The 112486-nt window shown below is 52.8% G+C and carries 119 protein-coding genes, 2 tRNA genes, 1 other RNA gene, 2 pseudogenes and 1 other annotated feature; of the genes and pseudogenes, 75 read left to right on the top strand and 49 right to left on the bottom strand.

Going from position 1 to position 112486, the window contains the following annotated elements:
• Window positions 1–82 precede the first annotated feature (82 nt).
• Both ampG and ETA_RS13730 read right to left on the bottom strand, forming a co-directional pair.
• Window positions 83–1567, bottom strand: a complete 1485-nt coding sequence (gene ampG / locus ETA_RS13735; RefSeq protein ID WP_012442226.1) for a muropeptide MFS transporter AmpG — start codon at window positions 1565–1567, stop codon at window positions 83–85.
• A gap of 44 nt (window positions 1568–1611) precedes the next feature.
• Complete coding sequence (locus ETA_RS13730) at window positions 1612–2190, bottom strand: lipoprotein (RefSeq protein ID WP_012442225.1); 579 nt, start codon at window positions 2188–2190, stop codon at window positions 1612–1614.
• Between the two features lie 264 nt (window positions 2191–2454).
• On the opposite strand from ETA_RS13730, the gene bolA reads away from it, so the two are divergent.
• From bolA to clpX (ETA_RS13710), 4 genes are all read left to right on the top strand, one after another.
• On the top strand, window positions 2455–2769 hold the full coding sequence (gene bolA, locus ETA_RS13725; protein WP_012442224.1) for a transcriptional regulator BolA: 315 nt from the start codon (window positions 2455–2457) through the stop codon (window positions 2767–2769).
• A gap of 357 nt (window positions 2770–3126) precedes the next feature.
• Window positions 3127–4431: a trigger factor gene (gene tig, locus ETA_RS13720; RefSeq protein ID WP_012442223.1), complete on the top strand. Its 1305-nt coding sequence runs from the start codon at window positions 3127–3129 to the stop codon at window positions 4429–4431.
• Between the two features lie 332 nt (window positions 4432–4763).
• Window positions 4764–5387, top strand: coding sequence for an ATP-dependent Clp endopeptidase proteolytic subunit ClpP (gene clpP, locus ETA_RS13715; RefSeq protein WP_012442221.1), 624 nt, complete (start codon window positions 4764–4766; stop codon window positions 5385–5387).
• 97 nt (window positions 5388–5484) lie between these two features.
• The gene (gene clpX / locus ETA_RS13710; RefSeq protein WP_012442220.1) at window positions 5485–6759 is read left to right on the top strand and encodes an ATP-dependent protease ATP-binding subunit ClpX; all 1275 of its coding nucleotides are present in this window, start codon (window positions 5485–5487) and stop codon (window positions 6757–6759) included.
• A 71-nt stretch (window positions 6760–6830) separates the two neighbouring features.
• Here clpX (ETA_RS13710) and ETA_RS13705 read toward each other — a convergent pair whose 3' ends face one another.
• Window positions 6831–7427 (bottom strand): ATP-dependent Clp protease proteolytic subunit, encoded by a 597-nt coding sequence (locus ETA_RS13705; protein WP_012442219.1) that lies wholly within the window; start codon window positions 7425–7427, stop codon window positions 6831–6833.
• A 311-nt stretch (window positions 7428–7738) separates the two neighbouring features.
• Between ETA_RS13705 and clpX (ETA_RS13700) the strand changes: the two genes are divergently transcribed.
• From clpX (ETA_RS13700) to ETA_RS13675, 6 genes are all read left to right on the top strand, one after another.
• On the top strand, window positions 7739–9013 hold the full coding sequence (gene clpX / locus ETA_RS13700) for an ATP-dependent protease ATP-binding subunit ClpX (protein WP_012442218.1): 1275 nt from the start codon (window positions 7739–7741) through the stop codon (window positions 9011–9013).
• Between the two features lie 190 nt (window positions 9014–9203).
• Entirely contained in the window at window positions 9204–11558 is a 2355-nt protein-coding gene (gene lon / locus ETA_RS13695; protein WP_012442217.1) for an endopeptidase La, read from the top strand.
• Between the two features lie 211 nt (window positions 11559–11769).
• A complete protein-coding gene (hupB, locus tag ETA_RS13690) occupies window positions 11770–12042 on the top strand; it encodes a nucleoid-associated protein HU-beta (protein ID WP_012442216.1) in 273 nt (90 codons plus the stop codon).
• A 218-nt stretch (window positions 12043–12260) separates the two neighbouring features.
• Entirely contained in the window at window positions 12261–14132 is a 1872-nt protein-coding gene (gene ppiD / locus ETA_RS13685) for a peptidylprolyl isomerase (protein WP_042959061.1), read from the top strand.
• Between the two features lie 139 nt (window positions 14133–14271).
• Entirely contained in the window at window positions 14272–14604 is a 333-nt protein-coding gene (locus tag ETA_RS13680) for a helix-hairpin-helix domain-containing protein (protein WP_042959060.1), read from the top strand.
• 105 nt (window positions 14605–14709) lie between these two features.
• Entirely contained in the window at window positions 14710–15108 is a 399-nt protein-coding gene (locus tag ETA_RS13675) for an acyl-CoA thioesterase (RefSeq protein WP_012442213.1), read from the top strand.
• A gap of 33 nt (window positions 15109–15141) precedes the next feature.
• Here ETA_RS13675 and queC read toward each other — a convergent pair whose 3' ends face one another.
• Both queC and ETA_RS13665 read right to left on the bottom strand, forming a co-directional pair.
• Window positions 15142–15837, bottom strand: coding sequence for a 7-cyano-7-deazaguanine synthase QueC (gene queC / locus ETA_RS13670; protein WP_012442212.1), 696 nt, complete (start codon window positions 15835–15837; stop codon window positions 15142–15144).
• Between the two features lie 103 nt (window positions 15838–15940).
• Window positions 15941–16843, bottom strand: coding sequence for a DMT family transporter (locus ETA_RS13665; RefSeq protein WP_012442211.1), 903 nt, complete (start codon window positions 16841–16843; stop codon window positions 15941–15943).
• Window positions 16844–16947: 104 nt separating this feature from the next.
• Between ETA_RS13665 and ETA_RS13660 the strand changes: the two genes are divergently transcribed.
• The 5 genes from ETA_RS13660 to amtB all read left to right on the top strand — a co-directional run bounded on the left by ETA_RS13660 (window position 16948) and on the right by amtB (window position 22891).
• The gene (locus ETA_RS13660) at window positions 16948–17421 is read left to right on the top strand and encodes an Lrp/AsnC family transcriptional regulator (protein WP_012442210.1); all 474 of its coding nucleotides are present in this window, start codon (window positions 16948–16950) and stop codon (window positions 17419–17421) included.
• 45 nt (window positions 17422–17466) lie between these two features.
• Window positions 17467–19233 (top strand): SmdA family multidrug ABC transporter permease/ATP-binding protein, encoded by a 1767-nt coding sequence (locus ETA_RS13655; protein WP_012442209.1) that lies wholly within the window; start codon window positions 17467–17469, stop codon window positions 19231–19233.
• Window positions 19226–20980: a SmdB family multidrug efflux ABC transporter permease/ATP-binding protein gene (locus ETA_RS13650; RefSeq protein ID WP_012442208.1), complete on the top strand. Its 1755-nt coding sequence runs from the start codon at window positions 19226–19228 to the stop codon at window positions 20978–20980. Before ETA_RS13655 ends, ETA_RS13650 begins: the two co-directional genes overlap by 8 nt.
• Window positions 20981–21237: 257 nt before the next feature.
• Window positions 21238–21576, top strand: coding sequence for a P-II family nitrogen regulator (glnK, locus tag ETA_RS13645; protein WP_012442206.1), 339 nt, complete (start codon window positions 21238–21240; stop codon window positions 21574–21576).
• Between the two features lie 13 nt (window positions 21577–21589).
• Window positions 21590–22891: an ammonium transporter AmtB gene (gene amtB / locus ETA_RS13640; protein WP_012442205.1), complete on the top strand. Its 1302-nt coding sequence runs from the start codon at window positions 21590–21592 to the stop codon at window positions 22889–22891.
• A 74-nt stretch (window positions 22892–22965) separates the two neighbouring features.
• On the opposite strand, the gene tesB is transcribed toward amtB, so the two are convergent.
• The gene (gene tesB, locus ETA_RS13635; RefSeq protein ID WP_012442204.1) at window positions 22966–23826 is read right to left on the bottom strand and encodes an acyl-CoA thioesterase II; all 861 of its coding nucleotides are present in this window, start codon (window positions 23824–23826) and stop codon (window positions 22966–22968) included.
• A 223-nt stretch (window positions 23827–24049) separates the two neighbouring features.
• On the opposite strand from tesB, the gene ETA_RS13630 reads away from it, so the two are divergent.
• On the top strand, window positions 24050–24607 hold the full coding sequence (locus ETA_RS13630; RefSeq protein ID WP_012442203.1) for a YbaY family lipoprotein: 558 nt from the start codon (window positions 24050–24052) through the stop codon (window positions 24605–24607).
• Between the two features lie 25 nt (window positions 24608–24632).
• Here ETA_RS13630 and ETA_RS13625 read toward each other — a convergent pair whose 3' ends face one another.
• The gene (locus tag ETA_RS13625; RefSeq protein ID WP_012442202.1) at window positions 24633–24947 is read right to left on the bottom strand and encodes an MGMT family protein; all 315 of its coding nucleotides are present in this window, start codon (window positions 24945–24947) and stop codon (window positions 24633–24635) included.
• Window positions 24948–25081: 134 nt separating this feature from the next.
• On the opposite strand from ETA_RS13625, the gene ffs reads away from it, so the two are divergent.
• Window positions 25082–25178: signal recognition particle sRNA small type (ffs, locus tag ETA_RS18890), an RNA gene on the top strand.
• A gap of 66 nt (window positions 25179–25244) precedes the next feature.
• Here the strand turns inward: ffs and ETA_RS13620 are convergent.
• The 3 genes from ETA_RS13620 to ETA_RS13610 all read right to left on the bottom strand — a co-directional run bounded on the left by ETA_RS13620 (window position 25245) and on the right by ETA_RS13610 (window position 26370).
• Complete coding sequence (locus ETA_RS13620; protein ID WP_012442201.1) at window positions 25245–25463, bottom strand: HHA domain-containing protein; 219 nt, start codon at window positions 25461–25463, stop codon at window positions 25245–25247.
• A gap of 29 nt (window positions 25464–25492) precedes the next feature.
• On the bottom strand, window positions 25493–25873 hold the full coding sequence (gene tomB, locus ETA_RS13615; RefSeq protein ID WP_012442200.1) for an Hha toxicity modulator TomB: 381 nt from the start codon (window positions 25871–25873) through the stop codon (window positions 25493–25495).
• A 143-nt stretch (window positions 25874–26016) separates the two neighbouring features.
• Window positions 26017–26370: a hypothetical protein gene (locus tag ETA_RS13610; RefSeq protein ID WP_012442199.1), complete on the bottom strand. Its 354-nt coding sequence runs from the start codon at window positions 26368–26370 to the stop codon at window positions 26017–26019.
• A gap of 410 nt (window positions 26371–26780) precedes the next feature.
• Between ETA_RS13610 and ETA_RS13605 the strand changes: the two genes are divergently transcribed.
• From ETA_RS13605 to ETA_RS13595, 3 genes are read left to right on the top strand one after another with little or no spacing between them, the layout of a single operon-like run.
• Entirely contained in the window at window positions 26781–27470 is a 690-nt protein-coding gene (locus ETA_RS13605; protein WP_157861809.1) for a metal ABC transporter ATP-binding protein, read from the top strand.
• Window positions 27467–28336, top strand: coding sequence for a metal ABC transporter permease (locus ETA_RS13600; protein ID WP_012442197.1), 870 nt, complete (start codon window positions 27467–27469; stop codon window positions 28334–28336). The genes ETA_RS13605 and ETA_RS13600 overlap by 4 nt, the downstream gene beginning before the upstream one ends.
• Entirely contained in the window at window positions 28333–29211 is an 879-nt protein-coding gene (locus ETA_RS13595; RefSeq protein WP_012442196.1) for a metal ABC transporter substrate-binding protein, read from the top strand. Before ETA_RS13600 ends, ETA_RS13595 begins: the two co-directional genes overlap by 4 nt.
• A gap of 104 nt (window positions 29212–29315) precedes the next feature.
• Here ETA_RS13595 and ykgO read toward each other — a convergent pair whose 3' ends face one another.
• From ykgO to ETA_RS13575, 4 genes are all read right to left on the bottom strand, one after another.
• Window positions 29316–29459, bottom strand: a complete 144-nt coding sequence (ykgO, locus tag ETA_RS13590) for a type B 50S ribosomal protein L36 (protein ID WP_012442195.1) — start codon at window positions 29457–29459, stop codon at window positions 29316–29318.
• Window positions 29460–29468: 9 nt separating this feature from the next.
• On the bottom strand, window positions 29469–29729 hold the full coding sequence (locus tag ETA_RS13585; RefSeq protein ID WP_012442194.1) for a type B 50S ribosomal protein L31: 261 nt from the start codon (window positions 29727–29729) through the stop codon (window positions 29469–29471).
• Between the two features lie 140 nt (window positions 29730–29869).
• Complete coding sequence (gene acrB / locus ETA_RS13580; protein ID WP_012442193.1) at window positions 29870–33016, bottom strand: multidrug efflux RND transporter permease subunit AcrB; 3147 nt, start codon at window positions 33014–33016, stop codon at window positions 29870–29872.
• Between the two features lie 16 nt (window positions 33017–33032).
• Complete coding sequence (locus ETA_RS13575) at window positions 33033–34226, bottom strand: efflux RND transporter periplasmic adaptor subunit (protein WP_012442192.1); 1194 nt, start codon at window positions 34224–34226, stop codon at window positions 33033–33035.
• Window positions 34227–34367: 141 nt separating this feature from the next.
• On the opposite strand from ETA_RS13575, the gene acrR reads away from it, so the two are divergent.
• A complete protein-coding gene (gene acrR / locus ETA_RS13570) occupies window positions 34368–35006 on the top strand; it encodes a multidrug efflux transporter transcriptional repressor AcrR (RefSeq protein WP_012442191.1) in 639 nt (212 codons plus the stop codon).
• A gap of 7 nt (window positions 35007–35013) precedes the next feature.
• Here the strand turns inward: acrR and rsmS are convergent, their stop codons facing one another.
• Both rsmS and priC read right to left on the bottom strand, forming a co-directional pair.
• Window positions 35014–35163, bottom strand: coding sequence for a pleiotropic regulatory protein RsmS (gene rsmS / locus ETA_RS18885; RefSeq protein WP_012442190.1), 150 nt, complete (start codon window positions 35161–35163; stop codon window positions 35014–35016).
• A gap of 201 nt (window positions 35164–35364) precedes the next feature.
• Window positions 35365–35901: a primosomal replication protein PriC gene (gene priC, locus ETA_RS13565; protein ID WP_012442189.1), complete on the bottom strand. Its 537-nt coding sequence runs from the start codon at window positions 35899–35901 to the stop codon at window positions 35365–35367.
• A gap of 65 nt (window positions 35902–35966) precedes the next feature.
• Here priC and ETA_RS13560 point away from each other — a divergent pair, with 65 nt between their 5' ends.
• The 6 genes from ETA_RS13560 to htpG all read left to right on the top strand — a co-directional run bounded on the left by ETA_RS13560 (window position 35967) and on the right by htpG (window position 42174).
• Window positions 35967–36344 carry a DUF454 family protein gene (locus ETA_RS13560; RefSeq protein WP_012442188.1) on the top strand — a complete coding sequence of 126 codons (378 nt, stop codon included), beginning with the start codon at window positions 35967–35969 and terminating at the stop codon, window positions 36342–36344.
• A gap of 153 nt (window positions 36345–36497) precedes the next feature.
• Window positions 36498–37049, top strand: a complete 552-nt coding sequence (apt, locus tag ETA_RS13555) for an adenine phosphoribosyltransferase (protein WP_012442187.1) — start codon at window positions 36498–36500, stop codon at window positions 37047–37049.
• Window positions 37050–37273: 224 nt separating this feature from the next.
• Complete coding sequence (gene dnaX / locus ETA_RS13550; protein ID WP_012442186.1) at window positions 37274–39208, top strand: DNA polymerase III subunit gamma/tau; 1935 nt, start codon at window positions 37274–37276, stop codon at window positions 39206–39208.
• Window positions 38547–38608, top strand: a sequence feature (DnaX frameshifting element). (Overlaps the previous gene by 62 nt.)
• Before the next feature lie 56 nt (window positions 39209–39264).
• Window positions 39265–39594 (top strand): YbaB/EbfC family nucleoid-associated protein, encoded by a 330-nt coding sequence (locus ETA_RS13545; protein ID WP_012442185.1) that lies wholly within the window; start codon window positions 39265–39267, stop codon window positions 39592–39594.
• Window positions 39594–40199, top strand: coding sequence for a recombination mediator RecR (gene recR, locus ETA_RS13540; RefSeq protein ID WP_012442184.1), 606 nt, complete (start codon window positions 39594–39596; stop codon window positions 40197–40199). The genes ETA_RS13545 and recR overlap by 1 nt, the downstream gene beginning before the upstream one ends.
• Before the next feature lie 100 nt (window positions 40200–40299).
• Entirely contained in the window at window positions 40300–42174 is a 1875-nt protein-coding gene (gene htpG, locus ETA_RS13535) for a molecular chaperone HtpG (protein WP_012442183.1), read from the top strand.
• A 101-nt stretch (window positions 42175–42275) separates the two neighbouring features.
• On the opposite strand, the gene ETA_RS13530 is transcribed toward htpG, so the two are convergent.
• A complete protein-coding gene (locus tag ETA_RS13530; protein WP_012442182.1) occupies window positions 42276–43151 on the bottom strand; it encodes a LysR substrate-binding domain-containing protein in 876 nt (291 codons plus the stop codon).
• Window positions 43152–43348: 197 nt separating this feature from the next.
• Here ETA_RS13530 and ETA_RS13525 point away from each other — a divergent pair, with 197 nt between their 5' ends.
• The 7 genes from ETA_RS13525 (at window position 43349) to ETA_RS13495 (ending at window position 49492) form a co-directional block, all read left to right on the top strand.
• Window positions 43349–44053, top strand: a complete 705-nt coding sequence (locus ETA_RS13525) for a hypothetical protein (protein WP_012442181.1) — start codon at window positions 43349–43351, stop codon at window positions 44051–44053.
• Window positions 44054–44106: 53 nt separating this feature from the next.
• A complete protein-coding gene (locus ETA_RS13520; RefSeq protein WP_012442180.1) occupies window positions 44107–44505 on the top strand; it encodes an NUDIX hydrolase in 399 nt (132 codons plus the stop codon).
• Window positions 44505–45380: a DUF6024 family protein gene (locus ETA_RS13515; RefSeq protein WP_012442179.1), complete on the top strand. Its 876-nt coding sequence runs from the start codon at window positions 44505–44507 to the stop codon at window positions 45378–45380. Before ETA_RS13520 ends, ETA_RS13515 begins: the two co-directional genes overlap by 1 nt.
• The gene (locus tag ETA_RS13510; RefSeq protein WP_012442178.1) at window positions 45377–46279 is read left to right on the top strand and encodes a DMT family transporter; all 903 of its coding nucleotides are present in this window, start codon (window positions 45377–45379) and stop codon (window positions 46277–46279) included. The genes ETA_RS13515 and ETA_RS13510 overlap by 4 nt, the downstream gene beginning before the upstream one ends.
• Before the next feature lie 94 nt (window positions 46280–46373).
• Entirely contained in the window at window positions 46374–47018 is a 645-nt protein-coding gene (gene adk / locus ETA_RS13505) for an adenylate kinase (RefSeq protein WP_012442177.1), read from the top strand.
• A 117-nt stretch (window positions 47019–47135) separates the two neighbouring features.
• Window positions 47136–48095 carry a ferrochelatase gene (gene hemH, locus ETA_RS13500; RefSeq protein ID WP_012442176.1) on the top strand — a complete coding sequence of 320 codons (960 nt, stop codon included), beginning with the start codon at window positions 47136–47138 and terminating at the stop codon, window positions 48093–48095.
• A 92-nt stretch (window positions 48096–48187) separates the two neighbouring features.
• Window positions 48188–49492, top strand: coding sequence for an inosine/guanosine kinase (locus ETA_RS13495; protein WP_012442175.1), 1305 nt, complete (start codon window positions 48188–48190; stop codon window positions 49490–49492).
• A gap of 180 nt (window positions 49493–49672) precedes the next feature.
• Here ETA_RS13495 and ybaL read toward each other — a convergent pair whose 3' ends face one another.
• Complete coding sequence (ybaL, locus tag ETA_RS13490; RefSeq protein WP_012442174.1) at window positions 49673–51355, bottom strand: YbaL family putative K(+) efflux transporter; 1683 nt, start codon at window positions 51353–51355, stop codon at window positions 49673–49675.
• A gap of 289 nt (window positions 51356–51644) precedes the next feature.
• Window positions 51645–52844: an MFS transporter gene (locus ETA_RS13485; protein ID WP_012442173.1), complete on the bottom strand. Its 1200-nt coding sequence runs from the start codon at window positions 52842–52844 to the stop codon at window positions 51645–51647.
• Between the two features lie 176 nt (window positions 52845–53020).
• Between ETA_RS13485 and ushA the strand changes: the two genes are divergently transcribed.
• On the top strand, window positions 53021–54718 hold the full coding sequence (gene ushA, locus ETA_RS13480) for a bifunctional UDP-sugar hydrolase/5'-nucleotidase UshA (protein ID WP_269446414.1): 1698 nt from the start codon (window positions 53021–53023) through the stop codon (window positions 54716–54718).
• Window positions 54719–54803: 85 nt separating this feature from the next.
• Here ushA and ETA_RS13475 read toward each other — a convergent pair whose 3' ends face one another.
• On the bottom strand, window positions 54804–55253 hold the full coding sequence (locus tag ETA_RS13475) for a multidrug/biocide efflux PACE transporter (protein ID WP_012442171.1): 450 nt from the start codon (window positions 55251–55253) through the stop codon (window positions 54804–54806).
• A gap of 88 nt (window positions 55254–55341) precedes the next feature.
• On the opposite strand from ETA_RS13475, the gene ETA_RS13470 reads away from it, so the two are divergent.
• A complete protein-coding gene (locus ETA_RS13470; RefSeq protein WP_012442170.1) occupies window positions 55342–56208 on the top strand; it encodes a LysR family transcriptional regulator in 867 nt (288 codons plus the stop codon).
• 57 nt (window positions 56209–56265) lie between these two features.
• Here ETA_RS13470 and ybaK read toward each other — a convergent pair whose 3' ends face one another.
• The 3 genes from ybaK to copA all read right to left on the bottom strand — a co-directional run bounded on the left by ybaK (window position 56266) and on the right by copA (window position 60318).
• Window positions 56266–56748 (bottom strand): Cys-tRNA(Pro)/Cys-tRNA(Cys) deacylase YbaK, encoded by a 483-nt coding sequence (gene ybaK, locus ETA_RS13465; RefSeq protein ID WP_012442169.1) that lies wholly within the window; start codon window positions 56746–56748, stop codon window positions 56266–56268.
• Window positions 56749–56926: 178 nt separating this feature from the next.
• A complete protein-coding gene (locus ETA_RS13460) occupies window positions 56927–57730 on the bottom strand; it encodes a TraB/GumN family protein (RefSeq protein WP_012442168.1) in 804 nt (267 codons plus the stop codon).
• Window positions 57731–57810: 80 nt separating this feature from the next.
• Window positions 57811–60318 (bottom strand): copper-exporting P-type ATPase CopA, encoded by a 2508-nt coding sequence (gene copA, locus ETA_RS13455; RefSeq protein WP_012442167.1) that lies wholly within the window; start codon window positions 60316–60318, stop codon window positions 57811–57813.
• A gap of 94 nt (window positions 60319–60412) precedes the next feature.
• On the opposite strand from copA, the gene cueR reads away from it, so the two are divergent.
• A complete protein-coding gene (cueR, locus tag ETA_RS13450) occupies window positions 60413–60823 on the top strand; it encodes a Cu(I)-responsive transcriptional regulator (RefSeq protein WP_012442166.1) in 411 nt (136 codons plus the stop codon).
• Here the strand turns inward: cueR and ETA_RS13445 are convergent.
• From ETA_RS13445 to ETA_RS13430, 4 genes are all read right to left on the bottom strand, one after another.
• Complete coding sequence (locus ETA_RS13445) at window positions 60820–61272, bottom strand: NfeD family protein (RefSeq protein WP_012442165.1); 453 nt, start codon at window positions 61270–61272, stop codon at window positions 60820–60822. The two genes, cueR and ETA_RS13445, sit on opposite strands and share 4 nt — an antisense overlap.
• A complete protein-coding gene (locus tag ETA_RS13440; RefSeq protein ID WP_012442164.1) occupies window positions 61272–62186 on the bottom strand; it encodes an SPFH domain-containing protein in 915 nt (304 codons plus the stop codon). Before ETA_RS13440 ends, ETA_RS13445 begins: the two co-directional genes overlap by 1 nt.
• A gap of 131 nt (window positions 62187–62317) precedes the next feature.
• Window positions 62318–63175, bottom strand: coding sequence for a co-chaperone YbbN (locus ETA_RS13435; protein WP_012442163.1), 858 nt, complete (start codon window positions 63173–63175; stop codon window positions 62318–62320).
• A 69-nt stretch (window positions 63176–63244) separates the two neighbouring features.
• A complete protein-coding gene (locus ETA_RS13430) occupies window positions 63245–64018 on the bottom strand; it encodes an SDR family oxidoreductase (RefSeq protein WP_012442162.1) in 774 nt (257 codons plus the stop codon).
• 286 nt (window positions 64019–64304) lie between these two features.
• Between ETA_RS13430 and ETA_RS13425 the strand changes: the two are divergent.
• A pseudogene (locus ETA_RS13425) lies at window positions 64305–64600 on the top strand (DUF1493 family protein).
• A gap of 396 nt (window positions 64601–64996) precedes the next feature.
• On the opposite strand, the gene ETA_RS13420 reads toward ETA_RS13425, so the two are convergent.
• Complete coding sequence (locus ETA_RS13420; RefSeq protein ID WP_012442160.1) at window positions 64997–66442, bottom strand: PIN-like domain-containing protein; 1446 nt, start codon at window positions 66440–66442, stop codon at window positions 64997–64999.
• 163 nt (window positions 66443–66605) lie between these two features.
• Window positions 66606–67259, bottom strand: a complete 654-nt coding sequence (gene tesA / locus ETA_RS13415) for a multifunctional acyl-CoA thioesterase I/protease I/lysophospholipase L1 (RefSeq protein WP_193345516.1) — start codon at window positions 67257–67259, stop codon at window positions 66606–66608.
• Between tesA and ybbA the strand changes: the two genes are divergently transcribed.
• Complete coding sequence (gene ybbA / locus ETA_RS13410; protein ID WP_012442158.1) at window positions 67227–67913, top strand: putative ABC transporter ATP-binding protein YbbA; 687 nt, start codon at window positions 67227–67229, stop codon at window positions 67911–67913. The genes tesA and ybbA overlap by 33 nt on opposite strands.
• A complete protein-coding gene (gene ybbP, locus ETA_RS13405) occupies window positions 67910–70327 on the top strand; it encodes a putative ABC transporter permease subunit YbbP (RefSeq protein WP_012442157.1) in 2418 nt (805 codons plus the stop codon). The genes ybbA and ybbP overlap by 4 nt, the downstream gene beginning before the upstream one ends.
• A 63-nt stretch (window positions 70328–70390) precedes the next feature.
• On the opposite strand, the gene purK is transcribed toward ybbP, so the two are convergent.
• The 4 genes from purK to ppiB all read right to left on the bottom strand — a co-directional run bounded on the left by purK (window position 70391) and on the right by ppiB (window position 73314).
• Window positions 70391–71458, bottom strand: a complete 1068-nt coding sequence (purK, locus tag ETA_RS13400) for a 5-(carboxyamino)imidazole ribonucleotide synthase (protein ID WP_012442156.1) — start codon at window positions 71456–71458, stop codon at window positions 70391–70393.
• Window positions 71455–71964 (bottom strand): 5-(carboxyamino)imidazole ribonucleotide mutase, encoded by a 510-nt coding sequence (purE, locus tag ETA_RS13395; protein ID WP_012442155.1) that lies wholly within the window; start codon window positions 71962–71964, stop codon window positions 71455–71457. The genes purK and purE overlap by 4 nt, the downstream gene beginning before the upstream one ends.
• 139 nt (window positions 71965–72103) lie before the next feature.
• The gene (lpxH, locus tag ETA_RS13390; RefSeq protein WP_012442154.1) at window positions 72104–72820 is read right to left on the bottom strand and encodes a UDP-2,3-diacylglucosamine diphosphatase; all 717 of its coding nucleotides are present in this window, start codon (window positions 72818–72820) and stop codon (window positions 72104–72106) included.
• Window positions 72820–73314, bottom strand: coding sequence for a peptidylprolyl isomerase B (gene ppiB, locus ETA_RS13385; RefSeq protein ID WP_012442153.1), 495 nt, complete (start codon window positions 73312–73314; stop codon window positions 72820–72822). Before ppiB ends, lpxH begins: the two co-directional genes overlap by 1 nt.
• 236 nt (window positions 73315–73550) lie before the next feature.
• Here ppiB and cysS point away from each other — a divergent pair, with 236 nt between their 5' ends.
• Complete coding sequence (gene cysS, locus ETA_RS13380) at window positions 73551–74939, top strand: cysteine--tRNA ligase (RefSeq protein WP_012442151.1); 1389 nt, start codon at window positions 73551–73553, stop codon at window positions 74937–74939.
• Window positions 74940–75018: 79 nt separating this feature from the next.
• Here cysS and adhP read toward each other — a convergent pair whose 3' ends face one another.
• From adhP to folD, 3 genes are all read right to left on the bottom strand, one after another.
• Window positions 75019–76035 (bottom strand): alcohol dehydrogenase AdhP, encoded by a 1017-nt coding sequence (gene adhP, locus ETA_RS13375; RefSeq protein WP_012442150.1) that lies wholly within the window; start codon window positions 76033–76035, stop codon window positions 75019–75021.
• A gap of 194 nt (window positions 76036–76229) precedes the next feature.
• On the bottom strand, window positions 76230–76442 hold the full coding sequence (gene ybcJ / locus ETA_RS13370) for a ribosome-associated protein YbcJ (protein ID WP_012442148.1): 213 nt from the start codon (window positions 76440–76442) through the stop codon (window positions 76230–76232).
• Window positions 76442–77308, bottom strand: a complete 867-nt coding sequence (gene folD, locus ETA_RS13365; protein WP_012442147.1) for a bifunctional methylenetetrahydrofolate dehydrogenase/methenyltetrahydrofolate cyclohydrolase FolD — start codon at window positions 77306–77308, stop codon at window positions 76442–76444. The genes ybcJ and folD overlap by 1 nt, the downstream gene beginning before the upstream one ends.
• 181 nt (window positions 77309–77489) lie before the next feature.
• Here folD and ETA_RS13360 point away from each other — a divergent pair.
• The 7 genes from ETA_RS13360 to ETA_RS19355 all read left to right on the top strand — a co-directional run bounded on the left by ETA_RS13360 (window position 77490) and on the right by ETA_RS19355 (window position 81909).
• Window positions 77490–77566, top strand: a tRNA-Arg gene (locus ETA_RS13360).
• Between the two features lie 166 nt (window positions 77567–77732).
• Window positions 77733–78947 (top strand): tyrosine-type recombinase/integrase, encoded by a 1215-nt coding sequence (locus tag ETA_RS13355; RefSeq protein WP_012442146.1) that lies wholly within the window; start codon window positions 77733–77735, stop codon window positions 78945–78947.
• Window positions 78948–79077: 130 nt separating this feature from the next.
• The gene (locus tag ETA_RS13350) at window positions 79078–80085 is read left to right on the top strand and encodes a hypothetical protein (RefSeq protein WP_012442145.1); all 1008 of its coding nucleotides are present in this window, start codon (window positions 79078–79080) and stop codon (window positions 80083–80085) included.
• A gap of 186 nt (window positions 80086–80271) precedes the next feature.
• On the top strand, window positions 80272–80469 hold the full coding sequence (locus ETA_RS13345) for a helix-turn-helix transcriptional regulator (RefSeq protein ID WP_012442144.1): 198 nt from the start codon (window positions 80272–80274) through the stop codon (window positions 80467–80469).
• Window positions 80469–80885, top strand: coding sequence for a hypothetical protein (locus ETA_RS13340; RefSeq protein WP_012442143.1), 417 nt, complete (start codon window positions 80469–80471; stop codon window positions 80883–80885). The genes ETA_RS13345 and ETA_RS13340 overlap by 1 nt, the downstream gene beginning before the upstream one ends.
• 14 nt (window positions 80886–80899) lie before the next feature.
• Complete coding sequence (locus ETA_RS13335; RefSeq protein ID WP_012442142.1) at window positions 80900–81736, top strand: antA/AntB antirepressor family protein; 837 nt, start codon at window positions 80900–80902, stop codon at window positions 81734–81736.
• A complete protein-coding gene (locus ETA_RS19355; RefSeq protein WP_012442141.1) occupies window positions 81736–81909 on the top strand; it encodes a DUF4222 domain-containing protein in 174 nt (57 codons plus the stop codon). The genes ETA_RS13335 and ETA_RS19355 overlap by 1 nt, the downstream gene beginning before the upstream one ends.
• Before the next feature lie 361 nt (window positions 81910–82270).
• On the opposite strand, the gene ETA_RS20465 is transcribed toward ETA_RS19355, so the two are convergent.
• Entirely contained in the window at window positions 82271–82450 is a 180-nt protein-coding gene (locus ETA_RS20465) for a hypothetical protein (protein ID WP_071819183.1), read from the bottom strand.
• Between the two features lie 19 nt (window positions 82451–82469).
• Between ETA_RS20465 and ETA_RS20720 the strand changes: the two genes are divergently transcribed.
• The 10 genes from ETA_RS20720 (at window position 82470) to ETA_RS13290 (ending at window position 89548) form a co-directional block, all read left to right on the top strand.
• On the top strand, window positions 82470–82823 hold the full coding sequence (locus tag ETA_RS20720) for a host cell division inhibitor Icd-like protein (RefSeq protein WP_407919828.1): 354 nt from the start codon (window positions 82470–82472) through the stop codon (window positions 82821–82823).
• Window positions 82816–82995: a hypothetical protein gene (locus ETA_RS13325; RefSeq protein WP_012442139.1), complete on the top strand. Its 180-nt coding sequence runs from the start codon at window positions 82816–82818 to the stop codon at window positions 82993–82995. The genes ETA_RS20720 and ETA_RS13325 overlap by 8 nt, the downstream gene beginning before the upstream one ends.
• Complete coding sequence (locus ETA_RS13320) at window positions 82992–83594, top strand: ORF6N domain-containing protein (protein WP_012442138.1); 603 nt, start codon at window positions 82992–82994, stop codon at window positions 83592–83594. Before ETA_RS13325 ends, ETA_RS13320 begins: the two co-directional genes overlap by 4 nt.
• Complete coding sequence (locus ETA_RS20020) at window positions 83591–83767, top strand: hypothetical protein (protein ID WP_157861808.1); 177 nt, start codon at window positions 83591–83593, stop codon at window positions 83765–83767. The genes ETA_RS13320 and ETA_RS20020 overlap by 4 nt, the downstream gene beginning before the upstream one ends.
• Window positions 83764–83973 (top strand): hypothetical protein, encoded by a 210-nt coding sequence (locus tag ETA_RS13315; protein WP_012442137.1) that lies wholly within the window; start codon window positions 83764–83766, stop codon window positions 83971–83973. Before ETA_RS20020 ends, ETA_RS13315 begins: the two co-directional genes overlap by 4 nt.
• Window positions 83970–84581 carry a hypothetical protein gene (locus tag ETA_RS13310; protein WP_012442136.1) on the top strand — a complete coding sequence of 204 codons (612 nt, stop codon included), beginning with the start codon at window positions 83970–83972 and terminating at the stop codon, window positions 84579–84581. The genes ETA_RS13315 and ETA_RS13310 overlap by 4 nt, the downstream gene beginning before the upstream one ends.
• 9 nt (window positions 84582–84590) lie before the next feature.
• On the top strand, window positions 84591–87419 hold the full coding sequence (locus ETA_RS13305) for a TOPRIM and DUF927 domain-containing protein (protein ID WP_012442135.1): 2829 nt from the start codon (window positions 84591–84593) through the stop codon (window positions 87417–87419).
• A 488-nt stretch (window positions 87420–87907) separates the two neighbouring features.
• Window positions 87908–88483, top strand: coding sequence for a tail assembly protein (locus tag ETA_RS13300; protein ID WP_012442134.1), 576 nt, complete (start codon window positions 87908–87910; stop codon window positions 88481–88483).
• Window positions 88484–88620: 137 nt separating this feature from the next.
• The gene (locus ETA_RS13295) at window positions 88621–89211 is read left to right on the top strand and encodes a hypothetical protein (protein ID WP_012442133.1); all 591 of its coding nucleotides are present in this window, start codon (window positions 88621–88623) and stop codon (window positions 89209–89211) included.
• Window positions 89212–89359: 148 nt separating this feature from the next.
• Window positions 89360–89548, top strand: a complete 189-nt coding sequence (locus ETA_RS13290) for a hypothetical protein (RefSeq protein ID WP_042959053.1) — start codon at window positions 89360–89362, stop codon at window positions 89546–89548.
• A 78-nt stretch (window positions 89549–89626) separates the two neighbouring features.
• Here ETA_RS13290 and ETA_RS13285 read toward each other — a convergent pair whose 3' ends face one another.
• Window positions 89627–90058 (bottom strand): hypothetical protein, encoded by a 432-nt coding sequence (locus tag ETA_RS13285; protein ID WP_042959052.1) that lies wholly within the window; start codon window positions 90056–90058, stop codon window positions 89627–89629.
• A gap of 65 nt (window positions 90059–90123) precedes the next feature.
• Window positions 90124–90498, bottom strand: a complete 375-nt coding sequence (locus ETA_RS13280; protein ID WP_012442131.1) for a hypothetical protein — start codon at window positions 90496–90498, stop codon at window positions 90124–90126.
• Between the two features lie 417 nt (window positions 90499–90915).
• Here ETA_RS13280 and ETA_RS18710 point away from each other — a divergent pair, with 417 nt between their 5' ends.
• From ETA_RS18710 to ETA_RS13265, 4 genes are all read left to right on the top strand, one after another.
• Window positions 90916–91119 (top strand): Arm DNA-binding domain-containing protein, encoded by a 204-nt coding sequence (locus ETA_RS18710; protein ID WP_049778759.1) that lies wholly within the window; start codon window positions 90916–90918, stop codon window positions 91117–91119.
• Window positions 91120–91270: 151 nt separating this feature from the next.
• Window positions 91271–91459, top strand: coding sequence for a phage integrase central domain-containing protein (locus ETA_RS18705; protein WP_049778758.1), 189 nt, complete (start codon window positions 91271–91273; stop codon window positions 91457–91459).
• A 356-nt stretch (window positions 91460–91815) separates the two neighbouring features.
• A complete protein-coding gene (locus ETA_RS13270; protein ID WP_012442130.1) occupies window positions 91816–92172 on the top strand; it encodes a putative periplasmic lipoprotein in 357 nt (118 codons plus the stop codon).
• Window positions 92173–92215: 43 nt separating this feature from the next.
• Entirely contained in the window at window positions 92216–93355 is a 1140-nt protein-coding gene (locus tag ETA_RS13265; RefSeq protein ID WP_012442129.1) for a hypothetical protein, read from the top strand.
• Window positions 93356–93469: 114 nt separating this feature from the next.
• Here ETA_RS13265 and ETA_RS19340 read toward each other — a convergent pair.
• A pseudogene (locus tag ETA_RS19340) lies at window positions 93470–94157 on the bottom strand (integrase core domain-containing protein); the annotation flags it as partial.
• 123 nt (window positions 94158–94280) lie between these two features.
• Between ETA_RS19340 and pilV the strand changes: the two are divergent.
• Window positions 94281–94688 carry a shufflon system plasmid conjugative transfer pilus tip adhesin PilV gene (pilV, locus tag ETA_RS20715; RefSeq protein ID WP_083772848.1) on the top strand — a complete coding sequence of 136 codons (408 nt, stop codon included), beginning with the start codon at window positions 94281–94283 and terminating at the stop codon, window positions 94686–94688.
• On the opposite strand, the gene ETA_RS13250 is transcribed toward pilV, so the two are convergent.
• Window positions 94680–95606 (bottom strand): LysR family transcriptional regulator, encoded by a 927-nt coding sequence (locus ETA_RS13250; protein ID WP_012442127.1) that lies wholly within the window; start codon window positions 95604–95606, stop codon window positions 94680–94682. The two genes, pilV and ETA_RS13250, sit on opposite strands and share 9 nt — an antisense overlap.
• Before the next feature lie 191 nt (window positions 95607–95797).
• Between ETA_RS13250 and ETA_RS13245 the strand changes: the two genes are divergently transcribed.
• Genes ETA_RS13245 through ETA_RS13210 form a run of 8 tightly spaced genes read left to right on the top strand, consistent with a single transcriptional unit; the run spans window position 95798 to window position 101731 of the window.
• A complete protein-coding gene (locus tag ETA_RS13245; protein WP_012442126.1) occupies window positions 95798–96409 on the top strand; it encodes a hypothetical protein in 612 nt (203 codons plus the stop codon).
• Window positions 96410–96419: 10 nt separating this feature from the next.
• On the top strand, window positions 96420–97196 hold the full coding sequence (locus tag ETA_RS13240) for an AfsA-related hotdog domain-containing protein (protein ID WP_012442125.1): 777 nt from the start codon (window positions 96420–96422) through the stop codon (window positions 97194–97196).
• Complete coding sequence (locus ETA_RS13235) at window positions 97189–98022, top strand: hypothetical protein (protein ID WP_042959048.1); 834 nt, start codon at window positions 97189–97191, stop codon at window positions 98020–98022. The genes ETA_RS13240 and ETA_RS13235 overlap by 8 nt, the downstream gene beginning before the upstream one ends.
• Before the next feature lie 8 nt (window positions 98023–98030).
• Complete coding sequence (locus ETA_RS13230) at window positions 98031–98255, top strand: tautomerase family protein (RefSeq protein WP_012442123.1); 225 nt, start codon at window positions 98031–98033, stop codon at window positions 98253–98255.
• A 3-nt stretch (window positions 98256–98258) separates the two neighbouring features.
• On the top strand, window positions 98259–98909 hold the full coding sequence (locus ETA_RS13225) for an HAD family hydrolase (protein ID WP_012442122.1): 651 nt from the start codon (window positions 98259–98261) through the stop codon (window positions 98907–98909).
• 20 nt (window positions 98910–98929) lie between these two features.
• The gene (locus tag ETA_RS13220) at window positions 98930–100144 is read left to right on the top strand and encodes an MFS transporter (protein WP_042959046.1); all 1215 of its coding nucleotides are present in this window, start codon (window positions 98930–98932) and stop codon (window positions 100142–100144) included.
• Window positions 100137–100550, top strand: coding sequence for a carboxymuconolactone decarboxylase family protein (locus ETA_RS13215; protein WP_012442120.1), 414 nt, complete (start codon window positions 100137–100139; stop codon window positions 100548–100550). The genes ETA_RS13220 and ETA_RS13215 overlap by 8 nt, the downstream gene beginning before the upstream one ends.
• Window positions 100547–101731, top strand: coding sequence for an acetyl-CoA C-acetyltransferase (locus ETA_RS13210; protein ID WP_012442119.1), 1185 nt, complete (start codon window positions 100547–100549; stop codon window positions 101729–101731). Before ETA_RS13215 ends, ETA_RS13210 begins: the two co-directional genes overlap by 4 nt.
• A 67-nt stretch (window positions 101732–101798) precedes the next feature.
• On the opposite strand, the gene ETA_RS13205 is transcribed toward ETA_RS13210, so the two are convergent.
• Complete coding sequence (locus ETA_RS13205) at window positions 101799–102797, bottom strand: aldo/keto reductase (protein ID WP_012442118.1); 999 nt, start codon at window positions 102795–102797, stop codon at window positions 101799–101801.
• 1481 nt (window positions 102798–104278) lie between these two features.
• On the opposite strand from ETA_RS13205, the gene ETA_RS13190 reads away from it, so the two are divergent.
• Complete coding sequence (locus tag ETA_RS13190) at window positions 104279–105172, top strand: LysR family transcriptional regulator (protein WP_012442116.1); 894 nt, start codon at window positions 104279–104281, stop codon at window positions 105170–105172.
• A 34-nt stretch (window positions 105173–105206) separates the two neighbouring features.
• Here ETA_RS13190 and ETA_RS13185 read toward each other — a convergent pair whose 3' ends face one another.
• From ETA_RS13185 to ETA_RS13170, 4 genes are all read right to left on the bottom strand, one after another.
• Window positions 105207–106196 carry an aldo/keto reductase gene (locus tag ETA_RS13185; protein WP_012442115.1) on the bottom strand — a complete coding sequence of 330 codons (990 nt, stop codon included), beginning with the start codon at window positions 106194–106196 and terminating at the stop codon, window positions 105207–105209.
• Window positions 106197–106222: 26 nt separating this feature from the next.
• Window positions 106223–107074 (bottom strand): aldo/keto reductase, encoded by an 852-nt coding sequence (locus tag ETA_RS13180; RefSeq protein ID WP_012442114.1) that lies wholly within the window; start codon window positions 107072–107074, stop codon window positions 106223–106225.
• A gap of 130 nt (window positions 107075–107204) precedes the next feature.
• The gene (locus tag ETA_RS13175) at window positions 107205–108260 is read right to left on the bottom strand and encodes an alpha/beta hydrolase (RefSeq protein ID WP_407919833.1); all 1056 of its coding nucleotides are present in this window, start codon (window positions 108258–108260) and stop codon (window positions 107205–107207) included.
• 306 nt (window positions 108261–108566) lie between these two features.
• Window positions 108567–109769, bottom strand: a complete 1203-nt coding sequence (locus tag ETA_RS13170) for a multidrug effflux MFS transporter (RefSeq protein ID WP_012442112.1) — start codon at window positions 109767–109769, stop codon at window positions 108567–108569.
• Window positions 109770–110455: 686 nt separating this feature from the next.
• Between ETA_RS13170 and ETA_RS20455 the strand changes: the two genes are divergently transcribed.
• The gene (locus ETA_RS20455) at window positions 110456–110716 is read left to right on the top strand and encodes a hypothetical protein (protein WP_012442111.1); all 261 of its coding nucleotides are present in this window, start codon (window positions 110456–110458) and stop codon (window positions 110714–110716) included.
• Between the two features lie 150 nt (window positions 110717–110866).
• On the opposite strand, the gene ETA_RS19330 is transcribed toward ETA_RS20455, so the two are convergent.
• Window positions 110867–111130, bottom strand: a complete 264-nt coding sequence (locus tag ETA_RS19330) for a hypothetical protein (RefSeq protein ID WP_071819180.1) — start codon at window positions 111128–111130, stop codon at window positions 110867–110869.
• A gap of 199 nt (window positions 111131–111329) precedes the next feature.
• Here ETA_RS19330 and ETA_RS13165 point away from each other — a divergent pair, with 199 nt between their 5' ends.
• A complete protein-coding gene (locus tag ETA_RS13165) occupies window positions 111330–111626 on the top strand; it encodes a hypothetical protein (RefSeq protein WP_012442110.1) in 297 nt (98 codons plus the stop codon).
• A gap of 33 nt (window positions 111627–111659) precedes the next feature.
• Here ETA_RS13165 and ETA_RS13160 read toward each other — a convergent pair.
• Window positions 111660–111733: transfer RNA gene (locus ETA_RS13160), tRNA-Gly, on the bottom strand.
• 347 nt (window positions 111734–112080) lie between these two features.
• Between ETA_RS13160 and ymcF the strand changes: the two genes are divergently transcribed.
• Window positions 112081–112233 (top strand): cold shock small protein YmcF, encoded by a 153-nt coding sequence (gene ymcF / locus ETA_RS20755; protein ID WP_456236301.1) that lies wholly within the window; start codon window positions 112081–112083, stop codon window positions 112231–112233.
• A 61-nt stretch (window positions 112234–112294) separates the two neighbouring features.
• Here ymcF and ETA_RS20010 read toward each other — a convergent pair whose 3' ends face one another.
• The gene (locus ETA_RS20010; RefSeq protein ID WP_231853282.1) at window positions 112295–112393 is read right to left on the bottom strand and encodes a YoaK family small membrane protein; all 99 of its coding nucleotides are present in this window, start codon (window positions 112391–112393) and stop codon (window positions 112295–112297) included.
• Window positions 112394–112486 lie beyond the last annotated feature (93 nt).

Here is a 112486-nt window from a genome sequence, read left to right as displayed (position 1 = left end):
GTCACCAGCCTGAATGGGCTAAGTCAGCCAGCGCGTTGTGGCTAACTTAACCCCGGATCCTCCTGGCGAAAATTACGCGACCTTATTGACCTGGCTGGTTGCTTTTACGCGCCGCGAGATAGTCGAGCGAGGTTCCGAGCACAATGGCAGCCAGCAGCAATATGATACCGCTCTCAAACAGCAGGGTGCTCAACCCGCTAACGGCCAGCCATCCCAGCGCCTCCAGCATCAGTAACAGTAACCAGACTGCCAGCAGCGCGAAACCTAAAATCAGCGCGCGCAGCGCCCAACGATAGCCTGAAAGCCGGGTGCTACGCGGCGGAAAATCACTGTGATCCTGCGCATATTCCAGCGTCGATTTGCAGCCCGCCAGCAGCAGCAGACCCGGTAGGGCGGCCACTACGGTGAACGCGTAAAAGGTTGGCCAACCCCAGCTTTCAACAAACCAGCCCGCGACTGGCCCAACGTAAACGCGACCCACCGCAGAGAGCGCAGAGAGCAGGGCAAACTGGGTGGCGGAAAACGACCGGTTGCACAGGGTCATCAGCAGCGCCACGAAGGCGGCCGTACCCATGCCGCCGCACAGGTTTTCGACGGTGACCGCTGCGGCCATGTTATAAAGATTTTTATCAGTGACCGACAGTACCCAGTAGCCAAGATTGGAGACCGCCTGCAAAATGCCGAACAGCATTAAAGCCCGGAACAGGCTCAGACGCTGCATCAATACGCCGCCGGCCAGAGCACCGACAATGGTCGCCACCAGGCCGAGCGTTTTATTGACCAGTCCAACATCCCCCGCATCAAACCCGACGCCGCGTATCAGAAAGAAGGTGGTCAGGCTGGCCGCAAAGGCATCGCCCAGCTTATAGAGGACGATCAATGACAAGATCAGCCAGGCATTGTTACGACTAAAAAAATCGCGTAGCGGGGCAACCACGGCTTCTTCCAGCGAGCGCGGGCGCCCCACCGTACCGTCCGGCTCTTTTGCCAAAAGGGTGGCTATGATCCCAGGCAGCATCATGGCAGCCATCAGCCACCAGATAGCTTGCCAGCCAAGATAACGGTCCGCCAGCCAGAGCGCCAGACCGCCGGAAACCAGCATCGCAAGCCGGTATCCCAGAACGCTGATTGCCGCACCACCGCCGCGTTCGGCCACCGACAGTACGTCTGTTTTCCACGCGTCAAATACGATGTCCTGGGATGCCGAACAGAAGGCAATCAGCACTGCCAGCGCGGCCAAAAGCGTCAGGTCGTGAGAGGGCTGCATAAACCCCATTAACGCAATGCCGACCGTCAGTAATATTTGCGTAACAAGCAGCCAGCCACGCCTGCGGCCAAGAAACGGCGGCGTATAGCGGTCCATCAGTGGTGACCAGAGAAACTTGAACACGTAGGCCTGGCCGACCAGGGAAAAGAAGCCGATAGTTTTGATATCGACATTCTCAACCGCCATCCAGGCTTGCAGCGTACCCGACGTCAGCGCCAGCGGAAGGCCGGAAGCGAAGCCGAGTAATAAAAGAAGGGCGCTATTACGGCGCGTGAAAATCTGCAGATATTGATTGGGCATACGAACCTTAAATCAGGCCCGGCGTCCTGCCGGGCCGGGGAGAGTTAGCGCGCGTTGTGTTTAATAAACTCGGTAACGCTGGTGTCCTGCGCCATGTCGGCAATAACATCGCCTAAGGCCGCGTTAACAACATTGGTGATTTTCTCGTTGGTTGCCGAGAATGCCCCTTCTACGCTGTTGGTCTGACGGTAGTTTTTCACCTGCTTACTGCCGTTTTTGGCGGTGGCGATGACGGAAATATCCGCTTTGGTGGTAATGCTGTAACGGACATTGCCCTGGGTGACATCGGCATACAGGTTATTGACGACGATCTGCAGATCGACTGCACCACTGGGTCCGACCATGTAGCCGCGTGCGGTCATCTGTTTTTCCAACGTTTCCTGCAAAAGGAAACGCAGATCGCGCGAAGGCGTAAGCGTGACCAACTGGCCGTCACGATTCACTTTCGCCAGCGCCTGATCGCTGCGCCTGTCGGCACCCGTGATGCTGACAGTGGTAGCCATCAGGCCTGGGTCGCGCTGGGGTAACTCAATTTTCGGAGCAACATCAAGCGTGCTGCTATTATTTGCACAGCCGGCCAGAATAAATACGGCCAGCAGGGGGAAGATAACTTTTTTTAACATGCTTTTTTCTCTATTACGTGAAAAGTATTGCTGACAAAACTTTCGCCATCATATCATTGCCTGCCTGTAGAGGAACCCCTTGTCGCGGGTAAATTGGCCCCCCTGTCACCGGCGGTTGAACCTTAGCACCCATACATCGTGGCGCCGCGTTGGCTCACCTTTTACTGTGTATAGATAACGCGGGTTATGCGTAGTCGGTTTTATCTGAAATATGACCATGGCCAGGGGATAAAGCCTGACCTTCTGCATCAAAGGAGTCTTGGAATGATCCGTGAACAAATAGAAGAAAAGTTACGTACCGCTTTTTCTCCGCTGCAACTCGAGGTGCAGGATGAAAGCCATCGTCACAACGTGCCCGCGGGGGCGGAGAGCCATTTTAAAGTGGTTATCGTTAGTGAAAGCTTCAATGACCAGCGCTCGCTCGCCCGACACCGCGCTATTTATGCCGTGCTGGCCGATGAACTGGCAGGCAGCGTGCACGCATTGGCGCTGCACAGCTATACGCCGAAGGAGTGGGCCGAGTTGCCGGGTCGCGTTCCGCCATCGCCCAACTGCCGAGGTGCCGGGACGCTTGCCTGACAGATTCGTGAACGGTTCAGCCGCCGCACGTTACGGCGTTATTGTCCATTCGCCCGCGGATTTTAAGGTGTTCCCTTCGCGCTTAAGCAAAAAAATAGCGGCTGGCGGTAAAATATTGCGCTTAAATGACAAAAATGTAAGAAGTTGCGCGGTTCCACTCATAGTGGAGCCTCGACTCGTCAAGATGTTGCCGCTATAATGCTGCGTCTATTTTTCAGCTATGTCTTCGGGACGCTTTTGTTAACAGGGAATGAGATTCTGGCATCAGAAGCCGTCCCGGTTGTTAGATTCATCCTGTCAATGAAATACGGGATGCGTCTGAAGTTGACCGAGCACGTGATTTTTTGAGGTAATAAGATGCAAGTTTCAGTAGAAACAACTCAGGGCCTGGGCCGTCGCGTAACGATTACCGTTGATAAAGATGTGATCGAAAACGCGGTGAAAAGTGAGCTGGTCAGCGTAGCTAAGAAAGTACGCATCGATGGTTTCCGTAAAGGCAAAGTGCCGATGACCGTAGTGGCACAGCGTTACGGTGCTTCCGTTCGCCAGGACGTGCTGGGCGATCTGATGCAGCGTAACTTTGTTGATGCGATCATCAAAGAAAAAATTAACCCGGCTGGCTCGCCTCAGTACGTGCCGGGCGAGTACAAAATCGGTGAAGACTTTACCTTCTCTGCCGAGTTTGAAGTTTACCCAGAAGTTGAGCTGCAGGGGCTGGATGCAATCGAAGTTGAAAAACCGGTTGTTGAAGTCACAGAAGCTGACGTTGATACCATGCTGGAAACTCTGCGCAAGCAGCAGGCCACCTGGAAAGAAACCGATGCCGCAGCGACAGCCGAAGATCGCGCAACCATCGATTTCAGCGGTTCTGTAGACGGTGAAGAGTTTGAAGGCGGCAAAGCGTCCGATTTCGTACTGGCGATGGGCCAGGGTCGTATGATCCCAGGCTTCGAAGAGGGCGTTGTTGGCCACAAAGCGGGCGAAACTTTCACTATCGACGTCAACTTCCCGGAAGACTACCACGCTGAAAACCTGAAAGGTAAAGCAGCGAAGTTTGACATCGTGCTGAAGAAAGTTGAAGAACGTGAACTGCCAGAGCTAACTGAAGAATTCATTAAACGTTTCGGCGTTGAAGCGGGTTCTCTGGACGGTCTGCGTGCAGAAGTTCGTAAGAACATGCAGCGTGAACTGAAAGGTGCCGTGCGTAACCGCGTGAAGACTCAGGCAATTGACGGTCTGGTAAAAGCTAACGATATCGACGTTCCTGCCGCGCTGGTTGACGGTGAGATTGACGTTCTTAAGCGCCAGGCAGCACAGCGCTTCGGTGGCGATGAGAAGCAGGCTCTTGAACTTCCTCGTGAACTGTTTGAAGAGCAGGCAAAACGCCGCGTAGTGGTGGGTCTTCTGCTGGGTGAAGTTATTCGCACTCACGAGTTAAAAGCTGACGAAACCCGCGTTAACGCATTGATCGAAGAGATGGCTTCAGCTTACGAAGATCCATCAGAAGTGATCGAGTTCTACAGCAAAAACAACGAGCTGATGAACAATATGCGTAACGTTGCGTTGGAAGAGCAGGCTGTTGAAGCCGTGCTGGAAAAAGCAAAAGTGACGGAAAAAGCAACAAACTTCCAGGAACTGATGAACCAGACCGCTACGGCCTGATTTAAATTTTTCCGGCAGTCACTTAAGCCCGCAACCTTTTGGTTGCGGGCTTTTACTTTTTATGGTGTGACAAACTGGTACTTTTGCCAGTTATTTGCGCATTTAATCCGCAAATTACCCGTTAAGCTGTTTTCCAGGTTAGCAGTTGATAAAAACGTTGTTATGCTTGAAATAGCAGGGGAAGATCCCCAAATGGTTACAATGAAGTCATCGGGCCCGATCATTGTCCGGATGGCATCGGGTAGTCAGGCCAGGAATCGTAGTGTTCCTGAACGCTCTCAAGTAGAATCGCGACAGAGTGTTGCCTAATGAAATATATCCAGGAGACGGTAATGTCATACAGTGGCGAACGTGAACTAACAGCACCTCATATGGCCTTGGTGCCAATGGTGGTCGAACAAACCTCTCGCGGAGAGCGTTCATACGACATCTACTCGCGCCTACTTAAAGAGCGCATTATTTTCCTGACCGGTCAGGTTGAAGACCATATGGCTAACCTGATCGTCGCGCAGATGCTGTTCCTGGAAGCGGAGAATCCAGAAAAAGATATCCATCTTTATATCAATTCTCCCGGTGGCGTGATTACCGCAGGTATGTCAATTTACGATACTATGCAGTTCATTAAACCTGACGTCAGCACTATCTGTATGGGGCAGGCCTGTTCTATGGGAGCCTTCCTACTGACTGCTGGCGCAAAAGGTAAGCGTTACTGCCTGCCTAATTCACGCGTCATGATCCACCAGCCTTTGGGCGGCTTCCAGGGCCAGGCTTCAGATATTGATATTCATGCGCGCGAAATCATCAAAACCAAACAGATGATGAATGAGCTGATGGCAAAACATACCGGCCAGACGATTGAAACCATTGAGCGCGATACCAATCGCGATCGCTTCCTGTCGGCCAGTGAGTCCGTGGAATATGGTTTAGTGGATTCAGTCTTAGCCCAGCGTAATTGATTAAGTCTGTGCTGACAGATAACCGTTGCCTTCGCCGGCCGCGGTCTGCTTGTACTCCCCCGGTGGGAAGATAAGCGCGACAATGAGAGGGAAGTAAATGACAGATAAACGCAAAGACGGTTCAGGGAAGCTGCTGTACTGCTCTTTTTGCGGCAAAAGCCAGCATGAAGTGCGTAAGCTGATTGCCGGCCCGTCAGTATATGTCTGCGATGAGTGCGTTGACTTATGCAACGACATCATTCGCGAAGAGATCAAAGAGATTGCACCGCACCGCGAGCGCAGTTCGCTGCCCACGCCGCATGAGATCCGCCACCATCTTGACGATTACGTTATCGGTCAGGAGCGCGCCAAGAAGGTGCTGTCGGTCGCGGTCTACAACCACTATAAGCGTCTGCGTAACGGCGACACCAGCAACGGTATCGAGCTGGGTAAAAGCAACATTCTGCTGATAGGCCCAACGGGAAGCGGTAAAACCCTGCTCGCCGAGACGATGGCACGGCTGCTTGACGTGCCGTTCACCATGGCGGATGCCACCACGCTGACCGAAGCGGGCTACGTGGGTGAAGACGTGGAAAACATCATTCAGAAGCTGCTGCAGAAGTGCGACTATGACGTGCAGAAGGCGCAGCGTGGCATCGTCTACATCGATGAAATCGACAAGATTTCGCGCAAGTCGGACAACCCGTCGATTACCCGCGACGTGTCGGGCGAGGGCGTTCAGCAGGCGCTGCTGAAGCTGATTGAAGGAACGGTGGCCGCGGTTCCCCCGCAGGGCGGGCGTAAGCATCCGCAGCAGGAGTTTCTGCAGGTGGACACCTCGAAAATCCTGTTTATCTGCGGCGGCGCGTTTGCCGGACTGGACAAGGTGGTTTCGCAGCGCGTGGACAGCGGCAGCGGCATCGGCTTTGGTGCATCGGTGAAGGGCAAGTCCGAGAAGGCAACGGAAGGCGAGCTGCTGGCGCAGGTGGAGCCTGAAGACCTGATTAAATTCGGCCTGATCCCGGAATTTATCGGACGTCTTCCGGTGGTGGCGACGCTGACCGAGCTGAGCGAAGAAGCGCTGATCCAGATCCTGCGCGAGCCGAAAAATGCGCTGACCAAGCAGTACCAGGCGCTGTTTAATCTGGAAGGCGTGGAGCTGGAGTTCCGGGAAGAGGCGCTGAAGGCCATCGCCAACAAGGCGATGTTGCGCAAAACCGGCGCGCGCGGGCTGCGTTCGATCGTCGAGGCCGCGCTGCTGAACACCATGTACGATTTGCCGTCGGTGGATGACGTGGAAAAAGTGGTCATTGACGAATCGGTTATTGCCGGAGAAAGCGATCCGCAGCTGATTTATCGTAAGGCAGACACGCAGCAGGCATCTGGAGAATAATCCATTTGTTATGCAAATAAAAACGGCCCGCCAGTCAGAAGCGGGCCGTTTTTATATCAGGCTAAAGCGCATTACGCCTTCAGCTCGTTCCACGAAGTGATGACGTGGGTGGCGATCCCGTAATCAATCGCCTGTTCCGGACTCATCCAGTAGTTACTGTCCGTATCCTTTTCCACCTTCTCCAGCGGTTGGCCTGTCGCATTACTGATAAGCTGATTGATACGCGCGCGCGCGCGCAGCAGCTCTTTCGCCTCAATCTCAATATCTGAAACCTTACCGCGTACGCCGCCCAGCGGTTGGTGGATCATAAAGCGGGTATTTGGCAGCGTATAACGGTTTTCTTTGTTGGCCGCGAGGAAAATAGTGATACCGGCGCTGGCCACCCAACCCGTACCGATAACCAGCACTTCAGGTCTGACAAACCTAATCATGTCATGGATGGTGTCGCCGGCTTCAACATGGCCCCCCTGGCTGTTGATAAACAGCTTGATGGGTTCATCGCCCATTTCCTGGAGGATCAGCAGTTGAGCCGTCACTTTCTCGGCGAGCGCCTGGTTAATCTCACCTGAAATGATAATAGAGCGTGACTGCAACAGTTTATTCACTGCCAGCGCAGAGCTCTTCTCTTCCTGGCCGTTTTCTTCTTTTTTCTCTGGCTCTTCAGACATGCTTAGACTCCGTCGGATTCATTTAAAGTGACCAGAGTTTAGCATAATCCAGTTAGCAGCTAAATCAAGTCGAATGTTTCCGCTTATTTATTATTTAAAACAGCATGTTAAGCGAAGTTCACCTCTAATTTTTCTGCTTTAGCGCAATGTCGCCAAATAACATGCAAAATGGCCTTTCTGAGCACTGCACATGGTGGAATATTGTGCTGTTGTCCCAGTTTAACGGGAAAATGAACTATATTAAGATTCAGCAGGAGTTAATTGCGACAGAACATTTCAGTTCCGTTGTGAACCAGGTATGAGGCTAACCGATGACAGACAAACGCAAGGACGGTTCAGGGAAGCTGCTGTACTGCTCTTTTTGCGGCAAAAGCCAGCATGAAGTGCGTAAGCTGATTGCCGGCCCGTCAGTATACATCTGCGATGAGTGCGTTGACTTATGCAACGACATCATTCGCGAAGAGATCAAAGAGATTGCACCGCACCGCGAGCGCAGTTCGCTGCCCACGCCGCATGAGATCCGCCACCATCTTGACGATTACGTTATCGGTCAGGAGCGCGCCAAGAAGGTGCTGTCGGTCGCGGTCTACAACCACTATAAGCGTCTGCGTAACGGCGACACCAGCAACGGTATCGAGCTGGGTAAAAGCAACATTCTGCTGATAGGCCCAACGGGAAGCGGTAAAACCCTGCTCGCCGAGACGATGGCACGGCTGCTTGACGTGCCGTTCACCATGGCGGATGCCACCACGCTGACCGAAGCGGGCTACGTGGGTGAAGACGTGGAAAACATCATTCAGAAGCTGCTGCAGAAGTGCGATTATGACGTGCAGAAGGCGCAGCGTGGCATCGTCTACATCGATGAAATCGACAAGATTTCGCGCAAGTCGGACAACCCGTCGATTACCCGCGACGTGTCGGGCGAGGGCGTTCAGCAGGCGCTGCTGAAGCTGATTGAAGGAACGGTGGCCGCGGTTCCCCCGCAGGGCGGGCGTAAGCATCCGCAGCAGGAGTTTCTGCAGGTGGACACCTCGAAAATCCTGTTTATCTGCGGCGGCGCGTTTGCCGGACTGGACAAGGTGGTTTCGCAGCGCGTGGACAGCGGCAGCGGCATCGGCTTTGGTGCATCGGTGAAGGGCAAGTCAGAGAAGGCAACGGAAGGCGAGCTGCTGGCGCAGGTGGAGCCTGAAGACCTGATTAAATTCGGCCTGATCCCGGAATTTATCGGACGTCTTCCGGTGGTGGCGACGCTGACCGAGCTGAGCGAAGAAGCACTGATCCAGATCCTGCGCGAGCCGAAAAATGCGCTGACCAAGCAGTACCAGGCGCTGTTTAATCTGGAAGGCGTGGAGCTGGAGTTCCGGGAAGAGGCGCTGAAGGCCATCGCCAACAAGGCGATGCTGCGCAAAACCGGCGCGCGCGGGCTGCGTTCAATCGTTGAGGCCGCGCTGCTGAACACCATGTACGATTTGCCGTCGGTGGATGACGTGGAAAAAGTGGTCATTGACGAATCGGTTATTGCCGGAGAAAGCGAGCCGTTGCTGATTTACGGCAAACCGGACGTTCAGCATGTATCTGGTGAATAAATAACCAAATCATTCCAGTGAGTTAAGGCTCAGGGGGGAAATATTCCCCCCTTTTACTTTTCTCATAACCTCGACATTGAATCTATTCCATTCATCCCCATATACTCAGGTACCTGTGGGTTGTACCGCACCTTATCCTGGATGATGCGGTCCCCTTACCCTGGCGGAAATTAAACTAAGAGAGAGCTCTATGAATCCTGAGCGTTCTGAACGCATTGAAATCCCTGTGTTGCCGTTGCGTGACGTAGTGGTTTATCCGCACATGGTCATTCCGTTGTTTGTCGGTCGTGAAAAATCAATTCGCTGCCTTGAAGCCGCCATGGATCATGACAAAAAGATCATGCTGGTCGCTCAGAAAGAAGCTTCAACGGATGAGCCTGGTATTAACGACCTCTTCTCAGTCGGAACCGTTGCCTCCATTTTGCAGATGCTAAAGCTGCCGGATGGCACGGTTAAAGTGCTGGTGGAAGGATTACAGCGCGCGCGCATCACGACCTTATCCGATAACGGCGATCATTTTAGCGCCCAGGCGGAGTATCTGACGTCACCGGAAATTGAAGAACGCGAGCAGGAAGTGCTGGTGCGTACGGCGATTAATCAGTTTGAAGGCTATATCAAACTGAACAAAAAGATCCCGCCGGAAGTCCTGACTTCACTTAACAGCATTGAAGACGCGGTGCGCCTTGCTGATACCGTTGCCGCCCATATGCCTTTGAAGCTGGCGGATAAACAGTCGGTGCTGGAAATGTCAGACGTCAATGAGCGTCTGGAATATCTGATGGCGATGATGGAATCGGAAATCGACCTGCTGCAGGTTGAGAAACGTATCCGCAATCGCGTTAAAAAGCAGATGGAAAAAAGTCAGCGTGAATACTATCTGAATGAGCAAATGAAGGCGATTCAGAAAGAGCTTGGCGAGATGGACGATGCGCCGGACGAAAATGAAGCGCTGAAACGCAAAATCGATGCGGCCAAAATGCCGAAAGAAGCGCGTGAAAAAACCGAAGCCGAACTGCAAAAGCTAAAAATGATGTCGCCGATGTCGGCAGAAGCGACCGTGGTTCGTGGTTACATTGACTGGATGGTGCAGGTACCGTGGAATGCGCGCAGCAAGGTGAAAAAAGACCTGCAGAAAGCGCAGGAAACGCTGGATACTGACCACTTCGGCCTGGAACGTGTCAAAGATCGCATCCTCGAATATTTGGCTGTGCAGAGTCGCGTCAGCAAAATTAAAGGCCCTATCCTGTGCCTCGTTGGACCTCCTGGCGTGGGTAAAACATCCCTCGGACAGTCCATAGCCAAAGCGACCGGGCGCAAATACGTGCGTATGGCGCTGGGTGGTGTGCGTGATGAAGCCGAGATCCGCGGGCATCGTCGTACCTATATTGGTTCGATGCCGGGCAAGCTAATCCAGAAAATGGCGAAAGTAGGGGTAAAAAACCCGCTGTTCCTGCTGGATGAAATTGACAAAATGTCGTCGGATATGCGTGGCGACCCCGCCTCCGCACTGCTGGAAGTGCTCGATCCGGAACAAAACATCGCCTTCAACGATCACTATCTGGAAGTCGATTACGATCTTTCTGACGTGATGTTTGTTGCGACGTCTAACTCGATGAATATTCCGGCTCCGCTACTGGACCGTATGGAAGTGATCCGTCTTTCCGGCTACACCGAAGACGAAAAGCTCAATATCGCCAAACAGCACCTGCTGTCGAAGCAAATCGAACGCAACGCGTTGAAAGAACACGAGCTGACCGTTGACGATAGCGCTATCGTTGGCATTATTCGTTACTACACGCGTGAGGCGGGTGTGCGTAGCCTGGAGCGTGAACTGTCCAAGCTGTGCCGCAAAGCGGTAAAAACGCTGCTGATGGACAAGTCTGTTAAGCATATTGAAATTAACGCGGATAACCTGAAAGATTATCTCGGCGTGCAGCGTTATGACTACGGCCGTGCCGACAGCGAAAACCGTGTAGGGCAGGTTACCGGTCTGGCGTGGACTGAAGTCGGTGGCGATCTGTTAACCATCGAAACCGCCTGCGTTCCTGGCAAAGGCAAACTGACCTACACCGGTTCGTTGGGTGAAGTGATGCAAGAATCGATTCAGGCGGCGCTGACGGTCGTGCGTGCTCGTGCAGAGAAACTGGGTATCAACGGTGATTTCTACGAAAAACGTGACATTCACGTACACGTGCCTGAAGGGGCAACGCCTAAGGATGGTCCAAGCGCAGGTATCGCCATGTGTACCGCGCTGGTATCCTGCCTTACCGGTAATCCGGTGCGTGCTGATGTTGCCATGACTGGTGAGATCACGCTACGTGGTCAGGTTCTGCCTATTGGTGGATTGAAAGAGAAACTGCTGGCAGCCCACCGCGGTGGCATTAAAACGGTGCTGATCCCGGATGAAAACAAGCGCGATCTTGAGGAAATCCCGGAAAACGTCATTGCCGACCTGGAAATCCACCCGGTGAAACGTATCGAAGAAGTGTTAGCCCTGGCGCTGCAAAATGCGCCTAATGGTATGCAGGTTGTGACTGCCAAATAGTGATTTAAGGCAAACTCACCCTAAACTAAGGCTGGTAAGTGAATTGGTGCTTGCCAGCCTTTTGGGCTACGGCTAACGTTAGGATGCGGTCAGGCTATGGGTGGCAGCGGTCACGGATTGCCAAAGCACGGTGGCCATAAAAAAACAGCTGTATGTGCAGGTATCGCGAACGGCTGTACCGGGTGCAAACAACAAAATAGGGGATGAGTGAGTGAATAAGTCAGAGTTGATCGACAAAATTGCCACAGATGCTGATATTTCTAAGGCTGCTGCAGGGCGTGTACTGGATGCGTTTATCGGTTCTGTAACGGAATCTCTGCAGGCGGGTGATGAGGTTGCACTGGTGGGATTTGGCACCTTCTCGGTGCGTGAACGGGCTGAACGTGTTGGCCGCAACCCGCAAACGGGTAAAGAAATTACTATTGCAGCGGGAAAAGTTCCGGGCTTCCGTGCCGGTAAAACTTTGAAAGACGCTGTAAATTAAGTGTGTTGGCGCATCGCAGCAGCAGATTTCTGCGGTGTTTTGAGGATCGCCAATGCGTTCTCATGTAACATACTGAGCACATCAGCAGACTGATGTGCTTTTTTTATGTTTCAATGACAAACGCGTAAGCGGTTGTCTTACAGGCTAAGCACGTTCTCGTGAATGCGGGACGACAGCGCAAGGTTTACATTCACACTACAGCGGAGTGTTGTCACACCATGATGGACAATTTACGCGCGGCGTCGAACCATGTCGCGCTCAAAATTATATTGGGCCTGATCATCCTATCCTTTGTCCTTACCGGCGTTGGTGGCTATCTCACCGGTGGAAGCGGCGATTATGCTGCAAAGGTAAACGGACAGGAAATCAGCCGGGCGCAGCTTGAGCGTGCCTTCAGCAGCGAGCGTGCTCGCCAGCAACAGATGTTGGGCGAACAATTTTCTGTTCTGGCGAGTAACGAAGGCTATATGCAGCAGATGCGTCAGCAGACACTTTCCCAGCTGATCGACGAAGTGTTGCTCACACAGTATGCAAAAGATATCGGCCTGACTATCGGCGACGATCAGATCAAGCAGGCAATCTTTACGCAGCCTGCATTCCAGACGGCTGGCCAATTTGATAATGCTAAGTATTTGAGTATTATCAATAATATAGGTTTCAGTGCGGACCAATATGCAGAAGCGCTGCGTAAACAGCTCACCACCCAGCAGCTTATTAACGCCGTCACCAAAACTGATTTTGTTCTCGGCAACGAAGCCGATTCGCTGGCGGCTCTGGTGTCGCAGCAGCGCCTTGTGCGTGAGGTCACAATTGATGTGAATGCCCTTGCCGCTAAGCAGGACGTCACGCAGGAAGAGATTAGTAACTACTATCAGCAGCATCAGAGCAGCCTGATGTCTTCTGAACAGTTCCGTGTCAGCTACATTAAAATGGATGCGGCTGCTATGGAGCAGGCGGTGAGCGAAAGTGACATCCAGAGCTGGTATGAAAAGCATCAGGATGATTACACCCAGCCACAGCGCAACCGCTACAGCATCATCCAGACCAATACGGAAGCGGAAGCCCGGTCTGTGCTGGACTCTCTGAAGAAAGGCGATGACTTTGCCAAACTGGCGAAAGAGAAATCCGTTGATCCTATCTCTGCCCGCAACGGTGGTGATATGGGCTGGCTGGAGCCGCAGACTACGCCGGACGAGCTAAAAGGCGCCTCCTTGAAAGAGAAAGGCCAGCTTTCTGGTGTGATTACTTCTTCTCCGGGCTTTATCATTGCGCGTCTTGATGAAACTCAGCCAGAAAAAGTGAAGCCGCTTAGCGAAGTTCATGATGATATCGCGGCTAAACTGAAGCAGGAAAAAGCGGTAGCTGCTTTCTATAAACTGCAACAGAAGGTTAGCGATGCAGCCAGTAATGATAACGAATCTCTGGCGAGTGCAGAGCAGGTCGCCGGTGTGAAAGCCGTCGATACGGACTGGTTCGATCGCGATAATCTGCCGGCCGACCTGAAGTTTAAAGCGGTACAGGACGCTATCTTCAATGGCGCGCTGTTAGGTGAAAATGGTGCGCCGGGGAGCAACTCCGACGTTATCAGCGTTGATGGCGATCGTGCTTTCGTACTGCGCATTCATGAGCACAAACCGGAAGCGGTGAAGCCACTGAAGGATGTGACGGCTCAAATCACCGCCACGCTGAAGCAGCAGAAAGCGTTGCAGCAGGCGAAAACGCAGGCTGACAAACTGTTAGCCGAGCTGAAAGCAGGGAAGGGTGACGATGCGCTGAAGGCGGCCGATCTCAAGTTCGCCGCTCAGCAGACGTTAACGCGTATGGGGCAGGATGCGTTATCCCAGGCGGCATTCTCACTGCCACTGCCATCAGAAGGTAAGCCGTCTTATGGCGTCAGTGAAGATGATAAGGGCAATGTCGTGCTGATTGCGTTAGACAAAGTGCAGAAAGGTGAGATACCGGAAGCGCAAAAACAATCTTTGGTGCAGGGCATTACTCAGAATAACGCCCAGCTTGCTTTTGCCGCTATGCTCAGCAACCTGCGCAAGGAAGCAAAAATTAAATACGGAGCTGCTGCTCAGGCGCAGTAATCCTCGTAAATTTTTGCAACTGCTTGCAACTCTCAAAGGCCGCTTATGCGGCCTTTTCCATTTCTGTAACAGGCCGTTTGTTGTGCAGGCATAACAGGCGTACGGTAGCCGTGCTGTCAAACACATGGAGGAAAACAGCATGAGGAATTATCGATTACAGCGGTTGGCATTTGTCCTCGCCCTCGGATTGGTCACGCCCGTTTTAGCGACTAACGCTGCGCCAGAAAACGGCCGCGCGATGGTCAAAACCATGCAGACGAAAAAGGAGTCGGGCCACGAGCAGGTCAGTATTAATAACGCCAGCGCACAGGAGTTGGCTGCGGTGATGAACGGTGTCGGTTTGAAAAAAGCAGAATCGATAGTCAGTTACCGCGAGAAATATGGCCCTTTTACGGGAATAGAGCAGTTGAAGGAGGTTCCAGGACTGGGCAACGCACTGGTGGAGAGAAACCTGGACAACCTTAAATTGTGATCGGCATCCAGAGTTCTTAATTTGTTCTGTAAGTGGCATTTCGTACTGCTAACCTCTGAAAGGTCATACCAGTCTGTATGACCTTTCAGCCTGGAGAACGTCGTTATGCAAACCCTCATAAAAGTGCGTGGCTATCATTTGGATGTCTGGCAGCACGTTAATAATGCTCGCTACCTGGAATTTCTTGAAGAAGCACGTTGGGCCTGGCTGGATAAGGGAGAACTCTTTCGCTGGATGAGTGAGAGAGGGCTGGCGCTGGTGGTGGTGAATATCAATATCAACTATCGTCGCCCGGCAATTCTGGGCGACGTGCTGAATATAGACTGTCAGCTGGTAACGTTAAGCAACAAGAGCGGCACTATCGCCCAGCAGGTTTCATTAGCGTCTGATGGCGCTGAAATCGCAGATGCCTTATTGACTTTTGTCTGCATCGATATCAAAACGCAGAAAGCACAGCCGCTGGAAGGAGAATTAAAAGCACATCTGGCAGGGTTGCAGCCCTAGATCACTTTAACCAGTGTTCTCTTTTCCGGCTTGTTACGCCAGCCCGGTTTTGCGCTCCATCTCCAGCATGACCGACGTGGGGTTTTGCTGATATTGGTCAAGACCGCGTGCGCGCAGGTGGCAGGCTGCACAATCCCCGCAGCCGTCACCGATAATGCCGTTGTAGCAGGTGAGCGTCTGATGACGTATCAGCGGCAGCTGCTGCCAGTAGTCGGCCAGTGCCCAGGTCTCTGCTTTGTTAAGCCACATTAGCGGGGTTTCAATGCGCAACTCACGCGCCATCCCGAGGTTAACTGCCCGGTTGAGCGCTTTGACAAATTCATCGCGGCAGTCAGGGTAACCGGAAAAGTCAGTCTCACAGGCACCGGTAATGATCGCCTCTGCTTCAATTTGAAAGGCGTAGATTGAAGCAAAGGTGAAAAACACAATATTGCGCCCGGGGACAAAAGTGCTGGGCAGACCGCTGGCAGAGGGATCGTAAGCCGGAACCGGGATATTATCCCGCGTCAGGCTGCTGGCGGCCAGCTCATTGAGCATGGTGACATCAAGCACTTTATGCGCCCTGACACCCAGCGATGCCGACAGCTGTTGAGCAACATCTATTTCAGCACGATGACGCTGGCCATAATCAAAGGTGACGCAGTGCACCTCGTCATACTGCTCTAAAGCCTGGATCAGGCAGGTTGTTGAGTCCTGTCCACCGCTGAATACGACCACTGCACGCTTCATAATTTACCTTCCCAATTATTTTCCGGGTCTATGGTAATGCCTGGGGACAGATAAAGGTATCCCCGGTTTTCAGGGATGCTTAACGCTGAATGGCCCGTTCTGGTTAAACCACGGCAGATTTACGGGTGCCACGATACAGAGTCAGCATAATTCCCAGCAGGAACGGGAGTAGCAGGATCAGCGACTGGTGGCTAATACTGCTGCCGTTTAATACGCTTTCCAACGCCACGGCAATCAGCGGGAACACCAGAAATACCAGCGATGCCTGGAAGGGTTTAGCCGCCTGCTGCAGCGCAAAGTAGGCCAGAATACCTCCCACGCCCGCCACAACGCCAAGATAGGCTATCGCTAACAGTGCCTGATGAGTGAATGCCTGGTAATCCGGTGCTTCACCTAGCCCGACAAGCGTGAGAATTATCCCGGCGCCCAGGCAGGGTAGTGCGTTATAGCTTAGTACCGAGATACCCGCACAACGTTTTTTGCACTGCACATACATAAGCGCATGGATGAGTACCGCTGCGACCAGTGCCAGGATTCCCCGCAGCTGACTTTCTGCGCTGGACTGGGTCTCATGCCACAGAATGGTGCACAGCGCGCCGATACTGATGCCGAGGCCAAGAAGCTGCTGTGGCGTTGTTCTTTCACGCAAAAACAGCAGAGATGCCGCAAGAACGGCTGCGGGCATGGTGGCAAAGATAATGGATGCCAGGCTGGAGGAGGTATAGCGTTCGCCGTAGATCATCAGGGTAAAAGGGATGGCAAAGTAGAACAGCGTAACGCATAGCTGGAAACCGCGCTGACCAGCAGGGAACAGCAGTGGGGCTTTTTTATAGCGCGCCAGCAGCAGCAGCAGTGGCGCAGCACAAAGAAAGCGAAGCCCGGTCGCGAAAATGGGTGGCACGCTGGCAACGGCAATTTTCATCGCCATCCAGGTGGTTCCCCAGGTAAGGGATACTGCGATGAATAACCCAATTATCATAAGGTTACGGGAAATTTTACTGTTCATGCCGGTCATCCTTGAATGCCAAAAGATAGGGATCCAGATTAGTTCATCGATGGGAGAAAAGGTTGCTATAATATTGCTGCATATATCTGCCTTGGGAGAAAATCTTGCTACTAACGGCGCTAGATAAAAAAGACAGGACGCTTTTGCACCTGCTTCAACAGGACTGTACTTTATCCCTGCAGGTGCTGGCGGATGCTGTCAGCCTGACGACAACTCCATGTTGGAAACGCTTGAAAAGACTTGAGGATGAAGGCTATATTCGCGGCCGGGTAGCGCTGCTGGATGGCGAAAAGCTTGGTTTAGATCTCACCGCCTTTGTCCTCATCAAAACCCATCAGCACAGCAGTGACTGGTTCCATCAATTTGTCAGCGTGGTACAGGCAATGCCTGAAGTGATGGGCTTCTATCGCATGGCGGGTGAATACGACTATCTTCTGCGGGTACAGGTCGCCGATATGAAAAGCTACGATGGGTTTTATAAAAAGTTGGTCAATAGCGTTCCTGGCCTGCTTGATGTGACATCGAGCTTTGCGATGGAAGAGATAAAATATACTACTGCTTTACCGGTTGCCCCCTGAAATGGGCTGCCGCCAATCTATTTGGCCGATAATCAGGATGTTCCAGTGCGACTTTTTAGCCAACTGAGCTGGTATTTTAAACGCGAATGGCGCCGCTATCTTGGGGCGGTGCTGCTGCTGATTGTTATTGCTTTGCTACAGCTGCTGCCACCGTTGGCCGTCGGTAAAATTGTTGACGGCGTGAGTCGCAACGGTATGGGCAACGATCGGCTGATGATGTGGATCGGCGCGATGCTGATGACGGCGATAATCGTCTATTTACTGCGCTATGTTTGGCGCGTACTGCTATTTGGTGCCTCGTATCACCTGGCCGTTGAACTGCGTGAAGACTTTTATCGCCAGCTAAGCCGTCAACACCCAGCATTTTACCTGCGCCATCGTACCGGCGACCTGATTGCACGGGCGACCAACGATGTCGACCGTGTGGTATTTGCTGCCGGAGAAGGCGTCCTGACGCTGGTGGATTCACTGGTGATGGGGATGGCGGTGCTGGTGGTAATGAGCACACAAATAAGCTGGCAGCTAACGCTGCTGGCCCTGCTGCCGATGCCGGTTATGGCGCTGATGATTAAACGTTACGGCGATCGGCTGCATCATCGTTTTAAAAGCGCACAGGCCGCCTTCTCATCATTAAACGACCAAACCCAGGAAAGCCTGAGCAGCATTCGCATGATCAAAGCGTTTGGTTTGGAAGACAGCCAGTCCGCGCAGTTTGCTGCCATTGCCAAAGATACCGGGGAAAAAAACCTGCGCGTGGCGCGCGTTGATGCCCGGTTTGACCCCACGATCTACATTGCTATCGCCCTGTCGAACCTGCTGGCCATTGGAGGGGGAAGTTGGATGGTCTGGCATGGCTCTATGACGCTTGGGCAGCTAACCAGTTTTGTGATGTATCTTGGCCTGATGATTTGGCCAATGCTGGCGCTGGCATGGATGTTTAATATTGTTGAACGCGGCAGCGCGGCCTGGAGTCGTATCCGTGCGCTGCTGGCCGAAGCCCCGGTCGTTGCTGATGGTAATAAAGTACTGCCCGAACAACGCGGACTGCTGCAAATTGCTATCCGGGAATTCTGTTATCCGGGCGCGCATCGGCCTGCGTTACGTAACGTTAACGTCAATATCAAGCCCGGTCAGATGCTGGGGCTTTGTGGCCCTACCGGTTCAGGGAAAAGTACCTTATTGAGCCTGATCCAACGCCATTTTGATATCGATCAGGGAGGGATCCGTTTTCATAACCTCCCTCTGCCGCAGCTGCGCCTCGATGCCTGGCGGAGCAGGCTGGCGGTGGTGAGTCAGACTCCATTTTTGTTCTCCGACAGCGTGGCGAAAAATATTGCCTTAGGCCGTCCAGCCGCGACCCAGAGCGAGATTGAGCATGCGGCGCAGCTTGCTAACGTACACGAGGACATACTGCGATTACCGCAGGGCTATGAAACGGAAGTCGGCGAGCGTGGGGTCATGCTGTCGGGTGGGCAGAAACAGCGCATTTCTATTGCGCGCGCGCTGCTGCTCAATGCTGAAATTCTGGTGCTTGATGATGCCCTGTCTGCGGTAGACGGCAGAACCGAGCATCAGATCCTGCATAATTTGCGACGCTGGGGTGAAGAACGCACGATAATCATTAGCGCTCATCGTCTTTCCGCATTGTCTGAAGCCAACGAAATTCTGGTATTACAACATGGTGCCATTGCCCAGCGTGGTAACCATGAACAGCTTCTCGCTCATGACGGCTGGTATCGAGAAATGTACCGCTATCAGCAGCTTGAAGCGGCGTTAGATGATGATACCGTACAGGAAGTGCCACATGGCTAAGACTACCCGACTATGGCCGACGATCGGACGGCTGCTTTCCTACGGTAAGCCGTGGCGAAAATCTCTCGGCCTTGCCGTACTGATGCTGTGGCTCGCCGCAGCGGCAGAAGTGCTCGGCCCGGTGTTGATCAGCTATTTTATCGACCAAATGGTGGCACAACATCATATGCCCGTCGCGCTGGCTGCAGGACTGATAACCAGCTACCTGCTGTTACAGCTGTTGGCCGCTTTGCTGCATTACTTGCAGGCGTTGCGCTTTAATCAGGCCGCGGTAGGCGTAGTGCAGCGTTTGCGCACCGATGTGATGGATGCGGCTTTGCGTCAGCCGTTGAGCGCCTTTGACACCCAGCCGGTGGGGCAGATTATCTCACGGGTAACCAATGATACCGAAGTCGTGCGCGATCTCTATGTGACCGTAGTCGCGACCGTATTGCGCAGTGCTGCGCTGGTCGGGGCGATGCTCGTGGCAATGTTCAGTCTCGACTGGCGCATGGCATGGGTGGCAATCGCGATCTTCCCGGCGGTGTTAATCGTGATGTTGATATATCAGCGTTTCAGTACCCCCATTGTGCGGCGGGTGCGCGGTTATCTGGCAGAGATTAATAATGGTTTCAACGAAGTCATCAACGGTATGAGCGTGATACAGCAATTTCGCCAGCAGGCCCGTTTTGGTGAGCGTATGGGGGAGGTCAGCCGTTCACACTATCTGGCGCGCATGCAGACGTTACGCCTTGATGGCTTCCTGCTGCGCCCGCTGCTTAGCCTGTTTTCCGCACTGATACTCTGCGGGCTGATGATGCTTTATGGTTTTTCATCAGTGGGAACGGTTGAAGTTGGCGTGCTGTATGCTTTTATTAACTATCTTGGTCGGCTCAATGAGCCGCTGATCGAACTGACCACGCAGCAGTCAATGCTGCAACAGGCCGTAGTGGCCGGTGAGCGCATTTTCCAACTGATGGATGCACCCCGCCAGCCTTATGGTGAAGATATCCAGCCGCTCGGCAGTGGCAGGATAGACATACAGGATCTGACGTTTGCGTATCGCCCCGGCCGGCCGGTACTAACTGATATCAACCTGTCAGTCCCATCGCGCCATTTTGTTGCGCTGGTAGGGCATACCGGCAGCGGTAAGAGTACGCTCGCCAATTTGCTGATGGGCTATTATCCCTTAAGCGAAGGTGAGATCCTGCTCGATGACCGGCCGCTTTCCTCGCTGAGTCATGCCGCATTACGCGATAGCGTGGCGATGGTTCAGCAGGATCCTGTCGTGCTGGCCGATTCCTTTTTCGCCAATGTGACCTTAGGAAGAGAGGTGGGTGAGGACAGGGTTTGGGCCGCGCTGGAAGCCGTGCGCCTGGCAGATCTGGCCCGCTCAATGCCTGAAGGTATCCATACCCGCTTAGGTGAACAGGGCAACTCGCTTTCCGTTGGGCAGAAACAGCTACTGGCGCTGGCGCGAGTGCTGGTGCTAACCCCCCAGGTACTGATACTTGATGAAGCTACCGCGAATATCGACTCAGGAACGGAACAGGCGATCCAGCAGGCCCTGGTTGCGGTACGCCAGCGCTCTACGCTGGTGGTAATTGCCCATCGCCTGTCTACGGTTATTGATGCAGACACTATTTTGGTCTTGCATCGTGGGCGGGTGGTGGAGCGTGGCAGTCATCAACAGCTACTGGCTGCGCGCGGACGTTACTGGCAGATGTATCAGTTACAGCTGGCAGGTGCAGAGCTGGCAGCCACATAAGGCTCCCTGCACCAGATGCAGGCGAGCTAACGGCCTGCCGTGGCACGAATGCACCGACTTAACGCATGACGCACCGTTCTGGTGCGTCTTCACTCCTGCTGCAAGACCGCGCGCCTGCCTTCCGACGGCGTTTCAGGCTGTAATCCGCACGGAACGGACCAGGGGTATGAAATATTCAGCTTTTCAACAATGGCACAGCCTTTGCTTTATACCTTTCGTGTTGTTGAAACAGCCATATTTAAACCCTGGGGGATCGTATGAAGCTGGTTACTGTGGTAATCAAACCGTTCAAACTGGAAGACGTGCGTGAAGCACTGTCGTCTATCGGTATTCAGGGACTCACCGTCGCTGAAGTCAAAGGCTTCGGCCGTCAGAAAGGGCATGCGGAGTTATATCGCGGTGCGGAATACAGCGTAAATTTCCTGCCAAAAGTCAAAATCGATATTGCCATCGCAGACGATCAGCTTGATGAAGTCGTGGATGTGATTAGCAAAGCGGCTTATACCGGAAAAATTGGTGACGGGAAGATTTTCGTTGCAGAGCTGCAGCGCGTCATTCGTATTCGTACCGGCGAAACCGACGAAGCTGCACTGTAATCCGGGACTAAAAATGGGATGGGATAAAATGAAAAAAATTGCTACTTTTTTCCTCACCGGTGCGGCTTTTTTACCGACGCTGGCAATGGCGGCTGCACCAGCAGTTGCTGACAAAGCCGATAACGCTTTTATGATGATCTGTACCGCCCTCGTGCTCTTTATGACCCTTCCCGGCATAGCACTCTTTTATGGCGGTTTAATTCGTGCCAAAAATGTGCTGTCAATGCTCACTCAGGTGGCCGTCACTTTCGCTTTGGTTTGCGTGCTGTGGATGGTCTACGGTTATTCTCTGGCCTTCAGCGAAGGCAACGCTTTCTTTGGCAGCTTTAACTGGGCCATGCTGAAAAATATTGCACCCACGACGTTGATGGGATCTTTCTATCAGTATATTCATGTGGCTTTCCAGGCTTCATTCGCCTGTATCACCGTTGGGCTGATCGTCGGCGCTATAGCCGAACGTATCCGTTTCTCGGCGGTACTGATCTTCGTCGTGATCTGGCTGACCTTCGCCTATCTTCCGATTGCCCATATGGTGTGGGCCGGTGGTTTCCTCGCTCAGGATGGCGCGCTGGACTTCGCCGGGGGGACTGTGGTTCATATCAACGCCGCCGTTGCTGGCCTGGTCGGGGCCTATCTTGTCGGGAAACGCGCCGGTTTTGGCAAAGAAGCCTTCAAACCCCATAATCTGCCGATGGTCTTTACCGGAACGGCGATCCTGTACTTTGGCTGGTTTGGTTTCAACGCCGGTTCTGCCAGCTCGGCTAACGAAATTGCGGGCCTGGCGTTCCTGAATACGGTCATTGCAACCGCCGGTGCGATGCTAAGCTGGACCTTTGGCGAGTGGGCGCTACGCGGTAAGCCCTCACTTCTCGGCGTCAGCTCCGGTGTGATAGCTGGGCTGGTAGCAATTACTCCCGCATGTGGCTACGTTGGCGTTGGCGGTGCTCTGATCATTGGCGTGGTGGGTGGACTGGCTGGTCTGTGGGGTGTGACCACGCTGAAAAAATGGCTGCGTGTTGATGATCCTTGCGATGTGTTCGGCGTGCACGGCGTGTGTGGGATTGTTGGATGTATCCTGACCGGGGTATTTGCATCATCTTCATTGGGCGGTGTAGGTTATGCCCCAGGCATCACCATGGGCCATCAGGTCTGGGTACAGCTGTTCAGCGTGGGCCTGACTATTGTCTGGACTGCCGTTGTTGCCTTTATCGGGTTTAAAGTGGCGGATATGGTTGTGGGTCTGCGCGTTCCTGAAGAGCAGGAGCGTGAAGGTCTGGATGTGAACAGCCACGGTGAGAACGCCTACAACCATTAAGGTTGGGCAAAAAAGGGCGCAAGTACAAAATCAAGCGGGCCATTCAAGGCCCGCTTTTTTATGCTGCCGCAGCTTCATGAGTTTTGACGAATGACGCCTTCTTGTACGGTAGAAGCCACTAAAATCCCCTGCTGATTGTAGAACTCACCGCGCACAAAGCCCCTGGCACCGGATGCGGAGGTGCTTTCAGCGCTGTAGAGCAGCCATTCGTTTAAATCGAACGGGCGGTGAAACCACATGGAATGGTCGATAGTGGCGACCTGCATCCCCTGTTCAAGAAAACCCTTACCGTGTGGCTGCAACGCAACCGGTAGCAGGTTGTAATCAGAGGCGTAGCCCAGCAGATATTGATGAGTCCGCCTGTCGTGGGGCAGGGGGCCGTTGGCACGCAGCCAGCTATAGCGAACCGGTTCACTGACGTGCCCTTGCAGCGGGTTATGGAACTCAATCGGGCGGATTTCAAAAGGTCTTTCGGCCAAGAACTTGTTACGCACCTTTTCGGGAAGAAGATGAGCCAGCTGGCGCGCAATGTCCGTTTCGGATGGCAGCGCGTCGGGTCTTGGCACCTGCGGCATGTTTTTTTGGTGCTCAAAACCCTTTTCATGCCCCTGAAATGAGGCGGTCATATAAAAAATAGGTTGACCGTTCTGCACCGCCTTGACCCGGCGGGCGCTGAAGCTCTGCCCGTCACGCAGGTTTTCGACATCATAAATAATGGTTTTCTGACTGTCGCCCGGGCGCAGAAAATAGCTGTGAAATGAATGGATAACGCGATCCTGTGGCACCGTCTGCTTGGCGGCATACAGTGCCTGTCCGACAACCTGACCGCCAAACACCTGACGCAGGCCGAGATCTTCACTCTGACCGCGAAACAGGCCCTCCTCCAGCTTTTCCAGATCCAGCAGGTTTAACAGGTTATGCAATGCCTGACTCATATCCGCTTCCTCAATATTGCCACTCATGCAGTTTGCGAGATCTGACCAGTTAGCGTCAATGCCTGTTTATGCCGCCCGCTCTAACGCAACCCGAGCATGAAAATAGCCTCTTGCAGGAAAAAATCAGTAACCTGTGCCAGTATTAAACTCACCAAAGTCGTAAAGGTTGGCCATTCGATGGCAATGTTTTGCCGAATGCACCGAGTTTAAGGAGAAATGATTAATGAAAATCTGGCAAGTATTAAGTGGCGCAGCGCTGGCCGTAGCCATTTCGGGTTGTGCCGATGAAAGCACTAAGGTGCCAACTCCTACGCTGGGATCTCAGGTTGCCGGGCAGTCATCAACGCTGCGTATGCCTAACGTGAGTGGTACGGCATGGATCCGGCAGAAAGTGGCTTTGCCACCGAATGCCGTATTGACGGTGACCCTTTCTGATGCCTCACTGGCGGATGCACCGTCCAAAGTCGTGGCGCAGCATGTTGTGCGCACCGAAGGCGCACAGGCACCTTTCCGCTTTATCCTGCCGTTCAATCCCGCTGACGTTAAGCCTCACGCCCGCATTCTGTTAAGTGCGGCAGTCACGGTAGAGGGTAAATTACTGTTTGTTACCGATACGGTGAAGCAGGTTGTCACCAACGGGGAGACGCGTCAGGATTTGACGCTGGTTCCGGTTCCTTCAGTCGCCATCCCTACCCAGAGTGGGGCAGCAACGGCCGTGCCTCCGACGTCTCCAAGTCAAGTGAGCACTTCATCGAGCGTGCCTGCAGCGACGTCGATATAATGCTGGCGCCCCTTGCGGGGCGCTATCACCCTTGCCAGCGATAGCGTTGCAGGCAGACTTTCCCCTCTTGAGAAACGTCAATACCCTCGCTTAGCAGTGCGCCGCGCTGTCTGGCAAAATCGTCACCGACCAGCGATATCTCACCTTTACGATTAATCACCCGATGCCAGGGAAGTTGGCTACCGTGGGGCAACCGTTTCAGAACCCCGCCGACCTGACGAGCAGCACGCGGTGATCCTGCCTGACGGGCTATATCGCCGTAGGTTGCGACCGAACCATAAGGGATAGCGGCGATAATGTGCCAGATTCGTTGTTGAAAGCTGTCCGCTTCTGGACCCATGGATGCTCCGTGACGGGGGAATAAAGGGGGGATCGTGCAAGAAAACAGCGGTCACCCTTAGGCGGCTTGCAATTGGCAGGGGCATCATTGATAATGCGTGCGTTCTGGTTATCCAGAGCACTCAATGGGGGCCCTGTTGGTTCTCCCGCAATGCTAATTTGTGAACTCGGTCAGGTCCGGAAGGAAGCAGCCGTAACAGATGACGCGTGTGCCGGGATGTAGCTGGCAGGGCCCCCACCCAATTCTGCAGTTGCCAGCTAATGACCTTTCAATCTCTTCTTCTTAATCCCTTTTGCGCTAACGGACAAACTTCCACACGGCGACTGGGACTTTATCGTACAGTTTATTCATAGTCAGTTCGGCAAGGCGGTGATCTGCAGCCGAATAAAATACAGCGAGTTCATCATCAGATAATTCGTACTTGTTCTTTTCAATCACGCGCTCCAGCGTGTCGATTGAACGACAACGTCTGAGGCGCATTAGATAATCAGTTTTCGTGAGAAGTTTTTCAGTCATTATTAAACCGTAGAAAGAGTTATGGGCTGCTAAAATGAATGGCTTGCCTGATTTTGGCTCATTACGCATTCTTTAGCAAAGATGTTAAATAAAAGTTTCGCTGATTTTTGCCAGCGTTGTAAGTCCTGAATGTTAATACCGTAATTGCTGAAAAGCATAAAAGTGTCGTCCATGTACTCATCAATCTGACTAATCAGATCGGCGTCTTCGACGTGCTTTATTTTGTAATTCATTGTGAAGGCTGCAATATGCTCTATCAGTTCATTAAGCTGTAGGTTGAACGTAGATGTCGGGTCATTAACCCAGCCGTGGTGGCTGTCGCCCAGCGTAGCCAAACCTTCGTCATAGAGGTTTTCACATAAGAATTTCAGTTGCGCAATATCATGCCTTCTCGGTGAGTATTCGTCCATCTTTTTCCCTCCATAGCTCGCTAAACATACCGTTAAGCTGCACTTTTAAACTTATTGTGCCAGGAATTGATAATTACGATGCGGCTATGAACGTTGACAAAATATAACCTGTTATAAAATATCTGTGTAGAAGTGACTAAATATTACAATTCGTCTGATGTTGTTTGACGGGTGTTATCCACAAACTCGAACACCAATTGATTAGGATTATAGCTAAAGTTGACCGACTGGTTGGATGTCTCATAGGCATCTATATCCAAACAGGCATTGAACAAGTTCCAGCGAAAGCTGTAGTTCATTTTATAACGCGATTGCCCTAAATGTTCCAGGGAAATAATTCTGATAGTGTCGGGAACATATCGCGCATTAGATGAATACCAATCAAGAGAACCTACCAGGTCATCCGCTATTTTGGGAATTATCTGTTCTATAGCTGACATTAATTCCAGCGGGTCTACATTAATTTGACTGTACTTTACGGATAAAGTTTTGTGCATTTCTTCCTCACAGGGTTACTTTTTCTTAACCAGGATAACGGCTATGCGCCGTGAAAATGGTAACCAGGTCACTACAGTATAGCCTATCGCAATGGTTTTTCGGCCGAATATCGACCATTAGCCCCTCTTCTGCATACTGTATAAACGATCGTCAGGCTCCCTCAACACATTACTTGAGGGGGCGCGGCATAACTGGAGTCATAATTAGATACATTTTACTTTTATCGGCGCTATCATTCCTGAGTTATCTTAAAGTTATGTTATAACATACCTATCAGGGCTATCGTGACGACCTCTTCGTGCTTTTTACGCTTCGGGACACTGCTTAGCTGCCCGGCCTGGCAGCGACTCATCTTAATTTTTCTTCCCGTTATGCTGCTCGTTTTACTGACAGGGTGGGCGATCAGCGGATGATGATGCTGAATCAACTGGTTGCTGGTTACCAGCGGCGTGGTGTCACCCCCCCTCTGACCGGTGAGCTTTCACCTGGCAGTATGACGGCTCTGGTGGGTTCCAATGGCTGCGGAAAATCAACCCTGCTTAAAACCTTATGCGGCATATTACCTCCGGTAAGTGGTTCGGTAAGCCTTTCGGTTCCATCTCCGTCCATAGGCTGGCTACCGCAGCACTCTGAGATTGAAAGAGGCTTTCCCATTACCGTATTTGACCTGGTGGCGATGGGGTTGTGGCGGCGCTGTGGCTGGTTACGTGGCATCAGTCGGCCGCAGCGGCTGCAGGTGATGTCGGCACTTGAGCGCGTCAACATGCTGCCTTTTGCCACTTCGGCTCCCGGTACGTTATCCGGTGGGCAATTACAGCGCGTTCTCTTTGCTCGCCTGCTGGTGCAGGAGGCCGAGCTTTTACTGTTAGATGAACCTTTTACCGGCGTGGACAGCGATACCGTTGAGCTGCTCCTGGTCTTGCTGGCAGAGCGACAGCGTGCGGGAAATACCCTCATCGTCGTGCTGCACGATATGGCGAAAGTGGCTCAACATTTTCCGCAGGTGTTGCATATCACGCCGCAGTGCGGCGAGTGGTACTGCCCCGTGCACGGCGTTAGCGATGCTGATCCCATTCGTGCTATGGGGCGTAGCATATGACGTTGATCCAGCCATTTATCGAATTTGCATTTATGCGGCGTGCGCTTGTGGCATGTGTCGCTCTTTCGCTTAGCGCAACGCCTCTCGGGGTTTTCCTACTGTTACGCCGCATGAGTCTGGTCGGCGACGCATTGTCACATGCGGTGCTGCCGGGTGCAGCGATTGGCTACCTGCTATCCGGCCTGTCGCTGGTGGCGATGGGGATAGGTGGCGCGATTGCCGGTCTGACGGTCGCGCTGATGTCAGCTGCCGTCAGTCGCTATACGCCACTTCGCGAGGATGCCAGCTTTGCTGGTTTCTATCTCGGCTCGTTGGCACTTGGCGTCACGCTGGTCTCACTGCGCGGTTCCAGCGTGGATCTGCTGCACGTGCTGTTTGGTTCACTGTTGGCGGTGGACAACCCATCCATCGTCTTAGTAAGCGGCGTCAGCGGCTGCACGCTGCTGGTTTTAGCGCTAATCTATCGCCCGCTGGTAATTGACGCCTTCGACGCAAACTTTTTGCGTGCGCAAAGCCGCTGGGCATCGCCGCTGGTGCACGCCGTTTTTTTGGTGCTGGTTGTCATCAATCTGGTCGCCGGATTTCAGGTGCTGGGTACCCTGATGAGCGTTGGGTTAATGATGTTACCCGCCGCCAGCGCCCGGCTCTGGAGTCGCCAGCTTTCAGGCACGTTGTTTGCGGCGATGATCGTTGCCAGCATGGCCAGTTTTGGCGGGCTGATTGCCTCATTTTATCTTTCGCTTCCTGCCGGACCTGCTGTGGTACTCGGGGCAGCAATCCTGTTCTTTATTTCCATTTTGATCGGCCCTTGTGGCGGCATCTTTGCCGTCAGCAAAATTTTTTTTAAGGCAAAGGAGTACATATGAAAAAGGTAATGATAGCGATAGCCATGTCGGCATTGATCAATGCCCCGGCAGCCATGGCGCAAACGGTACATGCCGTGGCCAGTTTTACCGTGCTGGCAGATATAGTAAAGAATGTGGGGGGAGAACATGTTGTGGTGAAAAGTCTGGTGGGGGCTAACGGCGATCCGCATAGTTTTGAACCAACGCCAAAAGACAGCCAGGCATTGGCGCAGGCGGACGTGGTGTTTGTCAGCGGGCTGGGAATGGAAGGGTGGATGGACCGTCTGATCGCCGCATCCGGCTATAAGGGGGAAATCGTAGTCGCATCCTCGGGTATTGAAACCATGAAGATGGAAGAAGATGGTAAGACAATCGCCGATCCCCATGCCTGGAACAGCATGCACAACGGTGTTATCTATGCCACGAACGTGATGAATGCGTTGATTGCCGCCGATGCTCAAGATGCAGACTACTTCCGCCGCCACGGGAGTGCCTATATTGAACGGTTAAAGCAGCTGGACAGCTGGGCACAGCAGGCATTTAGCGCTATTCCGCAGAACAAACGCAAAGTTCTCACCAGCCATGATGCCTTTGGTTACTTCGGCCAGCGCTATGGGGTGAAGTTCTTGTCCCCCGTAGGCTTTTCAACAGAGTCTGAAGCCAGTGCTTCCGAGGTTGCTGCACTGATCTCTCAGCTGAAGCGTGAGCATATCCATGCCTGGTTTATCGAGAATCAAACCGATCCTCGCCTGGTGAAGCAAATTGCTGCATCCAGTGGAGCGAAAGCGGGCGGGGAGCTCTATCCTGAAGCGCTGACGGTTAAAGGCGGAGAGGCGGACAGTTACATTGGCGCGTTTCAGCATAATGTCAAAGCGATGGTCGCCAGCATGCAGTAAGAAGCATGCTGCGGTCGTACTTAGGAACTCAAAAAGGGATAGCTTGCGCTATCCCTCGTTTCAGCGTGAAGCGGCGCAGCGTTGGTGCGCCGTAACGGTGTCGATCAGCGCTTTTTACCGCCTCTGCCCTGAACGGCTTTGAAGCGCGGGTTACTTTTGCAGATCACAAACACGCGGCCGTGGCGGCGAACAATTTTGCAATCTTTGTGGCGTTTTTTGGCCGAAGCCAGTGAGCTAAGTACCTGCATCATATCTCCTTATTTTTTCATCGCGCCAAGAAAGCTGCCAAATCTCTGATTGAAGCGTGCAGCACTGCCTTCTTTGGCAAAATCTTTTTGTTTGCCGGTGTAATAAACGTGCGAAGCGGAAGAAACATCCAGCGGCACATAGGGCAGTTCCTTGCCCTCATACTGGACGGTGCGGTCAGTTTTGATGGTGGAGCCTACGATAAAGTAAGCATCAGCCGTTGTGTCATGAAACGCAACCTGGCGGTAAGCTGGATGGATGTCCGATTTCATTATAGCCTCTAGTGTTATGTTATAATATAACATAAGTATGCTCCGCCGATACTTAAATTGCAACCGTAGAAAGGCCTTGTTCAGGGCAAAAAAAAGAGGCCGCGGGTGGCGGCCTCTTGTTTCATCACGACAGATGTCGCTTAGTGATTGTCTACAGCATGGCTGCGTTCGCCATCTTCTTTGTTCTTACCGAAGCGGCGACGCACCACCACGAAGAACACCGGCACGAAGAATATCGCCAGCACGGTGGCGGTGACCATACCGCCCATTACGCCAGTACCTACGGCGTTTTGCGCGCCGGAACCGGCACCGCTGCTGATAGCCAGAGGTAGAACCCCAAGGATAAACGCCAGCGAGGTCATCAGGATTGGGCGTAAACGCATACGTACCGCTTCCAGCGTTGCCTCGATCAGACCCTTACCTTCTTTATCCATCAGGTCTTTAGCAAACTCGACGATCAGGATGGCATTCTTCGCCGATAGCCCTATGGTGGTGAGCAATCCGACCACAAAGTAAACGTCATTGCTCAGTCCGCGCAGGGTCGTGAATATCAGCGCACCGATAACCCCTAGCGGTACCACCAGCATGACGGAGAACGGGATCGACCAGCTTTCATAGAGTGCCGCCAGACAGAGGAATACCACAATCAGCGAAATGGCATAGAGTGCCGGAGCCTGATTGCCCGATAAACGCTCCTGGTATGACATACCGGTCCAGTCATAGCCGATACCGGTTGGCAACTTACCTGCCAGCTCCTGCATCAGGTTCATCGCTTCACCAGAGCTCTTACCCGCAGCCGGCTGCCCCAACAGTTCCATTGAAGGCAGGCCGTTGTAGCGCTCAAGTCGTGGCGAGCCATAAACCCACTGTGCGGAAGAAAAGGCATTAAACGACACCATTTCGCCATTGGTAGCACGAACATACCAGTTACCAATATCATCCGGCAGCATGCGGTATGGCGCTGCCGCCATCACGTACACTTTCTTAACGCGGCCACGGTCAATGAAGTCATTAACGTAAGAGCCACCCCAGGCTGCAGCCAGCGTGGTATTGATATTAGATAACGATACCCCCAGCGCCTGAGCTTTTTCCTGATCGATAGACAGTTTGAACTGTGGGGTATCTTCCAGACCGTTCGGACGCACGCCGACCAGCGTATCCGGATGTTGAGCAATCATGCCCAGCAGTTGGTTACGGGCAGCGGTGAGTTTTTCATGCCCCAGGCCGCCCTGGTCGACAAGCTGGAAGTCGAAGCCGGTAGCGGTACCCAACTCGACGATAGCCGGCAGGTTGAACGGGATGACCATCGCATCTTTAATCGCAGAAAGTGCGGTCATGGCGCGTCCGGCAATCGCCGGAACTTTATTCTCTGCGCCCGGACGTTCATCCCACGGTTTAAGGCTGATAAAGGCGATACCGGTATTCTGACCACGACCTGCAAAGCCGAAGCCGTTAACGGTAAATACCGAATTAACGTTCGCCTTCTCATTATTCAGGTAGTAATCGGTGACCTGGTCCAGCACTTTTTCAGTACGTTCCTGGGTCGCGCCAGCGGGCAGCTGTGCCATGGTCAGGAATACGCCCTGGTCCTCTTCCGGTAAGAATGAGCTGGGCAGACGCAGGAACAGGAAGGCCATGCCCACCACGATCAGCAGATAAATCAGCAGATAACGACCGGTGCTGCGCACGATGTGGCCCACGCTGTCGGTATAATGGTGGGTGCTCTTGTCAAACATACGGTTAAACCAGCCGAAGAAGCCGGTGGTTTTACCATGTTCGCCTTTAGCAATCGGCTTCAGCATGGTGGCACAAAGTGCCGGGGTGAGAACCAGCGCAACGATGACCGAAAGCACCATCGCAGAAACAATGGTAATTGAGAACTGACGATAGATGACGCCGGTGGAGCCTCCGAAGAAGGCCATCGGAATAAATACCGCTGACAGCACCAGCGCGATGCCGACCAGCGCGCCCTGAATCTGATCCATCGATTTGCGCGTGGCTTCTTTCGGCGGCAGACCCTCTTCGGCCATCACGCGCTCGACGTTTTCCACCACCACGATGGCGTCATCCACCAGCAGCCCGATGGCCAGAACCATACCGAACATCGTCAGGGTGTTTATCGAATAGCCAAAGGTGTTGATAATGGCAAAAGTACCCAGCAAGACCACCGGCACCGCAATCGTTGGGATCAGCGTGGCGCGGAAGTTCTGCAGGAACAGGTACATCACCAGGAACACCAGCACGATGGCTTCGACGAGCGTTTTAACCACTTCGTTAATTGAAATTTTAACGAAGGGTGTGGTGTCGTACGGATACACGACTTTCAGCCCTGACGGGAAGAACGGTTCCAGTTTGCTGAGTTCCGCTTTCACCGCCGATGCGGTATCCAGCGCATTAGCGCCGGTCGCCAGCTTGATCCCCAGGCCGGAGGCCGGTTTACCGTTGAAGCGGGCAATAATCTCGTAGTTCTCACCGCCCAGCTCAATATGCGCTACATCGCTTAACCGTACGCGAGAACCATCGGTATTGACCTTCAGCAGGATCTTACCGAACTCTTCCGGCGACGTCAGACGCGTTTGTGCAATGATTGAAGCATTCAGCTGCTGGCCTTTAACCGGCGGTGAACCGCCCAGCTGACCCGCCGCGACCTGGGCGTTCTGCGTGTTGATGGCGCTGATAACATCCACCGGGGTCAACTGATAATTATTCAGCTTATGGGGATCCATCCAGATACGCATCGCATACTGCGCCCCGAACAGCTGGGTATCGCCCACACCGGTAACACGACTGATCGGATCTTTGATGTTAGACCCAACGTAGTCGGCGATGTCGTTCTGCGTCATGGTGTCATTATCATTAATGAAACCGGCAACCATCAGGAAGCTACTGGAGGATTTTTGAACCTTTATCCCCTGTTGTTGCACTTCCTGCGGCAGCAGTGGTGTTGCCAGCTGCAGTTTGTTCTGCACCTGCACCTGAGCGATATCGGCATTAGTACCGGACTCAAATGTCAGAGTCAGCTGTAACGCGCCAGATGAGTCGCTGCTGGAGCTCATATACATCAGGCCGTCGATGCCGTTCATGTTTTGTTCGATAACCTGCGTGACGGAGTCCTGCAGGGTTTTCGCATCGGCACCCGGATAAGCCGCAGTGATCTCAATTGCCGGTGGAGCAACGTTAGGATATTGCTCAATCGGCAGTTTCAGGATCGACAGCGCGCCCGCCAGCATAATAATGATGGCGATAACCCAGGCAAAGATGGGGCGATCGATAAAGAACTTAGCCATGTGTCAACGGCTCCTGTTAAGACTTCGGTTGTTCAGACTGCGCCTGGGACGCTGCTTTGTCGCTATCGTCGCTGACTTCCTGTGGCGTCACCGTGGCACCGGGTTTCACCCGCTGCAGGCCAGTGACAATGACGCGATCGCCAGCTTTGAGACCGCCAGTGACCAGCCACTTATCGCCCATCGCCCGATCGGCCGTCAGGTTACGCACCTCAACCTTGTTATCCGTGCCAACCACCAGCGCAGTCGCCTGGCCTGTTGGCGTGCGCGTTACACCCTGCTGAGGAACCAGCAGTGCGTTCGGGTTAGTACCTTCTTCCAGGCGTGCGCGAACAAACATGCCCGGTAGCAGGTTATGATCTGGATTTGGGAAGATGGCGCGCAGAGTAATCGAACCGGTTGTCTCATCAACGGTAACATCGGAAAATTCTAATGTTCCGCTCTGGGGGTATTCGCTACCGTTCTGTAAAAGCAGCTTAACTTCAGCTTTTCCATTGGCCTGCTGTAGCTTGCCGGAAGTCAGCTCATCGCGCAGGCGCATAAAATCTTCACTGGGCTGGGTCACGTCAACGTAAATGGGGTCAAGCTGCTGTACGCTGGCCAGTGCGGTCGTTTGCGCACTGGTCACCAGCGCCCCTTCCGTCACTGAAGACTTACCGATGCGTCCGCTGATAGGCGAGGTCACTTTGGTATAAGCAAGATTAATGCGTGCTGTTTCCACCGCGGCCCGTGCCGCAACAACGGCAGCAGCCGTCTGGCTTTGCGTCGCGGCAGCCGTATCGTATTCCTGCTGGCTGATATATTTGGTACCCAGCAACGGTTTATAGCGTTTCACGGTGGTGGCGGCGATCTGCGCGTTGGCCTGTGCCTGTGCTAAATCGCCTTTAGCGCTATCGTATGCCGCCTGATAGGTGGCCGGATCTATTTGATATAAAGACTCGCCGGCCTTGATATCGCTGCCCTCAACGAAGTTGCGTTTCAAAATAATGCCAGAAACCTGTGGGCGAACTTCAGCGACACGGAACGACGAGGTACGACCTGGCAAATCGGTAGTAATCTTAAGCGGGGCGCTTTTTAACGTCGTAATGCCTACTTCTGGCGCGTGCTGCTGACCAGCCTGCTGCGATGATTTGTTATCGCATGCAGTCAGCACCAGGCTGCCTGAAAGCATAAGAACGGCCGTCAGAGGCGTAAACCCTCTGTTTTTTTTCATAAATAAACCTCGAGTGTCCGATATCGATTGTTCAATGGATAACAAACCCATAAACCCATTGCTGCGTTTAAATTATAGTCATGCTATGGTACATACATTCGCAAATGTATGTAAGTCTAACGCGTTGTAAATCATACCTCCATGGCACGAAATACCAAACAACAAGCACAGGAAACGCGCAATCACATCTTAGATGCTGCTATAAAGCGTTTTTCTGAACATGGCGTGGCCAAAACGTCACTGGCAGACATTGCCGCAGGCGCTGGCGTGACGCGAGGTGCAATTTATTGGCACTTTAAAAATAAAACCGATTTACTCAACGAAATCTGGGCTCAATCCGAATCGGGTCTTGCGGCCCTCGAAATTGAGTATCAATCAAAATACCCTGCCGATCCACTTTCTGTGATGCGGTCGATGCTACGATATGTGTTCGAAGCAACGGCAACCGACCAAAAAAGACGCGCTCTTATGGAGATCATTTACCATAAATGCGAGTTTGTGGGCGAAATGGCCACCCTCCAACTGATGCAGCAGAACCTCTACCTCGAATGTTATGAAAAGATAGAACTTTTGCTGGTCGGGTGCATTGATGCACAACAACTTCCTGAAAACCTGGACACCCGACGCGCAGCGGTAGTCATGCGGGGTTATGTAAGCGGTATCATGGAAAATTGGCTGTTTATGCCCGATAGTTTTGACCTCGCCGCCGATGCTCCGCAGCTGGTGGAAACCCTGATCGATATGTTGACTCACAGCACTTCCCTGCGCAAACCGGGCTGATGATCTGTTATGACTGCCTATGTGCCTTTTGTTCAAAATCGCGCTGAACGATCGCCAACGCGGCCAGCACGGTTTCAGGGGCAATGTGATTTTCTTCGAGTAGCATAATCAAATCGACGGCAAGTTTGACTTCTTCTGGCGCGTTTTCCAGCGACATAGCATTTCCTTATGAGGTGAAAAGCACAGGCTGCCCGTTCAAGATCGGCAAAATTGTCACCCTGCCGCCATTATTAACCCTTCAGCCACTGCTGATATCAGCGTCGATTGACGTTCAAACGGTGAACGGTAGCCGCGTGCTGGCGCGATGGGGAAAAGACCGCAGGCCAAAAGGCCCACCGGCTAAAACGATTTGGCTATCTTATAACCCGCGTTCACGGTTTTCAATGGCACGCTCAATCCGTTTCAGCGCCTGAAGGCAGCGCTGTAAACGCCCCTCTAGCGCTGCCAGTTCGCGCTGTAACTGCTGCTGCTGTATCAGCGTTTCCTGCTGTGCCAACAGACTCTCGCGGTCGCCTATCATGGCGCGCAGACGGCGCTCAAAGTCCTGGTGCTCTGCCAGCTTTTCGTACAAATTCTCTTTGAGCGCAACCGGCCGGGCCTCACCGCTACGCATTTTTTGCGTGGCGATTTCTCGTTGCAGCGCGCCGATCTGCAACACGACTCGTTCGGACATCCATGCAACGCTCACGGTGCGGTTATCACTCACGCTCTGCGTAAGCCGTGCCAGATTTTGACGAATTTCCAGTAAATAATCGCCAAGTCGGGTGCTGTGGCAATGAAATAACTGGTGGTCAAAGCGCGCCTGTGTCGTACGCTTATTGGCATGAGGCTCTACGGCCTGCGCCAGCTTTTCAACCTGTATTTCCAGCTGTTGCAATAGAACTGCGCTTTTCATTGGCTTCTCCCAGGCGTGAATCCCGGTATGATACCTGAATCTGACTTTTTTTATGCGGGTGCGCCATGCAACGTTACCTCCTGATGACCCTGGGCTGGTTAGCCGTGATATTAGCTACCGTCGGCGTTGTCCTGCCGCTATTACCGACCACGCCTTTTTTACTGCTGGCAGCGTGGTGTTTTGCGCGCTCTTCGCCGCGCTTCCATCACTGGCTGTTGCACCGTTCGGTGTTTGGCCGCTATCTGCGTTACTGGCAGCAGCACCGCGCCATGCCGCCGGGAGCTAAGGGCAGGGCGGTGTTGTTTACCCTGTTGACCTTTGCTTTTTCGCTATGGATGGTCAGCATTTTGTGGCTTCGGCTCCTTCTGCTGGCAATTCTCTGCATCCTGCTCATTTTTATTATCCGGTTACCGGTGGTCGATGAAGGGCAACAAAATCCCTGATTCGCTGAATACGGTTGCAATTGTCCGGCGATTTGCATAGATTTGGTCGTTTTCGTGCGCGGCTTCCCTTCGACGTTTGAATTTCACGCAGCATTCATTGCCGCGTGGGATGAAGCTGCGCGAGTCAGATTTGTATTTATCAGGCATAACATTATGACCGCGACTGCGCAGCAGCTAGAATTTCTTAAAAACAGTATCCAAAGCATCCCGGATTATCCTAAACCGGGCATTCTCTTTCGTGATGTCACCAGCCTGCTGGAAGATCCGAAAGCGTATGCGTTGAGCATTGAACTGTTGGTTGAACGCTATCGTCATGCGGGTATCACCAAAGTGGTGGGCACCGAGGCTCGTGGTTTCCTGTTCGGCGCTCCGGTCGCTCTGGGACTGGGCGTTGGCTTTGTGCCGGTACGCAAACCGGGCAAGCTGCCGCGTAAAACCTTTGCTGAAGATTACGCGCTGGAGTACGGCACCGATACCCTCGAGCTGCATTGTGATGCAATTCAGCCGGGTGACGTTGTGCTGGTGGTTGATGATTTGCTGGCAACAGGTGGAACCATCGAAGCCACGGTGAATCTGATCCGGCGTGCAGGTGGCAGCGTAAAAGATGCCGCCTTTATCATTAATCTGTTCGATCTGAGCGGCGAAGCGCGCCTGAAAGCACTGGGCGTTGAAAGCTACAGCCTGGTGAGCTTCCCAGGCCACTGATTGCAATGGGGCAGCCTGGCCTGCCCCGTTTTTCATTGTCGGTTGTTCTTCCTTTCATCCTTCCTTATCTTCTCTGTCATGATGCTGACCTCTGCCTGCCAACCGATGCGCCAGGCGTGATAAAGTGACGGGAGTAAGACGAGAGCGGCGATTAACTGTTATAGTTGCCCGGTCTGGTTTACTAAAACCTTAATACAATCTTTCCACTCGATGATGAAGTCTTAATGAGCTATCAGGTACTGGCCCGCAAGTGGCGTCCACAAGCGTTTACCGATGTTGTCGGACAGCAGCATGTGCTGACCGCGCTGGCTAATGGTTTGTCCCTTGGCCGCATCCATCATGCTTATCTGTTTTCCGGCACCCGTGGCGTTGGGAAAACTACCATCGCCCGCCTTCTGGCGAAGGGGCTGAACTGTGAAACCGGTATCACGGCTACCCCCTGTGGGCAGTGCGATAACTGCCGTGAAATCGAACAGGGCCGCTTTGTCGATCTGATTGAAATCGACGCGGCTTCACGCACAAAGGTGGAAGACACCCGTGATCTCCTGGATAACGTACAATACGCGCCGGCACGTGGACGCTTTAAGGTCTATCTGATCGATGAAGTACATATGCTTTCGCGTCACAGCTTCAATGCGTTGCTAAAGACCCTGGAAGAGCCGCCGGAACATGTTAAGTTCCTGCTGGCAACCACCGATCCACAAAAGCTGCCGGTGACTATCCTGTCGCGCTGTCTGCAATTTCATCTGAAGGCGCTGGATCAGGACCAGATCCGCGGTCAGCTGGAGCATGTTCTTCAGGCAGAGAAAATTGACGCGGAAACGCGCGCGCTACAGCTGTTGGCACGCGCTGCGGACGGCAGCATGCGCGATGCCTTGAGCCTGACCGACCAGGCTATCGCGATGGGGCAGGGACAGGTGACGACGGCTACCGTCAACGATATGCTCGGCACACTTGATGATGAACAGCCGCTGGCGCTGATCGAGGCGTTGGTTCACGCCGACGGGACGCAGGTGATGGCGTTGCTCAATCAGGCGGCCGCGCGTGGAGTCGAGTGGGAAGCGCTGCTGGTAGAAATGACCACCTTGTTGCATCGTGTGGCGATGATACAGCTGCTGCCCTCCGCGTTAAGTGATGACATGGCGGCGATTGCCCAGCGGCTACGTGAACTGGCACGGGTATTGCCGCCCGCGGACGTGCAACTTTATTACCAGACGCTGTTGGTGGGGCGCAAAGAGCTTTCGCTGGCGCCCGATCGCCGCATGGGCGTTGAAATGACGCTATTGCGCGCGCTGGCTTTCCACCCTAAAGCGGCGATCGCCGAACCGGTTGCGCGCCCGACGATGTCGCAGCAGGCTGTTCCAGCGCCAGCGCCAGCGCCAGCGCAAAGCGTCACGCGCAACGAAGCGCCGCCGTCACCACCGCAGGAACCAGTCTCGCAAGGACTACCGGATGCCACCAGCCAGCTTTTGCAGGCGCGAACGCAGCTGATGCGCCATCAGGGGGCGAGTAAGCCAAAAAAGAGTGAGCCGGCGGCGCAGAGTGCGCGGCCGGCAGGTTCGGCACTTGAGCGTCTGGCTGCGGCCAGCGAACGCGGGCAGCGGCGTCAGCAGCCGTCGGCAACAGAGGCCACTCCGGTAAAACCAGAAGCCTATCGTTGGAAGGCGCAAAACCCGATCGAGGTGAAGGCGGAGCCTTGCGCAACGCCTAAAGCCTTGCGCAATGCGCTTGAATATGAAAAGCACCCGGAGCTGGTGGCTAAACTGGTGGCAGAATCACTGGAACGCGATGCCTGGGCGGCTGAAATCTCCGCGCTTACCATACCGAAGTTGGTTCAGCAGCTGGCGTTAAATGCGTGGAAACAGACGACCGAAAAAGGCATTTGCCTGCATTTGCGCTCTGCGCAGAGTCACCTGAACTCCCCTTCAGCACAAAAAGCGCTGCAGGATGCCTTGAATATAGTCGCCGGATGCCCCATTGAACTAACGGTGGTGGTGGATGACGATCCGGCAGTATTAACGCCACTGGAATGGCGGCAGAAAATTTATCAAGAGAAACTTGTGCAGGCGCGTCAGTCGATAAACTCGGACGTACATATTCAGACGCTACGCAAGTTCTTCGATGCTGAAATAGATGATGATAGTATCCGCCCTGTTTAACCCGCCACATCCGACTAACGAGGATGATGTGGCCAGAACTAATAGAGAGAGAGCGTATGTTTGGTAAAGCCGGATTGGGAAACCTGATGAAACAGGCCCAGCAAATGCAGGAAAAAATGGCGCAGGTGCAGGAAGAAATCGCCGAGATGGAAGTCACCGGTGAATCTGGTGCAGGCCTGGTGAAAGTGACCATCAACGGTGCGCACAGCTGTCGCCGGGTTGAAGTCGACCCGAGCCTGCTGGAAGATGACAAAGATATGCTGGAAGATTTGGTGGCGGCGGCCTTCAATGATGCGGCCCGCCGTATTTCAGAAGCACAAAAAGATAAAATGGCATCGGTCTCAAACGGGATGTCTCTGCCACCTGGCTTTAAGATGCCGTTCTGATGCAAACCAGCCCACTCCTCGAAACACTCATGGAGTCGCTGCGTTGCCTGCCGGGCGTTGGGCCAAAGTCGGCCCAGCGCATGGCTTTTCAGCTGTTACAGCGCGACCGCAGCGGTGGAATGCGTCTGGCTCAGGCGTTAACGCGGGCGATGTCAGAAATCGGGCACTGCGCCGACTGCCGTACTTTCACCGAGCAGGAAATCTGTACCATCTGCGCCAACCCACGGCGTCAGCATAATGGGCTGATTTGCGTGGTTGAAAGCCCGGCAGATATTCATGCCATTGAACAAACCGGGCAGTTTTCTGGCCGATACTTTGTGCTGATGGGGCATCTGTCGCCGCTGGATGGTATAGGGCCGGGTGATATTGGCCTTGACCGACTGGAGCAACGGCTGGAAACAGAGTCTATCCAGGAAGTTATCCTCGCGACCAATCCGACGGTGGAAGGTGAGGCGACCGCGAACTACATCGCCAGCCTGTGTGAACAGTACGGCGTGGACGCCAGCCGTATTGCTCATGGCGTTCCGGTGGGGGGAGAGCTGGAGATGGTCGATGGCACCACGCTGTCGCATTCGCTGGCCGGTCGTCAGAAGTTTAAATTCTGAGCAGTTAAACGGCACGGATCCTTCGTGCCGTCTTGAAATTACTTTTTACATCCCCATTTATTACCTCAACGTTCATCAACCTGTTTTTATTGAGGTAGTAATGACCATGAAAGGACAAGAGACGCGTGGCTTCCAGTCAGAGGTGAAACAGCTTCTGCATCTAATGATTCACTCTCTTTATTCAAACAAAGAAATCTTCCTGCGCGAGCTGATCTCAAATGCCTCCGATGCCGCTGATAAGCTGCGCTTCAAAGCGTTATCCTCCGCGGAACTGTATGAGGGAGACGGCGATCTGCGCGTGCGCGTGGCGGTCGACAAGGAAAAACGTACCCTGACGCTCAGTGATAACGGTATCGGCATGCGCCGCGACGAAGTTATTGAAAATTTGGGCACTATTGCCAAATCCGGCACCAAATCCTTCCTCGAATCACTGGGATCTGACCAGGCTAAAGACAGCCAGCTAATCGGTCAGTTCGGCGTGGGTTTTTACTCTGCATTTATCGTGGCGGACAAGGTTTCCGTGCGCACCCGTGCCGCAGGCGCTGCTGCAGATGAAGGTGTTTTCTGGGAGTCCGCCGGCGAAGGTGACTATACCATCGCTGATATTGAGAAAAGCGATCGCGGGACCGAAATCACCCTGCATCTGCGCGAAGGCGAAGATGAGTTCCTCGATGCCTGGCGCGTTCGCAGCATTATCAGTAAATATTCCGACCATATCGCCCTGCCGGTAGAGATCGAAACCCATAACGAAGAAGATGACACCACCACATGGGAAAAGATCAATAAAGCGCAGGCGCTGTGGACGCGTAACAAGTCTGATATCAGCGAAGAAGAATACAAAGAGTTCTACAAGCACGTTGCCCACGACTTTACCGATCCGCTAACCTGGAGCCATAACCGGGTAGAAGGCAAGCAGGAGTACACCAGCCTGCTGTATATTCCCGCCCAGGCCCCGTGGGATATGTGGAACCGTGATCACAAACACGGCCTGAAACTTTACGTGCAGCGTGTGTTTATCATGGACGATGCCGAACAGTTTATGCCGAACTATCTGCGCTTTGTGAAAGGGCTGATTGACTCCAACGATCTGCCGCTGAACGTGTCGCGTGAAATCCTCCAGGACAGCCGTATTACCCAGACGCTGCGTGGGGCGCTGACCAAGCGCTCACTGCAAATGCTGGAAAAAGTGGCGAAGGATGATGAAGAGAAATATCAGAAATTCTGGCAGCAGTTCGGCCTGGTGCTGAAAGAAGGCCCGGCGGAAGACAGCAGCAATGCAGAAACCATCGCTAAACTGTTGCGCTTTGCCACCACCAGCTTCGAAGGGGCGGCGCAGACCGTTTCACTGGAAGACTACGTCAGCCACATGGTGGAAGGGCAGGAGAAGATTTATTACATCACTGCCGATAGTTACGCCGCAGCAAAAAGCAGCCCGCATCTGGAGCTGTTCCGTAAGAAAGGCATCGAGGTATTGCTGCTTTCCGACCGCATTGACGAATGGATGATGAGCTACCTTACGGAGTTCGACGGTAAATCCTTCCAGTCAGTCAGCAAGGCGGATGACGCGCTAAGCAAGCTGGCCGACGAAGAGACCGAAGAGCAGAAAGAAGCCGAGAAGGCGCTGGAGCCGTTTGTCGAGCGCGTGAAAACGTTGCTGGGTGAGCGCGTAAAAGAAGTGCGTTTAACGCACCGCCTGACCGATACGCCGGCGATCGTCACCACCGAAGCCAATGAAATGACCACCCAGATGGCAAAACTGTTTGCCGCTGCGGGTCAGGACGTGCCGGAGGTGAAATATCTGTTTGAGCTGAACCCGGATCATGCGCTGGTAAAACGCGCGGCCGACACTCAGGATGAAGCCCGCTTCGCCGAGTGGGTCGAGCTGCTGCTGGACCAGGCGCTGTTTGCCGAAAAAGGCACGCTGGAAGATCCGAATCAGTTTATCCGCCGAATGAACCAGCTGCTGCTGGGCTAATTGCCGGAACGATCGGGTGTTTCAGCCACCCGATCGCTAAATTTAAGCTGGTCGCCGTAAAGCGACCACTTTCTCATCGTACATTCTTCCTTTCCCCCTGCTTAACCCACCATCGACGCCTCTTCAAGTAGCCAGCGGCGAAACAGCTCAATTCCCTTTTCCGCCTGACGCGAAGCTTTGATCATCATCCAGGTGGCGCGATCCACCTCGGTAAAACCCAGCGGTGCAATCAGTGAACCGTCTAAGATCTCTTTTTTTACCAGGATCTGCGGCGTCATGATGATCCCCATACCGCTGCGCGCGGCCTGGATAGCCAGGGTCAGATTGTCAAAATGACTTCCTGCCCAAAAATCACCCCTTGCGCCGGTTTTTTTCGCCCATTCAGACCAGGCATTAAGTTTAGTGTCGGCATGGAGCAGCGGTAAGGTGGAAAAATCAGTTTCATAGTGAAAGCGGTGGCTGAATTCAGGAGAGCATACCGGGCCGATATAGTCGACGGCGATCAGCGTGGCCGTAATGTCCTGCTGCACCGGCTGTTCATGGCTGACAATCAGAATGTCGGTGTGCTCACCGCGCACCCGCTCCAGATCGATATGGGTCTGGAACGTCAGGGCAATGTCGCTATGGCGCGACGTAAAGCGGTTGATCCGCGGGATTAGCCATTGAGCCAGAAAACTCGGAGCACAGGATATCGACAGGGTATAAAGATCGCGCGCGCGGATTTTGTCACAGGTCGCTTCAATGCTGCGAAAACTTTGCGTGCAGCATGCCTTCAGGCGCTCACCGTCTGCCGTTAACTGCACGCGACCATTTATACGCAGAAATACGGGCTTGCCCAGCCACTCTTCCAGCAGCTTTATTTGATGACTGACGGCACTGTGCGTGACGTTAAGCGATTGTGCGGCACGGCTAAAACTTTGGTGCAGCGCAGCCTGATGAAAATAGTACAGGGCACGGAGCGAAGGAAGATGAGACATAAGTTACCTGTTATAAAAACTCACAGACAGTGTCTGTTTATATCATTTTTAAATCCAGCCCAAATTCTCTACTCTGGCGCAGGCTGTGGGATCTGTACAGATATCAAACAGCCTGAACCTATTGTCGTATTCTATCAAGACGAATTTTCGCCTTGTCAGCCCTTGATAATCCACAATTGCTACGTGAAGGAAGTGAAATGACACATCAAGATTCCGTAAAACCACAACTCGTTATGTTCACCGGGGGCCGGGATAGCACTCTGGCGGCCTGTTATCTTATGTTACAGGGTATTCCCGTTCACCTGTGGTCGGGTAATAGCGGATGTTCACTGCATCGCGGTATTTTGTCGCACCGTATCGATGAACTGAAAAATCGATTTGGCGATTTAGTGGTGGGGCATACCGTTGCCGATATCAGCGGCGCTTTTCGTACCATCGCCATCGAGTCGCTAGAAAACGATATTCTTAAATATCGCAAAAATTTGGTACTGCTGGGTGAAAAACTGGCCATCCATGCGCATCTGGTCGATTTCTGTCGTCGCAACGATATTAATACCATCAATGACGGTATCACCCATTATCAAATGGAATTCCCGGAGCAGCGGCCGGTAGCGAAAACCTTCCTGATGGAGATGATGGAGCAATACGACATTAACTATCAGTCGCCGGTTTATGAGTTTGCGCAGTCGGCGGATGATGTGAAATATCGCCTGTTGCAGCTGGGGATCTCAACGAAGTCCCTGGAAGGGATCAGCATCTTTGCCGATAGCTTCACCACTCCATCGGATGAGGTCGTCCTTGCTTATCTACGCGAAAAAGCCCCGTTGGCACACAATATTGTGAATTTCCTTGCTGGCGAAGCTCTCCATCTCCCTGAATTAGTGAACAGCACCGCAGCATAAGTTTGATAGAACAGTCGTGACGTAATCGGCGAATTATGTCACCCGGAGTTGAGATGAAAACAATCGTTAAATGTGCCGCGATCATCATTTGTGAGCGTTCGCTGTTACTGACCCGTAAGCGTGGAACCCAGATTTTTATTTCCCCAGGCGGCAAACCCCTACCGGGAGAGGATCATCTAAGCTGTCTGAAGCGCGAGCTAGATGAGGAGCTGGGTGTAGAAATCAAAAGCTTCCGGCCTTTTGGTCTGTTTCATGGCCGCGCCGAATTTGAGGCACAGGCAATAGAGAATCACGTCTATTTTGTTGAGATTATTGGCCAGCCGCGTGCAGGTAATGAAATAGAAGAGATTGCATGGGTGAACTATCGTCACCCCCCCTGCGAGGTTGCGGTCGGATCGATTTTCCGCAACAACGTTATGCCACTGTTATTTCAACAGGAGCTAATCAACTGATGGATGCTTCCTCACTTTCCCCGCAGCTGCAGCAGGTGCATGGCGACCGGTATTATAAGCGAGTGAATATGCTAAAGAGCGAACTTCGTGATGAGCTTACCCGCATATACCAACTGCAAGATTACGACCTGTTCTTCGTCCAGTCGGTACGGGTTGGCCTGGTGATCCTTTCACATCTGTTTTATAAGCAGGAAACCTCATTATGTCTGGCGAAACATGCTCATTATCAACCCGTTTCGGAGCTGTTTAACTCATCTTTAGCGCATACCAGCGCGCCGGGCAGCGTGCCGATAATTACCCACGTTAATCCATACACGGGGGAAGTTAACAGCCTGCAAGACTGCAAGGGCAAAGGCGTGGTTGATGCCTCTCACAGTTTTGCCACTAATCGCCATCGGGAGCTGATCGCAAAAAGTTCGGTGTTTGTCGCCCCCTTACACAAACACGCTTCGCTGACCGTGGGATTGGCAATTATTGCTTTGCGCGCTGAACACTTCAGCACGCTGATGCGCAGCGAACTGCGCCTGTTTGAAGAGTCCACCTCTTCAGATAAACCGTTGCAAGAGGCGCTGGAAAATGTGCGCAGCGGGAGCTGGCAGCCGTTTAACGTTGCTCAGATCCGTCAGCTTGAGGTAAAGGACGTGGCCGGGATGGACCTCTGTTCTGTCAGCGCGCCCGATCTGCCCTTTTGCTGTTTCCCCATGCCGGCAATGAGCGCCGCACGACAACAGCAGGTCAAGGAAGCCGGAGGCAGTTATTTTCCCCATACCAACACGGTGCGTTTGTCATGCTGGGTACGTGGCGACGGCAGTCAGCAGGTGGATATGACCGAGCAGGTAAAACGCAAGCTGATTGCGCTGTGGGAGGAAAAATGAAGGCGTCTCCGGCCGTAACTGGCAATATCATGGGGATGTTGGGCGGCATAATCCTCAGCACCGATTCGGTATTTATTCGTATGATGGGGATCGACAACTCATGGTTGATCGTCACCCTGCGAGGGATCTGCATGTGGGCCGTTTGCCTGCTGATATGGGCCTGCTGGCGTCAAAGTCGCTCCGCGATCGGCCGGCCGTGGTTCACCAAAGATAATCTGCTTTCGACACTGTTTTTCTGCATCGCCTCTGCCTGTTTCGTCAATGCGTTGAACCGGGGTAACGTCGCAACGGTACTGGTGATCATCTCCGGTACGCCGTTTATTTCGGCCGTGATCACCCGTGTGTTCTTTAAGGTGAGCGTCGATCGTAGCGTGATGCTGGCGGCGTTGGCAGGCATTATCGGTGTGGCTATCGTCATGTCCGGGCGCGGCATGGGCCACAACGGCGTGGCTAACCTTTATGCGCTGGCTACGGCAATATCCATGGCGCTGGCGTTTATCTTTAGCGCTCGCGTGAGTGGCGGAACGGTTGGGCTGCCTTCTCTCGGTGCACTACTGGCCTCGGTGCTGATCGTGCTGGGAACCGGCTCCGATGTGGTCAGCGGCGTGCAAATGCTGTCGGCTGAGCAAATGGGATGGGTCATTGCCGAAGGCGCTCTGATTATGCCATTGGCTATGGGGCTAATCACCTTATCAACCCGCTTTGTCTCACCGACTCATGCCGGGCTTTTTTTACTGCTGGAAACGGCGTTAGCGCCTCTCTGGATGTATCTTTTCCTCGGTGAAATGCCTACGGTTCAATCAGTGATTGGTGGTTCAATTATCATCATCACGGTAATTTCACAGTCGATTTACGCCGGTCGTCAGCAGTCTGTATCGCACTGTCCTCCCATGGCATAACCTTGCCCTTCCTTGTGGAAAACGGGGCATAATGGTATGTTCGTGCCCTCAAATTAATGTGCTTAATAAAGCAATTCGCAAGGGGATTTACGCAATGCGTATTATTCTGCTCGGAGCTCCGGGTGCAGGAAAGGGGACTCAGGCTCAGTTCATTATGGAGAAATACGGTATTCCGCAAATCTCTACGGGTGACATGCTGCGCGCCGCGGTGAAAGCCGGGTCGGAGCTGGGTCTGAAAGCCAAAGAGATTATGGACGCCGGTAAGCTGGTTACCGACGAGCTGGTTATCGCGCTGGTCAAGGAACGTATCACTGCGGAAGACTGCCGCAATGGTTTCCTGCTGGACGGTTTCCCGCGCACTATCCCGCAGGCTGATGCCATGAAGGAAGCCGGCATTAAGGTCGACAACGTGCTGGAATTTGATGTGCCGGATGAGCTGATCGTCGAGCGTATCGTTGGACGCCGGGTGCACGCACCATCGGGCCGGGTTTATCATGTTACCTTCAACCCACCGCGAGTGGAGGGGAAAGACGACATGACCGGCGAAGAGCTGACCACGCGTAAAGATGACCAGGAAGAAACCGTACGCAAACGTCTGGTTGAATATCATCAGATGACGGCTCCGCTGATTGCTTATTACAGCAAAGAGGCGGCGGCGGGTAACACGGCTTACCATAAAATTGATGGTACGCGTAAAGTGACCGAAGTGAGCGCAGAGCTGGCTACTATTCTCGGTTAATGCGGTGAGCCAGGACGACCCTGGCTCAATTGCAGCAATTGGTTCCGCCCACGCCTTTTTCCGCTAAAATAGTTCAGGTTTACATCACTGACCCTGTCACTCAATCAAGGAATAGCAATGAGGCAAGATAAACCTGGCGTGCTGCTGGTGAACTTAGGCACGCCTGATGCCCCCACCACTTCAGCCGTAAAACGTTATCTGAAACAGTTCCTCAGCGACAAACGAGTGGTCGATGCACCACGCTGGCTGTGGTGGCCGTTGCTGAATTTCGGCATTTTGCCCATTCGTTCGCCGCGCGTGTCAAAACTGTACGCCTCGGTGTGGATGGACGAGGGATCCCCGCTGATGGTCTACAGCCAGCGGCAGCGCAATGCTCTGGCCGCGCGGCTGGATATGCCCGTTGCGCTGGGGATGAGCTACGGTAACCCCAGCCTTAAGAGCGCTATCGATAGTCTGATGGCCGAAGGGGTCACCCGGCTGATCGTACTGCCGCTCTATCCGCAATTTTCCTGCTCGACCGTCGCAGCGGTTTGGGATGGCATTACCCAGGTTTTCGCCGGCTACCGCAGCCTGCCATCGGTCCATTTTATCCGTGACTACGCGCAGCATCCGGCCTATATCGCGGCGTTAAAAGCCTCTGTAGAGCGCTCATTTGCGCAGCACGGTAAGCCTGACCTGTTAGTCACCTCATTCCACGGCATTCCGCAGCGTTTTGCGGATGAAGGCGACGATTATCCACAGCGCTGCTATGAAACCTTTGAAGCGTTGAAAGCGTCTCTGGGGCTGGGTGATGATGAAGCGATGTTGACTTTCCAGTCACGCTTTGGCCGTGAGCCCTGGCTGATGCCCTACACCGATAAAACGATGGAATCACTGCCGGGCAAAGGCGTAAAACATGTGCAGATCATGAGTCCGGGTTTTGCCTCCGACTGCCTGGAGACTCTGGAAGAGATCGATGGAGAGAACCGCGAAATCTTCCTGCACGCAGGCGGTACGCGCTTTGAATATATTCCGGCGCTGAATGACGACGAAGCCCACATCACGATGATGCTTGAGCTGGTGAATCAGTACCGCTGATCCACCCAGAGCCATTCCCGCTTCGAGACAATCCTGACAGGGTGCAATTGTGTTATCATTGCGCCCTGTTTCTCTGCCAGCAATCCGCAATCATGAAATTCCCCGGTCAACGTAAATCCAAACATTATTTCCCCGTCAGCGCGCGCGACCCGCTACTGCAACCGGTACAGCCGGAAAATGAAGCTGCCAGAAGCTGGATCGTCGGCATCGATCAGATCCTGGTCGATATCGAAGCAAAGGTCGATGACGAATTTGTTCACCGCTATGGGCTGAGTATCGGGCATTCATTGGTCATCACCGATGATGTCGCCGAAGCGCTATACGGCGAACTGCAGCGTGACAATCTTATTACCCATCAGTTTGCCGGTGGCACCATTGGTAATACCCTGCATAACTACTCGGTACTGGCGGATGACCGCTCGGTGCTGCTCGGCGTCATGTGCAATAACGTGCAGATCGGGGGATATGCTTATCGCTATCTGTGCAATACCTCCAGCCGTACCGACCTTAACTACTTACAGGGGGTTGAAGGGGCGATTGGCCGCTGCTTTACGCTGATAAGTGAAAAAGGTGAACGCACCTTTGCCATCAGCCCGGGCATGATGAATCAGCTGCGGCCGGAAAGCATCCCGGAAGAGGTGATTGCCGGTGCTTCGGCGCTGGTACTCACCTCTTATCTGGTCCGTTGCAGCCCCGGCGAACCGATGCCGCTGGCCACCATGCGGGCGATTGAATGGGCGAAAAAGCACAATGTACCGGTCGTGCTGACGCTGGGTACTAAACACGTGATTGCGGATAATCCGCAGTTCTGGCGTGATTTTATCCGCGATCATGTCTCAGTCGTGGCGATGAATGAAGAGGAAGCCTATGAGCTGACCGGCGAACGCGATCCGCTACGGGCGGCGAACGTGGCGCTCGACTGGGTTGACCTGGTGTTGTGTACCGCCGGGCCCAACGGACTGTATATGGCTGCGTTTACCGAAGAGTCCGGTAAGCGCGTTACCCAGCACCCGCTGTTACCCGGTGCGATCCCTGAATTTAACCAATATGAATTTAGTCGGGCTATGCGCTATCAGGACTGTAGCCAGCCGCTGCGGATTTTTTCCCACATTGCCCCCTATATGGGCGGGCCGGAAAAGATCATGAACACCAATGGGGCTGGCGATGGTGCGCTGGCGGCGCTGTTACACGATATTACCGCCAATAACTTCCATCGTGCCAACGTCCCTAATTCCAGTAAACATGCGCGGAGTTATCTGACCTATTCTTCACTGGCACAGGTATGCAAGTACGCAAACCGCGTCAGTTATCAGGTGCTGAACCAGCACTCTCCGCGTCTGACGCGTGGCCTGCCTGAGCGTGAAGATAGCCTCGAAGAGTCGTACTGGGAACGCTAAATTTTATCTGGATGTACAGGATAATTAACCGTTTCCTGTGCATCACCCTTTTAGCCGGAAAAGAACTCGTCCTTTTTTCGTGAAAAAAAGAAGGAGGAAAGGCGTGATCACGTTAAATCTGAACGGTATTGAATGGGGCTGGTCGGTTTAGCATTCAGCCCCTTATCGCATCAGGCCAGATTAGACTGGACAGGTATCCGGTTTTTCGTCCGGTAGCGGCAGCATTATATTCAGCATGCTGTTGGCAATCTCGCGTTCACCCATCACCACGCGATCCGCACCGCGTTCCTCGATGTAGGTCACCTCATCGTCATAATGGGCACGGGCAATGATTTCAATATTGGGCCGTTTTTCACGCGCGGCGGTGACGATTTCACCGGATTCGTAGCCGTTGGGGATGGTCATCAGCAGCCAGCGGGCGCAATCAAGACGCGCCAGGTCCATGATATCGCCGAGCACCGCGTTACCAAGTACCGCCGGGATACCGCGTTCGCGCAAGGCTTCTACCCGCGCACGGCTGTTCTCCACCACCACCACAGGAATGCCGGCTGCCATCAGGCGGCTGCCCAGCAGGCTGCCAACACGGCCAAAGCCGACGATAATCGCATGATTACAGAGATCGACGGGGATTTGTTTCTCATCTTCTTCTGTCTCTTTCGTGGTCTGCTCTTCGAGGCTTTCCGTTTTAACCAGGTAGCGTTCCAGCAGGGCAAAAAGAATAGGATTAAGCATAATCGACAGAATGGCCCCGGCCAGCACCAGATTACGCCCACTCTCTGGCAGAAGGTTCAGCGAAATTCCCAGCCCGGCGAGGATAAAAGCAAATTCGCCGATCTGCGCCAGACTGACGGAGATGGTCAGCGCGGTGCGGTTAGAGTGCCCGCACAAGCGCACCAGCAGCAGTGCAACCAGCGATTTACCCAGCACGATGATTGCCAGCGCGCCCAGCACCGCCAGCGGCTGTTGGATAAGGATCATCGGGTCAAACAGCATTCCCACCGACACAAAGAACAGCACCGCGAAGGCGTCACGTAGCGGAAGCGTATCGTGTGCGGCACGATGACTTAACTCCGACTCGTTGAGCACCATGCCGGCAAAGAAAGCGCCCAGCGCGAAGGAAACGTCAAAGAACTCGACCGCGCCAAAGGCAATGCCCAGCGCCAGCGCCAGCACCGACAGAGTAAACAGCTCGCGAGAGCCGGTCGCCGCGCTTCGGGCGAGGATCCACGGTACGACGCGTCGGCCCACGACCATCATCAGCACCATAAAGGCCACCACTTTACCGATAGTGATCAGCAGGTCGAACAGGACCATCGTTACGCTGGCATTTCCCTCTTCAAACAGCCCGGCCACGGCAGGCAGCAGTACCAGCGCCAGCACCATCACCAAATCTTCAACAATCAGCCAGCCGATAGCGATCTGCCCACGTTTGCTGTCTATTAGCTGTCGCTCTTCTAACGCACGCAGTAGCACCACGGTACTGGCGGTTGAGAGGCAGAGCCCGAACACCAGGCCAGTCATGGGAGGCCATCCCAGCGCCCACGACAGCCCCATCCCAAGCAGCGTAGCGGCGGCGATCTGCACCACGGCTCCGGGGATAGCGATCGATTTAACGGCCATCAGATCTTTCAGCGAGAAGTGCAGACCGACCCCGAACATCAGCAGGATCACGCCCAGCTCGGCCAGTTCGGGTGCCAGATTGGTATCAGCAACAAAGCCGGGAGTAAACGGCCCGGCCAGCACGCCGGCCAGCAGATAGCCGACCAGAGGAGAGATGCGCAGGCGGTTTGCCAGCATACCAAAAAGGAAGGCAAGAACTAAGCCTCCCACAATGGTGGTGATAAGCGGTGTGGTGTGGTGCATGCTTGTCTCCTTTATCTGCATACTCGTCATACTTCGGGTGCGTCAGGCAAGGGCTGCCGTTTCCCTGCGCCCCGAGTCAGACGAAAGGTAAAATAAGCCTGATGGTCTCTTATAAGTGTATGGCATATTGCAATACGGCGCTTGTCATTATTGGTGATAAGCGCAAAAAACATTAATTATTCAGATAAAGTCATCACAGAGTGTGATTTTAACCACTTATCATTAGTAAGGGCAGATGCCTCAAGAGGAATTCCCCATACTAATTTCATTCATCAGCCCCTGGATAATGCTATTTATGACGGTTATCGGGCAGGAAAGCCGCGAGTATGCCAAGAAGAGGGAGGTAAGCACAGATTTGATAGACAAGCTCAATACTGTAGCGATCGGCCACTATGCCGAGTAGGGCAGCGCCTAACCCCCCCATTCCGAAAGAAAAACCGAAAAACAGGCCGGAAACCAAACCGATACGACCTGGCATCAGCTCCTGTGCATAGACCAATATGGCGGAAAAAGCGGAGGCCAGCACAACGCCAATCACTACCGACAGAACGCCCGTCCACCACAAATTGGCGTAAGGCAGCAGCAGGGTAAAGGGTGCCACGCCGAGAATGGATACCCAAATCACCCGTTTACGACCTATTTTATCGCCAACCGGGCCGCCAATGATGGTTCCGGCCGCCACGGCAAACAGAAAGACAAACAAATGCAGCTGGGCATTTTGCACCGAAAGGCCAAATTTATGCATCAAATAGAAGGTGTAGAAGCTGCTCAGGCTGGTGAGATAAAAGTATTTTGAGAAAACCAGCACCAGCAAAAGAGTCATCGCGCACACCACCTGACGGCGTGGTAGCGCGTGGCTGACTGCCGGCGCACGGTGTTTGGCCGTCACATGCTGCGTTTGATACCAGCGACCAATTTGCAGTAGCACCACAATAGCCAGCAGCGCCGCCAGTGAGAACCAGGCAAGGTTACCGCGACCGTACGGCGCGATAATCAGCGCCGCCAGCAGGGGCCCGAAGGAGCTGCCCAGATTGCCGCCAACCTGAAACAGGGATTGCGCCAGGCCATGACGCCCGCCGGAGGCCATACGAGCAACCCGCGAGGATTCCGGGTGGAACACCGAGGAACCCGTTCCAACAAGGGCGGCCGCCAGCAAAATCATCGCATAATGGCTGGCGAGGGCCATCAGTATCACGCCGCAGAGCGTAAAGCCCATCCCAACGGGCAGCGACCACGGCTGCGGGTGTTTGTCGGTAAAATGACCGATCAGCGGCTGAAGGAGTGAGGCCGTGAGTTGATAAGTCAGGGTGATCAGGCCAATCTGCACGAAGCTAAGTGAAAAATCTTCCCTCAGCAGGGGGTAAATTGCGAGAATAAGCGACTGAATCATATCGTTTAGCAGGTGAGCCACACTTATTGCGCTGAGCACGCCAAAAGCGGTACGTTTCACCGGAAGATCGGGTCGGAGGGCCGTATTGACGCCTGTCATTATCGTATCCTGTCATTGAATTATCGTTGTTGAGCGCCAGTGATCCACCCGTTTACAACAATATAAGTCAGAGCGATGACCTTTTAGTAGTGTTCCTGCGGCATAATCTGCCGGGCATCATAAAAAACAACTCAATTTTCACATTCTGGGGATTTAACAAGGAGAAGCGAGTGGCAATTTTCAAAAGAAGTCTTGCCGGCGTCATGACGGTCGCATTATTAAGCGTACCGCTGATGGCTCAGGCTTGGGAAAAAGACCGAACCTACAAATTTACCGTGCTGCATACCAACGATCACCACGGACGCTTCTGGCCAAACGAGCATGATGAATATGGCCTGGCAGCACAGAAAACCATGATGGACCAGATCCGTTACGAGGTGCAGGCCCACGGCGGCGCAACGCTGATCCTCTCCGGTGGCGATATCAATACCGGCGTACCGGAGTCCGATTTGCAGGATGCTGAACCGGATTTTCGCGCAATGAATATGATTGGCTACGATGCGATGGCGATCGGCAATCATGAGTTTGATAACCCGCTTCCGGTGCTGCGCCAGCAGCAAAAATGGGCAAAGTTCCCCCTGCTTTCGGCCAACATCTACCAGAAAAGCACCGGAAAACGTCTGTTCCAGCCCTACGCGTTGTTTAACCGTGTGGGCCTGAAGATTGCCGTTATCGGCCTGACCACCGACGATACGGCACGGATCGGTAACCCGGAATACTTCACCGATATCCAGTTCCATAAACCCGCAACGGAAGCCAAAGCGGTAGTCGAAGAGCTGCGTGCAAATGAAAAACCCGACGTGATCATCGCGGCAACGCATATGGGGCACTATGACAACGGGCAGCACGGATCTAACGCACCGGGCGATGTCGAGATGGCACGGGAACTGCCCGCAGGCTATCTGGATATGATCGTCGGAGGTCATTCACAGGACCCGGTTTGTATGGCCAAAGAAAACCTGAAACAGGCAGATTATGTGCCGGGTAGCCCCTGCACGCCGGATCGCCAGAACGGCACCTGGATCGTACAGGCCCATGAGTGGGGCAAATATATTGGCCGGGCTGACTTTACCTTCCGTAATGGCAAACTGACGCTGGTTAACTATCAGCTGGTGCCGATCAATCTGAAGCACAAAGTAAAAAATGCTGACGGTAGCACCAGTTGGGTGAACTACACGGCGGAAATACCTAAACACCCAGGGGTGCAGAAGCTACTGACGCCGTTCCAGCAAAAGGGGCAGGCCCAGCTGGGAGTGAAAATTGGCAGCGTCAACGGTCATCTTGAAGGCGACCGCAACAAGGTCCGTTTTGTGCAGACGAATATGTCCCGCCTGATCCTTGCCGGCCTGAAAGAACGTGCTGGGGCTGATTTTGCGCTGATGAGCGGTGGTGGGGTACGTGATTCGATTGAAGCCGGTACTATCACCTATAAAGACGTATTGAAGGTGCAGCCATTTGGTAATACCCTGGCCTGGGTTGACATGAAGGGCAGTGAGGTCGAGAAATATCTTGCGGTCGTCGCCAACAAGCAGGTGGATTCCGGTGCCTACGCACAGTTCTCCGGCATTAGCCTGGTCGCCGATGGTTCCGGGGTGAGTGATATCAAGATCGACGGTAAGCCGCTGTCAGCGGATAAAACCTACCGTATCGCGATGTTGAGTTTCAACGCCACGGGCGGCGACGGCTATCCGCAGGTGGATAACCTGCCCAGCTACGTGAACAGCGGATTTGTCGATGCTGAAGTATTGAAACAGTACATTCAGAGCCATTCTCCCCTTGATGCGGCCAGCTATCAGCCTGACGGGGAAATTGTTTATCTGAAGAAGGCTCTCAATGCAGCGGCAGGCGATAGTGCGGAGGCGGTAAAGCCTTAGTTCCGTCCCTGAAAGGGCGGCCTGGCCGTTAAGCAGGCCGCCTCAGGGAAATGTGATTGATTGTGGGTTATCTCCACCGCGCGCGTTAATCCAGCCTGTTCAGCGCGGGTTTGCGGGATGACGGCATCAGGCGATCACGAACCTTGTCATATATCCAGTTATAAAAAATCGTATACGGTAGGAAAAACAGGAAGAAGACCACCTCCACCAGAAACGCCTGCCACAGAGTGACGCCCAGCATCCACGCCGCGATCGGCAGACCGATAGCAATAAAGCCCCCCTCAAAACCCAGCGCATGCAGTACACGCAACATCACACCGCGTTTCACCTTGCCACGAGGCCAAAGTCGATCAAAACCCGCGTTATAAACCATGTTCCAGATCATCGCGACCGTCGACAGTACAATCGCCAGTGCGCCCATCTGGAACAGCGGTTTATCCATTGCCCAGGCCGCCAGCGGTGATACCAGCAGAATAGCCATCAATTCAAAGCCGGCGGCATGATAAAACCGCTCTTTCAGCGTACGACCAGACATATGTCCTCCTTAATCAATGATGAGCGCTACTCTCCTCGTTTTATTTGCTAAGATAAAATGATAACCCATCGACAAAAGCGATATATCAGTGCGTTATTCACCGGAATCACTGGAGGCCTTTGTGCAGACCGTGGAAAGTGGTTCATTTTCCGCTGCGGCGCGCGCGCTGCGCAAAAGCCAGTCGACCATCAGCACCGCTGTTGCAAACCTTGAAAGCGATCTGGGGTTTATGCTGTTTGACCGCACTGCCCGAAGCCCGGTACTGACCGAAAACGGTCAGCGTGCGCTGGTGCAGGTGAAGGAGATCCTTGGCGCTTCGGCGCAGCTGGACAGTCTGGCGGTGCGTCTGGCGGGGGAGGTGGAACCCTGTTTGCGGCTGGCGACCACCGATTTCTGGCAGGCAGACTACCATGCACTGCTGCTGCAACGTTTTGCCAGCCGCTACCCCGATATTGAGTTTGAGTGCATGATTGCGGAAAACGAAGATGTGATCGATCTGCTACAAAGTGGCCGGGCGCATATCGGCGTACTGCGCGCGCAACAGCACTATCCGCCCGACGTGAACGTACAGCGTCTGCAGGTCGGAGCGGAAATGGCGATTTATCTGCATCAGGATCATCCGCTGGCGCGCCAGGCACAGATAACGGAGGCAGAATTGAGCAAGGTGCGCGAACTGCGGCTGAATAACTGGGTGGAGCGGATGCCGATACCTGCCGGAAAAGTCTGGTTGGCATCCTCCTATCTGCTGTTGCTGGAGATGGCCGAGCAGGGTTTCGGCTGGAGTATATTACCGCGCTGGCTCACCAGGCAGTTTGGTCACCAGCTGTTGCGTGAACTGCCGTTGGTGGGCTGGCCGCAGAATATACAGGTTGATGTGGTCAGCTCGCGCCGCTCACCTCCCGGCCCGGCAGGGCAGTGGATGATCGATCGGCTTATCGCCCAGCGGCCAGATTAGCCCTCTGGTCTCTTTTATCCTTCTGCGCCAGCAGTGGGGTTGTCTGTAAACGGGATATTATTTTTTGGGTAAGGCGATATCGGCAAAACGGGCGCTGAGCAGCAGTACCAGATCCTGTGGTGCCATTTCGATATCCAGCCCACGTTTGCCGCCGGACACGTAAATGGTTGCAAACTGCCGTGCGCTGCCGTCAATTATCGTCGGCAGGCGCTTTTTCTGGCCGATGGGGCTGATACCGCCCAGCAAATAGCCGCTGCTGCGTTGGGCGAACTGCGGGTCGGCCATCTCTACCTTTTTGGCCCCCAGAGCTTTGGCTACCTGCTTTAAGTCCAGCTGCCCGGCAACCGGAGTCACCGCGACAGCCAGAGTTTTATTATCACCATTCAGCGCCACCAGCAGGGTTTTATAGACCTGGTTTGCATCAAGATTTAACTTGCGCACCGCCTCATCGCCGAAGTGGGTTTCGCTGTCTTCGTGTTCGTAAAAATGCAGCATAAAAGCAATGTTTTGTTTTTCGAGGAGTTTGACCGCAGGTGTCATAATTACAGACCTTCCGTTGTGTGCTGCGAACCGTATGAACGATTGATAAATAAAAACGCTGGTACATGGCTACACTTTGAGCGACAATCAGCACCCGTTTCGGCTAAATGCAGGAACGATAACTAAAATCATAATGATGTCCTTATTTGACGGGTCGATAGCAATATCGGCCCTTTTTTTAGCCGCCGTTTAACAGGTCAGGCAGATTACCCTCGCCATACAGATGCAGTGCGCCAACGGCGACCACGTAACGGCCCGGCGGCAGCCCTTGCATAAACTGGCTCCATCGCAGATTGCGCTGGGTCATCAGCAAATCATTCAGGCTGCTGCTAAACGTACTGGGCAGATCAGGCTTGCCCGCGCGACCCGGCGGCGCTTCCAGCCACCAGCTTATCATCGTTTGCAGCAGACGGGCGTTGGTCTGCCAGTGTTTCAGGGTGTCTTCCAGCAGCGTCAGGCCGTTATCCGCCAGTGAGTTCAGCAGCGCCAGCTGGGTTAACGCCCCCTCAAGCTCGACAACCTTTATTTGTTGCGCATGTGCGGCCTGTAGCAGCTGATAGTCAATGCCACAGTCGGCACGCAGGCCGAGCCGTTGTGCCTGCTGGGCCTGCAACATTAGCGCAATTTGCCAGGCTGGCAGCGTATCTATCCGCAGAGGATCGATATCCAACTCTTCACAGCGGCGTTGCAGCTGGTGCAGCTGCTGCTCAGAGAGACGTTGCGCCAGCGGCGGGCATATTTCACTGTCGTTAAAGGGGGAAGCGCCGGTGGAGATATCCGCTTCGACAATCAACGCATCGGCGTGCCGTAACCTGTCTGTCAGCAGTGCCGGGAGCGGCTTCATATTGCCCGTTCCCATATGAATACTTCCCACCAGGTGCAGCTGGCGTGTTCCCAGGGTGATGTCCACAGCAGGGTAGCGATAGTCTGCCGTGCGAAGCCCGCGCCACAGCCGCAGCAGCCTGTGCACCAGTGTTCCCATATGTTTCACCTCTTTCGCTTATTGCCACCATGCTAACGCGAACGGCCGTGGTTCGACAGCCATAAACGCGCCACCGTGGGTCATTTCGGCGGACGATAGCGGATCAGGCGATTGGCATTACTCACTACGGTAATTGACGAAAGCGCCATTGCTGCCCCGGCCACGACCGGGCTAAGCAAGGTTCCGGTGAACGGGTAAAGCACCCCGGCGGCAAGCGGAATACCACAGGCATTATAAATAAAGGCCCCTAACAGATTCTGCTTCATATTGCGCAGCGTAGCCTTAGCAATGGCCAGCCCATCCACCAACGCATTCAGATCCTGGCGCATCAGCGTGATCGCCGCCGTCTCAATCGCCACGTCGCTGCCGCTGCCCATGGCAATACCCACATCCGCCTGGGCCAGCGCCGGAGCATCATTTATCCCATCGCCAATCATAGCAACCTGCCGCCCCTGCTGCTGCAGAGCGCTGATGGCCGCCGCTTTGCCGTCCGGCAGCACGCCGGCAATGACGCGCTCGATACCCGCTTCGCGCGCAATGGCATTGGCGGTTATTTCATTGTCGCCGGTGAGCATCACAAGGCGATAGCCCAGCCTGTGCAGGCGCTGTAGCGCGCTGACGCTCTCCTTACGAAGCGCATCGCGAATGGCAAACAGCGCCACTATTTCGCCGTCCGCCGCCAGAAGAACCGGCGTGACGCCTTGTGCTGCCAGTTCTGCGATCGTTGGCGCGACGCTATCGGTAGCAATGTGCTGCTGTGCCATCAGCGCGGCATTACCCAGCAGCAGGGCGGTGCCGTCGACAACACCGCTTACGCCTTTACCCGCTATGGTGCGAAATTGTGCCACCTCCGGCAGCGCTGTCAGCCCGGCATGCTCAACGATGGCACGGGCCAGCGGATGGCTTGCGCCCTGTTCCAGCGCGGCGGCCTGTCGCAGCACCGTCGGGCGTTTGGCATCACTCAACAGCACAATCTCGACCACGCGCGGCGAACCCTCGGTCAGCGTGCCGGTTTTATCAAAAACCAGCGTATCCAGGGTGCTGGCGCGTTGCAGCGCATCGGCATCGCGCACCAGCACGCCGAACTCGGCGGCATGCCCTACGCCGGCAATAATCGACATCGGCGTGGCAAGACCCAGCGCGCAGGGGCAGGCAATAATCAGCACGGTAGTCGCAATGACCAGCGTGTACACCAGCTGAGGTGCTGGGCCGAACAGATACCAGACGGCGGCGCTTAGCAGCGCTATCGCCACCACCACCGGAACAAATACCGCAGAGATTTTATCCGCCAGTTTGCCGATCTCCGGCTTGCTGCTTTGTGCCTGACGCACCAGCTGAATGATACGCGCCAGGGTTGTATTTTTGCCGATAGCGCCCGCTCGCAACAGCACGCTACCGTCCTGCAACAGGGTTCCGGCATGCAGGGTGTCTCCCACTGATTTTTGCTGCGGGATCGCTTCGCCGGTGAGCATCGCTTCGTCCAGCCAGGCCTCACCCTGAATAATGGTGCCGTCTACCGGTATGCGGTCGCCGGTCACGACGCGTAGCGTCATCGCCAGCTGGACTTCACCCAGTGGCAGAGTCTGTTCGCCTGTTTCAGTCACTACGCGCGCGGTGGGTGGCGTGAGGTCGAGTAACTTTTCCAGCGCCTGTGACGAACGCTGGCGCGCACGCTGTTCAAGCATGTGGCCGAGGTTAATCAGGCCGATAATCATCGCGCTGGCTTCATAATAGAGGTGGCGTGCCGCCATCGGAAACAGGTCAGGCCAGAGAGTAACGGTGACAGAGTAGAGCCAGGCGGCGGCGGTGCCCAGTGCGACCAGCGTATCCATCGTCGCACGGCGATTTAACAAGCTCTTCCATGCGCTACGGTAGAAATGGCCGCCGGCAACGATCATTACCAGCAGGGTCAGTATTCCTGCAACCAGCCAGCTGGCGCGATTGTCTGCGGTGAGCATCATATTGTCGCCGAGCATTCCCCAAATCATCAAAGGAACACCCAACGTTAATGCCAGCGCCGCCTTCCAGCGGAAGCGCTTTACCGCGGCCAGCGCGCTTTGCTGCTGTTTTTCCCGACGTTCCGTCTCGTCTTCGATGATTTCTGCGCTATATCCAGCGCGACTGACCGCGTCGAGCAAGGCGGACGGCAACGCGGAACCCATGACCAGCGCGCTACGCTCGGCCAGATTGACCCGCGCCTGGCTGACGCCGGGAACATGTTGCAGCGCATTCTCTACCCGGCTCACGCAGCTGGCGCAGCTCATGCCGTCGATCAGCAGCTGATAGCTGTCATGGCGTTGTGCCGGAAGCTCGGTTTTTGCCGCTGTCAGCGCTTCCGGCTGAATGTCTGAGTCTGTCAACGGGTCAGGCTTTGGGGGCGTTGCTGCCTCAACCAGGCTGGCGTGATAGCCTGCTTCGGCAACCGTGGCGATCAGCGCCTCGGCGCTGGCGCTTCCTATCACGCGCGCTTCGGCGATACTGACTTCCGCCTGCTCCACGTCCGCGCGCTGCTCCAGCGCCTCTTTTACCCGCTTTACGCAGTGCCCGCAGGACAATCCGTCCAGCGTCAGTAGGGTGGTTTGCGGCATAGTACTTCTCCTGTTGTTCCTGATTGACCCAGGGCGGTTTTACATTAATGATGGAGGTTAAACCTTCCATCAAGGGGAAGGTCAAGGAGCAACCATGAACATTAGCAATGTGGCAAAAAAGACCGGACTCACCAGTAAAGCAATCCGCTTTTATGAAGAGAAAGGTCTGGTTACCCCCCCGTTGCGCACTGAAAATGGCTACCGTAGCTACAGCGCGAAGCACCTGGAGGAGCTCACGCTGCTGCGTCAGGCCCGCCAGGTGGGGTTTAATCTGGAGCAGTGTCGGGAAATGATCGGCTTGTTTAATGACCCGGCGCGACACAGCGCGGACGTGAAAGCACGCACGCTGGAGAAAGCGGCAGAAATCGAGGCTCATATCAGCGAGCTGCAGCTCATGCGCCAAAAGCTGCTCGACCTGGCCGCCAGCTGTCCTGGCGACGACGGCGCGGAGTGTCCGATAATGGATCATCTGTCCGGCTGCCGCCACGCGATCAAGGCGGGTTAAACGCGGCTTACCGCCACGCGCAGCGTAATTCCTTCCACCGCCACGACAACTACCCGTGTGCCGGCGGGAAGATCGTCCTCGGCCTGCACGCGCCAGTTGCCGTCACCAATGCGCACATGGCCGAACCCGTTTACCAGCGCGGCGTCCAGCGTTAGCTGGCGACCAATAAGCTGCTGGCCGCGCTGATTGAGCGTGGAGGGAGGTTGCCGCTGCTCACGGCTCTTAAGCCAGCGGTGCCACCACAGGGCCGCAAGGATAGTTAACGCAGCGAAGCTTAGGCCCTGCCATTCCCACGGCAAGGGCACCAGCCACACCAGCAGGCTGACCAGAACGGCAGCCACGCCGCTCCACAGCAGATAGCCGCTGGCGCCGAGCATTTCGGCAGCCAGCAGCAGGCCGCCGAGCGTCAGCCATAACCACCACGGATTTGCTAACAGCGCGTCGAGCATCAGCGTTTACGCTCCTGTTTGCTTTCACCTAACAGTTCGCTGATACCGGCAATCGACCCCATCAGACTGCTGGCCTCCAGCGGCATCATCACCACTTTGCTGTTGGTTGAAGAGCCTATATGTTGCAGCGCGTCGGTATATTTTTGCGCCACAAAATAGTTAATGGCCTGAATATCGCCGGCGGCAATGGCTTCAGAGACCATTTTGGTTGCCTGTGCCTCCGCTTCCGCACTACGTTCACGCGCCTCGGCTGCCAGGAACGCCGACTGGCGTTCGCCTTCAGCTTTCAAGATCTGCGACTGTTTCTCGCCCTGGGCGCGCAGAATTGCCGCCTGGCGTACGCCTTCGGCTTCGAGAATATCGGCGCGTTTGGTTCGTTCGGCTTTCATTTGCGCATTCATCGAAGCAATCAGCTCGGCAGGGGGGCGTACGTCACGGATCTCAATACGGGTAATTTTAATGCCCCACGGGTTGGTGGCCTCATCGACGATTTGCAGTAGGCGGGTGTTGATGTTGTCGCGCTGCGACAGCATTTCATCCAGCTCCATCGACCCTAATACGGTGCGCATATTGGTCATGGTCAGGTTGATGATCGCCACCTGCAGATTACTGACCTCATAGGCGGCACGCGCCGGATCGATCACCTGAATAAAGCAGACGGCGTCGATGGTCACGCTGGCATTATCCTTCGAGATGATCTCCTGTGAAGGGATATCCAGTACCTGCTCCATCATATTGATTTTGCGGCCAATACGGTCCATAAATGGCACGACCAGGTTCAGGCCCGGTTGCAGGGTATTGGTGTAGCGGCCAAAACGTTCGACCGTCCACTGAAAACCCTGAGGAACGATTTTAACGCCTGACCAGACGACGATCAGGGCCAGTACGATAAGGACGGGGATAGCAGCCAGCATAGAGATAACCTCCAGATTGTTATTCAACGTGTGGGAGCGGTCGCTTTCCCCTGCGACTGCGTTGACGGGCGAACCTGAACGGCGGTTCGCCCCGATAAAGTCCTGAAAAACCTTCTGTTAAAAATCCACGATTAGTAGAGTAGCGAGTAAAGCTGGCGGCGATATTTTGCGGCCAGCGCGTCACCCGTACCCAGCGCCGCGAGGATCTCTTGCAGCATTTTGCGCGCCTGCCCATCGGCGGCGGAAAGATCTTTTTTCAGATGGCTGAACAGCAGTTCCAGCGCCTCTTCATTACGTCCAACCTGATGAAACTGTAACGCCAGTTGGGTTGCAAGCTCCGCATTGTCCGGTTCGGCCTCAATTTGCTGCTGTAACTGCTGGATCTCCGGGGTATCCGCTGCCTGTTTCAGCAGGTCAATCTGTGCCACCAGCCCCTGATAGCGCGTGTCCTGATCCTGCAACGGCACCACCTTAAGCACCGCTTCTGCCTCTTCACTGCGGTTAAGGCCGATCAGCACTTCCGCCAGCAGAAAACCGATATCGCTGCGCTGTTTGCTCAGAGCCCAGGCATCTTTCAGCAGCGGCAGGGCCTCGATAGCTTTACCTTCATCCATCAGCTGCATGGCCTGTTGCGCCTTCAGCTCTTCTTCCTTTGGCAGCACCTTTTCCAGCAGGGCGCGTACCGCTTCTTCCGGCTGCGGCCCTTGGAAACCGTCGACCGGCTGGCCGTTCTGGAACAGGTAAACGGTTGGAATTGAACGCAGGCCAAACTGCTGTGCTACGGCCGGTTCGGCATCACAATCCAGCCTTGCCAGAATAAACTGACCTGCATACTCCTGCGCCAGACGGCCCAGTAGCGGCGTCAGCTGCTGGCAGTGCTGGCTGCGCTCTGACCAGAAATAGAACAGGACGGGGATCTGCATCGACTGTTCCAGAGTCTGTTGCAGGTTAGTTTCATTAATCTCGACAATCTGCGCTTGTGATGACATCAATTCGTCTCTTTTTACGTAAGTTTAGTACTGTATTGGGGCGAGCGGCGGTGCTTCAAGGCCCGGCGCTTAATTCTGGCGTAAAATCCGATCCATCATCCAGCCCGGCAGCAAACGCCGTAACAGACTGATGCTGTGTGTGACCAGGGTCACAGGGTAGCGCAGACGTGGATGGCGGCTTTCCAGCGCATGGCGCAGCTTGGGTAAAATTGCCTCCGGAGGCAGGGTAAAGCGTGCGGCAATGCCCGGGTTCTTTACCGGCTTGTCCTGCTGCGCCTGCTGAACATTATTGCTGAAACCGGTGCTGATTGGCCCTGGCTCAATCAGGCTGACGCGCACCCCGCTGCCGTGCAGCTCCATACGCAAGGCGTCGGACCAGGCTTCCAGCGCATATTTGCTGGCGGCGTAGGCACCGCGTTTGGGCGTAGAGATCAGCCCCATTACCGAACTGGTGTTGATAATGCGCCCGCAGCCCGAAGCCAGCAGGGCTGGCAGCAACAGCATGGTAAGCTGGTGGGTGCCGAACAGATTAGTGGCGAACTGCTGTTCCAGCTGCTGGCGCGATATCAATTGCAGCGGGCCGTACAGACCGAATCCCCCGTTGTTAAACAGGCCGAACAGACGGCCATCGCAAAGCGTTATGATTTCATCCGCGGCGTGCGCCACGCTGGCGGCATCATCAAGATCCAGCAGCACGCCGCTGAACCCCAGCTGGTTCATCCGCTCCACGTCCTGCGGTTTACGGCAGGCGGCAATCACATGGTAGCCACGGCGCAGCAGGTCGTTAGCGGCCACCAGGCCGATACCGCTGGAACTGCCGGTGATCACGATACTTTTTTGCATAACTTTGTGTGCTCTTGAACAATCAGGAAAATCATTACTAATGGATAGTTTAGCTGATTTTAATATGCTTTTTGTAGGAGATGCGCCACTGCATCGTTATCATCACTTAAAACGAAATTTGTACGATTCCTCCGCAATTGAAAGGGTCATGACCTATAAGTTGGCGACATTGGTCGGGCGAACAATACCCGTCGTTGGCTGGGGGGGGGCTAGGGGCTGATGCTGCGCAGATAGGATATAAATCTATGGTAATTTATCATCGGATTGTCAGCAAGGACGATCAAATATGGTAATCACCGATATCGAGAGGGCCGTGTTTGAGCTTATCGAACAATACAATGGTCGAAGCCTGCTTACTTTTAAGCGCTTTAAACTGACATATGAAACGGACTTGAATGAAGACTTCCGTATGGATCCTATTGATGCCTACGAACTGCTGGAGAAATATGTGGAACGTTTCAATATAGATCCGACTGATATAAAATTTGAACAGTATTCCCAGAGGATTTTAGAAAACCGCACGATCCTCTGACTATTCAGCTGTTGATTGATTCGGCCAAAGCGGGCTATTGGAAGGGGTAGGTAAAATCCTATTAGGAAATTTTTTACCTTTGGCAAGGTTAAGGCGTGGTATTACTATGCCAATTTTTTATCGGCATGCTGAGTTTGGAAAACATCAAGATTTTATATTTTTTACAAAGTGTATTTCTGATATATGTGTGTCATTTAAGTGGAGGTTAGGAGATGTACATCAATTCATTTTGAAAAGACATTCCCAGAAATTCTTGATGTGTATTAGTAAAGCTTACATTTTTGGTTAATTCAGCTTGTCTGTTTTCTTGTGCTGATTCAAGAATTATAGGGTGTTCGAAAATAATATTTTTAATTAGTTTGCCACTTAAAATCAGTGGCTTGATTGTGATGATGAAAATTGGAATTTTTAATGAAAGTGAGCTAAAAAGCTTTCCTATGTAAACATCACATGCGAAAGCTACTCAGTATATCAATCTTTTCTGCACATTCTCTGAGGTCAGAATAAAGGTCAGAGGTTAATGTCGTTGTTGTATTCGTGTTAAAAAATTCTAATTGATGTTTATGATTTTTCAATATTTTTATATTTATCTGGATGCGGGATAGGAGTTTTTTAATTTCATACTGCAGTTGATAGTCGACTTCTTCAAATTCATCATCATGGTAATTTTTCTTCTTGTAGTTTAATTCTGAAAATTGAGATGTAAGTTCTGATAATCTATTAGAGAATTCATTTATTTCGTGCTCCAGAACATTGCTTGCATAAGTTAATTTTCTATCTTGTGATGGAATATGGCTAGAGCTTTCAGTAAAACTTACTAAAGGGATTTCCCGGTCAATGAACTTGGGATTATACTTGACTGTATTGTATTCGTTTTCACCATAAAAAAGTTTCATAATTTTATTTTTTTGATGTCTACTTAAATCACTGGCTTCGTATTTTTTTATAAATTCATCGTGATTTTCAGACTGTATAGCTTGAATTTCTTTAACAGATTCCTCATGTATATTTATGCCTTTGCGGTACTTTTTTGCTTCGTATAAAAAACTTGATTGATTTAGCAGTTTAAAGTTTTCAATATGTGAGTTTTTATATATTTCAGTTTGCAAGGCTTCAAGAGGGCCCTTGGGTTTATTTTTTTCCGGTATATACCACCAATCTGATTTTCTGTCATCTGAAATCAAAACTACATTTTTCACATTTTCTGACTTAGATTTTTCAATGACCTCCTTCCATAAATATAAATCGCCGAATTTATCTTCAAAGAAGACGCCTGAGTAATATGATCTTGAAGATTTTTTTTCGTCATTGAAACCCGGAGGAGTAAAGTTACGATAACGATCTTCACCCTCGGAATTTATTTTATTAATCTGCTCTTGGTCAGGAGCTTCCCCACATTTATCCAGCACAATGCTATCAATTTTTTCTCTAATGAAGTCTTTCTCTGATATTGAAATAGCAGATTGCAATCTAGGCTCAATATGATTTTTAATAAAATCCGTCAGGGGTTTATTAATTTCTTCCTGAAATTTACTAAGTTCCTCTGCAAGACGTGTATAAAGATGAATTTTCACCCCATTATCAGAAAGGGCATTTTCTGTATTAGTCCCTATTTTCTTTAAGCTACCTTTGATATCGTTGAGCTTTTTGATACTTTCATTTATAACAGTTATTCTGCCACGCTGATATTCAAAACATGTTTGAAATGGGAACCCTGATCTATCAGAGATATTTTCCATAACGTTGAATATGTCATCTCGCGTTTGTGGTTCACATTTGTAGAGATTTAATAAGCAGTTTGCGTCAAAAATAAACAGTGTTTTATCAGAGTTCCAGATTTTTTGAATATCATCATCTTTGGGGCTATAAAAACCTTTAAATTTATCTTTCATTTCTTAATCTATTCCGATTGGATAAAAAACTAAGTCAGGCGGATAGTATAGCAACAAATTTCCATGGTATATCGAAAACGATGTAGTGATAAAATCACTACATCGCTACAGGTTATAAAATGACTCCCCCCGACTAATCTAACTTGATCTTTTTTTCATAACTTTACCCGTCATTCCCCACGCTACGCGATGCCTCATGCTTAACTAAGGGAGCCAGCTGTTTTGCCATCAGATCGGCAATAAAAGGCTGGGCCGATGGATTAGGGTGGATGCCGTCGTCCTGCATCCATTCCGGCTTCAGATAGACCTGCTCCATAAAAAACGGCACCAGCGGGATCGCATGCTGACTGGCCAGTCTGGGATAAATGGCGGCAAATGAATCGGTGTAGCGCTTGCCGTAGTTGGCCGGTAGCCGCACCTGCATCAGCAGCGGCTGCGCCTTTGCCGCCTGGATTTGAGCAATGGCCTGATTCAGATCCTGCTCAACCTGCTGCGGAGGAAACCCACGTAAACCGTCGTTGCCACCCAGTTCAATCAGCACCCAGCGCGGCTGATGTTGCTCCAGCAGCGCCGAAAGTCGGGCCAGTCCCTGTGCCGTCGTATCGCCGCTTATGCTACCGTTAATGATAGCAGGGGATTTTTGCCATTTCTCATTGAGTAACGCGGGCCACGCGGCGCTGGCGGACATGCGGTAACCGGCGCTCAGACTGTCGCCCAGCACCAGCAGCGTATCCGCCGCCGCCGCGCGCAGCGTCATAAAAGCCATTAAAAACAGGAACGGGTAATGCCAGCGGAAAACATTCTTGAAGTTCATCATCTTAGTAAGTCCGTGGGTCAGGGTGAGCATCAGCTTTCAATCCTTACCGGTGTTGAGCTGGTTGTCAAACCGGCTGAAACCATTGCCCTGATCGGCGAGTCGGGATCGGGCAAGTCGACGCTGCTGGGGATCCTGGCCGGGTTGGATGACGGCAGTGCGGGAGAAGTCATGATGCTCGGCCAGCCGCTGCATAAAATGAATGAGGAACAGCGGGCGGAGCTGCGCGCGCAAAATGTCGGTTTCGTCTTCCAGTCGTTTATGCTGGTGCCTACCCTCAACGCCCGTGAGAACGTGCAGCTACCGGCGCTGTTGCGCGGTGAGAACGACAGGCAGAGCCGTGAACAGGCGGCCGCGCTGCTGGCCCAGCTTGGCCTCGGCGAGCGCCTTGACCATTTACCTGCCCAGCTTTCCGGCGGTGAACAGCAGCGTGTGGCGCTTGCCCGCGCCTTTAACGGTCGCTCGGCGCTGCTGTTTGCCGATGAGCCCACCGGCAATCTCGATCGTAAAACCGGCGAGCGTATTGTGGACCTGTTATTCAGCATGAACCGGGATCACGCCACTACCCTGATCCTTGTTACCCACGATGAGCAGCTGGCCGCGCGCTGCGATCGGCGTCTGCGTCTGCGTGACGGCAAGCTGTGGGAGGAAGTATGATCTGGCGCTGGTTCTGGCGCGAGTGGAAATCCCCCTCGCTGCTGATCGTCTGGCTGGCGCTGACGCTGGCGGTGGCCTGCGTGCTGGCGCTCGGCTCCCTGAGCGACCGCATGGAAAAAGGGTTGACGCAGCAGAGCCGTGATTTTATGGCCGGTGACCGCACGTTGAGCAGCGCCAACGAGGTGCCTGGGCAGTGGCTGGAGCAGGCGCGGGCCGAAGGGCTGCAAATTGGGCGGCAGCTGACCTTTATGACCATGGCCTTTGCCGGCGATACCCCGCAACTGGCTTCGGTCAAGGCGGTGGACGACCTCTACCCGATGTTTGGCCTGCTGTCGACCGCCCCCGCCGGGCTAAAACCGGCGGTAGGTACGGTGCTGGCCGCGCCGCGCCTGCTGGATCTGCTGGATCGTAAAGCCGGAGATAACCTCGACGTGGGTGATACCACGCTGCGGATCGGCGGAGAGGTGATTCAGGAGCCGGACGCCGGCTTTAATCCGTTTCAGACCGCGCCACGGCTGCTGATGAACCTCGCCGATGTGGAGAAAACCGGCGCCGTACAGCCCGGCAGTCGGGTGACCTGGCGCTATAAATTTTCCGGTACGCCGGCACAGCTGGCGCGATATGACAGCTACATTGCCACACGACTGACCCCTGAACAGCGCTGGGTCAGCGTTGAAAACTCCGATGACGCGTTGGGTAAATCGATGCAGCGCGCCCAGCAGTTTCTGCTGCTGTCGGCCCTGCTGACGCTGATGCTGGCGATTGCCGCAGTGACGGTGGCGATGAACCACTATTGCCGCAGCCGTTACGATCTGGTGGCGGTGTTGAAAACGCTGGGCGCAAACCGCTACGCCCTGCGTAAGCTGATCGTCGGCCAGTGGCTGGCGGTACTGCTATTGGCTGGAGTGGTCGGTAGCGCAATCGGCCTCGGTTTTGAAACCCTGCTGCTGCGCATGCTGCGCCCGGTGTTACCGGGAGAGTTACCGGCCGCCAGCGGCTGGCCGTGGCTGTGGGCGCTGGGGTCGTTGTTTACTATTTCGCTGCTGGTAGGACTCCGGCCGTATCGCCTGCTGCTGGCCACCCAGCCGCTGCGCGTGCTGCGCCGTGACGCGGTGGCGAATATCTGGCCGCTGAAGTTCTACCTGCCAGCCATGTTGCTGGTGGTGATCGGCCTGCTGGCGCTGTTGGTGGGGGGAAGCAAGCTGCTGTGGGCGCTGGTGGCGGGGATTGTGCTGCTGTCATTGCTGCTGGGGGCCATTGGCTGGGGCGGCCTGCTGCTGCTTAGGCGCCTGACGCTGCGCAATCTGGCGTTTCGCCTGGCGGTTAACCGCCTGCTGCGCCAGCCCTGGACCACCCTTAGCCAGCTGGCGGCATTTTCGCTGTCGTTTATGCTGCTGGCGCTGCTGCTGGTGATGCGTGGCGATCTGCTGGACCGGTGGCAGCAGCAGCTGCCGCCGGACAGCCCGAACTACTTCCTGCTCAATATCACCGCGCAACAGGTGCCGCAGGTGACGTCTTTCCTGCAACGGCATCAGGTGCAGCCGGAAACCTTCTACCCGGTGGTGCGCGCACGACTAACCGGCATTAATCAGCAGCCGGCAGATCCGGCACGGGATGAATCGCTCAACCGTGAACTGAATCTGACCTGGCTAAAAGACCTGCCGGGGCACAACCCGTTGACCGCAGGCAGCTGGCCGCCGCAGAAAGGCGAAGTCTCGATAGAACAGGGGCTGGCCGAACGGCTGGGAGTGAAGCTGGGCGATACGTTAACCTTTACCGGGGATACCCAGCAGTTCAGCGCTAAAATCAGCAGTCTGCGTAAGGTGGACTGGGAAAGCCTGAAGCCCAACTTCTTTATCATTTTCCCGCCCGGCGCGCTCGACAATCAGCCGCAGAGCTGGCTGACCAGCTTCCGCGTCAATGACAATAACGCGCTGCTGGCGCAGCTCAACCGCCAGTTTCCAACCTTAAGCCTGCTGGATATTGGCACGATCTTACGCCAGATAGGACAGGTGCTGGCGCAGGTGAGTCAGGCGCTGGAGATCATGGTGGTGCTGGTGACCGCCTGTGGCGTGCTGCTGCTGTTGGCACAGATCCAGGTCGGAATGCATCAGCGGCGTCAGGAGCTGGTGGTCTACCGTACGCTGGGCGCCAGCAAGAAGCTGCTGCGTACCACGCTGTGGTGCGAGTTTGCGCTGCTTGGCGTGGTATCGGGCGTGGCGGCGACCATCGGGGCTGAGGTGGCGCTGTGGGGATTGCAGCGCAAGGTGTTTGACTTCCCGTGGCAGCCGGACTTTGTGCTGTGGCTGGCGCTGCCGTTAACCGGCGCGCTGCTGCTGTCGCTGTGCGGCGGCTGGCTGGGCGTGCGCCTGCTGAAGGGCAGGGCGCTGTTCCGCAGGTATGAAGCGGGCTGACGGGGAGCCGTATGACGCGGCGGGCGTGAAATTTTCATTTTTGCAGCCCGCCGGGTTACTGGCTTAGGCGAGTTTATCCACGGCCCAGGCGATACCGCTGGCATATTCCGCAGGCAGCATGGGCACCAGAGCAGTGAGCGCGCTGCTCAGTGCCCGTGGGCTGGCATCAGCCAGGTTAAGATGGCCGACTTTACGCCCGGCACGCACCTCTTTCTCATACCAGTGCAGGTGCACCAGCGGCTCGCTGAGCCATGCCGTATTGAGATCGGTGCCGATCAGGTTGACCATGACTGCCGGGGTATTGACCACCGGGGCAGGCAGCGGCAGGTTGAGAATGGCGCGCAGATGCAGTTCAAACTGGCTGATGGACGCGCCGTTTTGCGTCCAGTGACCGCTGTTATGCACGCGGGGTGCCAGCTCATTGATCAGCAGGCCTTCCGGCACCACAAAGCACTCCATCGCCATGACGCCAACGTAGTTCAGCTCATTCATAATCGCCGACAGCATGCGCTCAGCCTGCTGTTGGTGCTGTGCATCGACGGCTGGCAGCACAACGCTGGTGCGCAGAATACCGTCCTGATGCAGGTTATGAGTCAGCGGGTAGAACACCGTGCTGCCGTCATGGCCGCGCGCGCCGACCAGCGACATTTCACCTGAAAAATTGATACCCCGTTCGACGATACAGTCGCCGTAACATTCACCCGGCAGCGTAGCGGTTTCGTGGACGCGCAGACGCCACTGGCCACGGCCGTCGTAGCCGCCGGTGCGGCGTTTGACGATCGCCAGTTCACCGAGGTCAGAAAACACCTGCGGCCATTGGTCGGACGAGGAGAGCAGCTGCCAGGGGGCCGTTGCCAGGCCCAGACGGTCGAGCAGCTGCTTCTGCGTCAGGCGATCTGCCAGCAGCGGGAAGATATCGCGGTTAACAAAGGCGCGATGATCGGCCAGTTCCCGTGTCAGCGCGGTTTCCGGCCAACGTTCAATCTCGGCGGTGATGACGCTTTGCGCAATCGGCAGCGCCTGTGGTTCGGCATCCAGGCCGACCGGATAAACGGTGATCCCCAACGGTTCAGCGGCCTGGCGCAGCATGCGCCCGAGCTGACCGTTGCCTAATACGCAGACCGGCTTCATGCTTCCTCCCGCGGATCCGGGTTGTTCAGCACCTCGTCCGTCTGCGCCTGTCGCCAGTTCGCGAGGCGCAGCGCCAGGCCACCGTCATGCAGGGCGAGAATTTGCGCCGCCAGCAGGGCGGCGTTGGCGGCCCCGGCTTTACCAATCGCCAGCGTGCCGACCGGAATGCCGCGCGGCATCTGCACGATGGAATACAGGCTGTCGACCCCGCTCAGCGCGGCGCTCTGTACCGGCACGCCGAGTACCGGCACCAGCGTTTTCGCCGCCAGCATCCCCGGCAGATGCGCCGCGCCGCCTGCACCCGCAATAATCACCTGATATCCGTTATCCGTCGCCTGTTCGGCAAAGCTGAACAGCTTGTCCGGCGTGCGGTGGGCTGACACCACTTCACAGTGAAACGGAACGTCCAGGCTGGTGAGGACTTCCGCAGCAAACTGCATGGTGGCCCAGTCACTTTTGGAACCCATAACAATAGCAATGCGGGCCGGTGTGGCGTTGGATGACATGCGGGTCTGACTCCTGTGATTGTAAAACGTCACCGTGGCAGCGCAGAGGCTGGCTACCGGGTGGGAAGGGCAGAGAGAATATCACGACTGCGCGGCAAGGAAAACGGTTGCGTAGCGCGAAATGGCCGCTAATAGCGCTTCAGAAGGGGAAGGAAATCAGCCGGGTTTCATCGGCGCTGACTCTTATCATAGAGCCTTGCTGGTGCCAGGCTCCCAGCACCAGGCGTTGTGCCGGCCGGTCATTGATTTCAAGCGGGTGTACCGCCGGGCGATGCGTATGGCCGTGGATCAGCAGCGGCGTGTTGTGACGAACCATCGTCTCCGTTACCGTCTGCGGGTTAACGTCCATGATCGCCATATCTTTACTGCTGTTTGCCTGTTTACTCCCGTCACGCATTTTTAACGCGATACGCTGGCGCACAAACAGCGGCAGGGCGAGGAACAGCTTTTGCAGCCAGCGCTGCTGTACCTTCTGACGAAAACGCTGATAGCCGCTATCGTCAGTGCACAGCGTATCGCCGTGCATGATCAGCAGACGTTTTCCATACAGTTCCAGCACCTGTTCTTCCGGCAGCAGCGTCATGCCGGACGCACGAGCAAAGCGCTTGCCCAGCAGAAAGTCGCGATTACCGTGAATAAAGTAGCAGGGGATATCGAGCTGGCGCAGTGCCAGAGCAATCTCTGCATGCAGCGGGTTGGGATCGTCGTCACCAATCCAGGCTTCAAACAGGTCGCCCAGAATATACAGCGCATCGGCGTGCTGTGCTTCACGTCGCAAAAAATGCAGAAAACCGGCAGTGATTGCCGGTTCTTCAGAACACAGATGGAGATCTGCGATAAACAGCGTGTGCGGCATTATTCGCTGACGGTCACTTTCTGAATGATCACGTCATCTTTTGGCACATCCTGATGCATGCCGCTGCGGCCGGTAGAGACGGCTTTGATCTTCTCAACCACGTCCATCCCTTCAACCACTTCAGCGAACACGCAGTAACCCCAGCCCTGGAGGCTTTCGTCACGGAAGTTCAGGAAGTCGTTGTCGGCCACGTTGATAAAGAACTGGGCGGTCGCCGAGTGTGGTGCCTGGGTACGCGCCATTGCCAAAGTGCCTTTGGTGTTTTTCAGGCCGTTGCTGGCTTCGTTACGGATCTCATCTTTGGTGTCTTTCTGCTTCATGCCTGGCTCAAAACCACCGCCCTGGACCATAAAACCGTTGATCACACGGTGAAAGATGGTGTTGTCGTAAAAGCCTTCGCGGCAGTATTCAAGGAAGTTTTTTACGGTAGCCGGGGCCTTATCGTCAAAAGTTTTGATGACGATATCGCCATGATTAGTCTGGAAAGTAACCATTTTCTCATCCTGTCAGGGTTGCAGTATTTAACAGTGGGCGCCGGAAGTGCAGACAAAAGTCCTCCCCTGGCGGCAGACGGCTTTTATATCACAAATTGTGATAGCTCGTCAGCAATGCTGCATAACGGGGCTGGCGGATAACCCTGCTTTGCGTAGCGCTGCACGAAAAAATACGTCAGAATGTCTCATTAACCTGCTTATCGTTAACCCACACACGCTTAAAACGGAATGTCTCAATGCTAAAGATTTACAACACCCTGAGTCGTCAAAAAGAGGAATTTAAACCCATACATGCCGGTAAAATCGGCATGTACGTGTGTGGTATTACCGTTTACGACCTGTGCCATATCGGCCACGGCAGAACCTTTGCCGCCTTTGATGTGGTGGCGCGCTACCTGCGCTACAGCGGCTATCAGCTGAAATATGTGCGTAACATCACCGATATCGATGACAAAATTATCAAACGTGCGCAGGAGAACGGCGAATCCATTGAGCAGCTGACCAACCGTATGATTGGCGAAATGCACAAGGACTTCGCCGCGCTGAATATTTTGCCGCCGGACCTTGAGCCACGCGCCACGCGCCATATTACCGAGATCGTCGAGCTGGTTGAGAAGCTGATTGCCCGTGAGCATGCCTATGTTGCCAGCAATGGCGATGTGATGTTCTCCGTCGACAGTGACCCGCAGTACGGTTCGTTGTCGCGTCAGGATCTGGATCAGCTACAGGCCGGCGCGCGCGTTGAGGTGGCTGCCGACGTGAAGCGCAACCCGATGGACTTCGTGCTGTGGAAAATGTCTAAAGCCGACGAACCCGGCTGGGCGTCTCCGTGGGGCAACGGCCGGCCGGGCTGGCACATTGAGTGCTCGGCGATGAACTGCAAGCAGCTGGGTGAGCACTTCGATATTCACGGCGGCGGCTCTGACCTTATGTTCCCGCACCATGAGAACGAGATTGCCCAGTCCACCTGCGCTCACGATGGCCCGTATGTGAACTACTGGATGCATTCCGGCATGGTGATGATTGACCGTGAAAAAATGTCGAAATCGCTGAACAACTTCTTTACCGTGCGCGATGTGCTGGAGCATTACGATGCTGAGACGGTGCGCTACTTCCTGATGTCCGGCCACTATCGCAGCCAGCTGAACTACGGCGAAGATAACCTCAACCAGGCGCGTTCAGCGCTGGAGCGCCTGTATATCGCGCTGCGTAACACGGATACCGGTGCTACCCCGGCCGGCGGTGAAGAGTTTGAGACGCGCTTCCGTGAGGCGATGGATGATGACTTTAATACGCCTGAAGCCTATTCGGCGCTGTTCGATTTAGCGCGTGAAGTTAACCGCATGAAGGCGGAAGCCCCGGCGGCGGCAGATGGCCTGGCGGCGCGCCTGCGCGTGCTGGGCGGCGTACTGGGCCTGCTGGAGCAGGACCCGGAGCAGTTCTTGCAAAGCGGTGCCAACAGCAACGATGAAGAAGTGGCGCAGATCGAAGCGCTGATCCAGATGCGTATCGATGCACGCAACGAGAAAAACTGGGCGCAGGCCGACGTGGCGCGTGACCGTCTGAACGAGATGGGCATCGTGCTGGAAGACGGTGCCGGTGGCACCCGCTGGCGCCGCAAATAAGTTGAAGTGAGTATATGAAAAGCCCTGAACTTTCAGGGCTTTTTTGTGGGCTATGGCTTTTAATCAGTACGGCGCGGGTTTAATGAGTACGGTTAAAGTCAATCACCATACGGCCAACGATTTTGCCGCTCTCCATTTCATGGAAGATCGCGTTGATATCCTGTAGCGGACGGCGGGTAACTTTGGGTACCACCTTGCCTTCAGCCGCGAACTGGAAGGCTTCAGCTAAATCTTCACGCGTGCCGACCAGCGAGCCCACGACCTGGATGCCGTCCAGCACCAGGCGCGGGATATTCAGGCTCATTGATTCAGACGGCAGTCCGACTGCCACAATACGGCCGCCGGCGCGCATCGCATCCACCGCAGAGTTAAACGCCGCTTTGGCAACCGCCGTGACTACCGCCGCATGTGCGCCCCCCGTGCGTTGCTGAATGAGCTTTGCCGCGTCTTCATTGCGTGAGTTGATCACCATATCGGCCCCCATCTCTTCGGCAAATTTCAGCTGGGCATCGCTGACGTCAACGGCGATAACCCTGGCATTAAACACGTTTTTTGCGTATTGCAGCGCAAGATTACCTAAGCCACCAAGGCCATAAACAACCAGCCATTTCCCGGGGGTGATGCCGGAGATTTTGACCGCCTTATAGGTGGTGACCCCGGCGCAGGTGATGCTGCTGGCCACCGCGGAATCGAGACCGTCAGGCACCTTCACGGCATAATCCGCCGCCACGATACACTCTTCGGCCATGCCGCCATCGGCCGTATAACCGGCGTTGACAACCTCGCGGCACAGCGTTTCATTGCCGCTGTTGCAGTATTCACAATGGCCGCAGCCTTTGAAAAACCACGCCACGCTGGCACGGTCGCCTGGCTTAAGGGAGGTGACGCCTGGACCCACAGATTTGACAACGCCAATCCCTTCGTGACCGAGGATAACGCCGGTCTTATCGCCAAAATCCCCGTTTTTGACGTGCAGGTCGGTGTGACAGACCCCGCAACACTCCATAGTGAGCAGGGCTTCGCCATGTTGCAACGCGCGGAGGGTTTTCTCTACCACATCAACCTGATGATCGTGAGTGACGACAGCAGCTTTCATCGTGAACCTCTTCAGTTTATAAGGTGTATAGCATCAGCTTAACGCCAGCGGTCAGCCATATATTGATATACATCAAGCCAGCACAGTATAGACGGCGATGCGGCGTCAGATGATGAAGAGATAAACGCTGGGTAGGCTTGCAGGCATAAAAAAAGCTGCCCAACAGGACAGCCTTGTGCGCGGAACAGATTAAATCAGGCAGTCACGGTCACACTGTTGCCGTCAAAATCCACCTTCTGACCGGCGACAATCTTGCAGCGCTTGCGGGTTTCCACCGCGCCGTTAACCGTAACGAGACCGTCAGCGATAAACGATTTTGCCATCGCGCCGCTCTCTACCCAGCCTTCCAGCTTCATCAGGTCACAGAGATCGACATGGGGATGAGCGCCCAGAGAGAAAGTGGCCATTATGCTGATACTCCATTGTCATTATTTTCGCAGGCTTGCAGGGTGTTCTGGATCAGGGTGGCAACGGTCATTGGACCCACGCCGCCCGGGACCGGGGTGATCCAGGACGCTCGCGTTGAGGCCAGGTCAAAATCGACGTCGCCGACCACTTTGCCGCTTTCAAGACGGTTAATCCCGACATCAATCACGATCGCGCCCGGCTTTATCCAGTCGCCGGGAATAAAGCCGGGCTTGCCAACGGCGACGACCAGCAGATCGGCATTTTCAATATGCTGACGCAGGTTTTTGGTAAAGCGGTGAGTCACGGTAGTGGTGCACCCGGCCAGCAGCAGCTCCATGCTCATCGGGCGGCCAACTATGTTGGAAGCACCTACCACCACGGCATTCAGCCCGAAGGTATCAATCTGGTAACGCTCCAGCAGCGTCACGATGCCGCGTGGCGTGCACGGGCGCAGGGTGGGGGCGCGCTGGCACAGGCGGCCAACGTTATAAGGATGGAAGCCGTCGACATCTTTTGCCGGGGAGATATGCTCCAGCACTTTGGTATTATCGATGCCGGCAGGAAGCGGCAGCTGCACCAGGATACCGTCTATTTCTGCGTCATCATTCAGCTGAGTAATCAGCTCCAGCAGCTGCGCTTCGCTGGTAGAGGCAGGCAAATCGTACGAGCGTGAAAGAAACCCAACTTCTTCACAGGCACGGCGTTTACTGCTGACATATATCTGTGAAGCCGGATTTTCACCCACTAAAACCACCGCCAGGCCAGGCGCACGTTTACCGGCGGCCAGACGCTGCTGAACTAACCCGGCAACCTCATTGCGCACCTGCTGCGCAATCGTTTTACCATCAATAATTTTTGCTACCATCAGAGAGGGTATCCATCTGCGTTAAGTTAAATCGGGAATTGCCCCTATTTTGTCAGAAGCTGGCGACGCTGTCAGGCAGAGATTGGCAGGTTATTGTTCATTACTTCAGCATCAGATGCCGGGCGGCAGTAAAATCGTTGACTCAGCCGAAGCTGGCCGTATAATCCGACGCATTCATTATGCGCCCTTAGCTCAGTTGGATAGAGCACCGGCCTTCTAAGCCGTAGGTCACAGGTTCGAATCCTGTAGGGCGTACCATTTTATCCTCTTTTACCGTCTCTCAAAGTCTACAAAACCCCGTCAAATCAGGCTTTAACCCCTAATCGCGTTATCTCAAGGTCTACTACTGGCTATTGTAATCCACTATCATGTGGGGGTACATTTGGGGGTAGATTCCTGTTCAATGAAACGAGATACCCCCAATATGAAGCTAAACGCCCGCCAGGTGGACACCGCCAGAGGCAAGGACAAGCCCTATAAGCTGGCAGACGGCGGCGGCCTGTACCTGTTGGTTAATCCCAATGGTGCAAGATACTGGCGCTTAAAGTACCGTGCCGCAGGAAAAGAAAAGCTGTTAGCGGTGGGGGTATATCCTGATGTGTCACTGTCCGATGCCAGAAGGCGGCGCGATGAGGCAAAAAAGATACTGGCGGCGGGTGGCGATCCGGGGCAGGAAAAGCAGGCAGAGAAACAGTCCAAAATATTAGCCGTACAAAACAGCTTTGAAGCTATCGCGCTTGAGTGGCACGAGCACAAAAAAACAAACTGGTCAGAAGGCTATGCTACCGACATACTGGAATATCTTAGTAAGGATATTTTTCCGTTTGTCGGTAAACGGGCTATCAATGAGATTAAACCCGCCGAAATGCTGGCAGTGTTGCGTAAAATGGAGCAGCGCGGCGTGCTGGATAAGCTGAAAAAGACCCGGCAGGCTTGCAGGCAGATTTTTACCCATGCGGTGATAACGGGCAGGGCAGAGAATAACCCGGTCACCGATCTGGCTGGCGCACTGAAAGCACCCAAGCAAAAACATTTCCCACACCTGAATGTTGACCAGATACCCCCATTCCTTAATGACCTGAGCAATTACAGTGGCAGTATGATCACCCGCTACGCTACCCAGCTACTGATGATTACCGGGTTAAGGACTATCGAACTCCGCGCCTCTGAATGGTCAGATATCGATTTTGATAAGGGTATCTGGCAGATCCCCGCCGAACGTATGAAGATGCGCCGCCCCCACATAGTACCCATTTCCAGCCAGGCTAAATCGTTACTTGAAGCAATCCACCAGCTAACCGGACGGGGTAAGTACGTTTTCCCCGGTCGTAATGATGCGGGTAAGCCAATGAGTGAGGCCAGTATCAATCAGGTCATTAAACGTATTGGCTATGACGGCAAGGCCACCGGGCATGGGTTCCGTCACACGATGAGCACAATCCTACATGAGCAGGGTTATAACTCCGCATGGGTTGAAACCCAGTTAGCTCACGTCGATAAGAACAGTATTAGAGGAACGTATAACCACGCGCAGTACCTGGACGGAAGACGGGAAATGCTCCAATGGTATGCCGATTATATGGACGCGCTGGAAAGCGGGGATAATGTGGTACATGGTGCGTTCGGAAAGCTCGCATAGCTGGATATATAAACAGCAGTAGACTATAATAGACGACAATAGAATAAACCGTGTCTAGGCTGATCCCCGAAAATTCGTACACCTCTACGAGCTGGCACGGTTCCTAAATTAGAGGGCGCGAGGTGGCGTTGTGAAAAAAAACAGTTCCTATGAATATATTTATGATCTGTACAGAAAGTTGGATTTTTTTGATAGTTGCATGACTTATTGTTTGTTAGAGATTAATTCATCAAAAATAACTACTATTAGTGAGGCTATTGATATAACTAAAAAAGCAAGCGCAGCCCTTCAGGATATTGAAAACGATCTAGAGATGTCCTGTGTTTTTGATAAAGTAAATGAATTCATGGATGATAATGGAATTAGCCGTGCCTTAAAAAAATCAGGTGTTGTTACTGGCTTTGATATACCCTATCAAGCGATTATTGCGCATAAGATTTTCATTTACAAATCACATTCTATTGATGGGTTGGATAAAAAAGAATGGAAAGAGTTGTATGATATGTTTGAAGGGTTTAATCCTCCCTGTTCTTATTCAAGATTCAAAATCCCCGTGCAAATATTAGCATGTATATGTAGGTATCTTAGTGGTGAGGACACAAGTGCTACAATAAAAGATGAGATAAACACACTGGAAGAATACAAGAAGAAACTTGAGGAATTATATGCTTATCATGCAAATTCAGCTTTCAGGGAATTTATATCGAATTCCCGTGAAGGACGAGTTATTGTAGGGCAGGGAGCATTTAGCCTTGATGCGATCCAGTTGAGAATAGATAATTTAAGAGCAAGGATTATTACCAAAAGAAAAGATTCAACGATTTTAGAAAGACAATTGGCAATAGATTTCATAGATACTCTACATCGATTTAATGCAAGACAAATCCCTTCGATTGTGAGTATGTTGATGGGGTGCGGGTTTATCAAAGAATTTGTCGATAACAGAACTATTTTTAGATTGTGGAAGTCATTTAACCAAAGTCAGGTTAAGCTGGATAAATATTATGGGGCTGGGAGGTCGGCAAAAAGTACAACATCATATAAATATGTTTATTCAGACTCAGTTACTGAGCGTATCGAATCTCTAAAATCTTTTAGCTATGCATTTATTCAAAAAGTTGGACTTCAAGGCAAGTGACAAAGTTGTGTCGAAATCTTGCTTTCTTTGTCATGACAAAAAATGTTGTTTAACGGCCTTTCTCTTTCATGACAATCTTGTATTAGTAAGTTAGTGCTTTAGTCATTATATAATTTGCAAGTCATTCATATAATCCCTCTATCTACAGATGTCCATTTACGAATGAATTGGTAAATAGAGGTATATATGTCACAAAATCTCATCCGCATGCCGGAAGTTCTCCGGCGCATAGGTCTTGGTAAGGCTTGGGTATATAAACTTATTTCTCAAGGGATATTCCCAAAACCAGTAAAAATTGGATCACGCTCTATCGCTTTCGTTGAAAGTGAAATAGACGCATGGATTAATCAGCGTATCGCAGAGCGTGACGGGGAGGCGGCATAATGCAGAAAACCCGCAGCGTGGCGGGCATTGTCGAACAGGTTAGCGCCAACGATGATACCCCTACCGCCACCATCAAGCCAGCACCGAAAAAGCACCGCGCCCGCATATACATGATGCGCACCGGGGTTAACGGCTTTACCGAAAATGAAATATTACGCTATTGCCGCTTATCGTCTGGCAGAAATTATGCCAGCGAATTAGAACGCAGCCTTGATATTCACCTTGAGCGTATCGACGAGAAAAACCCTGACGGCATCGGATCACATTTCCGCTATCGCTTCACATGCCGCGCTGACGTCATGCGCGTTATTCAGCTGGTAAACCACAACGCCGCCGCTGGTGGCTATCGTGGGCTGTCACAGCAGGAAATTAACGACATTCTGACCTTATACCCGGACTTATTCACCGCCGCCTAATCGGAGCCTGAAAAATGAAAATCGAAAATAGCAGATTAATTTCTGGGGCCGCCCCTCACTTTGAGCACCGCCGCAGCGATATCAACGCAAATAGCTTCGCTGAAATTGTTCCGGTTATTCCCGGTCAAATTGGCGGGCGTCAAACCAGCATTGTGAGCGCGAAGGCTTTACACGCAGCGCTGGGAGTAGGTAACGACTTTTCTACATGGGTTAAAGGCCGCATTGAGGAGTACGGGTTTTCATTGGGTGCGGATTATGTCGTTTTTGATCCCTCAAATTTCAGGAATCAAAGTACAGACTTTAACCACCCCGTTACCAAATGGACTTCAAGGCGCGGGGGGGATCGGCGCAGTAAAGATTATGGCCTGTGTTTGAATATGGCAAAAGAGCTGGCGATGGTAGAGCGCAACGAGCAAGGCCGCGCCGTTCGTCGTTACTTCACCCAGTGTGAAGAAGCCTTACAGATAAGTGCGCCGGAAATAGCCGTACAGTACCGCCGCCAGCTAAAGGCACGTATCAGTGCCGCCAGCATGTTTAAGCCAATGTGCGCCGCGCTGGATGCTGCCCGCGCCGAGCTGGGGAAGCAGACCCAACAGCGCCACTACACCAACGAAAGCAACATGATCGCCCGCATTGTGCTGGGTGGCCTGACGGCTAAGCAGTGGGCGCAGTCCAGCGGCATTACCACGGAGCCACGCGACAGCATGAGCGCCGGGCAGCTGGAACACCTCACCTATCTGGAAAGCACCGATATCACACTTATAGATATGGGTATGTCTTATGACCAGCGCAAAGCGGAGCTGGTGCGCCTGTCACAGCGCTGGCTAGCTAAACGTCTGGAGGTTCACTAATGACCACCCGCACCCAACAGCGCCAGTTTAAGGACTCACACGGGCGCACCGTCACACTGCGCGGCATGAGCGGCGGGAACGTGGTTTTTATGCGCCCCGGCTACCCGCACCCGTGCCAACAGCCGTTAGAGAAGTTTAAAGCGGAGTTTATCGAGGTGACGCCATGCGAGTGACTCAAGCCGCCGTCCAGAAAGAAGCCTTCCCACTGGCTGGCCTGTTAGTAAATGTTATGGTTCAGAGCCTGAAAGAAACCGTAATTTCACGCCCGATCACCGGAAGTGAAAACCTCACAAAACCTCACGTAGTGGAAAGTTTTTCTACCATTGAAATGAAGCGGGGGATTAATTGCTTAGCTGGTGTGCAAGGGGAGTTTTCGGGCACGTTAGAGAGTTTCGTGACCAGTACGCGAGGCGAATTTAAGGACACGTTACGACATTTTGCGACCACTGCGCACAAGGGAAGCCTTGAGTTTTGCGAGTCCATAAAAAAGGGCAGCACTGCGAATGCCACCCTTTGCCACGATGCCGGAAATAATCAGGCTTTAGGCTCTATGCCGCGAGATTGTAGCTCTTTACGGATGATCCGCTTAATCCATGCAGCCAAAGACTCGTCACCGTCATTTTGTTGTGCCGCTTCCATCGATTCCCGTAATTCAGGACCAAGCCTGAATTGGAAGGGGGGATTACCTCTACGTTCATTCTTGTGTGTTGACACGTTAGCTACACCAATAGTAATGTATATATGTGTGATGACACATTACTATCACATGCCACAAAAAACAATGCCCCGCAGTGCGTCAACACTAACAGGGCATCTAACCACCACCGTTAATACACCTAACGAGGTCGCTGTAATGGATATTACCACACACCCACAAGGGCGGGAGCCGTTCGGCCTGAATTCAGGCCACCAGCACCGCCATTTTGTCTGGATTATCGCCGCCGTTCGCCGTGATAACCCGGCATTGTCACCTGTCATCCACCATATCGCCGCCGAAAACGAGCGCGAAGCCCGCCGCACTCTGGCAAAAGATAACGTCTGCTTTTTTGCCGGACGGCTGCCTGTGAAGGAGGTGCGTCATGCTTAATTATTTCACCGTGTACGGCTACGGAACCAACAAGCGCGGACTGACCATTGGCATTAACCACAAAACCCGATCAGGCAGCGCAGAGAGCGCCAAAGCAGCCGCCATGCTACAGGCGCAACACGCCGGATTGTCTCATATCCGCATCACCCGTGCTCAGGAGGTGGCAGCATGAAAGCCATAACCCTGCATGATGCAAAAATGCCGCTGGTGGAGTATCAGGGCCAGCGCGTGGTGACGTTCGCCATGATTGACACGGTTCACCAGCGCCCGAAAGACACAGCCAAAAACGCATTTCAGCGTAACCGCCGCCACTTCATTGAGGGGAAAGATTACTTTGTAGTGAGCGCGGGAAGTGTTGACGGTTTAGCCAGGGGCATTAAACGCCCTGGCAAAAAAATAACCAGCCCTGTTCGTGGGAAAGTCACCGTTTTTACAGAGTTTGGCTATCTGCTACTGACAAAGCCATTTACCGATGATTTAGCATGGCAGGTACAGCGCCAGTTGGTTGATGGCTATTTCCGCCACAACCCCCACTTCTCTGATATTCGCCCGGTACTCATTCCCTCACTGGACGAACTGGAGGCCATGCCACCGCAGAGGGCGCAGAACATTCTTGCAGCAGCAGACCATAAATCACACTGGCGGCACGGCAAACACGGTAGCGCAGAAATGAGCCAGCGGAAACGTGAGTTAAAGACGCTACGCCCCGCCCTTGCCCGTATTGCCGCCCTGATACAGCTAACCATTCCCGGACTGGAGATACCCCAATGATCCGCACTGATACCCATGCCAAAAATGACGCTATAGACGCACTGGAAAAAATCAAAATCCTGACAGAGGCCGCGCTTTTTCTGACACACAACGACACCGGAAGGGATGCCCAAAGCGAACTTATCGGCGTTATTAATGATTTGGCAATTCGCGTACTGGAGGCCAGCCGATGAAAACTATGCCGTTGTGTGACGCTATTTGCCGGGTAGAACAGGCGCAGGGAGTGTTATCCGTCTGGATGGAGATGGGGATATTTAATCGCACACTATCACCGCGCATGGTTGGCGCACTGATTACCCTGTTGGAAGGCGTGCCGGAGGCAATGAACGCTACCAATAGCGAGTTGGTCGATTACATGAACCGGGAGGGCAAAGCATGAACAAAGCCGCATCACTGACCGCAACGGGCGTTTACCGCACTGAAGCCACCCCGCACGGGGTCAGTATCACCCGGCGCAACGAGGCCGGACAGTATGAGCATATGGCGCTTATCGACTACCCCGACATGCTGCGCAAGCTGGAGGCCGGAGACTTTGACGGCGTGCGCGATATGCCGGACATACTCCGCGCAATGGCTGACGGCGCGGCGCTGGGCTACCACACGCCCACGGCAGAGCAGGAGCTTATTGTCTGGCGGCACTGTGTGGCGCTGGCCTTCATCAACGAGCAGCTGCGGAAAAATGGCGCGGTGGAGGTGGAAAACGAACGGGGAGGCACGGACTGCGGCGTTATCTACTGCGGGCAATACGGCTGTATGGCGGTCTACCCCGCCCCTGAGCGTTTCGCTATGGCAAACAACATTGAGAGCGCATTGATAGAACGCTACGGCAGGGAACAGGGCACGCGAAATGCCGTGCTGATGTATCAGGCCATGCTTGAGGGCGGCGGGCTGTCCGATATGGGGCGGGAGCTGCTGGCTGATTTGCATGATGGCTTTATCCGCATGTTGCGGGATGAAGGCTTACCGCCCGCACCCGTGGCGCACTGAGGGGGAATGATGCGAAATATTGACTTAATCCGCGAAGTGACCGCCGCCGCCGCAGGGCGCTGGCCCGGCGTGCTGGCTATGACGGGTATCACCGTTCCCCGCTCACCCCGGCAGCATTCCGAATGCCCGGCGTGCGGCGGTACGGATCGCTTTCGCTTTGACGATGGCGGGCGCGGTTCCCATATCTGCAATCAGTGCGGGGCGGGTGACGGGCTTGACCTTGTGGCAAAGGTGAACGACTGCGACACCACCGAAGCGGCGCGGCTGGTGGCTGATGCGCTGGGTATTGATTACCGGGCGGCAGAAACCGACAGCGAAGCAGCCAGCCAGAGGCGGGCGCAGGCGGCAACAGAACGCCAGCAGCGGGAGCAGGAGCGCCAGCGGCAGGCCGCGGCAGACGAGGCGGCACGGCGGGCAAACTTTGCCCGTCACTATCAGACGCTGGCAGAGCAGGCGCAGCCGGGCGAAAGCGAATACCTGATAACAAAAGGGCTGAATGGCTTCACCTTCCCGATGCTTTCTGACGGGCGGCTGTTGCTGGCGCTGGCGAACCTGTCCGGCACGGTCACCGCCGCGCAGACCATTACCGCCGCTGGCGCAAAAAAGCTGGTGGCGGGTTCGGAAAAGCGTGGCGCATATCACGCCGTCAACGCACCAGAAGCACCGCAGAGCATAGTGATTGCCGAAGGGCTGGCAACCGCATTAACGGCGCACCTGATACGCCCTGACGCGCTGGCGGTGGCGGCGGTGGATGCGGGCAACCTGCTGCCCGTAGCGGAGGCAATGCGCCAGCAGCACCCGCAGGCGAAAATCATTATTGCCGCCGATAACGACCACCAGCAAGGAGGCTCCGAAACTGGAGTCTCCAACACCGGGAAAGAGGCAGCGGAGAAAGCCGCCCTGTCCGTGGCGGGATGGGTATCAATCCCCCCGACAGACCATAAGGCAGACTGGAACGACCACCACCAGCAAAACGGGCTGGAGGCCGCTACAGCCGCTTTTAACGATTCGCTGTACCAGCCGCAGGGGGAAAGCATGACGGACGAGCAGAGCGGCGCAGAGGACGGCAATAACACGGCACGGGATCCAGCCAGCCACACTAAGGTTAAGCTAAGGAAACCGGGAGGGGTGGATAGCGATAAAGACCCGCTCAAGCCGCGCACTGAAAGCCGCAGTGACGGCGTTTTCTGGATAACCCCGAAGGTGGACAATGAGAGCGGCAAGATTATCAACAATGAGTCGTGGCTGTGTTCCCCGCTGGAGGTTATCGGCATCGGACGCGACGACAAAGACCAGTTTTTAATCATCAAATGGTTCCCGGCGGGAGCCAGCGCCAGTACCACGCAGGCCATCCCCCTTGCCGATATCGGAGAGCGCGAAGGCTGGCGCGTCCTGAAGGCCGGAGGGGTGAACATCACCACCAAGCCCGCAATGCGGGCCACCCTTGCCGACTGGCTACAGCGCAGCGGTTCCCGTGAGCTGTGGCGCGTGGCACAGGCTACGGGCTGGCAGTGCGGCGCGTACATTATGCCGGACGGTGAGATTATCGGTTCCCCCGATATGCCCGTACTGTTTAACGGCAGGAGTTCAGCCGCAGCGGGCTACACCTGCAAGGGAACGGCGGCAGAATGGCGGGACAGCGTGGCAAGGCTGGCGGGCGGCAACTGGTCAATGATGACGGGGATCGGCGCGGCGCTGGCGGCCCCGCTAATCGGACTGGCGGGCGCTGACGGGTTCGGCCTTCACTTTTACGAGCAGTCGAGCGCGGGCAAAACCACCACGGCAAACGCCGCCGCCAGCCTGTACGGTAATCCTGACCTGCTGCGCCTGACGTGGTACGGCACGGCGCTGGGGCTGGCAAACGAGGCCGCCGCCCACAATGACGCGCTGATGCCGCTGGATGAAGTCGGACAGGGAGCCGATCCGCGCAGCGTGGCGCAGTCCGCTTATGCGCTGTTTAACGGCGTGGGGAAATTGCAGGGCGCGAAGGAAGGCGGCAACCGGGATTTAAAGCGCTGGCGCACCGTGGCAATCAGCACCGGGGAAATGGACTTGGAAACCTTTATCGCCAGCACCGGACAGAAGATAAAGGCCGGGCAGCTGGTGCGCCTGCTGAATATCCCGCTAAGCAAGGCGGCAGAGTTCCACGAACACCGGAACGGCAAGCAGCACGCCGACGCGCTGAAAGATGCCTTTATGCGTCACCACGGCGCGGCAGGCCGGGCGTGGGTTAAGTGGCTGGCAGACCACCAGCAGCAGGCCGTTGACGCCGTGAGGGAGGCCGAAAGCCGCTGGCGCTCGCTTATCCCGGCTGACTACGGGGAGCAGGTACACAGGGTAGCCGCACGGTTCGCCATTCTGGAAGCCGCGCTGATACTGGGCGGCGTGGTCACCGGATGGGACGCGCAAACGTGCCGGGATGCGGTACAGCACAGCTATAACGCATGGGTAAGGGAGTTCGGAACCGGGAACAAGGAGCACCAGCAGATCATCGCCCAGGCTGAAGCATTTCTTAACGCCCATGGCCTGAGCCGTTACGCCCCGTTCCCGTATGACCCGGCAGCGCTGCCAATCCGCGACCTTGCAGGCTACCGGACAAAAGGCGGGCATGAGCACGACCCGATAACCTTCTATACCTTCCCCGCCGCCTTTGAGGGGGAGATAGCGAGAGGCTTTAACGCGAAACAGTTTGCGGAGGTGCTGAAAAGCGCCGGGATGCTCACCCCGCCCAGCAGTGACAGAGGTTATCAGAGGAAGTCACCGCGCATCGACGGACGGCAGTACCGGGTTTACGTGCTCAACTATTTACCGGACGAGGAGAGCCAGCCAGAGGAATAATTTTTTCTCACATACGTAGTTAAGGTGTTGGTTCAGTTGGTTCAGTTGGTTCAATTTGTAAAGATTGTTGTTTTATAAGGTTTTTATTTCTGAATCTGAACCAACACTGAACCAACAAAAGCCTGTTTTGAACCAACAACGGACAAAGAGGAATTTTCTCATGGCTGGCAGTGAACCAACAAAACGCCCCGCTGAACCAACAAAAAAAGCGCCGTGTTGGTTCAGTAATCGGGTTAAAAGTCCTTTAAAAACAGACATCTTTACAAACTGAACCAACTGAACCAACTGAACCAACTGAACCAACACCCTTTTGCTTATATAGAGAGAAAAAACATCCCTCATACATTAAGAAATCGACATTAGCAAAACTGATAATCGTTTAATTAGTCAACGAAAACCACGAAAAGTAAGGATAATAAGTAATGACCCCGAACACGCCAAACCATGCCAACCCGAAGCCAGAAGCACAGTTACACACCGATGAAGTAATGACCAGAATAGAGTTAAGCGGCGCACTCGGTAAGCTATTTGGTAAAACGCACCACCGCCTTATACGCACCACTCATGAAGCAGCGCGGGCGCTGTCAGTAACTATTGACGGCTTTGAAAAATACATGCTAAGCAGTAAAAGGCGCGGCCTTACTTATGCCGTTTTCAAAGGAAAGAAAAACATAGGCCTGGATGATTTAGGTTATCCGGTTAATGGCGAAGTTATCAGAATTGTACCTGTCATAATGGGTAGCAAAAGAGCCGGAATGCTTCAAACGATATTGGGTGCGGCGTTAATCGCTGCGTCAATTTGGGCACCCGGCATTAGTATAGCGACCAGCAACTTAATGTTTGCTGCTGGCGCATCCCTTACAGCGGGCGGTGTAATACAGATGCTATCACCACAGACTGCCGGACTAGCCAGCAAGCAGGATGCGGATAACAAGGCTTCTTACGCGTTCGGTGGGGTTACCAACACGGCAGCGCAGGGTTATCCGGTAGCGCTTGCATATGGTAAGCCCCGCATTGGCGGCGCAATAATTTCAGCGGGTATCTATGTTGAGGATAAAGTGTGATGTGAACATTTTACCGCCATTGATGTGCGAAACCATTCGCAGACCCTACCCACGCAGGCACGGATCGCACTGCGCACGGGTAGCCGTTCAGCGATAAACGCATATTATTTCGTATTCAAAATGACGGAGTGGAAGCCATGCGCGAACAAACCCGAAGCTATACCACGGCACAACCCCGCCTGACGCTGGCACACCTGAAGGCTATCCGGCAGAGGTTCAGTAAGGGGGCGAAGGCGCTACAGCTGGCAACCCGTGCCGGAGAAATGCGCTTTCACCTGGGCGGCAGTAGCTACACGGCAACCATCGGCGGCAGGGTATTACCGCTCCGAACCACCAGCACACGGGCGGGCTATGGCGTGCGGCACTGGTACTTATGCCCTCACTGCCATAACCGTGCGGCAGTACTGTTTATCGGTAAGCGTGATTTAGCCTGTAGAAAGTGCTGGGGGCTTCACTACGCCAGCCAGAGCGAAGACCGGTTAGCCAGAATGCGGCGCAGCCTTTTTAAGCAGCGGGCGGCGATATGGGGCGACTATGCGCCCGCGTACAGCCTGTTTAACGACTGCGCCCTTTTTCCCAAGCCTGCTGGCATGAGGTGGGAAACGTTCAGCCGGAAGGTTCTACACCTGCAACGGAGCGAACAGGCGTACTACAGGGCATTCAGTCCGGTAGTGGATAAGATAATGGGGGCGGTTGAGCGCAGGACAGGCGCGGCGGGGGCAGGTTAAACGTTCAGGGCTTCCCGCCGTCAGTACCGCCGCCTTACCTTTTTTCGCACAGCCGCAGGTTAGAAACCTTTTTTGGGAGTGGAAAGGTTATATCGCGCACTACATATCAACAGATTACTGCAAATAACCTACAGCGAAGGGTAACCCCATGACAGACCGCCAGACGCTTGAGTTAGCCGTATTACAGATGGCACGTCAGAGCGGGGAACCGCTGGACAGGTACACCCTTTACACCGTGAGGAACGGTATCAGAAACGCACTGGCGGCGAGTGAGCGACATCACCAGAGAATGAGCGCCCCGGCCTACCAGTGGAAGAAGCCAGCGCCGCGCAGGTGATACGGAAACATCCCGCATGTTAATACCGGGGATCCCCGGTTTTATAGTTTTGCGACAAGTACGGGGCGCGGTCAGTATTCAGGCAATTAGCGCCGCTGATATCCGGGATAAATTACCGCCCTGACGCTTCCACGCGCTGTAAATGTCCTTATCCCACGCCTTACCCGCCTTAGTCTGATATCCAGCCTCGTTAAGCCGTTCAGCAATGATACGCCCGTTGTCGAAGCCTTCCCGGATAGTGGCGGCAACAACTTGGATCGCCGCAGCCTCATTGTACGGGCGCGGCGGGATGCCCTGCTTACCCACTGCCAGCGCAGCCGCTGCTATTTCCATGCGTTCCACCAGTGCCAGCAAACGGCTATCGGCGTTACTGTCCGGCTGGTTCAGCTTGTGGCGAACGGCGTCAATCAGCCAGGCGGTTTTATCAGAACCGGACTCACTGACCGCAGAGGTGAAGGCATTAGCCAGTTCAGCAGGAACACGAAAGGTAACAGACAGGGATTTATTCACTACAACCACCAGCGGTAAGGGTTAAACGGCTATTTTACCATCGTAAGACAACGTAAGACAGGCGGTTAGTTATCAATCCGCACCGCTTCCCCGTCTATAGCCTCAACCTTGCCGCCTTCATCGCGTACTACCAGACAGGAACCGGGCAGGCCATACCGGGAGCAGTTACACCAGATACCTTTACCGTCACCGCTTTGTGTCGTGTCCTGTCTGCGCTCAAAGCTGGTGACCTTCTCTAACAGGCCATCTTTCACCATCGTTTCAAGCGTGCGCCGGGTAGATTCCAGATGGTGCCGGGTATCGAAGGAGTCCAGCCCGCAAACCAGATAGGCCAGCCCGGACACGTCAAACGGCGGCGGCCCAATCTCACCCGTCACCCATTCGAGGTTATCCGGCTGGTAGTAGCTCAATATCTCTTTTTTACGCGCTGTCATTCTCATGGCTGGCGGCATTCCTTAATGTATGAGGCATCTATCATACAATAAGAAACAGGCGGGTAGAATCAGGGTTAGGTCAGGGTAGGGATCTGCCTTATCGTGGAACTATGATAATAAGAACAAAAAACGTACTAAAGAGCGTGACACGAAAACATTTGGGGGTACATATGGGGGTATGTGATAAATATGTAAATTTTTTATTGTATATAAATCAGTGGTTTAATTGTTATTATTGAATCCTGTAGGGTACCAATTTTTCTTCTAGTAACATCCTTTCTAGTCTACTTTTCCCTTTCAAATCAGAATATAACACTTCTCTGTGGTCCAGCCTGGTCCAAGGTCACCTATTGCGTTCTTGTTCCGATTGGGGGGGGGGAGGATAGGGGGCATTGCTAGGTTCAATGAAATGGATGCCCCCATATGAAGTTGACAGCTCGACAAATTGACTCTGCTAAGCCTAAGGAAAAATCATACAAGCTTGCCGATGGTGGTGGGATATGTCTTGAGATTTTTCCAGATGAAACAATAGGTTGGTGGATTAAGTGTCGGATTGCAGGTAGAGAAAAACAGGTAGTCTTTGGCACCTATCCATTGTTTACCTTCGCTGAAGCAAGGATTAAATGATCTGAAGCTAAGAAACTCTTGTCAGAAGGTGGTGACCCAAGCCAGCAGAAACAGGATATAAAGGCCGCGAAGATTATGGCTGTCAGTAACAGTTTTGAACTGATTGCCATGAATATAAGAAACCTCCCGGTCAAAAGGTTATGCAGATGACATGCTGGAATACCTTAAAAAGGATGTTTGCCCACACATAGGTAAAAGACCTATTTCTGCAATAAATTTAAAAGAGATGCCCGATGTTCTTCCTAAGTTGGAAGATCGTGGTGTTCTCGATAAGCTGAAGAAAACTCGCCAAGCATGTCGTCAAATCTTCAGTTATGCAGTCATTTCTGGCGGAGCGTAATCCAGTATCAGATCTGGTAGGTGTTCTGAAAGTACCAAAACAAAAACATTTCCTCATCTTTCAGTAAATGATCTGGGTGAGTTTCAAAGGCACTTAGATAACGATTCGGGTAGTAAATCACTCAAATCGCTACTCATTTTCTCATGCTCACTGGACTCAGGATTATCGTAACGTTTACTAATTTCTATTGAAAGCTACACCCATCTTGGGGGCATTAGCAGGTTCAATGAAAGCGAGACCTCCCAAACGAAGCTCACCGCCACCGAAATCAAAGCCGCCAAACAGCACGAAATACAATAATTGCAATGTTAAAAATTATTGATAGGATGTTTCCGATTGTAATCGAAGGAAAAAATATGAATAAGTCAGTGGCATTGGCCGCGGTAGTCATGTTGCTAGCAGGATGTAGTTCACGTGTGGCAGATTTGACCGTAGCAAGCACCAAAAACTATAATCTGAACTCTAATAATTTCGTTAAAGGGGCGCGTGTTAAAGCAGAGGACTCTGCACCAGTAGTGCTCTTCCCTCTTGGCATTCCCAACGTTAAAACAGCTATAGACAGAGCAATCGAGAAGAATCGCTGTTCAGTCGCACTCTCCGATGTTGTAGTGACTCAATTCAACCACTCTTTCCTATTCGGAAAGTTTGGCTTCATTATTGAAGGCACCGAGATCATTGACCGTAGCCAGTCTGGTTGTGAAAACGCGAGTTAAAAGATAGCCACCTTTGAGTGGTTTTTTGCTATGAGGCAAGGAAATGAAAAAGACTATTTTGGCATGTTTTGTATCTGTATTTCTTTTGACAGGGTGTGGGCCAAAGGAGCTTTCTTCTGAAGATAAACAAAAAGTGGATCAACTGAAGGCGGAGTTATCACAAACAGAAAGTGAGATTTCGTCTGCAAATGTGACCAATCAGAACTACTCTGGCGGGTTGGTAAAGACTCTTATAAGCGCCAGAGTTGAAATTCTCAAGACTAACCAAGCACTAATTAAGCAGCGGATTGATGCTATTGAGTCAGGCGCAAAGATCACCATGGATGTCCCGGGGGCAAAGCCTGATGAGGCGACATCTGAGGCAATTAAGAGAGAAATGGATTCGTTAAATGCTCAGATCTCTCAGGCCAAAGCAGAAGCTAATCAATACAGCGGAGGCTTGGTTCTTGCGATGAAACTGGCGGCAATCGCAACTCAGGAGCAAACGTTGGCGATGCTTCAACAACGCTATTTGTCGGCCAAGTATGGACTTGCTAACGCAGTGCCGTCTGATTTAAAGCAAGGCAACTTTGCGGAAGCAAAGCAAAATGAGAAGTCAGCGCAGGCTAGCAACACTCGACCATTACTCCCACCGGGTGAGGGGCCATTCGGCCTTGAGTCAGGCTTAACAAAAAAGAATATCGAAGATATGACTGGTGAAGAGCTTAAGCCTGTTGAAAACGTACCGAACCTTTACATGTCACAATCGCTCCCGAAAAAAAACGCTGAATTTGAAGTTTATGGCCTAATGATTTCTCCTAAATCTGGCCTTTGTGAAATTAAAGCGTTGGGTAAAAGAATTGATACAGACAGCCATGGTCTCGCTCTTCGATCAAAATACAATGAGCTCTCAGATTCTCTGTCTTCAATCTATGGTAAGCCTGAAAACACCGACTTTTTACTTTCGGGCTCAATCTGGAAAGAACCTCAAGACTGGATGATGGGGCTGAACAAAAATGAGCGCTTCCTCTCTACTCGATGGAAAGCGGCGCCTACAGCACCTTTTAAAAACAACCTCAAATCTGTATTTATGGAAGCAAGGGCCAAGGGCCCAAGTGAGGTCTATATTTTCCTACAGTACGACTTCAATAACATAGGCGCCTGCAACGCAGAGATCGAAGAAGCTAAGAAAAGCTATTTATAAATATTGACAATCAAAACGGCATCATACATTACTGATTGATTTGCTTAGTACACCTCGCTCCGGCGAGGTTTTTTATGAGCAAAATACTCCATCAAACTGTAGTCCCTCCGTTTTTTAGTACCACTTCCAGTTAGGATCTCCGGCCAACTTTTTCCTCGCGTAAATAACTTGAGACATCCCACCCAGTGAACTGTGCGGGCGTTCTTCGTTATATTCACTACGCCACTGTTCAGTTAAAAAGCGAAATTCTGACAGAGAGCGGAAAAATACATATCCAGTATTTCTGTTCGCAGCATTTTATTAAACCGTTCGATAAAGCCGTTCTGCATTGGCCTGTCCGACTGAATAAAATCGAGTATTATGCCGTTAAGTTCTGCCCATTTTGTTAACGTCGCCGCTGTGAACTCCGGGCCGTTATTGCTGCGAATACAATCGGATAAGCTCTTTCTTCGCTCAGACGTTCCAGAACCCGAACGACACGATGAGCTGGTATGTTTCAATCAACATCAATTGCCAGTGCCTCCCGATTGAAATCCTCCACTACGTTGAATAGACGGAACCTCCGCCCGTCCGTCAGGGCATCGCTCATAAAATCAACTGACCAGCAATGATTCGTATTAACCGGAACAGTAAGAGGCTGTGGATGTCGATTGGGTAAACGTTTTTGCCCTTGCGGCGGAAGTTTAGCTTTAGCAGGCGATACACCCGTTAAAACCGCTCGCATTCCCCCCCTCCCTGACTGAGGTAACTTCCTGAACATCAGGCCAAAACCATACGCCGGATACCGCTCCGCCATATTTTGCTTTCCAGTTGTAATAGCTGACTTCTGAAACAGCGTTTCATGGCAGACGTCTTTCACATACCTGCCCCTTTCAACCTCTTAAGAACCCGCAGGATCTGAGACTCAGTGAAACGCGCTTTCTTCATGATGAGCCTTTATTTGTTGTATTTTAATCAGAGAACCCTATCAGGCGGTAAGACGAAATTCAGGGGGACTTCACGTCGGCCGGTTGCGTTTTGCCGATTCACAGGCAGGCGCGCATGTGACGGAATGACTGTCAGAAAGGTTGCGTCAGAGAGCTTCAGACGCGGACGGGGGGCGATCTGGAACGGGAATAGGGCGGTGGGTGCCTTTGCCGGGCCGCTTTCGGCTGGCGCTGACGTCACCTCCGGGGGGAGCATTTCGGTAAAGAGAAACCTGAACGCGGGCGATGGCATCACGGCAAATAATGACATCCGCAGCAATAAACGGATGGACCATCACCCGGGGTGGCTGAACGAGACGCATGGAGGTGATTTTTATATGTCGCGATCTTCCCCAACTCTACTCTGACAAATTGTTACGACATAACGCGTCCTGAGCATTCAGGATGTTTTCTCGCTTTTCATTAAGTCGGGTAGCCGCGTAGACATCGATATTCAGCTTTGACGATTCGTGATCGGTCAGTTCCCGGTAGCATAGCCCTTCCTGATTGAATGTGCACTTTGATTGCGGCATCAGGGCAACCCCCTTGCCCCGGGCGATGTGAGTGAGCATAACCAATGAGTCGTCTGGCTCTTTGACCCGCTTAAGCGGAAACCTGAGCCGATCGAAATAGCTTTCACACTTATCGTAGAAGGCGGGATTGGCGCTTCTTGCAAACCAGAAGAGCGGTAAATCACGGATATCTTCCAGCGAGACTTTTTCTTTCAGGCTAGCAGGATGCATAGCCGGCATCGCCATTAACAGCGGTTCGCGGTAGACCCAGCGGAACTGAACGATATTTTCATGACCTGTGCCTTTTTCGCCGGTCAACACAAGATCAAGCGTGTTTTTTGACAGGCAATGAAGCAGCTGCGCCGATGTCAGGTTGGGTGTTTCAACATCATTGCTGACATCCAGTTTATTAAGCTGCTCATTAATAGATTCTATCAGCTCAAAATTCAGCGTACGGGTGAGACCAATACGCAGAATTTTCTTGGAGGAAGGTGCAACCATTTTCATTTCGCTAAGCTCCTGAAGGAGCTTCTCTGCCCTGATAACCAGTTCGCGACCAGCCTCTGTCAGACTGACCTCGTGCGTGCTGCGGCTGAACAGCTGTATCTCCAAAACAGCTTCCAGACACTTTATCTGACGGGTCAGGGGAGGTTGAGTCATCCTGAGCCGTTCTGCGGCTCTGCGGAAGTTCAGCTCATGTGCGACAGCGAGAAAGCACTGAAGCTGCTTAACGCTGGGGAGGTTGTTGCTGATCAAATTTTCTGCAATTGCCATGAATTTCACCCTGTTAATCGAAAGACTATTCTATCTTATTTATACGTACAGATATAACACGGAAGCTCATTTCAGAAAAAGGCTCGTTTGCAGTAATACAAAATTTATATTACATATTTAACAATTCCATCTAATTCACAGATTGATAACTTACATACGAAACCTAATCCAACATTTTTCCGGAGATAATAATGTCATCTAACTATGTTCTGGTATCTCGATTCCCATTAAAAAATACTGTTTCGGTTGATGCTTTTTCGTCATTAAAAAGTACTGAAAGCACGCGCTATTATTTTTGTGAAGAGCAGGGTGTAAATGAATTGCTGGAACTTCGTTCGTTTAACGACATTAAAGAATTATCATGGGTGGAAGAAGAGATAGGATCTATGTTCTATCAGTTTGCTGACGTTATTTCAGCGGATATTCGCAGAGAGCTGCTGAAATTTGTCGAGTCACCTATCGACAGTAAGAAAAATCTCCCTGAGACACAATATATTCAGCTGCGCCATGTTGAAGTTCCTGCACACAATTATCAGCAGTATCGCCAGTGGCGCGATGAAACGATCTTTAACGTTGTAAGAGACAATAAAGACAAGATCGAAAGCTTTGAAGCCTTCCACTCGCTCATCAGTGGCGTGCCAGGTGTGATGTTCATTTCTGCTTTCAACGGCGATAAAGAAACCTATAAAGAAGCGTTTACCAATGCACGCTACCAGGAAATCATTCAGCAGGCAGGTGATAACTATATTACCGGAGGTAACGAAGGCCTCTATACCCGTATATATCGCGCTTGTTGTTGCTGAGGAGTACGCCATGAACTGTAAGAAACTGGTTGTTGTCGGCGATAAATTCAATGAATTCGCAAATGGAAAAGATGTCCTGACTATTACTCAGTTGGAGCTGTTAACGCAAATCCCTGCAAACATCATCGATAAAGAGCATGAAATTATTATCGGGCAGGGCGTGCGTAAAGATTTTGCCGGGAAAGTGATTTCAAATCAGCCGAGAAATACTATTCACGGCAATAAACTAAAAATGTGTTCTCTTGAAAAGCTTGTTAACGATAAAAAGAATGAATATTGCCATAAACGTCTGGAGCACAATGTTCTGATAGGTCCTGCTGAACAGATTGAGCAGAACAGTAATCTTTTTGCTATGCCGCTGTTGATCGATGAGCGCTGTGAACTCATGGCCGATCATCAGACCGGTCAGCATATTCAGGGAATGCTCCTGGTAGAAGCTAGCCGTCAGGCGTTTATCGCCATTACTGAAGAGTTTACCTACAAGCAGGAAACGGGCCGTTATTACGTCATTAACAGTATGGCGATAAACTTTTCGAGCTTCCTTTTTCCTTTACCAGCGCAGGTTCATTTTGAGTACCTTGAGAAGGACGTTAACGAACGCCGTGGTCGTTTCAAAGCGCAGGTGCGCGTAATGCAGCATAAGACGCTTTGCGCCAGCATGGACGTCTCCTTCACCGTATACCCTTCAGGGCTGATTTCTGAGAAGGAGAAATCGCTGTCTGAGATGGCTATGCAGGCAATGATAGTAGAGCATCAGGGCACGACCCTTAAGGTAACGCATGCCTGAATTAAGCAGTCAGAAATACCGTTTGACTGCTACCACGCAGGGGCCGCTTTACCCCCCTGCGGAGGTAATGGATCAGGATGGTAACTTTGTCGTGGTAGGTATGGTGCCAGGAGACAACGGTCTGGCATGGCGCAGAGTGATTGTGGCGGCAGATAGCCCGCTTCCGGGTTTTGGAGACACGGCACCCTACAAAATATTGCGTGATATCGATTGCATGTCACAGGCAGAGCTGAAGGACGTGATCTTGCATACCCTCCCGCTGCCGGTACCGCTGAATAATTACGGCATGCTGTTCGCACCAGAGCAGCGGCCACAAGCTAATACCGAAAGGCGGCCCAGCCTGCCTTTGCATGAAGGATACATCGCAGATTACCGCAGCAGTGACGGTAAACGTCAGATCCCGCCTGTCACGCTGGAAAAATGGTTGCGCGCTGAAGGCAGTCTCGAAGTGTGTCTGTCAGAAAACAGTCGACGTGCGCTGTTCCGGTTCACATTTCGCAACTTGGTTCCCGACAGTGTTTATACCGTAATGAGCCTGCGTGAGCAGGATCTGGCAACGGACAATCCAAGCCGTCCGGGTCCGCTGGGTATACCTAACGTATTTATCACCGACCACGATGGCAATGCGAATTATTGGGCGGAATTACCCGATCCGTTCCCGGCACATGAACGCAATGGCAATCGGGTAATTAACGTGGTTGTCCTTTATATGAGTTCCCGCCAGAGCTACGGGGGCGCAATTGGATTATATGGGCTGGGTGGTGATATCCATGCTCATTTGAAATTGAAAAGCCGCTCATTCGATGAATTAATTACCGTAAAGTGAGAAAAAAAATGCCATTTGTACATATCACGACCTGGCCTGCTAAAGACGAAGGCGACATGCTCAGGCTACATGAAGACATTACTTATGCCGTGCATAAAAACACCGGAGCACCGCTGGATAAAATTTCTGTAGTGATTTCTGAAATACAGCCTTCACGCTGGTCTGATGCAGGTATTCCCGGCGATGACAAAGATTTTCCGGTAAAAAGCCGAAGAAAGAGTTATGAGGAGTGAATTTTGCAGAAATCAGCCGCATTTTTTGATGTCGACGAAACCCTTATAACGATGAAAAGTATGTTTGATTTTTACGGATTCTGGTGTCGTGAAAATAATGAAATGAGCGCGCTTGAACGTTATATGACGCAGTTTAAGGAAGAAGTTAAAAAAGGGAAGTGTCGCGAGTATTTGAACAGAGAGTATTACCGACAGTTCTCTGGGGTCAGTTATAAAAAACTGGAGGAGGCGGGTGAAAAATGGTTCCGTTCAAAGTCAGTCAAAACTCTATTTATCAACAGTGCCGTCGCAGCCCTTAGGCAGCATCAGGCGGAAAACAGACTGACTATCTTTGTTTCAGGGTCAATGCGTCCTGTACTTGCGCCGGTTGCCCGATACCTGGGTGTCACGGAGATTCTCTGTGCCCCTCTGGAACTCACAGAGTCAGGAACACTGACGGGTGAAATAGGCACGCCGCAGACCATTGGTGGTGGCAAGCGAGAGGCACTTATTGCGTTCTGTCGCGGAAAAGAAATCAGTCCTGAAGATTGCTATGCCTATGGGGACGATCTCTCCGATATTCCCATGCTGGAATCCGTCGGCCACCCGATTTGCGTAGGAAAGAAATCAGCGCTTGCCAGCCATGCGATTCACCAGCACTGGCCCGTTATTTAAATCATTTTAGAGGTATAAATATGAACGCAGAAAGCTCTCAGCAGGATATGACCATAAGGTCGTGGCTTGCCCTTTTTATTCTGGCTCTTTCAACGTTTACGATCGTCACTACAGAGCTGGCACCTGTTGGCCTGCTGACGCCAATCGCAAAAGGCCTGAATGCGTCTGAATCAGCAGTGGGTATGACGGTCTCACTGTATGCATGGGTAGGTGCACTGAGCGCACTTTTTGCATCAGTATTTTTGGGCAATGTGGCCAAGAAGCGGCTGATGCTTACGCTCACCGTGATCCTTTTCCTGTCTAACGTACTTGCCGCGACGGTGAGCACTTACACGGTGCTGCTGGCTGCACGCGTGCTGGGAGCGCTGGCTCACGGTGCATTCTGGGCAATGATTGGAGCAACGGCCGTTTCCATTGTGCCGGCAAGGTATATTGGTGCCGCAACCTCAATCGTATTTGGTGGCGTATCGGCAGCCAGTGTGTTTGGCGTGCCGGTTTCAAACTATATTGGCATTCACTTCGGCTGGCGACAGGCATTCTGGCTGATGGCGGTACTCAGCGTGGTGGCATTTGCCGGTATCAGCGTGCTGATACCAGAGATCACCAAAAAAAGCGCGATTGGCTTTGGGGCGCTTAAAGGCGTACTGAAATCTTCGGCGCTGTGGAAAATCTATTCTGCTACGCTGCTCGCTGTCACCGCGCACTTTGCTGCCTTTACGTACATTGAGCCCTGGCTGCACACGCAGCATTCACTGGCCACATCTGTTATTCCTGCTGTGCTGTTTGTGTACGGTATTGCGGGACTTGCCGGCAATTTCCTGACCGGCGTGGTGATTGATAAATATCTCAAAGCGACAGTTTCCATTTCAGTGTTGCTCATTTGCGCGGTGCTGGTATTCCTGGGAACATCCGGGGCAGCGCTTTCAGGCATTGCTGTCTTCATCGCAATGGGTATCTGGGGTGTGGCTGTCTCCGGGATCTTTGTGGGCTTCCAGACGTGGGTCCTGCGCCTGGCTGGAGATAAAACCTTCCCTGCTTCTGCGGTTTACGTTTCATTTTTCAACACTGCTATCGGTATCGGCGCCTCTGCCGGTGCGTGGATGGTATCCGAATTCTCTGTTCCGATGCTCTACGTCGTAGCCGGCGTGGCCATCGGACTCTCAGTTCTGCTCGTGGCGGCTATCCCGACGCGCGTGGCGTCTGCACAAAACGTCCTGGAGAAATCTTATGAGTGAAGCTAGCGATCTGACCCGTTATGGAAAAGACATTATGGACCGCCTTGAACCCGGTCTTGCCGATAAAGTCACAGGACGCCTGGCTGAACTTGATCCTTCATTACCGACCCTGATCACCGACTACGCGTTTGGTGCTGTGGTGGGACGCCCTGGCCTTGACCTCAAGACCCGTGAAATGCTGACAGTGGCATCGCTTGTCACGCTGGGTAATGCTATGCCGCAGTTGGAGCTGCATATGAGAGCTGCGCTTAATACCGGCGTCACGCCTGAGGAGTTACTGGAAATCGTGATTCAGATGGCGGTTTATGCAGGCGTTCCGGCCTGTATGAATGGCCTGACCGCCTATCGTGCCGCAATGGCGGCAACCGGGCATACACTACCCGGTCTGAAAGGAAAAAACGCATGAATGAAGTCGTGGTTGTTTCTGCAAGACGCACGGCAACCGGTGCATTTATGGGGGGACTGTCCGGGCTCTCCGCCGTTGCGCTGGGAAGTCATGTTATTCGTGCGCTTCTTGAAGAGTCCGGCGTCAAAGCAAGTGAGATTTCACAGGTCATTATGGGACAGGTATTGACCGCCGGCTGCGGTCAAAACCCCGCACGCCAGTCTGCACTGAAAGCCGGACTGCCTGTCGAAACACAGTGTATGACCATTAACAAAGTCTGCGGTTCGGGTCTGAAATCGATTCATCTGGGTATGCAGGCACTGCTCGCCGGAGAAGCAACGTTTGTGATTGCTGGCGGTCAGGAAAGCATGTCCAGTGCACCGCATATCCTGACATCGTCGCGTACTGGGACACGTCTCGGAAACAGCGAGATGAAAGACAGCCTGGTATCTGATGGGCTCTGGGATGCTTTTGATGATATCCACATGGGGGTTACTGCTGAGAACGTGGCGGATAAGTTTGGTATCACTCGTGAAATGCAGGACGAATTCGCGCTTTTATCTCATATGAAGGCAATCAGGGCGCAGGAGCAGGACGTGTTTGAGCGCGAAATTGTTCCTGTAGAGTGGCAGAACAGAAAGGGTGAAACTCAGAGGGTTGATACTGATGAAGGTCCGCGTCAGACCAGCATCGAAAAGCTCGAGAAACTCAAACCTGTATTCAGAAAGGGGGGCACAGTCACTGCGGGTAATGCCTCCTCACTTAACGACGGTGCCGCCGCTGTTCTTCTGTGCACCCGATGTACAGCAGAGGCACAGGGACTGCCGGTTCTGGCTTCTTTGGGAGAGTTCACCAACTCGGGTATCAAGCCGGCACTAATGGGTGCCGGTCCGATACAGGCAATCACAGACTGCCTTACTCGTTCAGGCTGGAAGCCTGAAGACATTGAACATCTCGAATCAAATGAAGCGTTTGCGGCTCAGGCTCTCGCAGTTATCGCTCAGACAGGCATTTCACCAGAGCGCATCAACCCTTACGGTGGTGCTATCGCGCTTGGTCATGCTATTGGATCGTCGGGATGCCGTATACTGGTCACTCTTGTACACGGTCTGATACGGACCAACGGTCAGCGCGGCATGGCTGCACTCTGTATTGGCGGTGGCGAAGGCGTCGCGTTGAGCGTCTACCGACAGAAAAGCTAAGGGGCAGCCGCCTTATCCAGAAATAAAAAAACCGGACATTGCCCGGTTTTTTTTATGAGTTCAGTACTCAGGCGTTAACGCCTTTCATGCCTTCCTCAGAGTAGCGGCCACCTTTTATCTCAACGTGCAGATGAATGTTGTTCAGCAGGATGATATCGGTTTCTTCCAGAACAATGTTGGCCGCCTGTGCATTTTCGGTCAGGTAACTGATGTGTTTGGTTCCTGGGATAGGCACAAGCTTTTCATACTGTGCAAGCAACCAGGCCAGCGCAATCTGACCCGTAGTGCAGCCGTATTTTTCCGCGAGCGGGGCGATAACGTCAAGCAGCTTAGCATTGTGATCCAGGCTCGACTGGATGAACCGCTCATTGTTTTTGCGGAAGTCACCTTCTGCAAAATCATTATTACTACGATATTTACCGGTCAGGAAGCCTCTTCCCAGAGGGGAGTAGGGAACCAGAGCAATACCCAACTCTTTCACTGCCGGCAGGATTTCCTGTTCAATATCGCGCGTCCACAGTGAATATTCGGTCTGTAGTGCTGTGAGCGGGTGTACGGCATGCGCCCGGTGCAGAGTAGCCGCAGAGACTTCACAAAGACCGATGTGGTTAATCTTGCCTTCTTTAACAAGACGGCTCAGGCATTCCATGCTCTCTTCGATGGGCGTTGCCTGACTGACCCGGTGCAGATAAAAAAGATCAATACGCTCAACGCCCAGTCTTTTGAGAGATTCATTACAGCAGCGGGTAATATAGTCAGGCCGGTTGTTGATGGTGCGGGCGTAGGATTCATCAGGCGATCGATCGATGCCGCACTTGGTGGCGATTTTGAACTGCTCACGAGTCGTCTTGTCAAGACCGGCAAGAAAATGGCCGATCAGACGTTCATTGTGGCCACGGCCATACAGGTTTGCGGTGTCGATGAAGGTGATATCGAGGTCAACGAGTTTATGTAATAGCTTCAGGGCGGTCTGATCGTCAGTCTGGCCATAAAACTCACTCAGTCCCATGGCACCATAACCAACAGAACTGACAGAGAGGGTTTGAGATAGATTTCGAGTATTCATAAGTTCTCCTTTATTAAACTGTCTGATTATTTCATTGATACTCCAATTGATGAATTGTCATTTTCGTTATGCAAAAAGAGTATCGGGATGAGTGTTGAGATAAATGGCATGGCTTCAATATCTATATTATCGGTATGACGCTGTCCGAGAACTATACGTGATGCCGCCTGCGAGGTATTTATAAAAAAAAGGGATCTGCAGCACATAATGCGCATAAAGTTACACCGTTTTAAGGGGGGGGGATTGGTGCGAAAACGTACGCTAAGTGATAGGAAGAAAAAATTAAAATTTTATTAAACAATGCTTTGTTCTGGCACCATGAGATAGCGATCACCCCCCATCTGTGTGAGATTCTGCGCCGGAAACTGGAATTTTACGCAACCCGCGTTGGCAGGGCCGCCACATAAACGACCGGTTGGATGGCAATGAATAAAACGACGATCCTGATGCTACAATCGGTCATATAACGCGTCATTTATTCTGCGTCATGCAGATCAGATGATATTTATCTTTGGTGATGAAATTTTATAGGATACCGGCGTAGTACCCAAAATTGACACATCTTTACTCTCCTTTCACTTAAAGGAGATTAAAGTCTTAACCATCACGCCTGTTCATGGTCAGGAAACTCCCAAAAAGTCGATTGGGTTGCCTAACCATCAAGACCGCCATCATGGAGACCATTTTTTACTTGTTCTGCTGCACTACAGACAATATGGGTTTGTATTCTATACGTTTTCATTTTTGTAAACGTGCTGAGCCCACATGCACTGACGTGCGTGATAATCCTTATCTTCTTTCCCATATGTTATTTCTGGTTGATTCGCGGCCATATCCATTTTCACTGTCGTAAAATGACGGTAAATTTTTTCCAGCCACCAATAACTCCCCCGTATGCCCTGACGGACTTCCGGGAGCATCAACTGGATGCCTCGGGTATCCAGGCAGGCGTGTAAGTATCCTCTCGAAGCGACCCATTCACTTTTAGAGATCTTCCGGCATACTGATTCTGCCAATGAAGGAGATCGCCATTTGCAAAGCACGATGGAAGTCCCCGCGAGAAAATGAGAGCGCCGCCAGAGTATGCCAGTCACTGTGTGAAATGATGATCATCACACCGACACAGGAAATCAGCTCGGGGAATGGAAGCTCGCCAGAAAATCGACACTCCATTATATGGGTTGTATAAGTCAGCCAATGCTCCAGGGCAAAGCATTGGTTGGCTTGAGAGGAGAACCGAAAACTTAGGGGGTAGGTTGGTGGCCCATGGCAAAAACGCTATTCACAACATGAAGACCAATACTTCCTGCCGCCCCAACAACGGTATTTTCATGATAAACCTCCTGATAATTAAGACTAATTTTCGACGAAGTTATAATATCAATTACCATTATTGCCAGTAATGGGGCTAAAATGTTTGTGTCTATGAACACCCTGCATGAGTTCGCTTTGGAGGGAATGCTTCTATAAGGAAATCTCCTATGCTTAAAGAAAACTTCAACGAACTCCAAATCTTTCTTGTGGTGGCAAGGGAGCGAAGTTTTACCAAGGCGGCTGGCAAACTCGGTGTCTCTCAGTCAGCCCTTAGCCATGCGCTGAAAGCGCTGGAAGAGCGGTTAAATATTCGCCTGCTGACCCGAACCACCCGAAGCGTCGCCCCTACAGAAGCGGGTGAGAGAATTATTGCCTGCCTTGAACCCCGTATTGCCGATCTTGAACAGGAGCTGGAATCACTTGTTCAACTGAACGGCCCAGCCTCCGGTAATATCCGATTATCTGCAGGGGAACATGCCGCGCGAAGTCTGGTATGGCCGAAGCTAAAGCCATTTTTAAGGGAATATCCGGAAATTAATGTCGAACTGGTGGTCGATAACGGCTTTGTCAATATTGTTGAGGGACGTTTTGACGCTGGGATCCGTCTGGGCGAAAGCGTGGATAAGGATATGATTGCCGTGAGAATTGGGCCGGACATGCGCATGGCTGTGGTCGGCGCACCGTCCTATTTTGCCGTTAACCCTGTGCCTGCAACACCACACGAGTTGCAAAATCATCGGTGCATCAACATGCGCCTGCCGACGGCTGGTGGTCTTTACCACTGGGAGTTCGAGAGAGAAGGGAAGCCGTTACGCGTTAGAGTTGAAGGTCAGGTGACGTTTAACCTACTGGCGGAACGAATTGATGCCGTTTTGTCAGGTTTTGGTATCGCCTGTGTTCCTGAGAATATGGTTCAGGATTATATAAAGTCGGGAGAGCTTGTTCAGGTTCTGCAGGACTGGTGTCCTCCTTTCTCCGGCTATTATCTTTACTACCCCAGCCGCAAGCAGCATCCACCCGCATTTGCGCTGATGATCGATGCGCTTCGATACTCGGAATAACGGGTCCGCAATTCGCTGTGGACCCGCATGAGTTTTAACGGCCTACACGAGCCTGGTGCTCTGGCGAGTAACGCTCGCCGACGATTTGTATCGTTTCAAGCGCCTGTGTTATTTGAAGCGAGTCATCCTGCGAAAGAATAATGTCCACAGCCCCCAGATTTTCCTCCAGCCGATGCAGTTTGGTGGTTCCCGGGATAGGAACAATCCATGGTTTTTGTGCCAGTAACCATGCCAGCGCGATTTGTGCAGAGGTCACGCCTTTTTCGGCTGCCAGCTCACCTAATAAAGATACCAGCTTTTCATTGGCTTCAATCGCTTGCGCGGCGAAACGCGGCACGGTGCTGCGGTAATCCTCCTTCCCAAAAGTCGTTCCTGATTTAATCGTTCCCGTCAGGAAGCCTTTGCCTAATGGACTGAAGGGGACAAAACCGATGCCCAGATCGTCCAACAATGGCAAAATTTCCTGCTCAGGCTCGCGCCACCACATGGAGTATTCGCTTTGCAGGGCAGTGACAGGCTGTACAGCATGCGCACGACGAATGGTTTGCGCACCCGCTTCGGACAGGCCAAAATGTTTGACCTTCCCTTCTCCTATCAGGTCTTTCACCGTTCCTGCAACATCTTCAATAGGAACATCTGGATCGACACGGTGTTGATACAGCAGGTCAATAACGTCTGTTTTGAGACGGCGTAATGATCCTTCAACGGCTTCACGGATATGCTCCGGACGACTGTTTAAAATCTGCTGCTTGTTATGATTGCCAAAGGTGAAACCAAATTTGGTCGCGATGACGACGCGATCGCGAAAGGGTTTCAGGGCTTCGCCGACAACGTCTTCATTCAAAAATGGGCCATACACTTCGGCAGTATCGAAGAACGTCACGCCACGTTCAACCGCAGCACGAATGAGTTCGATAGCCTGGCGCGTATCTGTCGCCGGGCCGTAGCCGTGGCTAAGCCCCATGCAACCGAATCCAAGGGACGAGACTTCCAGCCCGCATTTACCGAGATAACGTTTTTGCATTAGATGGATACCTCTTTGATGTCGGGTTAAACGTCAAGTTTGCGGCCAGTCAGCCACTCCACCCTCGCGGGATCACGATGAGAGAAGAATGCGCTGGTTGCGGTATCAATGGCTGAAATTTGCAGCATATCTTCAGAACTCAGTTCAAAATCGATAATGTTGATGTTCTCTGACATACGTTCTTTTCGCACCGATTTGGCCAGCGACACGATGCCACGCTGGAAGATCCACCGTAAAACAACCTGGCCCACGCTTTTGCCGTACTTCTGGCCGATCGCTGTTAACACGGGGTGCTGGAATAGACCATTTTTGCCTTCTGCAAACGGTGCCCAGGCTTCCGGCTGAACGCTACGGCTTTGCATCCAAGGAACGGCATGCAGTTGCTGATTAAAGGGGTTCACTTCAATCTGGTTTACCGCTGGGGCTACTTTATTAAAGGCGATAAGATCGGCCAGTCTGTCAGGATGGAAGTTGCTGACGCCAATGGCGCGAATTTTACCTGCCTGTTGCAGTTCTTCCATGGCACGCCAGGCACCATGGACATCACCGTAGGGTTGGTGAATCAGGTACAGGTCAATATAGTCCAGTTGCAGCCTGTTCAGTGAGCGCTCAAACTGTGCTTTGGCGCCTGCGTAATGAGTATCCTGCAGCCAAAGTTTGGTTGTTACAAAGAGTTCATGACGTGCGATACCGGTCTGTTTCAGTGCGCTTCCGACCTGGGTTTCATTCTGGTAAGACGCAGCGGTATCAATCAGGCGATAACCTGTTTCAATGGCATCAATAACGGCACGCTCGCATTCGGCGGTATCCGTCATCTGGAAGACACCAAAGCCCAGTAGCGGCATTTCAATACCGTTGTTCAATTTTACAGTTTGCATGACGTTATCCTTAATGGGGAGTAGGGAGAGCATAACGCAAAGTGATTAATTCGATTAGGTAGGGTAATTAAATAGGGTTTATTAGCAGGGCTCATTAATACTGGCTAAACTCTGCTTTTGCTTAACTTCACTACTGCAGATTTTTCTCTTGCAGGAACTGGCTAACCAAATCTGCAATCTGCACATTATTCAGATCGGAGAACGGGAAGTGGGTATTGCCTTTAATTCCCACCTCCGGCAAATGCGTCACCGTCACATCCCCGCCATGTTTATTTACCACGTCACGCCACTCACGAGCCATAGTCAGGCGGACTCGCCAGCTGTCCTGTGCGGGCATGGCTACTGGCTTATCAGGTATGTTATCGCCGTAGATAATCAGGATCGGAATTTTAGTCAGCGACATAAACTGTTCCATTGGAACAGGCTCACCTTTTAATGTGTCGAATGCGCTGGGCAATGGTGTCGGTAGTTCTTCCCTTGGGAAGACAAAACTGCTACCTGGCTCGAAGGCAACAATGGCTTTGACCTTGTCGTTTTTCATCGCGGTGTACCAGCCTGGTCCGCCGCCCTGAGAGTGGGTGAAGAGGATAGCCGGGCCGGATTTATCCAACACGGCGGACATGGCATCAGAAATCACGTTGACATCAAATGGCCCTGTGTTGGGGGTCATCTGGCGGAAATACTGGTTCAATGCTTCTTTATCGTGAGAGAACTGGACGCCTTTAAAATACTCCGGCCAGATACCAACGCGGAACTGATTAAACCACATCTGCTCATCCGGTTTCGGCGTAACGGTACTTTCTACTGTCGTGCGCCCGGCACCGCCACGACGGGGTTGATCGACAAGATAAGTGGAGAATCCACGGCGCAGGAATATGTTCTGGAATCCTTCGCGACCATCCGGTGTACTTTCCCAGGTATGAGAAAACTGGCCTGCGCCATGCAACATGACGATGGAGTATTTGTGAGGATCCTCAGGGATTTGATAGAACACAGACGCATGATCGCCATGATAAGTTTGACCAGCGGGTTCCAGCGGCTTCTTCGCGTCAAATTTCCCGGGGGCGGTGATGAGAGAGCCACCTGCGGCAAAGCTTCCTTGTTCCTTAATAACTAATGGCCCGGCATAGACAGACTGAGCCACCAGGCTACCTGCCATCATGCAGGTGGCCAGCCTTTTTCGCATCGTCGTCAAAATTGCGTCCTTTGTGATGTTTGCAGGTCAATAATATCTGAGTTGTCAGAGAGAATTGTATAGCCTCCATGACTGACCTTATTTGCCAGGTTCACGAATAAGAACAATCAGTCTCGTATCGACGCCAGCCGACGTTTGCCTTGCGTAGCGCGGAGCCGGCTGCGTTAGGTCAAAAACCTGAACAGAACTTATTCGGTTGCACATCTAAGACTAACGACGTCGCGAAGAAAGATCATCACGCCTATGAAATAGCCTTTATGAATGGAATTCATAAATATTAACAGGAGCATGCGATCGTTATTTTTCAACCTGAATGGTAAGTGCTATCACGGCGCTGGCTGCCGTAAACGCCATAATAATCCAACTCATTGTCCATGGCGTACCGTCACCAAATAGTGCCAGGAGCAACGATGAAATGATGCCGCTACCGTATTGCAATGCTCCCATTAACGCCGATGCTGAGCCTGCAGCGTTCGGTACTGCGTCTAGCGCGCACGCTGTGGAAGTTGCCGCGATGATGCCATTCATAGAGAAGAAAACAAAAACGGCCCCCACAATGACGCCAATTCCACCAACGCCCAGTCCGGTTGTCACAGCCAGTACGATTGCGGCAAGGGCAGCGATGAAAACTGCAACCTTCAATAATGCTTCTAAAGGATAGCGATGAACCAGACGCTTGTTGACCATGCTTACAGCCATCAATCCCACAATGTTTACTGCAAACAGCCAACCGTAATGCTGCGGGTCAACACCAAAATACGTGATGTACACAGCCGGTGAGCCGGTGATAAAGGCATAGGCGGCAACGTAGTAAAAGGTCAGGCAGAGCGTAAAACGCATGTATTTAACGTTGGTCAGTAATGCGTAATAGTGACTAAAGGCGCTGGATATAGGGGCTTGCGAACGTTTGTTAACATCTAATGTTTCCGGTAGCCAGAATAACGACATCAGCATGAGTGAACCGATAATCGCCAAAAGCCAGAAAATGGCGTGCCACGAGGTGACTTTGATCATTTGCCCGCCAATCAGCGGCCCCGCTATCGGTGCGATTGCCATGATGATGATCAGTGTCGAAAACATCTGCGTTGCACGAGTACGGCTAAACAAATCGCGGATCATCGCACGTGCCACCATTGGGCCGGTACAGGCACCCAAAGCCTGAAAAACGCGCCAGAAGACGATTTGCACGATATCCGTTGATAGCGCACAACCGACTGAGCCTGTCACGAATAAACCCATTCCGATGAACAGCGGCAGACGTCGCCCGACGCGATCGCTAATCGGTCCCCATATCAGCTGTGCAATACAAAAGCCGAGTAAGAAACCGGTGATTGTGAGTTCTGCATCGCCATGTAAATCTTTCGCCATAACGGGCATGGACGGAAGATAGATATCGGTTGATAAGGAAGTGACGGCCATTAACGCACTGAGAATAAGTACAAATGTGAGACCGGTTTGTTTAGCCGTAACTGACTGCGTTCGACCCTGTAGGTTAAGCATAGCGATCCGTCTGGATATAGTGAGATAGGCCTATGCTAACGGATCCGAGCTTGTTGATAATGACAGGAGGGGAATAGGGACTATGAGCGGTATTCATTAGTCGTGTTCTGACCTAAGGAAACAGGCCGTGCTCGAAGTCAGCGATATCTCCTTCATCCGAAAACGGTCCCCGTAAAAAAGGGAGTAAAAAATCGAAAGCGTGACCGACGCGAGGCAGTTTTCATCCTGTTTCAAAACGGTTGTGCAGACGATCTGCCCCTTCTGAACCGACTCCTTGCGGCCAGCAGCTTGGCGGTGGGAGGATACAGGTATGACCCTCACTTATCATAGAGAGCGTTTCTGTATTGTGCCGTAGGCCTGTTTACTGGCAGCCGGGATAGCGGTTGATTCAAGTGAAGCTGGATATTTATCGGGCAGAGATGTCGCCCGCTAGTCCAGTTGACGTTGGCCCGCCATTCGTATCTCGCAGACGCGCCTTATTTTTTAAACTTTATCATGGCGGGGGGAGCTTGCTAAACATATAATCGATGACGTCAATTACTTCCGTTATTGGCTTATTTTTCTCTCTCCGTGTTATACAAGCTCACTCGTCACGATATACGCCAGGCTTTAGTAAAGGTTTCTCCTATCCCAGTGAGTATTAACAACGTTTTGTATCTGGGGGGCCGCTAGAAAATAATCGTAGCATGACAACATATCGCGTAAGAGTCGGGTTTCATAACCCTTCAGCCCTGACATTCAAGCAGCTTAATGAGATTTTTGAGCCGCAACATTTCTGTCGGACAGATCCTTGCGGCGGAAAATTCCGTTATTTTATGGAGTATCATTATGAAACGGAGGCGAAGGATCTCTGTTCCGTATGCAGTCTGGCCTACTCACAGGCCTGTAAGGTAAAAAAATGCCCGCTAGTTCTGGTAGAAATCATGAACGAAACGGAAAATCATTAGCGCCCTGAATATTGAGAGTGAGATGGCGGATGACCGGTTTAATCCCCCGCAGAGGCGAGCCATAGCGCGCGTTACCTCAATATTTAGCCCCTTCCTTTTAGTGGACATGTTCAACTAAAGGAAGGGGCCATTCCGTTCATCGCTCTATATTTATTGATGGGCAGTCAAAGGGAGTCTGAAATCGCTCCCCTCGTTAATCAAACCTACGGTGCGTAAATGGCGGTTACAGATGAACCAAATTTCATCACGGTCGTTAGAAAGAATATAGTAGGCATCAGATGTTTCTGATGGATTGAAGCAACCTAATACGCGGTAGGCCGTGTGAATACTGAAACCACTCTGTAAAGGAAGTGGACGCGGGCCATTTTCCATTTCATGCACTTTCAGATATAAACCCTGCTCGAGCCACAACATAGACCACCTGTCATCAGTATGATAAGCGGTTATTATAGCTAATGCTGTCCATTCCGCCCGCACGGGTAATCATGTCCGGCCGGTGAACGTGGTGGCATAGTTAAAGTCATCACCGATAGCGCCAGGATAATCGCTATTTGAGTGGTTTATAAGGTAGTTTAGTCAGCTTCGGATCGACGAAACGGCAGAGAAGTTTACTATGAGAAGAATAGTGTTAACGTGGCTGGCATGGGCGATGTTAAGCGCGTGTACGGCATCGGTGGGGCAGAATTTTGATGACGCCAAGCTGGCCCAGATAAAAAGTGACGTCACGACAAAGCAGGATCTGATCGCCTTATTCGGTCAGCCGTCTTCTGAAACGCCTTTTCCGCAGGGGCAAAGTATTATGATGTGGACATGGAGCCAGGCGAAAACGATGAGTACCACAAAGGGAAGAACGCTGACCATCAGGCTACATAATGGCAAGGTAAAAAGTTACGCGGCAAGTCAAAGCTGAGCGGATCGTTTGGAGGGAGGGCTTCAGTCTTGTTGGAGCGGCCAGCGGGAATCGAACCCGCGTCATCAGCTTGGGAAGCTGAGGTAATACCATTATACGATGGCCGCATTGCGTGGCGCAGTGTAACACAGTTAATAAAAATGATTGGACTTTGCTAGCGCTAATTCGCCCATACCGCCCGCAATTATTTTTGACCAGGGCACGGTAGCTTCGCTACCGCACTACTTTCCCGATATGCTAAATGCTTGCCTGGTGCAACCCGCTCAGACAGGAAAGAGGTTGGTGGCCCGTTCCGGGCGGCTTTACGAGGTCACAGGCAGGGCAGAGAACATCCGGCTACCGTCATGACCGTAAGCCACGCTGTGCGGCGCGAGTAGCTCAGCGTGAATAATTCTGACAGAATGTGAAAATCGTGTTAACTTGATTTTTCGAATTATAAAAAGTAAGCAGGTTTATTATCCAAAATATCAAATATCAGTGTCCGTCTTGTAACGGATGCCAGTACCGCTTTTCAGTCTTCAACATCACTGCCAAAAATCCTCACGGTGCCAACTGCATTTTCTGTAAAGCCCAAATGATGGTTAGCTATAAGGCCTTTGCCAGCTGATAATCCATTGCCGTCGGCCAATGCCGATGGTAGTTATCCGCCCTCCGCCAGTACCACTCTCTCAGCCACCGGGCATCGCCGCGCCAGAGGCGATAAACCAGATCAAAAACGTCATCGCAGCCAGAAAAATCACCACTGGAGCAATCGCTCTTTTATTCACACTATATACCTTGTCATTACAATAAACCGGAAGCGCGAAGTGTAACATACACTGCCGATTGCCTGACAGGTGACAGAGTGCTCAGGCAACGTA

Origin of the sequence: Erwinia tasmaniensis Et1/99 (assembly GCF_000026185.1) — a bacterium.
Taxonomy (GTDB): Bacteria; Pseudomonadota; Gammaproteobacteria; order Enterobacterales; family Enterobacteriaceae; genus Erwinia; species Erwinia tasmaniensis.
This window is presented reverse-complemented; position numbering and strand designations above follow the sequence as displayed.

Bases quoted from the DNA above. Each gene is read 5' to 3' on its own strand.
- ETA_RS13310 (WP_012442136.1), top strand. From the start codon at position 83,970: ATGAACAAAGCCGCATCACTGACCGCAACGGGCGTTTACCGCACTGAA.
- amtB (WP_012442205.1), top strand. From the start codon at position 21,590: ATGGGATGGGATAAAATGAAAAAAATTGCTACTTTTTTCCTCACCGGT.
- acrR (WP_012442191.1), top strand. From the start codon at position 34,368: ATGGCACGAAATACCAAACAACAAGCACAGGAAACGCGCAATCACATC.
- ampG (WP_012442226.1), bottom strand. From the start codon at position 1,567: ATGCCCAATCAATATCTGCAGATTTTCACGCGCCGTAATAGCGCCCTT.
- ETA_RS13175 (WP_407919833.1), bottom strand. From the start codon at position 108,260: ATGCGAAAAAGGCTGGCCACCTGCATGATGGCAGGTAGCCTGGTGGCT.
- ETA_RS13325 (WP_012442139.1), top strand. From the start codon at position 82,816: ATGCTTAATTATTTCACCGTGTACGGCTACGGAACCAACAAGCGCGGA.
- ETA_RS13300 (WP_012442134.1), top strand. From the start codon at position 87,908: ATGACCAGAATAGAGTTAAGCGGCGCACTCGGTAAGCTATTTGGTAAA.
- ETA_RS13545 (WP_012442185.1), top strand. From the start codon at position 39,265: ATGTTTGGTAAAGCCGGATTGGGAAACCTGATGAAACAGGCCCAGCAA.
- ETA_RS13460 (WP_012442168.1), bottom strand. From the start codon at position 57,730: ATGGGAACACTGGTGCACAGGCTGCTGCGGCTGTGGCGCGGGCTTCGC.
- ETA_RS13680 (WP_042959060.1), top strand. From the start codon at position 14,272: ATGAGGAATTATCGATTACAGCGGTTGGCATTTGTCCTCGCCCTCGGA.
- ETA_RS13665 (WP_012442211.1), bottom strand. From the start codon at position 16,843: ATGAACAGTAAAATTTCCCGTAACCTTATGATAATTGGGTTATTCATC.
- ETA_RS13315 (WP_012442137.1), top strand. From the start codon at position 83,764: ATGAAAACTATGCCGTTGTGTGACGCTATTTGCCGGGTAGAACAGGCG.
- ETA_RS13270 (WP_012442130.1), top strand. From the start codon at position 91,816: ATGAATAAGTCAGTGGCATTGGCCGCGGTAGTCATGTTGCTAGCAGGA.
- tesB (WP_012442204.1), bottom strand. From the start codon at position 23,826: ATGAGTCAGGCATTGCATAACCTGTTAAACCTGCTGGATCTGGAAAAG.
- ETA_RS13495 (WP_012442175.1), top strand. From the start codon at position 48,188: ATGAAATTCCCCGGTCAACGTAAATCCAAACATTATTTCCCCGTCAGC.
- ETA_RS13625 (WP_012442202.1), bottom strand. From the start codon at position 24,947: ATGGGTCCAGAAGCGGACAGCTTTCAACAACGAATCTGGCACATTATC.
- ETA_RS13445 (WP_012442165.1), bottom strand. From the start codon at position 61,272: ATGCTCGACGCGCTGTTAGCAAATCCGTGGTGGTTATGGCTGACGCTC.
- copA (WP_012442167.1), bottom strand. From the start codon at position 60,318: ATGCCGCAAACCACCCTACTGACGCTGGACGGATTGTCCTGCGGGCAC.
- ETA_RS13610 (WP_012442199.1), bottom strand. From the start codon at position 26,370: ATGCACAAAACTTTATCCGTAAAGTACAGTCAAATTAATGTAGACCCG.
- ETA_RS13730 (WP_012442225.1), bottom strand. From the start codon at position 2,190: ATGTTAAAAAAAGTTATCTTCCCCCTGCTGGCCGTATTTATTCTGGCC.
- ETA_RS13430 (WP_012442162.1), bottom strand. From the start codon at position 64,018: ATGCAAAAAAGTATCGTGATCACCGGCAGTTCCAGCGGTATCGGCCTG.
- clpX (WP_012442218.1), top strand. From the start codon at position 7,739: ATGACAGACAAACGCAAGGACGGTTCAGGGAAGCTGCTGTACTGCTCT.
- ETA_RS13170 (WP_012442112.1), bottom strand. From the start codon at position 109,769: ATGCTTAACCTACAGGGTCGAACGCAGTCAGTTACGGCTAAACAAACC.
- ETA_RS13650 (WP_012442208.1), top strand. From the start codon at position 19,226: ATGGCTAAGACTACCCGACTATGGCCGACGATCGGACGGCTGCTTTCC.
- ETA_RS13245 (WP_012442126.1), top strand. From the start codon at position 95,798: ATGTCATCTAACTATGTTCTGGTATCTCGATTCCCATTAAAAAATACT.
- cueR (WP_012442166.1), top strand. From the start codon at position 60,413: ATGAACATTAGCAATGTGGCAAAAAAGACCGGACTCACCAGTAAAGCA.
- ETA_RS13345 (WP_012442144.1), top strand. From the start codon at position 80,272: ATGTCACAAAATCTCATCCGCATGCCGGAAGTTCTCCGGCGCATAGGT.
- ETA_RS13515 (WP_012442179.1), top strand. From the start codon at position 44,505: ATGGATGCTTCCTCACTTTCCCCGCAGCTGCAGCAGGTGCATGGCGAC.
- hemH (WP_012442176.1), top strand. From the start codon at position 47,136: ATGAGGCAAGATAAACCTGGCGTGCTGCTGGTGAACTTAGGCACGCCT.
- ETA_RS13620 (WP_012442201.1), bottom strand. From the start codon at position 25,463: ATGACTGAAAAACTTCTCACGAAAACTGATTATCTAATGCGCCTCAGA.
- ETA_RS13435 (WP_012442163.1), bottom strand. From the start codon at position 63,175: ATGTCATCACAAGCGCAGATTGTCGAGATTAATGAAACTAACCTGCAA.
- ETA_RS13520 (WP_012442180.1), top strand. From the start codon at position 44,107: ATGAAAACAATCGTTAAATGTGCCGCGATCATCATTTGTGAGCGTTCG.
- htpG (WP_012442183.1), top strand. From the start codon at position 40,300: ATGACCATGAAAGGACAAGAGACGCGTGGCTTCCAGTCAGAGGTGAAA.
- ETA_RS13220 (WP_042959046.1), top strand. From the start codon at position 98,930: ATGAACGCAGAAAGCTCTCAGCAGGATATGACCATAAGGTCGTGGCTT.
- ETA_RS20720 (WP_407919828.1), top strand. From the start codon at position 82,470: ATGTATATATGTGTGATGACACATTACTATCACATGCCACAAAAAACA.
- ETA_RS13440 (WP_012442164.1), bottom strand. From the start codon at position 62,186: ATGCTGGCTGCTATCCCCGTCCTTATCGTACTGGCCCTGATCGTCGTC.
- tig (WP_012442223.1), top strand. From the start codon at position 3,127: ATGCAAGTTTCAGTAGAAACAACTCAGGGCCTGGGCCGTCGCGTAACG.
- ETA_RS13340 (WP_012442143.1), top strand. From the start codon at position 80,469: ATGCAGAAAACCCGCAGCGTGGCGGGCATTGTCGAACAGGTTAGCGCC.
- ETA_RS20020 (WP_157861808.1), top strand. From the start codon at position 83,591: ATGATCCGCACTGATACCCATGCCAAAAATGACGCTATAGACGCACTG.
- ETA_RS13705 (WP_012442219.1), bottom strand. From the start codon at position 7,427: ATGTCTGAAGAGCCAGAGAAAAAAGAAGAAAACGGCCAGGAAGAGAAG.
- ETA_RS13210 (WP_012442119.1), top strand. From the start codon at position 100,547: ATGAATGAAGTCGTGGTTGTTTCTGCAAGACGCACGGCAACCGGTGCA.
- recR (WP_012442184.1), top strand. From the start codon at position 39,594: ATGCAAACCAGCCCACTCCTCGAAACACTCATGGAGTCGCTGCGTTGC.
- ETA_RS13600 (WP_012442197.1), top strand. From the start codon at position 27,467: ATGACGTTGATCCAGCCATTTATCGAATTTGCATTTATGCGGCGTGCG.
- ETA_RS13230 (WP_012442123.1), top strand. From the start codon at position 98,031: ATGCCATTTGTACATATCACGACCTGGCCTGCTAAAGACGAAGGCGAC.
- cysS (WP_012442151.1), top strand. From the start codon at position 73,551: ATGCTAAAGATTTACAACACCCTGAGTCGTCAAAAAGAGGAATTTAAA.
- rsmS (WP_012442190.1), bottom strand. From the start codon at position 35,163: ATGTCGCTGGAAAACGCGCCAGAAGAAGTCAAACTTGCCGTCGATTTG.
- ETA_RS20455 (WP_012442111.1), top strand. From the start codon at position 110,456: ATGACAACATATCGCGTAAGAGTCGGGTTTCATAACCCTTCAGCCCTG.
- ETA_RS19355 (WP_012442141.1), top strand. From the start codon at position 81,736: ATGACCACCCGCACCCAACAGCGCCAGTTTAAGGACTCACACGGGCGC.
- ETA_RS13320 (WP_012442138.1), top strand. From the start codon at position 82,992: ATGAAAGCCATAACCCTGCATGATGCAAAAATGCCGCTGGTGGAGTAT.
- ETA_RS13595 (WP_012442196.1), top strand. From the start codon at position 28,333: ATGAAAAAGGTAATGATAGCGATAGCCATGTCGGCATTGATCAATGCC.
- ykgO (WP_012442195.1), bottom strand. From the start codon at position 29,459: ATGCAGGTACTTAGCTCACTGGCTTCGGCCAAAAAACGCCACAAAGAT.
- ETA_RS13235 (WP_042959048.1), top strand. From the start codon at position 97,189: ATGCCTGAATTAAGCAGTCAGAAATACCGTTTGACTGCTACCACGCAG.
- lpxH (WP_012442154.1), bottom strand. From the start codon at position 72,820: ATGCCGCACACGCTGTTTATCGCAGATCTCCATCTGTGTTCTGAAGAA.
- ETA_RS13675 (WP_012442213.1), top strand. From the start codon at position 14,710: ATGCAAACCCTCATAAAAGTGCGTGGCTATCATTTGGATGTCTGGCAG.
- ETA_RS13205 (WP_012442118.1), bottom strand. From the start codon at position 102,797: ATGAATACTCGAAATCTATCTCAAACCCTCTCTGTCAGTTCTGTTGGT.
- ETA_RS13265 (WP_012442129.1), top strand. From the start codon at position 92,216: ATGAAAAAGACTATTTTGGCATGTTTTGTATCTGTATTTCTTTTGACA.
- ppiB (WP_012442153.1), bottom strand. From the start codon at position 73,314: ATGGTTACTTTCCAGACTAATCATGGCGATATCGTCATCAAAACTTTT.
- ETA_RS18710 (WP_049778759.1), top strand. From the start codon at position 90,916: ATGAAGTTGACAGCTCGACAAATTGACTCTGCTAAGCCTAAGGAAAAA.
- ETA_RS13295 (WP_012442133.1), top strand. From the start codon at position 88,621: ATGCGCGAACAAACCCGAAGCTATACCACGGCACAACCCCGCCTGACG.
- ETA_RS13180 (WP_012442114.1), bottom strand. From the start codon at position 107,074: ATGCAAACTGTAAAATTGAACAACGGTATTGAAATGCCGCTACTGGGC.
- queC (WP_012442212.1), bottom strand. From the start codon at position 15,837: ATGAAGCGTGCAGTGGTCGTATTCAGCGGTGGACAGGACTCAACAACC.
- ETA_RS13280 (WP_012442131.1), bottom strand. From the start codon at position 90,498: ATGAGAATGACAGCGCGTAAAAAAGAGATATTGAGCTACTACCAGCCG.
- ETA_RS13185 (WP_012442115.1), bottom strand. From the start codon at position 106,196: ATGCAAAAACGTTATCTCGGTAAATGCGGGCTGGAAGTCTCGTCCCTT.
- priC (WP_012442189.1), bottom strand. From the start codon at position 35,901: ATGAAAAGCGCAGTTCTATTGCAACAGCTGGAAATACAGGTTGAAAAG.
- ppiD (WP_042959061.1), top strand. From the start codon at position 12,261: ATGATGGACAATTTACGCGCGGCGTCGAACCATGTCGCGCTCAAAATT.
- apt (WP_012442187.1), top strand. From the start codon at position 36,498: ATGACCGCGACTGCGCAGCAGCTAGAATTTCTTAAAAACAGTATCCAA.
- ETA_RS19330 (WP_071819180.1), bottom strand. From the start codon at position 111,130: ATGTTGTGGCTCGAGCAGGGTTTATATCTGAAAGTGCATGAAATGGAA.
- tesA (WP_193345516.1), bottom strand. From the start codon at position 67,259: ATGATGAACTTCAAGAATGTTTTCCGCTGGCATTACCCGTTCCTGTTT.
- ETA_RS13510 (WP_012442178.1), top strand. From the start codon at position 45,377: ATGAAGGCGTCTCCGGCCGTAACTGGCAATATCATGGGGATGTTGGGC.
- ybbA (WP_012442158.1), top strand. From the start codon at position 67,227: ATGCCAGCGGAAAACATTCTTGAAGTTCATCATCTTAGTAAGTCCGTG.
- ETA_RS13420 (WP_012442160.1), bottom strand. From the start codon at position 66,442: ATGAAAGATAAATTTAAAGGTTTTTATAGCCCCAAAGATGATGATATT.
- ETA_RS13215 (WP_012442120.1), top strand. From the start codon at position 100,137: ATGAGTGAAGCTAGCGATCTGACCCGTTATGGAAAAGACATTATGGAC.
- purE (WP_012442155.1), bottom strand. From the start codon at position 71,964: ATGTCATCCAACGCCACACCGGCCCGCATTGCTATTGTTATGGGTTCC.
- folD (WP_012442147.1), bottom strand. From the start codon at position 77,308: ATGGTAGCAAAAATTATTGATGGTAAAACGATTGCGCAGCAGGTGCGC.
- tomB (WP_012442200.1), bottom strand. From the start codon at position 25,873: ATGGACGAATACTCACCGAGAAGGCATGATATTGCGCAACTGAAATTC.
- ETA_RS13585 (WP_012442194.1), bottom strand. From the start codon at position 29,729: ATGAAATCGGACATCCATCCAGCTTACCGCCAGGTTGCGTTTCATGAC.
- ETA_RS13290 (WP_042959053.1), top strand. From the start codon at position 89,360: ATGACAGACCGCCAGACGCTTGAGTTAGCCGTATTACAGATGGCACGT.
- ybbP (WP_012442157.1), top strand. From the start codon at position 67,910: ATGATCTGGCGCTGGTTCTGGCGCGAGTGGAAATCCCCCTCGCTGCTG.
- dnaX (WP_012442186.1), top strand. From the start codon at position 37,274: ATGAGCTATCAGGTACTGGCCCGCAAGTGGCGTCCACAAGCGTTTACC.
- ETA_RS13355 (WP_012442146.1), top strand. From the start codon at position 77,733: ATGAAGCTAAACGCCCGCCAGGTGGACACCGCCAGAGGCAAGGACAAG.
- lon (WP_012442217.1), top strand. From the start codon at position 9,204: ATGAATCCTGAGCGTTCTGAACGCATTGAAATCCCTGTGTTGCCGTTG.
- adk (WP_012442177.1), top strand. From the start codon at position 46,374: ATGCGTATTATTCTGCTCGGAGCTCCGGGTGCAGGAAAGGGGACTCAG.
- ETA_RS13165 (WP_012442110.1), top strand. From the start codon at position 111,330: ATGAGAAGAATAGTGTTAACGTGGCTGGCATGGGCGATGTTAAGCGCG.
- bolA (WP_012442224.1), top strand. From the start codon at position 2,455: ATGATCCGTGAACAAATAGAAGAAAAGTTACGTACCGCTTTTTCTCCG.
- ETA_RS13575 (WP_012442192.1), bottom strand. From the start codon at position 34,226: ATGAAAAAAAACAGAGGGTTTACGCCTCTGACGGCCGTTCTTATGCTT.
- ETA_RS13305 (WP_012442135.1), top strand. From the start codon at position 84,591: ATGCGAAATATTGACTTAATCCGCGAAGTGACCGCCGCCGCCGCAGGG.
- ETA_RS13560 (WP_012442188.1), top strand. From the start codon at position 35,967: ATGCAACGTTACCTCCTGATGACCCTGGGCTGGTTAGCCGTGATATTA.
- ETA_RS18705 (WP_049778758.1), top strand. From the start codon at position 91,271: ATGCTGGAATACCTTAAAAAGGATGTTTGCCCACACATAGGTAAAAGA.
- ETA_RS13605 (WP_157861809.1), top strand. From the start codon at position 26,781: ATGATGATGCTGAATCAACTGGTTGCTGGTTACCAGCGGCGTGGTGTC.
- ETA_RS13475 (WP_012442171.1), bottom strand. From the start codon at position 55,253: ATGTCTGGTCGTACGCTGAAAGAGCGGTTTTATCATGCCGCCGGCTTT.
- clpP (WP_012442221.1), top strand. From the start codon at position 4,764: ATGTCATACAGTGGCGAACGTGAACTAACAGCACCTCATATGGCCTTG.
- ETA_RS13525 (WP_012442181.1), top strand. From the start codon at position 43,349: ATGACACATCAAGATTCCGTAAAACCACAACTCGTTATGTTCACCGGG.
- ETA_RS13250 (WP_012442127.1), bottom strand. From the start codon at position 95,606: ATGGCAATTGCAGAAAATTTGATCAGCAACAACCTCCCCAGCGTTAAG.
- ETA_RS13630 (WP_012442203.1), top strand. From the start codon at position 24,050: ATGAAAATCTGGCAAGTATTAAGTGGCGCAGCGCTGGCCGTAGCCATT.
- ETA_RS13240 (WP_012442125.1), top strand. From the start codon at position 96,420: ATGAACTGTAAGAAACTGGTTGTTGTCGGCGATAAATTCAATGAATTC.
- ybaK (WP_012442169.1), bottom strand. From the start codon at position 56,748: ATGACACCTGCGGTCAAACTCCTCGAAAAACAAAACATTGCTTTTATG.
- ybaL (WP_012442174.1), bottom strand. From the start codon at position 51,355: ATGCACCACACCACACCGCTTATCACCACCATTGTGGGAGGCTTAGTT.
- ETA_RS13530 (WP_012442182.1), bottom strand. From the start codon at position 43,151: ATGTCTCATCTTCCTTCGCTCCGTGCCCTGTACTATTTTCATCAGGCT.
- clpX (WP_012442220.1), top strand. From the start codon at position 5,485: ATGACAGATAAACGCAAAGACGGTTCAGGGAAGCTGCTGTACTGCTCT.
- adhP (WP_012442150.1), bottom strand. From the start codon at position 76,035: ATGAAAGCTGCTGTCGTCACTCACGATCATCAGGTTGATGTGGTAGAG.
- purK (WP_012442156.1), bottom strand. From the start codon at position 71,458: ATGAAGCCGGTCTGCGTATTAGGCAACGGTCAGCTCGGGCGCATGCTG.
- ETA_RS13190 (WP_012442116.1), top strand. From the start codon at position 104,279: ATGCTTAAAGAAAACTTCAACGAACTCCAAATCTTTCTTGTGGTGGCA.
- ETA_RS13485 (WP_012442173.1), bottom strand. From the start codon at position 52,844: ATGACAGGCGTCAATACGGCCCTCCGACCCGATCTTCCGGTGAAACGT.
- ETA_RS13335 (WP_012442142.1), top strand. From the start codon at position 80,900: ATGAAAATCGAAAATAGCAGATTAATTTCTGGGGCCGCCCCTCACTTT.
- ybcJ (WP_012442148.1), bottom strand. From the start codon at position 76,442: ATGGCCACTTTCTCTCTGGGCGCTCATCCCCATGTCGATCTCTGTGAC.
- acrB (WP_012442193.1), bottom strand. From the start codon at position 33,016: ATGGCTAAGTTCTTTATCGATCGCCCCATCTTTGCCTGGGTTATCGCC.
- pilV (WP_083772848.1), top strand. From the start codon at position 94,281: ATGATGAGCCTTTATTTGTTGTATTTTAATCAGAGAACCCTATCAGGC.
- glnK (WP_012442206.1), top strand. From the start codon at position 21,238: ATGAAGCTGGTTACTGTGGTAATCAAACCGTTCAAACTGGAAGACGTG.